The following is a 115,343-nucleotide window of genomic DNA, read 5'->3' as shown; positions in this document are numbered from 1 at the left end:
TGGTCCAAACCGTGGCATTTTGAAAAAGAATAGTTTCTTCTTTTGGCATTTCTGAAAAACCGTATGCTTTATTAGGAAAACTTACCGGCATAATTTCACGAAGCTCCTCTTCTTTAGCTTCTTCGTCGTCATTTTCTTCTACCTCTTCTGCTTCAGCGGTTTTAGTTGAAACTTCCTTAGTTGCGGTAAACCTGGTTTCAGAGCCATCACTTAGGTAAGCAGTTCCGGAAATTTCATTAGCATTTTCTCCAATTTTAGCTACCAAACGGGTAAACGCTGTTTTTGTAGTATCGGGCGAAGAAAGTAATAAATTCATCCAGTTATTGGAAAAACTAAGCTTTGCGCCCAATTTAGTGTCGTTAGACTTTACACTGGCTTTTGGCGCTTCCGGTTTGCCGGTTATGTTAAGTTTATAGTCTTTTCCTTCTAATTTAAGCTGGTAATTACCGGTAATATCGTTGGTTTTTATTTTGTTAATCACTGTTCTTTTTCCCTGGGTCCAGTTTTCGTAGATACTTGTTTCTTCATCAAAATAATCGCCCGAGGTAATGATAAAGTTTGCCCAGGCACCTTCTTTTAGAGTTCCCAAACGATTTTCTTCTCCAAGTATTTTTGCCGGGGTTGTGGTTAAAGCGGCAAGTGCATCTTCCTTATTTAAGCCATATTTAACCGCTTTTAATAAGTTGCTTCTAAAATCTTTTTCAACATTCAGGTCGTGTGTGGTTATGGTAAACGGAATGTCATTTTCGGCAAGCATTTTAAGGTTTGCCGGGGCCTGGTTCCAGGTTTTCATTTCCTCTAAGCTGAGATGTTCTGCCAGGAAAGGGTTTTCTACATCGTAGGGATTCGGGAAATTTAAGGGAACAATAAATGTGCTTCCGGTTTCTTTAATTTCCTGCATGCGCTGGTATTCTTTACCATCGCCTAAAATCACATAATTTATGTTAAATTCTTTCCCTATTTTTCCTGCTCTTAAAGCATCAAGAAGATTATTGGTGGCAAAAATTTGGGTAAGATTTTTATTTCTGTTTAAAGCTTCCAGGGCCAAATCTTTGTTCTCAGACTTTCCCTTTTCGTACCAATTGGCATCCAAATATGCCTGCCTAATTAAAGCCATTGCCCCCATAGTAGAGGTAGGATAAGATTGGTGGGACAATTTACTTTTATCGAAAGAAAGGTATTGCGCCGAACGATCTTTTAAAATTCGTTCTCCTTCGCTGCCGGCAGGGTTTAGGGCTACCAACATTCCTGTTCCCCGAATAATACCATCGGGAACGTGGGTGTTTACTACTCCAAATCCGGCTTTATGCAGGGAAGTAGCAGCTTTATCATCATAACTAAAAACTTCTACGGCCTTAGTTTCTGGTCTAATATGGTCGTTCCAATAGTAGCCTTCACGACTAGCTTGGTATTGAGGCTGGCCATTACTTCTTTGAACTGCTTTAGGCTCTTTTACGCCAAAACTGCTGTAAAGGTCAATAAAGGAAGGATATACTTCGTTTCCTTCCAGGTCTATCACAATACTGTTTGTAGGTTCTTTAACCGATTTACCGATGGCTGTGATTTTGCCATCTTTTACAACAAAACTTCCGTTTTCAATAATTTCCTGCGGACTTACGTGAATTTTTGCATTTTTAAATACGGTGTAATTGGTTTGAGGATTTTTCACCCCATCGTTTTTGGGGAAGTATTCCTGGGCTTTACTTTGCAAACTTGCCAGAAACACCAGACATAGTAAAAGTCTTAATTTCATAAATTTTAGTTGAATTAAATGTGGTTTTGCACTTAAGAGGGGGAAATTAAGAAAATTATAACTAAGCTGAAATTTGTTTTGAAAATTAGTTGAGATTTCATTGGCACCGCCAAAGGGTGTAATATCCCGAGGCTTGCCTCGAAATTAAAAATCTGTTTCCAACGAATGCCCCGTGGCCTTACCCCGAGGTAGTTTATTGATGCCTTTTTTTCTCAGTAAATCAAAATCATGAATAATTGGTCATGATAAACTTGTTTCAGCATTTAACACGAATAGTCTATGCTTTTAAGCTCACCGAATAAATTTCGGGGTTGAGGTTTAAATTTTAGAATATGACTGTTCGAGGATATTAAATTTATTTTCTCAATCCTAAATAATGAATAGGTTAAAGGCTATTTTTTTCTTCTGAAAAATAATTAACCAGCAAGGCAACTACATAACTATAGCTTTTCATCCCGTCTGCCTGATTATTTACTATTAAAAAACGATTGTAAAAAGCCTGAAACAAAGGTTCAAACGGGTTTTGATGGGCAAGCCAAAAATCTTCTACTTCCCGGTAATTTTCTAAAATCCCCACATTCATTTTTGCTTTTAAGGTTTCAAATTTATCGGGATCCCTACGGTAAAGTTCACTTAAACAGTAGCGTAAGGCAAAGGTGTAGCCCGAATACCTAAAATAAGCATCGGGGTGATTCATCGTGCTTAAACAGGCTATAAAATTGGCCTCGTTTTCTTTTGCAAAACCTAATTGATGACCAATTTCGTGACTTGCGGTGGTAGGAATTTTATAAGCTACAATTTGCGTGTTTACCTGGGCTTCCCCGGTTAATGGATTCAGGTAGCCATTAAAGCCCATATACGAAAGCGGAATACTGTATAAGGAGCGTTTTAGGGATTCTCCTTTGTAGGTGAGTTCAGGATAAGTCTTGCTAATATTAGTAAAACCTGTTATTGTTTTTGCAAAGATTTCATCTTTAGAATAGGGAATCACTACACTTACAGAATCATTATCTGCAAGTTGTTGGTGAAGTTTGTTAGATTCGGTAATTAAAATTTCAGAAAGTGAATAAAGCTCTTCGGTAGTATAGTTATTTTCAATTTTTAAAGTTTTGTGAAGGGGCAATCGGTAGTAATTAAATCCCCAAAAAATATGAAAGCAGGCATACACTAAAGATAAAACTGCCAGGGTATCTATTAACCAAAATCTGGGGTTTCTAAATTTTTGTTGAAAACGCCTAATAAGCCAGCGAATTATTAAAATTCCGAAGAAGGTATACAGAAGGTCGCCAAGCGAAAAGGGTAAAAAGCCGTGCCCATATCGCATTAATTTAGAGATTTTAGGATAAAGAAGGTTGCTGTACCAGTTTTCAACCAACTCGGGATAACCACCCAGGAAAAAGATAAAAATTACCTGTAGCGGAAGCAAAAATGCTAAAATATAAAGTCCTTTTTTCTTCACGATTTAAAAATACAATAATTACCCAGCCTGGTTTAAAAATCTTAATCAACTCAGCCTGTATTGGTTAAATTAGTTTTAAAAAGCCGGGAAATTTTCCTTCTTTGTTAATAACCAATACCTTTGTGAAAGACCAAAATATAAAACAATGAGCGAAGAAATAAGGGAATTAGAACCAAAAATATTATGGAATAAATTTGCCGATCTAAACGAAGTGCCACGACCTTCAAAGAAAGAAGAGCGGGTTATTGAGTTTATGAAAAAATTTGGGAACAATCTTAGCCTGGAGACCCTGGTAGATGAAACCGGAAATGTAGTGATTAAAAAACCGGCCACTGCAGGGATGGAAGATAGAAAACCAATTGTTTTGCAGGCGCACTTAGATATGGTGCACCAAAAAAATAACGATACCGACTTTGATTTTGAAAACAACGGTATTAATATGTATGTAGATGGCGATTGGGTGAAAGCAAAGGGCACAACCCTGGGGGCCGATAATGGCCTGGGAGTTGCCAGTATGATGGCTATTTTAGAAAGTAAGGAGATTGAACACCCGGCCATTGAAGCCTTGTTTACCATAGACGAGGAAACAGGGATGACGGGAGCTAAAGGTTTAGACCCTAATTTACTTGAAGGGGAAATCCTTTTAAACCTGGACACCGAAGAAGATGATGAAATAGGTATTGGATGTGCCGGGGGAGTAGATATTACCGCAGTTAGAGATTATGAAGAAGAGCATACCCCAGACAATTCGGTGGGGTACCTTATTAAAGTAAAAGGTTTACAAGGTGGGCACTCCGGAATGGATATTATAAAAGGCCTGGCCAATGCCAATAAAATTATGGCTCGTGTACTTTTTGATGCGAACCGCGATTTTGGTTTACGTATGGCCGGTATTAATGGCGGGGGATTAAGAAATGCTATTCCGCGTGAAAGCGAGGCGGTTGTAGTGGTAGATAAATCTAATACCGAAACTTTTCTAACAGAAATTATACAACAGGTGCGGGAGATTAAAGCTGAATTTGCTTCTCTGGAACCTAATATGGATATTGAAATTTCTGAAACTGAAGTTCCTAACAAGGTTATGAAGGTAGAAGACCAGCAAGAAGTGGTTAAGGCGATTTCAGCGGCACATAATGGTGTTTATAGAATGAGCCCCGATATTGAAGGTTTGGTAGAAGCTTCTAATAACATTGCCAGCGTTAAGGTAGAATACGGAAAGGTGAAAATTAATTGTTTAACAAGATCATCGGTAGAATCTTCTAAAAACGATTTGGCCAATAGTTTGGAAGCTACGTTCGAGTTGGCGAAGTTTAAAGTAAAACTTTCAGGAGAATATCCCGGTTGGGCACCAAACCCTAATTCTGCTATTTTAAAAGTAGTAGACGAGTTATACCAAAAACTGCATAACGAAAAAGCAGATGTGGCAGCCTGTCACGCCGGACTTGAATGCGGAATAATTGGAAACCATTACCCCGGGATGGATATGATTTCTTTTGGGCCTACCATTAGAGGAGCACATTCACCCGATGAAAGGGCAAGTATTTCTTCAGCCCAGAAATATTGGAAATTTTTACTTGAAGTGTTAAAAAATATCCCGAATAAATAATTCGGGATTATAGTAAATTACCTCCGGGGAGGTTTAAGAGATATTAAATCTCGATTACTGAGTAAATAAAAAGGCTGTTTGATTATTAATCTTTCGTCATCCTGAACTGGTTTCAAGATCTAGTTTCAATGAAACTTAGAAGCTGAAATGAATTCAGCTTGACGTTAAGAAATAATATCAAACAGCCTTTTTTATATTCAATAAGGAAATTATTCCTTAATGCTTTCCAGCTTTACCCTAAATACAAGGTTGGTATTAGGAGGAATTACTCCGCCGGCACCACGCTCACCGTAACCTAAATGGCTGGGAATGTAAAGCAAGGCCTGGTCTCCTACACTCATTTGTTGTACTCCTTCTTTAAATCCGGGGATCATAGGTGCATCGGGGCCATAAACGATAGCCATAGGGCCATAACCGCCCTGGGCCTCACGATTAGGATTGAAAAGCCCCATTTCTTTGGCCAATTCTTTTTTACTGGTGTCAAAAATATCACCGTCTTCAAAATAGCCCTCGTATGAAACCATTACCATTTGGCCGGTTTCAGGTTTTTCGCCCTCTCCTTTTTCTTCAAAATAAATTTGAAGTCCGCTGTCTAAAGCTTTAGCTTCATCTTTATGGCTTTCAAAGGTTTTGGCCATTTCTTCTTTTGCCTCCTGGCGCTTTTTAGCTTCAGCGTCTTCTTTTTCTTTTATGGCTTGCAACTCATCTTCAAAGACTTTAGGTGCTTCAAAATTTTTGGCGTCTTTACCTTTTCTAATGATATTAACCTCTTCCATAGTAACCGTTTTAATAGGTTTGTCCTGTGGGCCGGTTTCAACTTTACCAATAGAATCTACAACATCCTGGCCTTTTAAAATTTTACCAAAAACGGTATGTCTGCCATCTAAGTTTTGGGTAGGGGCAAGAGTTACAAAAAACTGACTCCCATTGGTGCCGGGGCCTGCGTTGGCCATAGAAAGTATACCTTTAGAGTCGTGGCTTAAACTGTCTACAATTTCGTCTGGAAATTTATAACCTGGGCCTCCGCTACCGGTTCCGGTTGGATCCCCACCCTGAATAACAAAGCCATCTATAATTCTGTGAAATGTAAGTCCGTTGTAATAGTTTTTTCCTTTGTAGGTACTGTCTACCATTTTGTTGGTACCCTCGGCAAGGGAAACAAAACTGGATACGGTAATAGGGGTTTCCTCGTAAAAGAGCTCGGCTACAAAGGTTCCATAATTTGTTTTAAATTCGGCATACATCCCATCTTCTAGTTCGGGATATTCGTCGTTACAGGCAAACATGGTAAATACCATGGCAAAAAGTAGTAAAAATTTACTGGTTCTCATTTAGTATAAAAATTAAAAAGGCCACCTATGGCCCTGGGTTTAACTTATCGTTGATTTTGGTTTTCTTCTTTTTCTATAATTTTATTCAAGGTTACTTTAGTTTGTAAGGGCCAATTAGTACCTATCTTGTTTTTATCTCCATAATAACCATATGCTTTATAGGAAGGAAAAAGAAACGTGATTGTTTCTCCTTCCTGCATCAGTTTAAGCCCCTGTCTTAAACCGCTAAATAGTTTTTCCTGATCTATGGCATAGGTTCTGGTAGCTTTTTCCCCTTCGGCATAAATTACCTGTCCGTCTAATGTCTTGATACTATAATCGAAGCTTACAACATCCCCAAATTCAGGTTTTAGCGTATTGGCAGTATCTTTATTTTTTTTATTGTAAGTATACCAAAAACCATCGGGCGAAGATTGGTATTCCCGGGTAGAATCGGCAGCAATTACAGCCTCAATTTGTGCTACTTCCTTTTCCAGAAGTTCCTGGTTTTTAGCGATAGATTCACTAATGTGCGAGCCAGATTTTTGTGTGACCGGATATCTTGCTTCCGGAGACTTACAGGCTGCCAGAGCTATAATAGTTATAAGAATTAAAGTTTTTTTCATCCTTGTAATTCTTTATAATCGGGCAGGATATTATTTAATTTGGCAATGGTGTCTTCCATAGAAAGTTCACTTTTACCACCTGCGGCATTGTTGTGCCCTCCGCCTTCAAAATGTGCGCGTGCAAATTCATTTACATTAAAATCGCCCTTAGACCTAAAGGAAATTTTAATGATGCCTTCTTGTTTATTTTCAATAAAAATAAGGGCAAAAATAACATCTTCTATCGCCAACCCATAATTTACAAAACCTTCTGTATCTCCCTTCTGAAAATTATGTTTGTCCAGTTCTTCCTGAGATAAAGTGATATAAGCCGTTTTATAGTTGTGCTTTACACGAAGGTTCTGTAAAGCCGTTCCCAAAAGCTGAAGCCTACTTTCATTAAAAGTATCAAAAATATTATTATGTATTTCGTGGTTAACGGCCCCTTTGTCTATAAGTTTAGCTATTACACGGTGTGTCTCCGAACTGGTGGCACTAAACCTAAACGAACCGGTATCGGTCATAATCCCTGCATAGAGACAGGTGGCAATTTCAGGGGTGATTTTTTCTACAGCGCGTAATTTATCTATAAAATGATACACCATTTCGCAGGTAGAACTCATTTCGGCATCGCTATAGGTATAGTTGGCAAAATCTGATGGTTCCCTATGATGGTCTATCATTATAAAAACCGCTTGTGAAGCAGTTAAAATATCCTGCATATCACCAGAGCGGTTTAAGTGATTAAAATCTAGCGCAAAAACAATATCTGCATCACTTATAAGCTTGTCTGCATTTTCTTTATCTTTTTCATAAATCATTACCTCTTCATTTCCCGGCAACCATTTTAAAAACTTCGGATATTCATTGGGCGCAATCACATCTACCTGGTGCCCTTTGTTTTTTAAAAAATGCATAAGCCCTAAAGATGAGCCTATGGCATCACCATCGGGGCCTTTATGGGGTACAATAACTATATTTCGCGCCTCTGAAAGTTCGGCGGTGATTTCTAAAATTGCTTGTTCTATCATAATTGTAAAATAAAATACCCTGAAACAATTCTACAAGGTATTAAGGAAAAAAAATAATCTTTCTTCAATAATGAAGGTTTAAATACTTTGTGGCTTACCAGGAAATCTAATTTTTTAGTTCCTAATACGATTGCCACGAGGTGATTTTTTGTAATAGCCAATAAATATACAATTTATTAATACCGGCTTACTAAAGCAATCTTTATTTTTGCAATTCACAAATCAACAAAAATGAAAGGAATAATCTCAATCTTAATTAGCTTTTTTCTATTGGTTTCTTGCGGAAGCAATTCCAAATCTTCCCAAAATGGAAAGGAAAGCGCCACTGAAAGCTACGATTATATAATTGCTTTTGGAAGTTGCAACCGGCAGGATAAACCACAGCCACTTTGGAACGCGATACTGCAGGAAAGTCCTGACCTGTTTCTTTGGGGCGGAGATAATATTTATGCTGATACCGAAGACATGGCCAAGATGGAAGCCGATTATGAAAAGCAGAAAAATAATGAAGGCTACCAAAGCTTAATTGAAACCACGCCGGTTTTAGGCACCTGGGACGATCACGACTATGGTAAAAACGATGGTGGCCGTGAATGGGAATATAAAAAGGAAAGTCAGCAGTTGTTTCTCGATTTCTTTGATGTATCAAAGAGTGATCCTCGTCGTGAAAGAGAAGGGGTGTATCACGCTAAAGATTTTAAGGAAGGCGGCAAAACTATAAAGGTAATTGTTTTGGATACCCGGTATTTTAGGTCGCCCTTAGAAGCTAGTGAGAAACCGGGCCAACGCTATAAAATTAACTATGAAGGAACTATTTTGGGTGAAAAGCAATGGAATTGGTTGCAACAGGAATTGAATAACAGTACTGCCAATTATAATTTAATATTAGGATCTATTCAGGTGCTTTCTGGAGAACATGGCTTTGAGACCTGGGCTAATTTCCCGGCAGAAGTAGAAAAATTGGAAAAGCTTATAGAAACTTCTAAAGCTAAAAATGTAATTCTGCTTAGTGGCGACAGGCATATTTCAGAGTTTTCAGAAAAGAAAATAAACGGATTGGATTATCCGCTGGTAGATTTTACCTCTAGCGGGTTAACGCATTCTTATACTGATTTTAGTGGAGAGCCCAACCAATACAGAGTAGGAGAGGTGGTAAGCGATTTAAGTTATGGTTTGCTGAAGTTTAATTTTGCTTCAGGTGAAGTTAAGATGGAAATGCGCGGCGTTGGAAATAAACTTCAGCAAGAATATTTAGTAAAGTATAAAGATTAACAAACAATAACTTTAATAATGCAGCTGCCTGAAAGCTAAAAGCATATAAAATAGAAAGGAACTTGTAAATGCAGCTTATTTATTTATTTTTGCCAAAATTTTAAAAACCAAACAATGGCAGGAAAAAGAACATTCACCATGATAAAGCCCGATGCAGTTGAAGCCGGGAATGTAGGTGCAATATTAGAACAAATAACCAGTTCAGGCTTTAGAATTGTAGCTTTGAAAATGACTCAAATGACTACCGCTGATGCTCAGGAGTTTTATGCAGTACATAACGAGCGTCCTTTCTTTGGGGAGTTGGTAGAGTTTATGACTCGCGGGCCAATCGTATCGGCTGTGTTAGAAAAAGAAAATGCCGTAGAAGATTTTAGAGCTTTAATAGGAGCGACAAATCCGGAAGATGCTGCTGAGGGAACTATAAGAAAAAAATACGCGAAGTCTGTTGGTGAAAACGCTGTTCACGGAAGTGATAGCGACGAAAACGCACAGATTGAAGCTGCTTTCCACTTCTCTGGTAGAGAGATGTTCTAAGCAGAACTTTTTAAGTAACATAAAAAGCCATCAGTTATTCGCTGATGGCTTTTTTGTTAAATCTAAGTGAAAAAGATTTTATTGGCATCACCAATATGGTATAATACTCCGAGGTAGTTTACCAGTAATGCATTAAGTGGTTAAAAAATTATCTCGGTTGGGCATAAATTTGGTTATCTATTACAAAATTATTGCCAGTTTCTACCTCGTCTTTAAATAGCACAATTTTATTTTTTGCTGTCAGCCAAATATGTTGCGGTTTTTTATCTTCTAAAGGAACTGTAAAGTGTTTTTTGTAAATTTGTTTTAAATCTTGTGTCTCAGAATAAGAATATTGAGGGCTGGCGTATAGCTCTACCATGTACTTATATAAGTAGGTCTCCTTTTCGTTTTCTATAAGTTTTTTATTTACAAGATCATAATAATCTATATTTTCCCAGTAGTTATTTAAAACTACAAGCGGGAGAGAATCTTCAAGTTTTTGAAAAATACCTAGAGTGTTGTTGCTTAGTAAATTAATGTAACCCGTATTTGAAACCTGAGAAAAAGAATTCCAATTTACGTTTAAAAAATCCTTCTCATTTTTAACTTCTATAGGTATTGCTTTTTCAGTTATAATGCTTCCTTGCTTGTATCCAATTAGTTTTGCATCATATTGCTTAGGTAAATAGAAGCTATGAGACCACTTATAGGAGAGGCTATTTTTTTCAAAAACTGTAAAGCTGCCAGATAATCCTTCAACTTTAAAAATTATGGAGTCATATTTTCTGGAGAAATCCAGTTTAGTAACTTCTTTGCTACTAACAGGAATTATTTCGAATGTAAATAGATCTAAAATATTACCCTTAGTCATATTGGCAGTAAACTTAAAGTCAAATTTATTATTTAAATCATCAGTCTCTTCTTCTTTGGTACACGAAATCACTAAGAGTATTAGGAGTGAAAATGTAATTCTTTTTAATATCATATAAGTTTTTATGAGGATAGACTAAAATTTTCTGTGGTTACTTACTACATTTTTTTTAGCCTATTTTATTTAAGCTATTGAAAGCTTATATTAAATATTACGGTATAAAAATAGAACATAATACTCCGGGTAACCCGAAGTATTATGTGGGGATATATAAGTTTAATTAGGAACCGGGAAACCACGATCACGCATTAATGCATCAATCTTTGCATCTCTACCTCTAAACTTTCGGTAAGCTTCAGCGGGGTCCATGGCGTTTCTTGGGGCAAAAAGATATTTCACCAATTTTTTGGCAAGGGTTGCATCATAAAATCCGCCGGGAGCTTCTGCAAAAGCTTCAGAAGCATCAGAGGTTAATACGTCTGCCCATAAATAGCCGTAATACCCGGTAGCATAACCTTCCCCTGAAAAAACGTGTCCAAAATGGGGGGAACGGTGTCTCATTACTATTTCATCTGGCATCCCCAATGCGTTAAGGGTTTCTTTTTCAAATTGTTTAGGTTCGATTTTTTCGGGATCTGTAGTATGGTATTTCATATCCATTAAAGCCGAAGCCAAAAACTCGGTGGTCGCAAAGCCCTGGTTAAAAGTGGCTGCTTTTTTAATTTTAGCTACCAGTTCGTCTGGAATTACCTCTCCGGTTTCGTGATGTTTTAAATAACGATTTATCACTTTATCTGTAGATAACCAACGTTCTAACAACTGCGATTGAAATTCGGTATAATCACGAACGCCGCTGTTTAAGGTTGGATATTTAATATCTGCTGCTAAAAAGTGCAAGGCGTGTCCAAATTCGTGGAAAAAGGTTTCGGCATCGTCCCAGGAAACCAAAACGGGTTCACCGGGAGCCGGTTTTATAAAGTTAGAATTGTTAGATGCCAATACGGGTTTTGCACCTTCTAATTCAGAATAGCTTCTATAAGTAGTTGCCCAGGCACCTGAACGTTTTCCCTGGCGGGCAAAAGGATCTAAATACCAAAGTCCAATAAGCTCCCCCGAATCTTTATCGGTCACTTCCCAAACTTTTACATCTTCGTGGAACACAGGAACACTTCCTTCTTCCACAGGTTTAAAATCAAAATTAAAAAGTTCTCCTGCGGTAAAGAATAAAGCCTGGGTAAGGTTACCTAATTCAAGGTATTGTTTTACTTCTTCACTGTCCAGGTCGTATTTCTCTTTCCTTACTTTCTCGGCATAATAGCGATAATCCCAGGGCTTAATGGTAATATTAGCGCCTTCACGATCGGCAACCGCTTGCATATCTTTTACTTCCTCTTCAACACGGGCAAGAGCGGCCGGCCAAACTGCTTCCATAAGCTCCATCGCATTTTCAGGGTTTTTTGCCATGCGGTTTTGTAAACGCCATTGGGCAAAATTATCGTAGCCTAACAACTCTACACGTTCGTCACGAAGTTTCAGGATCTTTTTTATAACTTCGTTATTATCAAATTCATCATTATTGTCTCCACGCGAATAATAATTACGCCATACTTGTTCCCTTAATTCGCGTTCATCTGAATAGGTTAAAAAAGGATCCATAGAAGAGCGCGTGTTGGTTACGGCATATTTTCCGCTTTCACCATTGGCTTCAGCCGTGCTGGCCGCAGCTTTAATATAAGATTCCGGAAGTCCGCTAAGTTGATCTTCGGTTAAATAAACAATGTAATTTTCCTCTTCGGCAAGAACATTATTAGAGAATTTGGTATAAAGTTCAGACAGCTCTTTGTTTATTTCAGCATAACGCGCTTTGTCTTCTTTATTTAAATTGGCACCTTCCATAGCAAACTCTTCGTAAATAAGGTCAATTACACGTTGCTCGGGAGCCGGTAGCGGATTTTCCTGTGAATTTTCATAAACTGTTTTAATCCTTTCAAATAGGGCGGTGTTTTGAGAAATCTTAGAACTGTATTCAGAAATTTTGGGAGAGAGTTCCCGTTGTACTTCCCTGAATTCGGGACTGGAAATATTGCTGCTAAAAATCCCATAGTAGGTGAATACCCGGCTTAAAAGATCGCCAGAATCTTCAAACGGTACAATGGTATTTGCAAAAGTTGCCGGCTCGGGATTTTGGGTAATTTTATCAATTTCGGCAAGATGTGCGTCCATGGCTTTAAGCATTGCCGGTTTTACCAGCTCTACTTTCATTTTATCGAAAGCCGGAACCCCTGCATAGGGGCCGCTCCACTCAGCAAGTAAAATATTATCCATAGTGTTTGTTGCTTGATTTTGTTCCTGAGAATTAGCCTGAAGTCCTGCAACCAAAGCAAATACTCCCAGGCTTTTTATAATTCTTTTTTTCATGGATTGTGGTTTTAATTTTAATGTATGAAGATAAGTGATTTTGATAAAATAATGACTCCTGTAATCCCGGTATTTCTTATTGATTTCATAAAAAACCTGAATGTTTATATTAGCTACTAAAATTAAATTATCTTTGAACTAGAACATAAAAACGAAATACAAATATTAAAAAATTAGGAATGAGATTTTTAAGCAAAACTGTTTTGATTTTAGGAGCCGTGGCAATGATTGCATGTGGTGATAAGAAAGAAGAAAAAGAAGATAAAATAACTATTGGAGATGGTAACAGCCCAAAAACTGAAACTACTACCAAAGAGGCTTCATCAAGCAGTGATGCTGCTGATGCAGATGTAGTAGAGGTAAGTATTGAGGGGAATGACCAAATGCGTTTTAATAAAGACGAAATTAAGGTAAAAGCCGGGCAAACCGTTAGGCTTACTTTAAAGCATGTGGGAGAGATGGAAAAAAGCGTTATGGGGCACAATTGGGTATTGTTAACTCAGGGAACGGTAATTAACGAATTTGGACAGAAAGCGGTTCAGGCCAAGGATAACGATTATATTCCTGAAGGAACAAATGCTGTTATTGCACATACCAAAATGATTGGTGGCGGGGAAGAAGTAACCATTGAGTTTGAAGCTCCCGCTGCCGGAGAATACGACTTTATTTGTAGTTTTCCTGGTCACTATTCTGTGATGAAAGGTAAATTTATTGTAGAGTAACAATACTTCTATAAAGTTCTTGAAATGCCTTTACTATGGAAGAAATTCCTGGGTAAAGGCATTTTTTTGTGCCTTAATTTTTGATTTTTCGGTTTTGTATTAAATCTTTTTGTTTTAAAAATCAATAAAACTTCAATTTTATAAGCTAAAATTCTCTGGATTTTAACAGCTTTTTATTTTATTCTGATGCATATTATGAAATATTAAAATCTATAGATCACCAGGTTTTTCCCTTCGTATTTTTCCTGAAATAAGTATAATAAGATTACTAAAAATAGTAGTTTTAGGGTTCATTTTACAGCACCTTTAATATGAGTGAAAATAAGCACTTTGTAATAGATTTTGATAGCACCTTTACCCAGGTTGAAGCCCTTGATGTTTTAGGCGAGATTTCCCTGGCAAACGATCCTGATAAAAATAAAAACCTTGCCGAGGTTGAAGCCTTAACAGATAAGGGAATGAAAGGCGAGATGTCTTTTAGAGAATCTCTTGTGGAACGCCTGCGTTTACTAAAAGCCAATAAAAGTCATTTACCAGATTTGGTAGAAAATCTAAAAGAAAGGGTATCTTCTTCTTTTGTTAGAAACCGGGAGTTTTTTAATGATTATCACGAAAACATTTATATTCTCTCAAATGGTTTTAAAGAATTTATCGTGCCTATTGTAGCACCTTACGGTGTTAAGCCCGAAAATGTATTTGCCAATACTTTTGAATATGATGAACAGGGCAATATTATAAGTTTTGATCACAATAATGTTCTATCTTCTAATAACGGGAAAGTAGAACAACTTAAAAAATTAAACCTAAAAGGTGATGTTTATGTAATTGGAGATGGTTATACCGATTACGAAATTAAAGCTGCAGGTCTTGCTAATAAGTTTTATGCTTTTACCGAAAATGTGGAAAGAGCAAATATTCTTGAAAAAGCAGACCATATCACACCAAGTTTAGACGAATTTTTATTTGTACACAATATGAACAAAGCAATCTCTTATCCTAAAAACAGAATTAATGTCTTACTTCTTGAAAACGTACATCAAGACGCGGTAGATATTATGAAAAAAGAGGGGTACAATGTAACGGTACATCCCGGTGCCATGGATGAAGATGAACTTTGTGAGAAGATAAAAGATGTTTCGATTATAGGAATAAGATCTAAAACCCATTTAACCGAAAAAGTTCTGGCCCATGCAAACCGTTTAATTGCGGTAGGAGCCTTTTGTATAGGAACTAACCAAATAGATCTTCAGGCTTGTTTAAAGAAAGGAGTCGCGGTATTTAATGCACCTTACAGTAATACAAGATCGGTTGTAGAGCTGGCCATAGGGGAGATTATTTTGCTAATGCGTAACCTTCCAGATAAGATGAGGTTAATGCATGAAGGTAAATGGGATAAATCGGCTAATAATAGTTTTGAAACCCGTGGAAAGAAACTTGGAATTATAGGTTATGGTAATATTGGGGCACAACTTTCTGTAATGGCAGAATCTGTTGGTTTCGATGTATATTACTATGATGTTGAAGAAAAGTTGCCAATGGGTAATGTTACCAAGTGCAATTCCTTAAAAGAACTTTTGGAGACGGTAGATATTGTAACACTACACGTAGATGGAAGAAAAGAAAATAAGAACTTAATTGGGGAAAAGGAATTTGGTTACATGAAGAATAATGTGATCTTCATAAACTTAAGCCGTGGGCATGTGGTAGATATTAAGGCGCTTAAAAAGAATATAGAGTCCGGTAAAATTATGGGGGCCGGTATAGATGTTTATCCGCAGGAGCCTAAAACCAATAATGAAGAATTTGTTTCAGAATTAAGGAATTTACCTAATGTAATTTTAACACCACACATTGGAGGTAGTACATTGGAAGCCCAGGAAAATATTGGAAATTTTGTTCCGGGAAAAATTATTGAATATATCAATACCGGAAGTACTACTAACTCTGTGAACTTCCCTAATTTACAGTTGCCTGTACTGCAGAATGCACATAGGCTTATACATATTCACGAAAACAGACCTGGTATTTTAGCGGAAATCAATAGAATTCTTGCCGGGCATGATATTAATATTGAAGGTCAATATTTAAAAACCAATGAGACCATTGGTTATGTAATTACAGATATTGACAAACGTTACGATAAAGCGGTTATAAAAGACTTAAAAGGTCTTAAAGGAACCATACGTTTTAGAGTTCTATATTAAAAGTCTTTTAAATAGGTTAGATCCCGTGAATTATTTCTCAAACTAAAAGAAATAACTCACGGGATTTCTTTTTGGTCTTCACTCGATGATCCAGATATAAAGTTCCCAGACCTGCCTCGAAATTAAAAATTTATTTCCAACGAATGCCTCTTAGGCTTGCCTTTAGGTAGTTTACTTTGCGCGGTACAATTGCTCTACTTTTTTAAGATTAGTATTGCTGTATATTTCATAGAAATAATCTAATTGCCATTTTTGGGTTTTTTCGGCTTGTTTACTCCTTACAAGATCCCATTTAGGGTACACTCTAAAAGCTCTCTTTCCTTCTTTTGTTTTGGTTGAGATGATACCCTTTTTTATCAAAATAGACCTAGGGAATACAAACTGTCCAAACCTTTTACCGGTTCGACTGTTCACTACAAAAAAGTCAATATTGTCATCATGGTTAAATGGCTCAATTGGTCCCTTACCAATTCTTTTCCAAAATGTCACAAATTGTCCCGCTTTTTTAGGGGTAACTTTCGCGTTTCTGCTTAGTATATGTAGATCGTTTAATTTAAATTGACAGGCATCGTATTCTTTGCTTTCTAATTCAGTTTTAAACTCAGAAATTTTAAGATTGCACCTGTCATAAATTTCTTTCTTTATTTGAGTGAGATTTTGGTCCATTTTATTTAAATAGGGGTGTTCACTGTATATTTAAAATAATCAGTTTTATAGAAGAACCAAAAGTAAGTCTATTTTGTTTTAAAAAAGAAAATATACCCTTATTAGGGTATTGTGTCCAGGCTCTTTTCTGGATAAATTTGGTATAATATTTTGTTTGGGATAAAAAGGTCGTGATCTGGTTTAGGTAGGGATAAATCAGGTTGGGGCCTTTTTTATTGGCAGCACCAAAAGTATATTACCTCGAGGTCCCCTCGAAATTAAAAATTTGTTTTTAACGAATGCTTCGTGGGCTTGTCTCGCGGTTGTTTACCCTATGGCTTCAGGTTTAAAAACATTTAATTTTTTAAAATAAATTCGGTAGCCATTTTTGCGTGAAGCCTGGTAGTGTCTAAAAGGGGAATTTCAGTATCATTTTCTTTAATAAGCATGGGGAGCTCGGTACAGCCCAATATTATTGCTTCAGCGCCTTGCTCTTTTAGTATTTGCATTTGCTCTAAATAGAAGTTTTTGGCCTTATCGGTGAATTTTCCCTGGGTAAGTTCTTCTGAAATAAACCTATGGGTTTTATCAATATAACTATCGCCAGGGATTAAAGTTTCTATTTGGTGCTCTTCTCTTAATCTGCCCGATAAAAAATTACCAAGCATTGTTGGTTTTGTGCCTAAAAGCCCTAGTTTTTTAAACCCTTTTTGTTTAGCCTCTTTGGCTATAGCATCAGCAATATGAAGTATTGGAATATTGAGTTTAGGTTGTACAAAATCAAAAACCATATGGGGTGTATTAGCACAAATAATTACAGCTTTAACCCCTGCCGTTTCAAGTTTTCTAGCAATACCTAAATAAGCGTTTTTAATTTTTTCAGCATCATTTTCACGCATTAATTGAACATTGAGACTGTATAGAAGTAAAGGCGGGTTTTGTTGTGTGCCAATCTTTACACCAACAAGTTCATTTAAAAGCCTGTAATATTCTATAGTAGAGTGCCAGGAGGTACCCCCAATCATTCCCAATAAATTCATAATGCATGGTTTTTGCTGAATTTAAGCAATTTTTAGGTCTTTGTCACATTGATCTTCATTTTCTGACTTTCGAAAAGAATTTAAAATACCTACAGCCTCCAATGCGGCAAATTCAGTTTTATAAATAAAGGAAACCCTGGCTTCTTTCTCGTTAGCCGAGATGTCGTAAATATCTTTAATTTTAGACAATCTTTGGGTAATGTATGTTATACAGTTTCTGCAATTGAGTTCTTTTAGTGAGATTGTAGCTTTCATAATAATTCATTTTTTTGCTTTTCCATACTATGGTAAACTTACTGTGTATATAGTAGGTTTTGTATGAGCAATGTCAGTTTACCACATATTTGGAGTATAAAAAGTTTTTGTTGGGTGTTTTTAAAATGCTCGTGCTAAGCTTACGGGATTTTCTTAAAAAATGAAGGTAGAAAACGGCTACAAAATCATTAATTCTCTTGTATCGAGTAAAATACTTTTAAGAAATGGTTAAAAGCAAATTGAAGTATTAAGTTGGGAGATATTTTTCTTTACTTGCAAGGCTTAAATTTTCAGGAAATTGCGAAAGAAAAAACAACCCATAAAATATACCGAAGGTAAGATTTTTAGCTCTCTGGCTAATTTGGCCTGGCCTATTATATTGGCAAATATATTACAAACCGCATACCAGTTAATAGATACATTTTGGTTGGGGAGATTAGGAGCCGATGCCGTTGCAGCGGTAAGTATAAGTTTTCCTATCCTTTTTTTAATCCTTTCGTTGGGTGCCGGTTTAACATTGGCAGGAACCGTAATTGTTTCGCAACATAAAGGAGCCGAAAACCAGGCTGAGGTAAATTACAGTTCTTCGCAAACGGTTTTTGTAATCTTTTTTATATCGGTTTTGTTGGCTATTGTGGGCTATTTTTCTTCAACACCACTAATGAAACTTATAGGTGCCGGCCCCGAAATACTTAGTGATTCGGTAAGCTACTTTCAGGTTTCTTCTTTGGGTTTCATCTTTCTGTTTATGTTTTATGTGTTCCAATCTTTAATGCGGGGAATTGGAAATGTGCTCTTACCCATGTATGTAGTTTTGGCTACGGTATTTTTAAATTTAGTATTAGATCCGCTATTTATTTTTGGATTTGGCCCTATTCCTGGGTTTGGCGTGGCCGGGGCTGCGGTAGCCAGTGTTGTAACCCAGGGTTTATCGGCACTGGCCGGTTTACTTATTCTTTTTAGGGGTAAAAGAGGGATTAAGATTAATTTTAGCGAGATGAAATTCGATTTCCCCTGGACACGAAGAATGTTCAATATAGGCATTCCTTCCAGTATGGAGATGTCTACCAGGGCAGCGGGAATGACGGTTATGGTGATGTTGGTGACCAGTTTTGGAAGTGAAGTTGTGGCAGCTTACGGTATTGGAAGTAGAATATTAAGTCTTATTGTAGTACCGGCACTTGGTTTTGCCATGGCCACTACCACCTTAGTAGGCCAAAATATAGGAGCTGGAAAAATAAAGCGTGCCGAAAGAATAGGGAACTTAAGTACTAAAATTGCTTTTTTTGGCTTAACCGCCGTTGGCTTGATTCTTTTCTTTTTAGCTGAACCTATTACCGCATTTTTTGTTCCCAACGACCCCGGTGTAATTAGAGACGGATCTTTATTTATTAAAATTATGGCACCCAGTTTTGGTGTGCTTGGCGTGCAGCAGGTGTTAAATGGGGTGTTTAATGGTGCCGGATTTACAAAAGCCTCTTTGTTAATTTCGGTTTTTGCCCTCTGGATTATTCGTTTCCCTATGGCTTTTGTTTTATCCAATAATACCAGTCTTTCTTTTGAAGGTATTTGGTGGGCTTTTCCTATCTCTAATCTTATTGCTGCTATTGTGGCTTTTTCTTATTATAAAATGGGACATTGGAAATTAATGACTATTCGTTACCGCCACAGGCAACTTTAATTTATTGTGAGCTAAAACAAGTTTTATTTCTTTTGCTGAAATATAATAAACGGCAATTTTTATATCTGAAAATTTTAAAAATGAAAGTCGAAATTCAACAACGAATTGCTTTAAGTACCTATTTTTTCTTATCTGGGTTCTGCTTTTCTACCTGGGCCTCCCGAATTCCTACTATTAAAATGGCATTCGACCTTAACGAAGCAGAATTAGGAAACTTACTAATGGTGATGCCCATTAGCTCTCTTATTGGGCTTCCGGTTTCAGGATGGCTGGTGTCGCGTTTTGAAAGTAGATATCCCTTAATGGTTTCCTATATTTTTTTGGCCATTTCGCTTGTTCTTATTGGGTTGGCCCATAAACTTGTTCTGCTTATCGCGGGGATCTTTTTCTTCGCTTTTTCAATGAGGATTTTTAATATTGCCATCAATACTCAATCTATCACCTTACAAAAAGCCTTTAAAAGAAAAATTATAGGTTCTTTTCATGGGCTTTGGAGTAGTGGCGGACTTTTAGGAGTTGCGCTTTCTACTTTACTGGTGAAATTGGAAGTTCCTATTTATAAACATTTACCTGCTGTAGCTATTTTTACGCTTCTTCTTGCTTTTGCAGCTTTCTCATTTTTACTGAAAAAAGATAGGTCTAGCCAGGGAAATAAACTCCGACTCGGAAAACCGGATAAGCCTACCATGTATCTTGGCTTTATAGTTTTTCTCGCCGCAATTACCGAAGGTGGAATGTTTGATTGGAGCGGTGTTTACTTTAAAGAAGTGGTAAAAGAAGATGTGTTTACCCTTGGTTATTTAATATTTATGGTTTTTATGGCTCTTTCCCGTTTTTTTTCTGATAGGATTGTGGAAAAAATAGGAATGAAAAAGAATTATTTAATAAGTGCCAGCCTGGTCTGCCTGGGGGTTTTGCTTATGGTAGTATTTCCTTATTTTTGGCCCGCAATAATCGGATTTTGTTTAGTTGGGATAGGAGTTGCCTCAGTAATCCCCATGACCTTTCTCCTGGCCGGCACCTCTAAAAAATATTCGCCGGGAATGGCTATTTCTATTATTAGTACGTATGCTATTGTGGGAATGCTTTTAGGCCCACCACTTGTGGGTTATTTGGCACATATTTTTAACTTAAAAATATCTTTTATCCTATTCTTTACTTCAGCATTAATGCTTATTCCTATTTCGCGGCTCTTTTTTAAATATAAAGAGGCGAATATTCAGGAATAAGTTTTTCAATAGAAATGTCTAATTTTTATCTGCCGGGGTAATCATAATATGAGCGCGGTGGGTTCCTGGGTCCATAAGCCATGGCATTCCGGGAGTGTGTGGCTTATCTGGTAGCCCTGTCTCTTCTGTGGTAGCATAAGGCATATAAATTACATAGCGTAATTTTGCATCTTTAAGTTCCCCGGTTTCGCGATTTAAATTCGCCTCCTTTCCGGTAAGTATATAAGTCATACTTGGCCCATCGGGCATTTTTAGTTTGCCGCTCTCTACTTCTTTTTGTCGTATAGCACGACGCTCCATCATATCTTTTCCTTCAGCCTTTAATTCTCTGCCGCGAGACATAAACGGCTCAAGTTTTTTATTATAACAACTTACTGAAATACCATTCATGCCAGGGTCGTCTGCAATGCAAACCAGGTTGTTGCTTCCTTCTTTTAGTAAAACTACTTTTCCTTCTTTATCATATCCGTAAACAGTAATGTTAGCCCTATCTTCTTCGGGCGCAGCCAAACCTGCCATTTTTATTTGAATTTCTTTAGAAAGATATTTTTCCTGGGCTATTCCCTGAAAACCGAAAGCCAGACCTAGTAGGGCAAAAAGTAGATTCTTCATAGTAAACAGATTTTAATTTATATTTTTTATGGTGTTATGCCGAATTTTTTTCAGCGTCTAAGGTGTAAAATATTCACTTGTAGACTATTTATAATTCCCTTCTTTATATTCCATTCAGCTAAAGATATAAATTTTACTCGATAATTTTAATGTAATGCTTCCAGGTAGCTTAGCTTACTTCTTTTCTTAAAACTTCTAAAGGTGGTTTTCTAATTACGCTCAAACTATTACTTAAACCAATAATTAATACCAATAAAACAATTCCCGGAAATAAGACTAAAAATGGAAATAACGACGGCGTAAATGCTGATTCAAAGACCAACCAGGCCAGTAGTTGACTGCCAAGTAGCGACAAGAGTACTCCGGAAAGCCCCCCAAGCAGGCCCAAATAAATATATTCTAAAGCATTAATATTCAGGATTTGTTTGCCTTTTGCACCTAGCGTACGCAACAGCACACTTTCCCGAATACGCTGATATTTACTGGTCCTTATTGCACCCAAAAGCACAATAACACCTGTGAGAATACTAAAAAATGCCATAAAATTAATGATCCATGAAATTCTGCCTAAAATATCTTCTATAACACTTAGCACCTGCCGAAGATCTATAATGGAAACATTGGGGAACTTTTTAACCAATTCCTGCTGTAATTGAGCCGATTCTTCTTCTCCGGGGACTTTGGTGGTTAGCACGTGAAATTGTGGGGCATCTTCTAATACACCATTGGGAAATACCAGGGAGAAATTTAATTGCATTCGTGACCAGTCAACTGTTCTAACGCTTCCTACAACCGTATTTAGCAAAACACCCTGCACATTAAAGACCAGCTCATCTCCAACGCCAACTTTAGCATCTTCGGCAAAATTATTACTTATGGAAATCGGCACAGGATTAATATCACCTGCTTCTGTCGTCCATTTTCCACTTTCAATACTTTCAGAAGTAATTAGAGAATCACGGTAGGTAACGCGGAATTCGTGGTTTAAAACCCATCTGTTAATTTGAGAACTAGTGTCTTTCCTTATCTCATTAACCGGTTTCCCTGCGATGTTCTGTACACGCATAGTCACAATAGGAATATTGTTTAAAACCGGTAATTCCTGAGCCTTTATTGTTTGGGCTACTGCTTCCTGCTGATCACTTTGTACATCTAAAAGAATCATATTAGGACTGTTGGCCTGAGATTCTATAGAAGCCTGGGCCAGTAAGAGATCTTTAGTAAAATATAAGGTACTTATTAAAAAAGTACCTACTCCAATGGCCAGTACGAGGGTTAGGGTTTGGTTTTGGGGTCTAAAGAGGTTTAGCAAACTTTGTCTTGCTACAAATCCCCATTTATGTGGGAAATATTTGCGTAGTGCTTGCATAAATAAGTAAGCTACCCCGGCAAGTATAGAAAAGGTGATTAAAATACCACCTACAAAACTCAGGGAATATTTCCAGTCTTCTAATAACCAAAGCGAAAACAAAAAGATGAATAAAAAGATGCCTAAAGAAACCAGGATAATTGCCCTACGCGATTTTTTGGTCTCCTCTTTTACCACACGTAATGCCTGTAAGGGCGAGATATAAAGCGTCCCGATTAAAGGGTAAAGAGCAAATAAAACCGACATAAAGACGCCAAGTAAAATCCCCATGATAATCACCGGAAAAGAAAAGTTAATCGCTACATCTATTGGAAGTAATCCTTCTAAAAGCCAGGGGAATAATTGCTGGAGTATAAGGCCTAGTATTGTTCCTAAAACCCCACCAATGAATCCTATAAAAGCTACTTGTAAAAGATAAATTAGAAAAGTTTGCTTTTTACTGGCTCCCAAACATTTTAAGACGGCTACAGCGCGTAATTTTTCTTTTATATAAATATGTATAGCGCTTGCAATTCCTACACACCCCAGTAACAATGCTATAAAAGCCACCAGGTTAAGGAATTTTCCAAAGTTTGCGTATCGTCTTCCCAGCCTGTCACTTGTTGAGGTATGTGTATCTAAATCGGCGTCCTGGGCATCGAGCATGGGGTCCAGGGTTTCATCCAATTTTTCCATATCGGTAGTGGGAGGCGCTGTAAAATAGAATTCATAATCTATGCGGCTACCGGTTTGTACCAAACCCGATGCTTCAATGAATTTATAAGGAATAAGCACCGGTGGCGCTACCGAGCTAAAAATAGCCGCACTTCCGGGTACTTTATTTAAAGCCCCGGCAATAGGTAGAGTTATTTTACCAATTTTTATACTATCGCCCGGTTTTATGCCTAATTGAAGCATTACGGTAGCATCAACCAAAGCAGCTTCTTTTTCCTGATAAGTTTTTGCGGCATCTACGGGCCGGGTTTCCAGTTCGCCATAAAAAGGAAAACCGCCTTCAATGCCTCTAACCTGCATTAATTTTGTGGCTTCGCTTTGCGGAAAAGCGGCCATAGAAGCAAATTTGATCTCACGGGCTTTGGGGCCTCCCAGAGAATCCATAATTTGTATAACTCGTTCATTGGGTAGTTTATCGCTATCTATTTTATAATCGGCACCCATTAGCGCTTTAGACTGTAGGGCGATATTGTCTTTTAAGTTTTCACCAAAAGATTGAATTGAAACTACCGCAGCGATTCCCAGCACGATAGAAGCCATAAAAAGAGATAACTTTCTGGCACTGGCTTTACCATCGCGCCAAGCCATTTTTATGAGCCAGGGAAAACCCGGTTTATAAGTTTTGTTGTTGCTCATTACACTTGTTTTTCCCGGTTTTCAATAATTCTGCCTCCTTTAAGTCTAATAATATGCTGGGTTTTCTCTGCCAGCTCAAGATCGTGGGTAACGATAATTAGCGTAGTTCCTGCTTCCTTGTTGAGGTCAAAAAGTAATTGCTCTACTTTTTCACCTGTTTCAGCATCAAGGTTTCCGGTAGGTTCATCTGCAAATAAAATAGAAGGTCGTGTAGAAAAAGCGCGTGCCAAAGCCACTCTTTGTTGTTCTCCGCCCGAGAGTTGGGAGGGATAGTGGTGTATGCGATCGCCCAGACCTACTTTTCTCAATAACTCCTTTCCTGTTTTAGAAGCATTTTTGTTGCCTTGCAGTTCTAGTGGCACGGCCACATTCTCTAATGCCGTAAGCGTAGGAAGTAATTGAAAATCCTGAAATACAAATCCAATATGTTGGTTGCGCAAAAGCGCTCTTTTATCTTCACCCAGGGTGCTAAGTTCGCTTCCGCATAAATTAATAGAACCGGCATCGGGACTGTCTAAGCCGGCACAAAGCCCAAGAAGGGTGGTTTTGCCGCTTCCAGAAGGTCCAACAATAGCAAAGGTTTTTTGTTCTTCAACTTCAAAGTTGATATCCTGTAATACTTTTAGTTTTTTAGATCCGCTGGAATAGCTTTTCTCCAGGTTGCGAACGTTTAATATCTTTGCCATCTTAGAACTTATTATTGTCTTTTTTGAATTAAGGCAAAATAAGGAAATCATTTGATTATAAAGACTGTTGCTATGAGAAAATTGGTTCGTTACTACTTGATTTTATCGGTATTTATTCTGTCTTCATGCGGAGAAAATACCGATAAGAAATCAGGTGAAAATACTGCTGAAGAAGTTCAAACTGAAACTGAAGTTCAGACAAGTGAAAAAAACGTGATTCTTTTCTTTGGAAACAGCCTAACAGCAGGAATGGGTTTAGAGCCTTCTGAGGCTTTTCCGGCCCTTATTCAAAACAGGTTGGATTCGCTGGATTATGATTTTGAGGTGATAAACGCAGGATTAAGTGGGGAAACTACTGCTAGTGGGAAAAACAGGATCAATTGGGTTTTAAATCAGGATGTAGATGTTTTTGTTTTAGAACTTGGAGCCAATGATGGTTTACGCGGAATTCCTTTAGAAGAAACCCGTAAGAATCTTCAGGATATTATAAACACCGTAAAAGAGAAAAATCCTGATACTAAAATTGTGTTGGCCGGAATGCAAATTCCTCCAAATATGGGAGAAGAGTATACTTCAGAATTTAGAAACATTTTCCCCGAACTGGCCCAAAAAAACAATGTAGCACTTATTCCGTTTCTTCTTGAAGGGGTGGCCGGAGACCCAAAGTTAAACCAGCAAGATGGGATTCACCCAACGGCTGAAGGTTATAAGGTTGTGGCTAAAAATGTGTGGAGCGTTTTGGAGAAAGTAATTAAGAAAAAACAAGTTTAGATATTAAATTTTTATTGTTGTTTTTTATTCCTGCGCCAGGGTAGCTTCTCACTTCTTGAAACCACTGCCAGGCTTAAAGAAACCAATACAGAAATAGATGCGGTAGTGCCCAATGCACCTCCATATCCTTTAAAAAACGGACTTGCATTTAAATAGATTATTGAAAAAATAAAACCAGAAAATCCTACCAATAAATAACTGGGCAGTATTTTAGAAGAAACCATTCCTATAAAAGTGGCGCCAATAAAAACAATAGGGATATTTTTAGTTAAATACGGACTGAAAATTTCAGGAAAGAAATAGAAAAATAACCCCACAAGTAGTGATAATCCTGCTGAAGCTCTTACTGCACCCTGCCTGTGTTTATTATTTACAATATATGTAAGAAGGGCAGAGATAATACCGGTGATAAAGAGAATGAGTATTTCCATCTAAAATAAGAGATATAAAATAACAGAGGTAATGGCAATACTACCAAAAGCGATGGTCCCTAATTTACCTCCCAAACCGTTAAAAATGTTTTTAGAAAGAATAAGAATACTACCCGCAATAATCCCTGCCAGTAAAATAAATTTTAGATTAGGGGCTACACTTGTAGAAGTCATTCCCACAAAAGCACCACAATAAACGGCTGCAGGAGCCTCTTTTAAGAGATTTGACTTGCGGTTTATTACTGGTATAAAAGAAGCTATGGTTCCTATAAATCCGGCGGCGATCACCGGCCCAAACTTAAGTCCGGTGTTTATAAAAAATGTACTTACAGCACCAGATACGGCAAAAATGATAAGGTAAAGGTCTTTTGTTAAATACCTTTCTTCTTCGCGTGGTGCTTTAAAATAAGCAAGACTTATTAATACCGAAATTATCCCAAGAAAAAGGAGTATCAAGGGCGCATTCATCTTATCAAAAAATATAGCAGACAAAAATGCAAACTGCATCAATATTAGAATAAAGAAAGATAATCTTCGGAATATTCTCGTCATACCTCAGACTTTAGCTTAAATTTTTAAGTTGCCAAACTTAGTAAATATGTAAGATTTAGTTTGTTAGATTTTGATAATAAAAGTGCTTTTGTTTTGATTTATTTAGAATTATAAGGGCTAAAAATTCTTTTTTAAAATTTAACGTAAGCTAGTTATTTTGAGTCTAAATATTTTATAATTTTGGAAAATATCCTATTAAAAGGAAATAATCCAAATATGAAAAATAAGTCTATTTTACATCTGGACCTTGATACATTTTTTGTTTCGGTAGAGCGTTTACAACATTCTGAACTAAAAAACAAACCTCTTATTGTTGGTGGAATGGGAGACCGTGGGGTAGTGGCCGCGTGTAGTTATGAAACCCGAAAATTTGGAGTACATTCCGGGATGGCTATGAAGGTAGCCCGACAACTTTGCCCACAGGCTACAGTAATTAAGGGGAATGCAAGTACCTATACCAAATACTCTAAAGAAGTAACGGAAATTATTAAAAGTAAAGTGCCCAGTTTTGAAAAAGCCAGCGTAGATGAATTTTATGCCGATTTAAGTGGGATGGATAAGTTTTTCGGTATTAATCAATTTGCTCACGAATTAAGACAAACTATTATAAAGGAAAGTGGACTGCCAATTTCGTTTGGGCTTTCACAAAACAAAGTGGTTTCCAAGATTGCCACGGGAGAAGCCAAACCTAATGCCGAAATTGTAATTCCGCATGGAAATGAAAAGACCTTTCTTGCACCATTAAGCGTAAATAAAATTCCCATGGTTGGTAATAAAACCTTTCAAAAACTATTGAATTTAGGGGTTAGGGAGATAAAAACCATACAGGAAATGCCGGTACAAATGCTAGAAAGTGTTCTGGGGAAAGCCGGGCGAACTATTTGGAAACGTGCTAATGGCCTTGACAATACACCTATTATTCCATATCACGAAAGAAAATCTATTTCTACCGAGCGCACTTTTGGGCGGGACACTATAGATATGGTACGCCTACATGCAACTTTGGTGGCAATGGCAGAGAGTTTGGCGTACCAATTAAGACGCGGTAATAAGCTTACCAGTTTAATAAGTGTAAAGATTAGGTATTCAGATTATCAAACACATTCCAAACAGGCAAAAATAGCTTATACCAGTGCCGACCATATTCTAATTCCTAAAGTCGAAATGCTTTTTAAACAACTCTATTCGCGTAGGTTATTGATTAGGTTAATAGGTGTAAAATTTAGCGGTCTCGCGGGTGGGAATTACCAAATTAACCTGTTTGATGATTCGGAAGAGATGCTGAATTTATATAACTCTCTAGATAAAATTAGAGAGCGCTTTGGCGAACACAGCGTGATGCGAGCAGTTACCATGGGTACAAAAACCATTGGGCGTATGGGAAATCCGTTTAACGGCGAGCCGCCAATTGTGCTGGCCCACAGAAAACAATAATGATTTATCTAAATTGCCATACCTGGTATTCGTTACGCTACGGGACTTTTTCGGTAGAAAAGCTCTGTGAGTTGGGTTGTAAATTTAAAGTTGAAGCTATAGCCCTTACCGATATCAACAATACTTCAGCCTGCCTTAATTTTATAAAAATTGCTTCAGGATATGGCATAAAGCCAATATTGGGAATAGATTTTAGAAATGCAGCCCAACAACAATATATAGGCCTTGCCAAAAACAATGAAGGTTTCAGGCAGTTAAACGAACATTTGTCGAAGCAACTTCATTCAAAAAAAGAGTTTAAACCTGAAGCCCCCGAATTGCCTGATTGTTTTATTATTTATCCTTTCGAAAAAGTAGTGGCAAACAAAAAGACAAGTTTCAGAAATAATGAGTTTATAGGTATTTCTGTAGAAAGCCTGCGGAAGCTAAAATTCTCAAAATACCTGGAATATCAAGATAAACTTGTCTTACAACAAAGTGTGAGTTTTAGAAATAAGCAAGATTATAACGCGCATAGATTGTTGCGTGCCATAGATAATAATATATTGCTTAGCCGACTTCCCAAAAGCGAACAGGGTTCTTTTTCTCACCAAATGATGCCTTCGGAAGTTATCGCTTCAGAATTTGAAGATTTTCAGCATATTTTAGAGAACACACGAGAATTGGTGAATGCCTGCCGGGTAGATTTTAAATTCGGAAAAACCCAAAATCGAAATTTACGGGTTTCAGGAGAAAGCCTTGAAGCTGATGTGGCCAGACTAAGAGAATTATGTGATAAAAATTTACCAAAACGATATCCCGCTGCCAATGAAAAGGTCTTACAACGAATAGAAAAGGAGCTGAGTGCTATTATTAAATTAGGTTTTGTTTCTTATTTCTTAATTAATTATGACATTGTAAGTTACGCCCGGTCACAGAATTTTCCATTTATAGGGCGGGGCAGTGGTGCCAATTCTATTATTGCCTACATTATTGGAATCACCAATGTAGATCCTATTGAGCTAGATCTTTATTTTGAACGCTTTATTAATGAAAACAGGAGTTCGCCGCCCGACTTTGATATAGATTTCTCCTGGAAAGACCGCAATGAAGTTACCCGGTTTATCTTTAAAAAATATGAATTCACTGCCCTTATGGGAACCTACGTGACCTTTAAACGTAAGGCCGTAGCCCGGGAACTGGGGAAGGTTTTTGGTTTGCCTAAAGAAAATATTGATAAACTTTCGGCAGGTTTTTTTAGTCCAGGTGAGTTAGATGAATTAGAGAAATTGGTACTTCGCTATAGTACTTTAATTGAGGGTTTTCCTAATTACTTAAGTGTGCATTCCGGTGGAATTTTAATCTTGAATGACAGTGTTTATAATTATGCCGCCACTTTTTTACCACCCAAAGGTTTTGAAACCATTCAGATAGATATGAATATCGCGGAAGAAGTGGGGATTCATAAATTTGATATTCTTGCCCAACGCGGTCTCTCGAAGATTACTGATGCTATTGAAATTATAAAGGAGAATCAACCAAATGCTGAAATTGAGGATATTGAGAATGTTGATGTTTTTAAAGAAGATCCTGAAATTAATAGACTATTAAAAACCGGGGATTGTATGGGGGTTTTTTATGTTGAATCCCCTGCAATGCGTGGCTTACTTACCAAACTGCAAACCGACAATTATCTGAATCTGGTGGCTGCCAGTTCTATTATCAGGCCCGGGATTTCCAGTGGTGGTATGAAAGAAGAATATATAAAACGGCATCGCGATCCTAAACGTAGAAAACAGGGACACCCCGTAATGTTGGAAATTATGGAAGATACTTATGGAATTATGGTCTACCAGGAAGATGTGATGAAAGTAGCGCATAAATTCGCCGGACTTAGTTTTGAAGATGCCGATGTTTTGCGCCGGGGAATGAGCGGGAAGAAAACTTCTAAAGGCCAGATGCAACGAATAGAAGCAAAATTTAGGGATAACTGCAAGCAAAAAGGCTATGATAAAAAAATTATTGATGAGGTTTGGGAACAAATTTCCTCTTTTGCAGGGTATGCATTTCCCAAGGGACATTCGGCTTCTTATGCGGTAGAAAGTTACCAGTGTTTATATTTAAAAAAGTATTTTCCGCTAGAATTTATGGTAGCTGCACTTAATAATGGCGGCGGATTTTATGATGTAGAAACTTATATCCAGGAAATTAGAAAATGCGGTGGGAGAGTGCACCCGCCCTGTATTAATAAGAGTGATCACCCCAACAGTATTTTTGGAAAAGATATTTATTTAGGATTAGGCTATATCAAAGAGTTGGAGACTAAAACCGTACAGCAAATCCTGGAGAATCGTCAGTTTTTTGGTGTTTTTAAATCGTTTGATGATTTTATAGACCGGGTTTCTATTTCTATAGAACAGCTTAGTATTTTGTTAAAAATAGATGCATTTAGGTTTACAAAAACAGATAAGCATCATTTACTGTGGAAAGCTCATTTTAAGTTGAATGCTTCTAAACCGGTAACTAAACAAGAAAAGTTATTTAATATTTCCCATCGGGATTTTGAGCTTCCGAAGTTTGAATATTCAACATTAATAGAAGCTTTTGACCAGATGGAATTATTGGGTTTTCCGCTTTGTTCTCATTTTAAATTGCTTAAAAACCCTATCGAGAAATCGGTAAGGGCAAAAGATTTAAAGTATTGTGTAGGTAAAGAAATATTGATTTATGGTGCGCTAATCACTGCTAAAAAAACCGGGACTTCTAACGGGAAATATATGTATTTCGGGACTTTTTTTGATATAGAGGGCAATGTTTTTGATACGGTTCAATTTCCGGCTACTGCAGAAAAATATCCATTGCGAAGCAAAGGAATTTATAAATGCTACGGCAGGGTAAATAACGACCTTGACTATATTTCTATCAGCATAAAATGGCTGCAACGACAGGACACCTTAACCGATCCCAGATTGGTGGGGTATCAGTTTTCTTAGAATCAATATTAAAAAATCTTGGCTTACTAAAATGAATCTAAATTTTTTGTTCGATGTCTAAATTTTCTGAACTCGCGGAAATAATAAGAAATGTTAGAAAAGGCGTTTCGCTCAAACAGCATAAAATTTAGACGACATCTCACTTCAAATTTCACGATTAATTTTCGGTAGGCCGGTCCCTAAAGCTATAGCTTTCTAGTTTGCTTCAGTCTATTCTATTTACATTCCGTGAAACAGCCCAAAATTATGTCGCATAATTTTTGGGCTGTTTCATATTTTAATTTTACTTATCTTTGGCGTTAGTAACGTAAATCGGAATTGCTTGTGATCAAATCATTTGCCGACAAAGAAGCCGAAAAAATTTGGATTGGAACTCAGTCAAGAAAACTGCCTGCCAATATTCAAAATGTAGCCCGAAGAAAATTAAGAATGATTAATAATGCTCAAAATATAAACGACTTAAGAATTCCGCCAGCTAACCATTTAGAAAAGTTGATGGGAAATCTAGAGGGTTTTTACAGTATTAGAATTAATAAGCAATGGAGAGTTATTTTTAAATGGAAAAATGACAATGCAATTGAAATTCAAATTGTTGATTACCATTAGGATTAAATAGAAGAAATATGAAAAAGCTAGCTAATATACATCCCGGAGAAATTTTAAAAGAAGAGTTTTTAGATCCGATGGAAATAAGTGCTTACCGACTATCTAAGGAGACATTTATTCCACAGACAAGAATTAGTGAAATTATAAAAAAGAAAAGAAGGGTGACTGCAGATACAGCTCTTCGACTTTCCAAATATTTTGGAACAACTGCTAAGTTCTGGTTAGGCTTACAGGATGATTATGATTTAGAAGGAGAAAAATCTCTCAAGGAAAAAGAATTCAATAACATTAAACCATTAATTCAGTCTAACAGCTAAAATTTTGAAAAGATTATAATTGAATTTGAGATAAGTAACGTGTTTACTCAGAATCTACATTAGAACCTGTCTCGATTTTTAATAGGTGACCAGGATGTTAGAACCTGAAATAAGTTCAGGTTGACAAATACCACCTCATGCTTTTCAGAAAGCTTTCGGGACAGGATGACTGGAATTACGTCATGCTGATTTATTTCAGCATCTAATATGAATAAAAAGTTTAAGAACTTCCTTTTAATGTAAGCCCCGAAATAAATTCGGGGTGACGTAAAAAACCAAAAACCTTTATTGGCACCGCCAAAGGGTGTAATGCCCCGAGGCTTGCCTCGAAATTAAAAATTTGTTTTCAACGAATGCCTCGTGGGCTTGCCCCGAGATAGTTTACTTCAAATACTCCAGGACATTATCTTTAATACGCGTTTCAATATTACTGATGTCGCTTTTTACAAAAGCTTCCCCGGTAATTTTTTCATAGAGCTCTATATAACGTTCAGAAACAGACTCGATATACTCATCGCTCATCTCCGGAAGAACCTGGCCTTCCTTTCCCTGGAAGTTATTTTCTATAAGCCATTGTCTCACAAATTCTTTAGATAATTGTTTTTGTGGTTCATTTTTATCCTGGCGTTCTTTATAGCCATCGGCATAAAAATAACGGGAAGAATCCGGGGTATGAATTTCATCTATTAGTACAATTTTTCCCTCAGCATTTTTTCCGAATTCATATTTGGTGTCCACCAATATCAATCCTCTTTTGGCAGCGATTTCGCTTCCACGTTTAAAAAGGTTTAAGGTGTATTCTTCTAAAATTTTATAATCTTCGGGAGAAACAATTCCCTGTTTTAAAATTTCTTCTTTCGAAATATCTTCATCGTGATCGCCCTGTTCGGCTTTGGTGGCGGGCGTAATTATTGGCTCGGGGAATTTATCGTTTTCTTTCATTCCGTTAGGCATTTCTACCCCGCAAAGCATACGTTTTCCTGCTTTATACTCTCTGGCAGCATGGCCGGCCAGGTAGCCGCGAATAACCATCTCAACTTTAAAAGGTTCACAAGCCTGCCCAATAGCCACGTTAGGGTCTGGGGTTGCTTCCAGCCAATTAGGTACAAGGTCTTGTGTTGCCTGCATCATTTTTGTGGCAATTTGGTTAAGGATTTGGCCTTTGTATGGGATGCCCTTTGGCATTACTACATCAAAAGCCGAAAGCCTATCTGTAGCTACAATTACGAGCTTGTTATCTTTTAAGCTGTAAACATCCCTTACTTTACCTTTGTAAACATCGGTTTGCCCCGGAAAATTAAAATCGGTTTTTATAATGGTGTTATTCATTAGAATTTATTCTGAATTTTTGGAATTGAATTAAATATAAATTGAAGCATTACTTTAATCGGTATGTTCAATTTCTTTGTAAGCAGAGATGATTTTTTTAACCAGTTTATGGCGAATTACATCTTTATCGTCCAGGTAGATCATTCCTACTCCTTTAACTTCTTTAAGTACAAGAAGAGCTTCTTTTAGACCTGAAATTACCCTGCGTGGCAAATCTATTTGTCCCGGGTCTCCGGTAATCATAAACTTGGCGCTTTTCCCCATACGGGTAAGGAACATTTTCATTTGCGCGTGGGTGGTATTTTGGGCTTCATCTAAAATAACAAAAGCATTATCCAGGGTGCGGCCACGCATAAAGGCGAGTGGTGCAATTTGAATGATGCCTTTTTCTATAAATGAATCCAGTTTTTCATGCGGAATCATATCCCGAAGGGCATCGTATAAGGGCTGCATATACGGATCTAATTTTTCTTTAAGATCTCCGGGAAGAAAACCCAGGTTCTCACCGGCCTCTACGGCGGGACGGGTTAGGATAATTCTTTTTACCTGTTTTTCTTTTAAAGCTTTCACGGCAAGTGCCACCCCGGTGTAGGTTTTCCCGGTACCGGCCGGGCCAATGGCAAAGACCATATCGTTTTTACGCATTAGTTCTACCAACTTTCTCTGGTTGGCAGTTTGCGCTTTTACCAATCGGCCGCCAACTCCATGAACCAAAACTTCACCACTTTCTTCTGAAGTTTGATAATCTGAACTTTTCTCACTGGTAAGCACTCTTTCAATTACATTCTCATCAAGTTTATTATACTTTGCAAAATGATCCATAAGCATCGTAATGCGTTCATCAAATTCTTCCAGCATTTCTTCGTCCCCAAAAACTTTAATTCTATTTCCCCTTGCTACAATTTTTAATTTTGGGAAATACTTTTTTAAAAGTTCTATATGCTCATTTCCCTGCCCAAAAAATTCGCGGGGGTTAATCTCTGAAAGTTCAATGACAATTTCGTTCAAAAGCTTATGGTTTTAGTTGAAAAGAGATGTTCAAAACATTTTTATTTATACTGCCTCTTTATTTGTTGCTACTAAGTTTTAATGCTAATTTTGACTGCCTAATTTTAAGTTTATTCTCATTGATTCTTTGAATGAAAATTTAATTAAAATTATCTTTGCTTACTATACAAACTTACATAAAATAAGCGCTTACAAGCTAAAAAAATATTAACAATTACCTATGGCAATTATTACTTTAACTACCGATTTTGGAGAGAAAGATTACTTTGTGGGCGCGGTTAAAGGAGCTATTTATAATGAGTTGCCCGATGTGAGGATTGTTGATATTTCACATTCGGTTTCGCCATTTCATATTAGCGAGGCTGCCTATATTATTAAAAATGCCTACAATAGTTTTCCAAAAGGTAGTATTCATATTATTGGGATAGACTCAGAATTTACTCCAGAGAATAAGCATTTGGCGGTATTGTTGGACGATCATTATTTCATTTGTGCCAATAATGGAATTTTATCTTTATTGGCATCAGAAATTAAGCCGGCAAAAATTGTTGAAATCAACATTCATGGGGCTATTCAAACAAATTTCCCGGTTTTAGATGTCTTTGTGAGAGTGGCCTGCCATTTGGCCCGTGGTGGGACGCTGGAAGTAATTGGCAAGAATATTAATGATATAAAATATTTAAAGCAGTTTGAACCCATTATAAATTCAGAAAGAAACCAAATTGTTGGTCACGTTTTATATATTGATAACTATGGAAACGTGGTAACCAATATTAATCGTAAGCTTTTTGAAAGCGTTGGAAAAGGAAGAAACTACCTAATAAGTGCAAGAATGGTTACCTTTCCAAAAATATATGAAACCTATTCAGACTGGATAAACTTTGAAGTTGAAAAGGAAAAAAGGGGAGAAGAAGATGGTAAAAAACTTGCACTCTTTAATTCGGCCGGTTATATAGAATTGGCTATTTATAAAAGTAATCCCTCTACGGTAGGTAGTGCATCTACACTTTTTGGGTTGCAACACCGGGATACGGTAACCATTAATTTTGAAGAGAAATGATACACAGAATAGTGAAGATGGAGTTCGATCCTTCAAAATTACAGGAATTTCTGACTAATTTTGAAGAGAATAAGTCTAAAATAAGAGCATTTGAAGGCTGTAAGAAATTAGAACTATTACAAGATAAACACAATACAAATATCTTTTTTACGTATAGTTATTGGGTAGATGAGCCTTCTTTAGAACATTACCGAAATTCAGAATTATTTAAAGGCGTTTGGGCAAAAACTAAAGTGCTTTTTAATGCAAAACCGGTGGCCTGGAGTACGGTGGTGATGAGTAGTGAGTAATAAGTATTTAGAAAAAAGTAAAACAAAAATCTAGCTAATGCCTTGTGAGTCTGCCCCGAGGCATTTTACTGGGACATCCAAAAAGCAAAATAACCCATAACCGACAACCGACAACCGATAACTGATAATGCTGGCCATACTACATAAGGAAATAAATTCTTTTTTTTCATCTCCCACAGGTTACCTGGTAATAGGGATCTTTTTAGTAGTATGTGGTTTGTTCTTATTTGTTTTTACGGGCGATTATAATATTCTGGATAATGGCTTTGCCGATGTAAAACCTTTTTTTGACCTTGCCCCCTGGATCTTTATTTTTCTTATCCCGGCCATAAGCATGAAAAGCTTTTCTGAAGAAAAACGCCAGGGTACTATGGAGCTGCTTCTAACCCGGCCCATTGGTTTTACGCAGCTTATATTAGGGAAATATCTTGGGGCTTTAACATTAGTTATTTTAGCAATTTTACCCAGTATTTTATATGTAATTACCATTCATCAATTAGGGAAACCAGTAGGGAATTTTGACTTTGGGGCCACGCTTGGTTCTTATCTGGGGTTAATTTTTCTTGGCGGCTGTTATACCGCCATTGGGATTTTTGCTTCTTCGCTTTCCCAAAACCAGATCATTGCATTTATTATCTCGGTTTTTTTATGCTTTCTAAGTTATTTTGCCTTTGAAGGGCTGGGTAACTTAGATCTTTTTGGTAGTACCAGCTATGGCGCAGAATATCTGGGTATAAGTTTTCACTACCAAAGTATAAGTAGGGGAGTAATAGACACCAGGGACGTGATCTATTTTTTAAGTTTTATAGTTTTCTTTTTAAAACTTACGCATTTAAGATTAATTGCAATTCAGAATAAATCTTAGGCTGTGAAAAACTATACTATTTATAAAACCTTATTTCTGTGGCTTATTGGCATTGTGGCCATAAATTTTATTGCTGCCAACTTTTTTGAACGTATAGATTTAACTCAAGACCAGCGATACACACTTTCTCCGGCAGCGATGGAAATTGTTTCAGATGCCGATTCTCCTGTTGTTATAGAAGTTTTCCTGGAAGGGAATTTCCCCTCAGAATTTAGGCGACTTCGAAATGAAACCAGGCAAATGCTGGAAGAGTTTTCGGCTTACAATTCAAATATTAAATTCACTTTTACCAATCCTTTAGAAGAAAGCAACGATGCCAAAGCTGTTGCCCAGAAATTTTACCAGCAGGGAATGGCGCCGGCAAGAGTGAGCGTTCAGGAAAATGGTAAAAGCTCTGAAGCTCTGGTTTTTCCCTGGGCGGTGGCCAGGATGGGAGATCAAAAAGTGCAAATTCCATTATTAAAAAATAAACTGGGTGCTACAGAGGAAGAGCGTGTATCCAGCTCGGTACAACAACTGGAATATGCCTTCGCTAATGCGCTTAACAAATTGGTATATCCGCGTAAAAAGAAAATAGCGGTAATGCGAGGTAATGGAGAACTGCGCGATGCACAAATTACCAGTTTTATAAAAACCTTACAGGATTATTATTTTATGGCGCCGTTTACTTTAGATTCGGTGGCGATAAACCCTCAAAAGACATTGCAACAATTAAGCGAGTTCGATTTAATTATTGAAGCAAAGCCTACCCAGGCTTTTACCGAGAAAGAAAAATATGTGTTAGATCAGTATATGATGCAGGGAGGGAAGTCCCTTTGGTTAACTGAAGCCGTTGCTATGGAAACCGATAGCTTGTTAAATCCTTCGGGTAGGGCATTTGCCTTACCGCGCGAACTTAATTTAGGCGATTTTTTCTTTTCTTACGGAATTAGGATAAACCCTGTTTTGATCAACGATATTTATTCGGCACCAATTATTTTGGCTTCGGGGCAGGGAAACAATACCCGGTTTAATCCGTACCCATGGTTTTACAGTCCGTTAACCACTTCGCCAAACAACCACCCAATTATCAATAATATTGAAGCGGTTAAATTTGAATACGCCAATCAAATTGATACGCTTCAAAATACTCTTGAAAAAACAGTTTTGCTAAGCAGTTCCCCCCAAACCAAGGTTGAAGGTACACCCCGTGAAATTAGTCTTGATATGGTGAGTAGGGAGCCTAATCTAGCTGCCTATAAAGATGGTGAGCAACCATTGGCAGTTTTGCTGGAAGGTAATTTTACTTCGGTTTATAAAAACAGGATTAAACCTTTTGAAATTGAAAATCCTTTGCAAGAAAGTAAAGACACAAAAATGCTGGTAATAGCAGACGGAGATGTAATTAAAAATCAGGTTCAACGTGGTAAACCCCTGGAACTTGGCTTTGAGCCTTATACAGGAAATACATATGGTAATAAAGAATTTTTGCTGAATGCCGTTAATTATATGCTTGATGATAATGGGCTTATAGATATACGAAGTAAAGAAATAAGTATTGCCTTTCTGGACGATCAAAAAACTTTAGCAGAACGCGAAAAATGGCAGGTAATCAATATTGTTCTTCCCTTAATTGTTTTGGGGTTATTCGCCTTTGGCTTTAATTACTTCCGAAAAAAGAAATATCTGAAATAGCATTCCTGTACTTTACATTTATAGAAATGAAATCGACATATTAACAATTTTAAACCTATTATTTGTTTTAAGTATTTGTATTCTAATGTTTTGTGGAATATTTTGTAGTTTTTGATGTTAATAAAAACTCCCCGTGGCAAGCTTAACTTTTAATCAATTAAAATATATTTGTATTGATTTCTAATTAATCACAAAGCCGATGAAATTTATTGTATCCAGCAGTTATTTGCTGAAACAGCTTCAGATATTGGGTGGGGTTATAAACAACACCAACACCCTTCCAATTTTAGACAATTTTTTATTCGATCTTAAGCAAGATGAGCTTACGGTTTCTGCTTCAGATCTTGAAACTACCATGTCTGCAAAACTTAAGGTAGAATCAGATTCCGAAGGAAAAATAGCGGTTCCGGCTAAATTGCTTTTAGACACGCTAAAAACCTTCCCGGAACAGCCATTAACCTTTGTAGCCGAAGATAATAATACCATTGAGTTAAGCTCTAACCACGGGAAATACGCACTTGCTTATGCCGATGGCGAGGAGTTTCCTAACCCTGTGGAATTGGAAGACCCAAGCAGTACTGTATTAGAAGGAGATATTTTAGCAACCGCTATTAGTAAAACTATTTTTGCTTCAGGTAACGACGATCTTCGTCCGGTAATGAGTGGGGTTTTCTTTCAGTTTACGGGAGAAGGCTTAACTTTTGTAGCTACCGATGCACATAAATTGGTGAAATATCAACGCGAAGATGTTACTGCTTCGCAGACTTCAGAATTTATAATGCCTAAAAAACCGCTAAATCTTTTAAAAGGAATTTTGGCCGGTAGTGAAAGTGAAGTTCTAATAGAATATAACGATGCCAATGCGAAATTCACTTTTGATGATACGCAACTGGTTTGCCGTTTAATAGACGGGAAATATCCAAATTACGAAGCGGTAATTCCAAAAGAAAACCCGAATAAACTAAGCATAGAGCGCAACCAGTTTTTGAGTTCGGTGAGAAGGGTTTCTATTTTCTCTAATAAAACCACACACCAGGTAAGATTAAAAATTGCCGGTGCCGAATTAAATATTTCTGCTGAAGATGTAGATTACAGCAACAAGGCAGAAGAGCGTTTAACCTGTTCTTACCAGGGAGACGATATGCAAATTGGCTTCAACTCTCGTTTCCTTACCGAAATGTTGAACAATTTAACTTCTGATGAAGTACAACTGGAAATGAGTTTGCCAAATCGCGCGGGAATTCTAACGCCTGTAGATGGTTTAGATCCGGGAGAAAAAATTACAATGCTGGTGATGCCGGTAATGCTTAATAATTAGTATTGAATATATACTATTGATTATTTATTAGAAAGCAGCCAATTGGCTGCTTTTTTATTGGTATTTTAGAAGGTAAACTGCCCCGAGGTAGTCTACCGAATAGAGCTTCTTGCGAACTTTGAAACCTGTAAGGTTTTTTACCTTAAATGTGTGCAATAAAAATATAGTAAAAAGGCAGCCAAATGGGCTGCCTTTCTGGTTTTCGAAATTATTTATGATGAAGATTTTAAATAACGAATCTTCTACTTTATTATTTGAATGCTTAAAGGATAATTGGGAGTTTCTCCATTCCCCACTTTTATGGCATTTAAAATAGGGAGGATAAGCATGATAAGGGCAATGCCAATAAGCCCAATAATGCCAAGCCCGAACAAAAAGATTAGCGGAATACATATTAGGCTGTATATAAACATACTTATTTGAAAGTTAAGAATCATTTTTCCGTGAAAATCCATTCCGGCAACTTTGTCTTTTTGTGTAAGCCATAAAATTAAGGGAACAATAAAACCACCAATTCCTGTAATAAGGTCCAGTAACTGACTTAAATGGGTAATAACAAGCATTTGGTTGTCTTCTCTCATAGCGTTCTCTCGGCTTCCCTCAATAGTGGATGAGGCTGTATTTTGATTCATAACGTATTAATTCAATAAAAATATTTTACAGTAAAGATATCCTATTTTCTTCTAACCTGGAATAGGTTTTAGATTGATTATAATGTACCTTTTATTAATAGACGAGTTCTTAAGTACTTTGTTACATTTTTAAACGATTCAATTTTCCTCCCCCTCTTTTTGAAGAATTTTGATTTTATGTTACGATTTTATTGGCACCGCCAAAGGCTGTAATACCCCGAGGTAGTTTATTTTAGACAACTGCTGACTAAAACCTGCATACTGCAAACTGATTTTTTATCTTTGCAGTATGAAATTAAACGATACCATTGTAGCCCTTGCCACACCTTCAGGTGCCGGGGCTATTGCTATTATTAGGGTTTCCGGCCCCAAAGCATTGAACATTGTTTCTCCACTTTTTAGGGCTAAGAGTAAAAAAAAGCTAAGTGATCAGGCCAGTCATACCTTACATTTGGGAAATTTGATGGATGAGGATCGTACCCTGGATGAAGTGCTGATTTCGGTATTTCGAGCCCCTAAATCTTATACAGGGGAAGAAACTGTAGAGATTTCCTGTCATGGAAGTCCTTATATTCAGCAGGAAATTATTCAGTTAATGATAAGAAAAGGATGTAGATCGGCCGAAGCCGGTGAATTTACCATGCGTGCTTTTTTAAACGGAAAAATGGATTTAAGCCAGGCTGAAGCGGTAGCCGATTTAATTTCTTCTGAAAACCAGGCTTCTCACCAAATGGCCATGCAACAAATGCGAGGCGGATTTTCGAATGAAATTCATAGGTTACGGCAGGAATTACTGGATTTTGCTTCTTTAATCGAGTTAGAATTAGACTTCTCAGAAGAAGATGTAGAGTTTGCAAATAGAGATCAGTTTAAAGAATTGGTTGCCAGAATTCAACAGGTTTTAAAACGTTTAATAGATTCTTTTGCCACCGGGAATGTACTTAAAAATGGAATTCCTGTAGCGATTGTTGGCGAACCAAATGTTGGAAAATCTACATTATTAAATTCCCTCTTAAATGAAGAACGAGCTATCGTTTCTGAAGTAGCCGGGACCACAAGAGATTCTATTGAAGACGAAATGAGTATTGGCGGTGTGGGATTTAGGTTTATTGATACTGCCGGAATACGCGAAACTGAAGATATTGTAGAGAGTATTGGTATTAAGCGAACTTTTGAAAAAATTGGGCAGGCGCAGGTAGTTATGTATTTGTTTGATACGTCCAGATTAGAAGAAATTTCTCAGGAAAAATCTTCTCAGGATAACATTAGTTTATCGAAATTAATTGTTGAAATAGAAAAAATAAAAAATCAATTTCCTCAGAAACCTTTAATCATTGTTCCTAACAAAATAGACCAGCTTTCTGAAGATGCTTTGTTCCGGTTAAAAGAAAGCCTGGGCACTATTTCCGGAACCAGTTTACAGTTATTATCGGCTAAAACCGGAGTTGGAGTAGAGGAGCTAAAGGAAAAATTACTTGAGTTTGTAAACACAGGTGCTTTGAGAAATAATAATACCATTGTAACCAATAGTCGTCATTACAATGCACTTTTAAAAGCTTTAGAAGAAATCAACAAAGTAGAAGAAGGTCTAAACACGGGACTTTCTGGCGATTTGTTAGCGATAGATATTCGCGAAGCTTTAGAATATTTTGGAGAAATCACCGGTCAGGTCACCAATGATGAATTATTGGGGAATATATTTTCCAATTTCTGTATTGGGAAATAAATTAAGTTTCCTCACGTTTACTTTGGTTTCTTTTGCTTGAAAAACAGGTTATTACATAATTTTTGTTTTTCTTTTATTTTCTTTGTTGCTACATGTGTACTGCATTATTTTAAGATGTAGTACAAACGTACTACATTATGAAGATATCACTAAAACAAAGAAAATTAAAGAGTGGTAAGATAAGTTTAATTATAGAATATTATAAAGGTTCTGAAACAACACCAGAGGGTAAACGAAGGTGTATTTCCAGGTACTCCATCTTATACAACTAAGCAAGCTTCACCAGGTATCTGGGTTACCTACAACGTAGCACCTGATAATATAGAAGAAGGGATATCACTTGATGTTGTTTTTAAATTTTATAAAGATGGTGAACTCATTGATACTAAGAACCTCTCTATAGATAATGAAAGTACCGCTACCGAAAGCTTTCAATGGGAATATTTTGCGGATGTTAGTGATGAATAATTATGTCTAAAATAATAAAATTTATAAACCGCTTTTTGGCGGTTTTTTTTGTTTTAAGAATTATGGCGTATTAAATTTAGTTTCTTTTAGATGGCATTTGTTTCACTTTTGTTTTATATTTGACATATATTGACAAGTCAAAAAAAGAAAAATGCGTTTCGGTGAGTATTTAAGAAATTTAAGGGGACAGCGTAATTGGTTGTTGCGAGAAGTTGCTGCAAAGACAAATATGGACACCGCACTATTAAGTAAAATAGAGCGTGGACACCGTAATGCTCATAAAGAACAAGTTTCCGCTTTCGCGAAAGCTTTCAATATAGACGAAAAAGAACTAACAAAACAGTGGATCGCTGATCAAATCGTTCAAATGCTATACGAACAGGAAAATCCAACCGAAATATTAAAAGTAGCAGAAGAAAAGATCATCTATTTGAAAACTAATAACAAGAATGATAACTAAGGATAATTTCAAACAAGCACTTGAAGCTTTAGGATTTAAAAAATCCAAACATATATATTCAAAAAACTTCCCAAATCTTAGCTGCTCTTTAAAAGTAGACTTCAAAAATGAAAAACTCGTTTATCCTTTAGATAAAGGGTTTACGATCGCAGGTGATTTTACAACATCTTTTACACAGAAAGAAAACTTTGTTGTTTTTGAATGTGTACATCGTCTCTTTGAACAAGGGTATAACCCAGAACATATTGAACTAGAACCTAAATGGACTGTAGGTCACGGGGCTAGTGGCGGTAGAGCAGATATTATGGTAAAAGACAACTCAGGTAAATCATTAATGATTATTGAATGTAAAACGGCTGGTACAGAGTTTAAAAAAGAATGGGATAAAACTAAAATCAACGGAGGGCAGATTCTATCCTACGCAAAACAGGCAGGTAGTACCCAGTTTGTAACATTATATGCATCTGATTTTGTAGATGATAAGGTAAAAGCAGAGTATTATTTAATAACATTAAAAGACAACGAAAAACTTCTTGAAGAACTAGCAGACCAAGAACCGCTTTCGTTTGCTTCTGCAAAATTACTAGATAAAGAAGATATTTATGAAGCCTGGACTCAAACCTACGATCAACACTATGAAACCAGAGGTGTTTTTGAGGATAACGAACCTTATTTAATTGGTAAATCTAAATATAGTTTGAGCGATCTTGATAAAATTTCAGGTAAGGATATACAAGGTAAATATCATCAGTTTGCAACCATATTAAGACAACATAATGTTTCAGGTCGCGAAAATGCATTTGATAAGTTAGTTAACCTATTCCTTTGTAAAATAGTTGATGAAACTAACAATCCTAACGAACTCAAATTCTATTGGAAAGGAATCGCTTACGATAGCTATTTTGATTTGCAAGATAGACTTCAAAAACTCTATCAAGAAGGGATGAAACGTTTTCTTGGTGAAGAAGTAACATATATAGATAATGACGCTATTGAAAATGCGTTCCGTTTTTTCAAAAACGATCCAGATGCAACTCGCGAAACCATTAAAAAATACTTTAGACAGCTAAAATTCTTTACCAATAACGATTTTGCATTTGTAGATGTACATAACGAAAAGCTGTTTTATCAAAATGCTACGGTATTACTTAAAATGGTACAAATGCTTCAAGACTTAAGACTAAAGCAAACAGAAGATAAAGATGATGAAGGCAATCAGTTTTTAGGGGATATGTTCGAAGGCTTTTTAGATCAAGGTGTTAAACAAAGCGAAGGACAGTTTTTTACACCTATGCCTATTGTAAAATTCATTCTTAAGGCGCTACCCTTAAAACAAATCGTAACCCAGAGTGAAGAAATCCCTAAAGTAATTGATTATGCCTGTGGTGCTGGTCATTTTTTAAATGAATATGCCAAACAGATAAAACCTATAGTAAAGGAAAATAAGGAAGCAGAAATAGAACAGTACTATGCGGCAATCACTGGTATAGAAAAAGAATACCGCTTATCTAAAGTGGCAAAAGTATCATCGTTTATGTATGGGCAAGATGATATCGAAATCATTTATGCAGATGCTCTTTCAGAAATCCCAAAAGTTAAAGACAAAACCTATAGTGTATTGGTAGCTAATCCACCTTATAGTGTAAAAGGCTATTTAGAAACCTTACCTGCAAAAGATAGAAAGCGTTATGAGCTTATTAATACAGTCGATGAAAAAAGCTTCCCAAACAACAATAGTATTGAAACCTTTTTTATAGAACGTGCTAAACAGGTGCTTAAACCTGGTGGTGTAGCTGCTATTATTGTGCCTTCTTCTATTTTAAGCAAAGGGAAAGTAAAAAGCACATCTACAAATAAAAATATCTATGTAGCAACTAGAGAAATCCTGCTAAAGTACTTTGATATTGTAGCCATAGCAGAGTTTGGTAGTGGTATATTTGGTAAAACAGGTACCAATACGGTAACCTTATTTATACGTCGTAAAGAAGAAGATCCTGCACCTGCTAAACACTACGAAATTAGAGTAAACGATTGGTTCAGTAACAAGCGTAAAAAAGATAAGGTATTTGAAGATGAAAAATACATCAAGCAATACTGTAGCCACCTAGAAATTGACTTTAAAGAGTATTTAACCTTATTAAAAGCAGAACCAAGTAAAAAACTGTTAGAACACGAAATATTCGTACAGTATAAAAAAGAGTTTGATAAATGGAGTACCATTAAAAACTACAAAAAAAGTCAAGCCTACAAACAATTATCAGTAGACGATAAAAAAACAGAGCTAGATAAAAGATTTACCAACTTCTTGGTGCGTAATGAAAAGGACAAACTATACTATTTTGTATTAGCAAGTCAAAACCCTCAAGAGGTACTCATTCTAAAAAGCCCATCAAAAAGTAGCGAGATGAAAGAATTTTTAGGCTACGAGTGGAGCAGCGCAAAAGGAAACGAAGGGATTAAATACTTAGGTAATGCCACAGTAGAAGACTTACCAGACGATGATGAAGATGAAGGTTTAGAAGCATTAGAAAGTGAGGATAAGCGTGTATTAACCAACTTGCTAAACTTTCAGCAAATCAATACGCCATTATACGATCCTCAAGCAGTAAATAATGAAGAAAAAATAAACTATTGGATTAGCCAAAATTTTGAAGGCAACACCATCACTATTCCTGAAAACCTACAACCGTTTTTATCTAAAGCTAAATTAGCGGATATGTTAGATTTTGATAGAACTGATTTTTCTAAAACTCTATCACTCTCACCTAAAAAAACAATTCAAATTGATACTCAATGGGATTTTCAATCAATGAATGATTACACGGATATTATTGAAAGTGGTAGTAGACCTAAAGGTGGTGTGGGTAATATTAAATCGGGAGTACTAAGTCTAGGTGGCGAACATTTACATCACACGAATGGCTCATTAAATCTTTCAGACCCTAAGTATGTTTCAAAAGAATTTTTTGAATCAGCATCCAAAGGAGTGCTGCAAAAGAATGATATATTAATATGTAAAGACGGTGCATTGACTGGGAAAGTTGCTTTGGTAAGAAATGAATTATCAAATGAACCAGCTATGATTAATGAGCATATTTTTTTATTGCGTTGTAATGAAATGGTTAAGCAGTTATACTTGTTTAATTTTCTTTTCTCTTCATTAGGTCAAGAACTACTATTAAATAATGTTACAGGGGCAGCTCAAGGAGGATTAAATTCTTCTAATTTGAAGAATATAAAAATCCCTTTACCACCTAAAGACATTCAACAGAAAATAGTAGAGGAGTGTCTAAAAATTGATAAAGAAGCGGAGAAAGCAGAAAAATCTATTGGTGAAGAATTAAAAGCAATAGAAAAATCAATTAATGATTTTACAAATAATGGATATGACACCCAAAAACTCGATGCAGTTGTTGAGGTTAACCCATCCAAGAGAGAAATAGCCGATTTAGATATTAATACAATGGTTTCATTTGTTGAAATGGCATCACTTAGTGAAGAGGGATTCATTGCAAAAAAAGAAGATAGACTACTAAAAGATGTAAAGAAAGGAAGTTATCGATACTTTGCTGAAGAAGACATTATTATAGCTAAAATAACACCTTGTATGGAGAATGGTAAGTGCGCTTTAGCAACCAATTTAACTAATTCAATTGGATTTGGAAGTTCTGAATATCACGTTTTTAGAGTAAATGAAAAAGAGTTAAATAATAAATACTTGTTTGTTTTCTTAAATAGAGAAAGCATTCGTAATGATGCAGAAAAAAATATGACTGGATCAAGTGGTCATAGAAGAGTTCCCGATTCTTATTACAAAAACTTAATGATACCAACACCTTCATTAACAATTCAAAACAAACTCGTCGCTCAAGTAGAAAAACACGAAGCTAAAATCCAAAAAGCAAAAAAAGTTTTAGAAACTATTGCGGTTCGTAAAGAAGAAGTAATTAAAACGTATTTGTAAGCAAAAGTATCTAGTGAATTTATTTCACGTTTGAAGTAAGATAAAAATTAAAAAATAGAATGAGTTATTTTCAAAGTAGAGATTTTACAACAGGTTTAGAACAGTACGCTGAAGTACTAAAGGAACTAGCAAAATCTAACAATGAAGATTATAGAGAAACCTTCTTTGAAAATATCAAAGAAAATAGGCAACTGTATAAGCATTATACACCTAATCAATTCTCTTCTTTAATTACAAATTCTGTATCTAAAACACCTATAACAATATTAGATCCTTGCTGCGGCTTAGGTAATATCTTGTATTTTCTTCATAATAAATTTGATGAAGCCAAACTTACAGGTATAGAAATTAATACTAATATTGCCAAAATAACGCAATTACTCATTCCTGATGCAGAAATTAACAGTTCAGATGCTTTAACATATACAGGTTATAGTACATACGACCTTATTGTAGCGAACATACCTTTGGGATTACGGTTAAATTATCAAGGTAAAAAAATGTCTTCGGAAGAAGCGTTTACACAAAAAACACTAGAGTTACTGAATGAAAAAGGAGAAGCCTTCCTCTTTTCTAGCAATGCATTCCTTACCACAACTTTATCGGCAAATGCTAGGGATAGTATTATGCCAAACATAAATGCCATAGTAGCCTTACCTGTTGCTAATCCTACATATTCAAGTGTCAAACGGTATGTAGTGCATCTTACAAAAAAACAAACAGAGAATATACACTTTGGGGTAATAGATAAAATGAAAGATGTCAAAAATACTATTACAGATCATTTGTCATTAACATTACCAAAAAAAGATCTTGAAAACCGCCTTAACCCTGAATATTATTTAAGCCTTAATTCAAGCAAATACGATTTTATTGATGAATTTGAAACTAAAAACTTAGAAGACCTTGCTGAAATTATAAGAGGGGCATACATAAAGCAGGATAGAAAAAAAGCTCAAGGTAATTATCTGTTAATTAGACCAATTGATGTAAAAGATAATACCGTTCTTGTGAGTGAAAAGTCAAGGTATATAAATGTGCTTGATAGTAAAGCTGAAGAAAGAGCGTTAGCACAACCAGGTGATATACTTATTTCAACTGTTTTTAACCAAGGTAAAATATATAGAGTAAAGCAAAATGATCCACCAATCGTAGTATCTAATAATATGGTCATTTTAAGAGGTATAGATAATGATTACCTCAAAGTATATTTTGATACAGAAAAAGGGAGAGAAATATTCAAAACTCAAACAGAAGATTTACAAACAGGAGCGGTAATTCCGCAAATTTCTATTTCAAGTTTAAAAAGAATTAAAATCCCAATATTTCCAATTGAGGATATTAGTAGTTGGGGTGATGATGCTATAGAACACGCAGACAAAGAAGAGCTTGAACAACTTAAAGAGCAAGTAGAGTATTATAAAGCAAAGCTAGAAGAGCATAAACGTAATGCCATTTCAATAGATGGATTCAAGCAAATACTAGAGAATAGAGACAAAAAGATTTTAGACGAATTACAAAAAATAGGTACTAAGCTCGATTCTATTTTAGAAGTACTAAATACATTACAGGATGATTTTACTAGAATCAAGTCCAACAACAGAGATGATGAAGAAAAAATTTTCTTATTGTTATCATCTTTAGATAGACGCATTAAGTCGGTTTTAGATGAAAAGCGCGAAACCATTGAAGAATATGAATTGCTTACACAACGCTGGCTTCATTTATGGGAAGAACTGCATCCATCATCAAAGAAATTCTTACCCTTAGCAGAATTTTTATATGATGAATTAGTGAATCTTAAAGAACCTGATTTTTCACCTTTTGTATTACAATATTGCCGAACACTAGAAAATGAGATATTAATAAAACTATTTCAAAAATATCATTCAGAAGGTTTAGCCAATGTAAATATTGAAGAGCTTGTAACTTATGACATAGAAAATGGTACAAAGGCAGCAAAATTTGCCTTATATGTTAAAAGAAATAATACACATTATCCTTTAGGTGATATGCATTGGATTTTAAACTTAATGAAGCCAAAAGGGAGTACCTATAAAAAAAGTTTGTTACTACAACATTTCAGAGCATTTTGCACAACCTATTTTCAAGAAGAAATTACAAGTGAAGACTTTTTAAATCAAATACAGACAATTCAAAAAGAATATAGAAATAAAGCAGCACACGTCAATACTTTAGATTTAAAATCAGCTGAAGAATGTAGAGATTTATTGAGAAAAAGCTTAAAACAATTTTTAGAAATGAAAATTTCTTAAATAACAGAATCAAGGACTAACAGGAAAACAAACAAAAGCAGGTTAATAGTTTGTAAAATAAATTGAAATAACTAATACGATGGCAGACCATTTACCACAAGAAAGCGAGTTTCTATTATACAACACCCCACAGGGCGATGTACGCTTGCAGGTTTTAGTATTAGATGAAACTGTTTGGTTAACCCAGGAAGGAATGCAGGAACTTTTTGGTAAAGCAAAATCTACTATAAGCGAACATATTTCCAATGTTTTTAAAGAGGGGGAATTAGAGCGAGAAGCAACTGTTCGGAAATTCCGAACAGTTCAAACCGAAGGCTCTAGAAACGTTGAGCGTAAAATTGACTTTTTTAACCTTGATGTGATCATTTCAGTAGGGTATAGAGTAAAATCCCCACAAGGTACGCAATTTAGAATCTGGGCTACCAAAACTTTAAAAGAATACATCATTAAAGGTTTTACCCTGGACGATGAACGTTTGAAGCAAGGAAAAACGGTTTTTGGTAAAGATTATTTTAGGGAGTTATTGGAGCGTGTACGTTCTATCCGAACCAGCGAACGCAGAATCTATCAACAAGTTACCGATATATTTGCAGAGTGCAGTATCGATTACGATCCAAGATCGCCAGTAACTAGAAATTTTTATGCCACAGTACAAAATAAATTTCATTATGCTATTACCGGTAAAACAGCTGCAGAAATTATTTACTTAAAAGCAGACAGTTCTAAACCAAAAATGGGATTGACGACCTATAAAGACGCACCAGAAGGTAGGGTATTAAAGTCTGATACGGTCATTGCAAAAAATTACTTAAAAGAAAAAGAGATCAAAAAACTTGAACGCACTGTAACAAGTTATTTTGATTACATAGAAGGTTTGATTGAACGAGAAAATACCTTCACAATGGAAGGTCTGGCGGCAAGCGTCAATAAATTCCTCGAATTTAATGAATATAAAGTCCTGGAGGGTTCGGGAAAAAGGTCTAAAAAACAAGCTGAGAATAAAGCCTTTTCAGAATACGATAAGTTTAATAAAACCCAAAAAATAGAATCTGATTTTGATAAGATGGTAAAGGGAATGCAAGACACAAAAAATATTTGATATGATACAAACAGAAAAAGAGTATAAAGCCATTCTCTATCGTATTGAAAAGCTTTTGCAAAACCCAGACAATATAGAAAACACGGATGCTCCTGACTATATTGAATTAAACTTGTTATCAGATTTAGTGGCAGATTATGAACGAGGAGAAATACCATTACTTTACTATTTTGTATCTTTGTAACAAATTAAAAGCGTGCGTAAACAAGTCAACATAGCAAAAAAGTTCCCTAAGCATTTATTTTGGGATATGGATGCGAGTAGATTATCGGTTAAAGAAGATAAGGCTATTATCATTCCCAGGGCTTTATTTGCCACAACGCAAGCTACCTTCGAGAATGATATTGAACGATTAGAAGAAATCTATTCAAAAAAAGAAATTATTAGTATTCTTAGAAATACTAAAGAGCGTATTAGTAATGAGATATGCGTATTGGTAACTAAACGTTACAACGCAAAACCTTTTCTACGTTACTCGCTATGAAAGCCGTAAGTCCGGTACTTTATCAAACCATAAAAGAATTACAAAGCTTAAAAAGTTTACAGTCCTTTGCCTTGGCAGGAGGAACAAACCTAGCTTTTCGTTACAATCATCGAGAATCAATAGACATTGATTTATTTTGTACAGAGATTATTGGATTTGAAGGTTTTCAAGAAATTCAACAAGAAGTAGAAAACCATTTTGGGAATAAGGCTATTAACTTTATGGATCCAATGAAGTTAAGTGATCAGTTTACTTTTTTACGTTTTTTTATTCAGAAAGGTGAAGTGACCATTAAGGTAGATCTTATTCAAAATATGAAAGCTGTAGATCCTGTAGAAACAATAGAAGGTTTACGTTTGTTTTCTGTAAGGGATATTGGTTTATTTAAATTAATGAGTGCTTCCAGTCGCCCGGCCAAAAAAGATATTTACGATTTATATTATATTACGGAAGAAATATCACTTATCAAGCTGTATGAGGATTTACAGGAGAAATACAAGCAATTCAATAATAAAGAAGATCAAAACATCTTCGATATCGATACTGAAGAATCGGTAATTGATAATCCCTTGTTATTATTATTGTTTGATAGCAGTTACAAGGTAAGTAAAGACAAGATGATGCATTCGCACGATAATATTTTAAAAATGGATAATGCGGTTACTTGGCAAATAGCAAAACTCCAATTTAGAATGCGCTTAAGAGAATTATGTAGATTTTTAAATATTGAATTCCCAAAATCTAGAATACGATAGAGAGGGAAACTATTCTTTCTTTTTCAAGACTTTGATTTCCTTTAATTCTTTAAATTTGTACTACACTCGTACCGCATATACTTCATAATCCCTTGTAAATAGGTGTATACAACATACTGTATTGGGAAGTAAATAAGCGATTGTTTTATCTGGTATTTCAAATGTTATTAAAGATTAGTTTACAATACTGAGAAAATGTGTCCAACATCAAATGATTTAATGAGTTTGCACTAATATTTGGTTTTGAAACTGCAAAATAAACTAAAGCGAATAAAAGCTTTTATTTCCCCAAAAAAATCCTTTACATTTGAAAACGTAAACTTTAGGGGTGCTAATTGTTAGCAATTGGCTGAGATAAAACCCTTTGAACCTGATCCGGTTAATACCCGCGAAGGGAAAAGTGTTATCTACATATTTTCTATCATGATTCCATTCTGGAGGAATCGTGGTTTGTATTTACTTTTTCTTTGGGGAACCTCCCTACAGTTTACAGCTATAAAATATTAAACAAATGATAACTGTAAACGTAAACAACACCGCCCACACCTTTAAATCACCATACAGCCTTCAGGACCTCCTGATAAAGCTTGCTATTTCTGAAAAAGGGATTGCTGTAGCCGTTAATAACCAGATTATTTCTAAGAGCAATTGGAAGCAGCACCAATTAGCCGAAGGTGAAAACATACTTATTATTAGGGCCACTCAGGGAGGATAAATATACTTCGGAAGAGTTTTCCGAAAGTTAAAATATATAACCACTAAACAGAAGTAATTATGAAAAAGGAGCAAACTCCAAAGCAGCAAACCATTAGCCGGGAACCTTTTCCCAATTCCGAAAAGATTTATGTAAACGGAAAAATTCACTCTGATGTTAAAGTTCCAATGCGAAAGATCTCCCTTAGTGATACCGTAGATAAATTTAATGGAACAGTAGAAAAAAACGATCCTGTTTTAATCTATGACACCAGTGGTCCATACACCGATCCCTCTATAGAGATAGATGTACGAAAAGGACTGCGGCCTATTCGCAACAGTTGGATTGCCGGCCGGGAAGATGTAGAGCAACTCCAGGGACCTTCTTCGGCCTATGGGCGAGAAAGAGGGAATAATGAAAAGTTGGAGGAATTTCGTTTTAAAAGGAATCGAAAGCCGCTTAAAGCAAAACCTGGACAAAATGTAACCCAGATGCACTATGCCAGGAAAGGCATTATCACTCCAGAAATGGAATTTATAGCCATTCGTGAAAACCAAAAGATGGAGGAGATAAATCATATTTCAAAACAACATCCGGGTAATAGTTTTGGTGCCAGTATCCCTAAAGTAATTACTCCTGAATTTGTACGAGATGAGGTTGCCCGCGGAAGAGCAATTATTCCTTCCAATATTAATCATCCAGAAAATGAACCTATGATCATTGGCAGAAACTTTCTGGTAAAAATCAATGCCAACATTGGAAATTCAGCAGTGTCTTCTTCCATTGAAGAAGAAGTTGAAAAAGCGGTTTGGGCCTGCCGTTGGGGAGCAGACACTATTATGGATCTTTCCACCGGAAAAAATATTCATGAAACCCGGGAGTGGATACTTAGGAATTCTCCGGTGCCCATAGGAACAGTACCAATTTACCAGGCCCTGGAAAAAGTAAACGGCAAAGCCGAAGATCTTACCTGGGAAATCTTCAGGGATACACTTATCGAGCAGGCTGAGCAGGGAGTGGATTATTTTACTATTCATGCCGGAGTGCGGTTAGCTTACATCCCACATACTGCTAAAAGAGTAACAGGTCTTGTTTCTCGTGGAGGATCTATTATGGCAAAATGGTGCTTGGCACATCATAAAGAGAGCTTCCTGTACACCCATTTTGAGGATATCTGTGAGATTATGAAAGCTTACGATGTTTCTTTCTCTCTTGGAGATGGCCTACGCCCTGGAAGTATTGCTGATGCTAACGATTATGCACAATTCGCCGAACTTGAAACTTTGGGTGAACTTACAAAAATTGCCTGGAAGCATGATGTGCAATGCATTATTGAGGGACCCGGACATATACCCATGCACATGATAAAGGAGAATATGGATAAACAATTGGAAGTTTGTGGGGAAGCACCTTTTTATACTTTAGGACCATTAACCACAGATATTGCTCCCGGTTACGACCACATTACCAGTGGAATTGGTGCCGCAATGATCGGTTGGTTCGGCTGTGCCATGCTCTGTTACGTGACTCCAAAAGAACATCTGGGATTGCCCAACAGGGATGATGTAAAGGAAGGAGTAATAACCTACAAAATAGCAGCCCATGCTGCCGATCTGGCAAAAGGACATCCCGGAGCACAGCACAGGGATGATGCTTTGAGTAAAGCACGATTCGAGTTCCGTTGGGAAGATCAGTTTAACCTTGCTCTTGATCCGGATACCGCAAGGTCTTATCATGATGAGACCCTACCTTCTGAAAATGCCAAAGTAGCTCACTTCTGTTCTATGTGTGGCCCGAATTTCTGTTCAATGAAAATAACTCAGGACGTTCGAAAATTCGCTAATGAAAACGGAATGGATACGGAAGAAGCGATCGAGGAAGGGATGAAGAAAAAATCGGAAGAGTTTAAAGCTAAAGGAAGTCAGGTTTATCTCTAAAAGCGATTCTAATGCTAATTCTTTTTACGCCGGAAGAAAACAAAAGTACAGAAAAGGAGCAGCTCATTTATTTTTTGGAGAATGAGCTGTCAGTTTTGCACGTTCGCAAACCTAGAATAACAGAATTAGAATTGAGATCCTGGTTATCTCAATTTGAAGAAAAATATCTTCGGAAAATGGTACTCCATCAGCATCACGGTTTAGCTGAAGCTTTCCCTGTGAAGGGGATTCATTTAAAAGAAAATATTAGGAGAAAACAAGAGAACCTGCAGCTATATATAGAGCATTACAAATTAAATGGCTTTACTATTAGTTCCTCATTTCACGATTTTGAAAATATGAAAACCGAAGCTCTGTTATTTGACTACGTTTTTCTGAGTCCTGTTTTTACTTCTGTTTCAAAAGAAGGATATCAAGGAAAAGAATTTAATGTAGAAAAATTTCCTCACAAAGTGGTCGCGTTAGGGGGAATTGAAGCCGATAAAATACCTAGAGTAAAGTATCTCGGATACGAGGGAGTAGCAGTAATGGGGGCCATATGGCTGGCTGAAAACAAGCAACAGGCTTTTAATGAAATCTATAATAAATACAGAAATGTTTATAAATAGCAAGCCCTTTGTATTGAGTATAGCCGGATTCGACCCCTCAGGGGGAGCCGGATTACTGGCAGATGTCAAGACTTTTGAAAGTCTGGGGTGTTATGGACTTGGGGTAAACACAGCAAATACTATCCAGAATGATGTCAAATTTGAAGCCTGTTACTGGACTTCTGAAGCTATTATTCTTCAGCAACTCGAACTCTTATTGGAAAGATTCCCGGTGGAAGTTGTAAAGATAGGAATCATTCAAAACCTTCAGACCCTAGACCTGGTCATCAATAAATTACTGTTAAAAAATAAAGACATTAAGATTATTTGGGATCCGGTTTTAAAATCCAGTAGCGGATTTTCTTTTCAAAATTCACGAGAATTCCAGGAAGATATTGACTCAATTCTGGAGAAAATATTTGTTGTTACTCCCAATTTCTATGAATTAAAAATGTTCTACCCTGAATTAGATATAGAAGAAACTATCGGGAGAATAACTGGCAAAAGCAATTTATATCTTAAAGGGGGGCACAGAATTGCAAATACCGGGCGCGACGAACTATTTACCACAAAAGGTGGGTATCTTGGTTTAGAACCCCTTAGAACAGATTGTTCAGAAAAACACGGTAGCGGATGTGTTTTTGCATCAGCATTGGCAGCGCATTTAGTTTTGGGTGAATCTCTTCCGGGAGCTGCCCGAAAAGCAAAAATATATATTGAAAAAATATTAGCATCAAATAACACATTACTAGCATACCATAACCTATGATTTCGAACTTACATTATATATCGCAGGGAAAAACTCCTGAAGAACATTTGAAAAATATACATAAGATGTGTGTGGCTGGAGCCAACTGGGTTCAATTACGGCTTAAAGATGAAACTTTTGAAACAGTTTTGAAAACAGCAAAAGCAGGAAAGGACATTTGTGATGAATTCCAGGTGAAATTAATAATTAATGATTTTCCGGAAATAGCACACAAAGTTGATGCCCATGGTGTTCATTTGGGAAAAGAAGATGAGTGTACTTTGGAAGCCAGAAAATTACTGGGGCCAGATAAAATTATTGGAGGAACCGCTAATACATTGAAGGATTGTGAAGGCTTGTGTGAAAAGCAGATAGATTATATTGGCCTTGGTCCATTTCGTTTTACAACTACCAAAAAGAAGCTCAGCCCTATATTGGGGGCGGAAGGATACCAAAAACTGTTGAGTAAGCTTCGTGCCGGCGGAAAATTCATTCCAGTGATTGCTATTGGAGGGATAACTCTGGAAGATATTCCGATTTTAGCAAAAAGTGGAGTACAGGGAGTAGCTATTTCGGGCCACCTAAATGCACAGGCAGAACCTGAAAAAATACTTCAGAAAATCAAACAACAATTTTCAGAAAAACATTTATGAGTAAAATAGATCAATTAAACATTGCAGATAGAACCTTTTCTTCCCGGTTATTCACGGGGACAGGAAAATTTAGCTCTTCCCAGGTGATGCAGCAAGCAATATTAGCTTCAGAAAGTGAACTGGTCACGGTGGCTTTGAAACGAGTAGAGCCTGGGAATGATGACGATGAAATGATCTCATCTTTGAAAAATCCTGGCATCAGTCTACTTCCAAACACATCAGGAGTGCGCAATGCAAAGGAAGCGGTATTTGCCGCGCAAATGGCCAGAGAAGCACTTGAAACGAATTGGGTGAAAGTAGAGATCCATCCCGACCCTAAATATTTACTGCCCGACCCCGTAGAAACTTTAAAAGCTTGTGAGGAGCTTGTAAAATTGGGGTTTGTAGTGATGCCATACATTCATGCAGATCCTGTTTTGTGCAAACGGTTGGAAGAAGTTGGGGTACAATGTGTAATGCCTCTGGGCGCGCCCATTGGTAGCAATAAAGGACTCAAAACGCTTGACTTTCTGGAAATTATAATCGACCAAAGCAATGTGCCGGTAATTATAGACGCGGGAATTGGAAGCCCATCTCACGCTGCGCACGCGATGGAAATTGGAGCCGATGCTGTTTTGGTGAATACTGCCATTGCGGTTTCGCAAAATCCGGTAGCTATAGCAAAAGCATTTAAAATGGCCGTAGAAGCCGGTAGGATAGCTTATACCTCAAAACTAGCTCCACAAAGATCACAAGCCCAGGCAAGCAGCCCATTAACACAATTTCTATATGAGTAGTTTTAAACATACTTTGAATAAGTATTCCTGGGATGATGTGCAGCAAAGTATTTCTGCCAAAACAGAAGCAGATGTGCATACTGCACTGCAGAATGGGAAAAGGGGCCTTGAGGATTTTAAAGCCCTTATTTCTCCTGCCGCAAAGCCTTTTCTCGAACAAATGGCTCAACAAAGCAGAATTATTACCAAAAAGCGCTTTGGGAATATCATGCAAATGTACGCCCCTATGTATTTAAGCAATGAATGCCAAAATATTTGTACCTATTGTGGGTTTAGCATGACGAACAAAATCCCCAGAAAGACCTTAAGCGATTCAGAGATAATTAAAGAAGCCGAATTTTTAAAATCTAAAGGTTATGATCATATTTTACTGGTAACGGGAGAAGCGAACAAAACTGTGGGAGTTGATTATATGTGCAATGCTGTAAAGGTGTTAAGACCATATTTCTCCAATATTTCGATTGAAATTCAGCCTTTAGATCAGGATGAATATGAAACCTTGATTGAAAACGGACTTTATGCAACATTGGTTTACCAGGAGACTTACCATCGGGAGACTTATAAGATTCATCACCCAAAAGGAAAAAAATCAAATTTTGATTATCGCCTGGAAACTGCAGACAGGTTGGGAAAAGCAGGTATCCATAAGATAGGTATAGGGGCTTTACTGGGGCTGGAAGACTGGAGAGTAGACAGTTTTTTTACCGCTTTACACCTTAAATATTTACAAAAAACCTACTGGAAAACGAGATATTCTATTTCCTTTCCGCGATTGCGTCCCTTCAGCGGTGGGCTGGAACCTAAAGTGGAAATGACAGACTCTGATCTACTTCAGGTAATTTGCGCATATAGGCTACTGGATGAAGAGGTAGAATTATCTATTTCTACTCGGGAAAATGAAGTTTTCAGGAATAATATAGTCCACCTTGGCATTACTTCAATGAGTGCTGAATCTAAAACGAATCCAGGTGGTTATGTGGTAGAATCACAGTCTTTGGAGCAATTCGAAATTTCTGATGAAAGAAGTACAGAGGTTATTGCACAAATGCTTTCCGGATCGGGTATAGAGCCTGTCTGGAAAGATTGGGAGAAAAGCTGGTAAATTATGTTGACAAGAAAAGAAAAACAGCGGTACAATCGGCATACCTTGTTGGATGAAATAGGAGAAGCTGGGCAGTCAAAATTAAAAGATGCTAAAGTACTGGTAATTGGAGCAGGTGGTTTGGGTTGCCCTGTTTTACAGTATTTAGCTGCTGCCGGAGTTGGGAAAATAGGGATCATAGATGATGACGTGGTAGATATTTCTAATTTACAGAGGCAGATTCTTTATGTTGAAAAAAATGTAGGTGAACCAAAAGTGATTGCTGCCAAAAATAGGCTTCAGAAGATGAATTCTGCTATAGATATCGTGGTTTATAATGAGAGGCTAACGGCAAATAATGCACAGGAGCTTTTCTTAATGTATGATATCGTCGTGGAAGGAAGTGATAATTTCACCACTAAATATCTGGCAAATGATGCTGCAGTTTTAACAAATAAACCATTGGTGTTCGGTTCTATTTATAAATTTGATGGGCAGGTTTCGGTATTTAATTATAAAAATGGACCTACTTACCGTTGCCTGTTTCCAGCAGTAGGTTCTGCAGAAGAAATGCCTTCCTGCAGCCAAGTTGGCGTTTTAGGAATACTTCCGGGAATTATCGGAAACCTGCAGGCGAACGAAGTGTTAAAAATAATTTTAGGGATAGGCGAGGTTTTATCAGGAAAACTTCTGCTTTTTGATGCCCTTCAAATGCAAACCCAATTAATACCTTTCTCCAGAGATCCCGAAGCGAAAATAACGGAATTGAAAGAAGTTAATTCTTTATGTGCAGCTGCTATTTCAGACTCAGTCACCTACGATGAGTACCTTAAGTCTCCCGAATGTTTCAATTTGCTGGATGTAAGGAATGCTGAAGAGCGAATAGCATTTAGCATCGGAGGACTACACATTCCACTTTCACAGTTAGAAAGCAGGTATAGCGAATTAACTTCCAAAGATAATCTGCTGGTTTATTGTGCCTCTGGTATAAGAAGTTTGAAAGCAATTACTGTACTTAAAAAGATATTTAATAGGAAGAAGATATTTAACCTTGCAGGTGGGATACAAAAGTTAAAATTTGATTCTGAAAGATAAAGTTTAAAGGAATAGGACAAAAAACTGTATAATGAAATTGTATGAAAGGCACTTTTATTGAATTGCTTATCTTTCATTTGTAAAGGTACTATAATATTGAAATTACGTTCTTTAAATTGTCTCTGGCTTGTTAAATAAAGCTAACGGGCTTGTAACAAAAAAATTAAACTTTAAGCTGAATAACTAAACGTAAAAGTATTTATTGTGATGGTGGAGCTGAGCTAATTAACGAACTAACTAAAAATGATTTCATAAATGAACCTGACATTTCGGTTATACCATTTTTGCTGAAAATGATACAAGGTTATGACTTTCATCTACATTTTCACCTCTTCTCAAAAACTAATCATGAATAATTTTCTTATTTTTAAACAAACTCTAAAATAATGGAAGACTCCTTTTTTAAAAAAATATACAACCATACCAATATTAAAAAGGACGACTACAATACCATTATTAATGCCCATACCAAAGTTGATTTTTCAAAAAATGATATTGTACTAAATGAAAACCAAATCAATAATGCTTACTATTTAGTAAAAAGCGGATTGTTCCGATCGTATGTTGTTGATTATAAAGGCAACGAAATTACAACCGGATTTTTTGGCCCTTATGATATTTTAATTGAAGTCGCTTCATTGTTTCTCCGCATTCCTTCAAAAGAAACTATCCAGGCGCTAACAGACTGTGAAGTTTATAAAATTAAGTTTAACGATTTCCAGAATCTTTACAGCAACATAGAAGGTTTCACAGAATGGGGCCGTAATTGGATGTCTCACCAACTTTTTATGGCAAAAAAAAGAGCGGTTACTATGCATACGCAAAGTGCTTCCCAAAGGTATTTAAGTTTAGTTAAGGAAAAACCGCAAATCATTAAAGAAGTGCCGTTAAAATATATTGCTACTTATTTAGGGGTTACCGATACTTCTTTGAGTAGGATTAGAAAAGAAGTGCTTTCTCAAACAGAGAAGTTGCCATAGGACAAGATCTTATTGAGTTCTTTTTTTGAAGTTTGTAAGTATCTTATTTAGAAATAGAAATGACAGGGATAGAAGAAAATACATTCAATGAATTTCATAAAATAACGTTGAGATTATTGAAAATTCTTGCTGCTTTATCTGAGGAGCAAATAAATTCTTCTCCCAATAAAGGCTGGTCTCCAGGGCAATTAGGAGAACATCTATTAAAATCTTATGCATCTGTTGATACATTGAACGGCAAAACGAAAAGAACAAATCGGCCTATGGGCCAAAAATTGGGGCCAGTCAAAACCTTATTTTTGGATATTTCAATTAAAATGGATTCTCCGGAGGCTATTCTCCCAACCCAGGAAAGAATAATCAAAAAAGATTTAATAGAGGCCTTAAAAGATAGGGTTGAGCAAATAAAAGAAGTGATAAAAAACAAAGATTTGTCTTTAACCTGTACGGATTTTTCAATTCCCGAGTATGGCGAATTCACAAGGTATGAATGGATATGGTTCAATATTTATCATACCCACAGGCATATTCTTCAACTGGAAAATATGAGGGTATTGGGTAGTAATAAAGATGTTGAATCAAAATGAAAATTTTAAAGGTAATTCAGGCTTATTTTCTTGGTTTTAAATAAGTGGTAATGCAATTTTTGGATATCTTCTCGATGATAGGTTTAAATTCAGTCGTCCCCAAATCTTCAGCACAAAAAATAGAAGGGATATCCTATTTCAAAAAGGTATTAGTAGAAGAGTGTAAGAGTATCAAATTCTATAAGTTCATCGAGTATAAAACTGTTTTTTAAAATTATAAAGCAATAATATGTTGTCCTAGAATAGAGAACTTGCCATATGGAAAGTTCTTTTTTGTTTTCTTTTTTAACTTTTGTAATAATAACTGTTTAAAATATTCAAAATATGAAAAGAATTAATCCCGTGGTATGGTTCGAAATTTATGTAAGTGATATAAGTAGGGCTACAAAATTTTACGAAAAAGTACTTCAAGTAGTTATGGAAGATATGAGCGACCCAACAAATCCATCCATCCAAATGAAATGTTTTCCCAGTGATATGGAAATTTATGGGGCTGCTGGCGCTTTGGTGAAAATGGAATCAGTAAAGCCCTCCACCAATGGAAGCCTTGTTTATTTTGGTTGTGAGGATTGTAAAATTTTAGAAAATCGGGCGGCAGAAAATGGAGCTGAAATTATTCAACCCAAAATGGCTATTGGTGAGCATGGTTTTATTTCTATAATTAAAGATACTGAAGGTAACTCTATTGGATTCCATTCTATAAATTAAGTGTGTGTTATGGAAAGCATTGAACATGTTAATTATATAAAAGCACCAATCGCAAAGGTCTATAAAACACTAACCACTAAAGAAGGTTTAGGGAACGTTTGGACGAAGAAACTCAAAGTGAAACCTGAAATTGGCTTTGTCAATGAGTTTGATTTTGATGAAGGTTACATCACGAAGTTTAAGGTTATTGAACTTATAGAGAACAATAAAATCGTTTGGGAATGTATCGCTTCTGATGAAGAGTGGATAGGCACGAAAGTTTCTTTTGGACTATCGGAAAAAGATAATGTCACAACCGTAACCCTTATACATTACTATTGGAGGGAGCGCACAGACTTTTATCGTTGGTGCAATTACAATTGGGCTATGTTTCTCTATCGATTGAAGACTTATATTGAAAACTAAAACTGCTTATGATAGAAGGTATAAAGTGTGATTTAATAAATACAACACTGGTTTATTTAAAAGATTAATAGATGAAACAACAGATAACATCCTTTTTGACATTCCAAAAAAGCAATGCAGAACAGGCTATGAACTTTTACGTGGATATATTCAATAATTCGAAAGTGATTGAGGTACAACGTTACGGAAATGATGGGGCAGGTAAAGAGGGAACGCTTATGAGAGGTGTTTTTGAGTTAAACGGTAAACAGTTTATATGTAGCGACAGTTTTATTCAACATAAATGGGACTTTACACCTGCAGTATCTAATTGGGTAGAATGCGAAACGAAAGAAGAGCTTAATCGACTCTATAAAACCCTCTCGGAGAGCGGTGATGTTAAGATGCCCTTAGATAATTACGGTTTTAGTAAGCTATTTGCTTTTGTAGAAGATAAATTTGGGCTTTCGTGGCAATTAAATTTGGAATAAGTATCATTCGGTTGGGAATAAATTAAAGTTTAATAAAAATGAAAGTAAATCAAATTTGGGCAAATCTTGGCGTAGAAAATATTGAGCGAACTAAATCTTTTTATAAGTCGTTGGGGTTTCAGTTAAATGGAGAGCCTTCAGAAGACTTGGTCAGTTTCTTTTTTGGTCCTGAAGATTTTGTGATTCATTTCTTCAAAAAAGAAAAGTTGGAAGCAAGTTTAGAAGGAAGTTGTACCGATTTAAGTAGTGGTAACGAAGTACTGTTTTCTTTAGCTGTTGAAACCAAGGGAGAATATGACCAATTCGTAACAGACATAAAGAATGCAGGAGGCAGAATTTTATTCGACTCAAACAAGAATAAAAAAGAATTATATGATAAAAATGGATTTATCGTCTGTGTCTTTTCAGATCTTGATGGTCATAAATTTAACTTGCTCTACACTGCAAATATGTAAACTTAAAAGCTTTAAATAATGACCAAAATGATATCCAGGACAGATTGCGGCAACTCCCCTAAAATGGAGTTTTTAAAACAATTTAATATTGCCTTTGCCGAAGGGAACGTCATATTCTTAAAAGAGGGTGTTACAGATGATATTATATGGAACATAATTGGGGATAGGAAAATTGAGGGCAGAGCAAATTTTGTGAAAGCATTAGAAGAACTACAATCCTTGAAAGCATCGGAATTGATGATAGACCAAATCCTGTCCCATGGAAAAGAAGGGGCAGTTAATGGATGGATGATAATGGAAAACGGAAAAAAATATGCCTTTTCAGATTTTTATTTCTTTCAAGATGCCAAAGGTGAAAAAATTAAAGCTATAACATCTTACTGTATAGAAGTATAAATCCTTCACATAATTATTTGAAAAAGTGTGATTTTAAAACAATGCTATTATGAAATATTGTAGGTTTTTATTGATTTATGCCATAGTAACAATATCATTTCAAACTTCATATTCCCAAACGAACAATAAATCAGTTTTTGTGCTTGTTCATGGAACTTGGGGTGGTGGATGGGCTTTTAAGCAAGTGGACTCATTACTTACTGAAAATGGTAACGTAGTTTATAGGCCAACACTTACCGGGCAAGGTGAGAGAGTTCATTTATCTTCACCTGAAATTGGATTAAAAATACATATTACAGATATTGTAAATACAATTCTTTATGAAGACCTTCATGATGTTATTTTGGTTGGTCATAGCTATGGCGGAATGATTATTACCGGAGTAGCTGATACTATTCCAGAGAGAATAAAGAAACTTATATATGTTGATGCAGTAGTTCCTGAGAATGGCGAGAATATGCTATCCATTTTAAAAATAAACAATGAAGTTCTTTTTAGAAATGTAAATGGATACCTAATTCCATCTTGGGTTCAAGACAGACAAAAACCACCAAAAGATGTACCCCATCCGTATAAAACTTATACAGATACTATCTTTCTAAAAAATCCCTTGAGGATAAAACTTCCAACAACCTATATTCTTACGGTAGACAAAGGGAAAGAACCTAAAAATGATGATTTTGTCTTTCATGCTGAACGTGCTAAAGAAAAGGGATGGAATATTTTACGTTTAGAAGCAGACCACAACCCTCAATGGTCTTCTCCAGAGCAATTCGTTAAATTACTTCAGGAAGACATCAAAAACTAATAAGACGCACCCACAGCACTGTGTGTTTAATGCGCTGGCTTTTATGTTTTATTATAATCCTGTTGGATTATTTGTTTGGTTTTTATTTGCTGAATAAAGAATATTAATCATTCAACCTGGTATCCAGTTTAGTTTAGTAATTCCACCAGTTTTTTTAATTTACTTATAACAATTTGTTGTTATCTTTAAGTTTCTGTATCATTCATAGTATTTTTAATGACAATTACCGGTTCTAGTTTATCTTTTCATATTAACAGTAAGAATAAAAAGGATGAAAATAAATTAAGAAGTAGATTCCATAACATTCAAAGCCTTTTTAAAAAGAAGCTTATTTTATATTGTGTATTAATGGTATCGGGTATTATCTCTGGCCAGGATACCATAAACAATATTCAGCTTGAAAAAAAATTACAGCTTGTTGAGGGTAATTCTAAAAAATTACAGGTATTAGATAAAATATTAAAGAATAATACTGTAATTAAAGATAGTCTATCGGCGAATCTCGTAGCACATTATAGGGAGATAGCTATCCGGGAACAAAATTGGGACAGTGCTTTATTATATACCAATAAACTTGCCGATTATTTTATTCTAACTCAGTTGAAGTCTAAAAAAGCATTTTCAGTATGTAAGACTTTTATGCCATATATAAGTGAATGTAAGAGCACAAAAGATATAGGGGAATATTATATTTTGTATGCACAAGCGGCTACTTTCTTACAAGAATTTGATGAATCGCTAAAGATAATTGATGAGGGGATTGCCTATTTAGAAAAGCATAATGAGATGGATAGCCCTGTTTATGCAAGAATACATCTTATTGCAGGAGAAAATAGCTCTAAAACAAACAACCTTATTAAAAGTGTGACTTATTTTGAAAAAGCTTCGGCACTTTTTTTACAGCAACAAGATACGGTATCTTTTTTATGGTCTCAGAATGGATTAAGTCGTTTGTTAGGAAATAATGGCTTGTACGAAGAAGCTGAGGAAGCTCGAGAATCTATTTTTTTATGGCAAGACAAAATAGAGACAAAAGATGTTGTTGTTATGGCACACGTTACCGCTTCTATTGAAGGAGCAATGCAAGGCAATCGTGTAAAAGAATTGTATCATGCAAAACAGGCACTTTTGCTAAAAGACGAAATGTCTTCAAATATTAAACATGTTATAGAGATACTCACGAGGGCTTGTGCTACCTATGTCTTTGCTCGGTACGATTACTTAGAAGAGTCTGATGAAAATTTAAATTATTTAAAAGCCTTAATGCAAGACCTAAAAGGCAATGCGTTTTTGAATACTTATTACACTCTGGCGGTCGGTCAAAACGCCTATGCGCATGGGCATTATAATACAGCTAAAAATATACTATTAAAAGGCCTCGAGGCTGTTAAGGATTCTGAAGAGCCTGAAAATATTTTAGATTATGAGCGTTTGTTAGCGCAGACTTATCATAAAATGGGTGATGCAGAACAATCGCTCGGGCATTATATAAATTATTCTGACCTAAAAGATTCTATTCAAAGAAGTACGGCCAGAAAACGATTTGCCTATGTTCAAAACCAGTTTGAAGTTGAAAAGAAAGACTTACAAATTTCTAAACAGAAAAATGACATTGAATTATTAGCAGCTCAAAATAGGGTAAAAAAGCAGGGGCTGATTTTTGGAGGCATAGGTTTGGTAAGCTTGTTTGTGCTTCTTTATCTATATCGCTCAAGGGAATTCGTAAAGCGAAAACAGAAATTACAAAAAGTCTTTTCTCAAAAGTTATTGTTGAAACAGGAAGATGAACGTACCAGGCTGGCACGTGAGCTCCACGACGGCGTAGGGCAACAACTTACCCTTATTAAAAAGAAAACCCAACAGAATAAACAAGCACAGCTTACCGAACTAACCCATCAGGTATTGGAAGAAGTAAGGGCTATCTCGCGAGGGCTTTACCCACCAATGCTGGATAAGTTAGGGCTTACATCGGCGATTAATCAATTAATATATGACCTTGATAGCGATACAAATCTTTTTGTAACACAAGAAATAGCGAATATAGATGAATGCCTTCAAAGAGAGCAAAACGTAAATTTATATAGGTTTGTTCAGGAGTCATTAACCAATATCATAAAACATTCTGAAGCTACTTCGGTATTTATTACTGTAAAATTAAAAGAAAGCACTATTTTTATCATCATAGAAGATAATGGGAAAGGATTTAATTCTGCCAATTTAAAAACATCAAAAAGCTTAGGATTAAAAACATTGAGGGAAAGAGTTAAAATTCTAAGAGGAAACATTCAGATAGAAAGTAAAGAAAATAAAGGAACGCTTATAAAAGCCATTATACCGTGTGCCCAGTAAAAAAAAGTCCTACTATTCTTGTTGCAGATGATCATCCATTACTTTTAAAAGGGCTTGTAGAAGAGTTGGAAACCAAAGCCTATCAAGTAATTGGTCAGGCCAAAAATGGTTCCAATGCGCTTAGTATGATTATTGAAAATGAGCCCGATATTGCTATTCTAGATGTAGAAATGCCTTTGTTGTCAGGAATAGAAGTGATTCAAAAGGTCAAAGAAAATCAAGAAGTAACAAAGTTTATTATTTTAACATCTCACAAAGAGAACAGTATTATTATACAGGCCAAAAATCTTCATATTAGCGGATATTTACTAAAAGATGAGCCTTTTGAAGAACTTGAAAATTGTATACAGGCCGTGATTAGAGGAGAAATGTATTTTAGCAAGACTTTTTCTGAAGTTTTGGAAGAGAAGGTTAATCCACAATTAAAAAAGATAAAATACCTAACACCTTCAGAACGCACCATTCTACGAATGATAGCACAAGATAATTCATCAAAGAAAATTGCCCTAAAACTTAGTATCTCAATAAGAACGGTAGAAAAACACCGCAGTAATATTATAAATAAATTAGACCTTTCTTTCTCTGAAGCTTCCCTCTCTTCATGGGTAAGAGATAATAAAGAGCTTATTTTAAGTTTGTGAAACAGGAAGCCTTTAAGTTGCCTGGAATAAGGATTTGAGTTATAGAATTAAAATATGGTAGCCCTTTATCGAATAATCAAGATTTGAATATTCCGAGGTATGCTTCAAATTGTGAATTATTTCAAATCGGATATCTAGTGTGTATCGAGGGTTATTTACTGGTAATTCTTGTTTTTTAGAATTAATCGAAAGTTTCCATTTCTGGGACGAAATTAAAAATATCTTCGTTTAAAGCACCTGGTATTCTTTCTCCAGGATATTTTGCGAGATATATAGTAAGTTAAACTTGCACAGGCTCTCGCGATTTTTTTCGAAATTCCCGCGGTATGTAGGTTTGTAAGCCTATTGCTAATTAATTCTTAGGGAATGTTGCAAGCATCCATTATATATAAAAAGCAATAAATAACAGGAGATTTTCACACTAGCCTTCTGTTTTTGCTAAATGCTAACAAAACTCTTCTACGTACCCCTACGTAAAATATGTAGACAGGTACGTATTTTATTTAGGCATATGCCTATTTAATTTGCACTTCCTAAATGCCACCTGAATATTTATCAAATACATATACCATGTTTAACCTAAAAATTGTGAATAAATTCCGGTATTCCGGAACTCTACGGAAAACCGACGAAAGCGGAGAGTGGGTTATAAACCATAACCATACCGCTGAAGTAAAAGATTTAAAATCTGCTTTGCTTCAAATTTATACAATCGGCGATGTTGCCTTTCTCGATCTGGGAGAAAAGAAAATAGAAGGCTTTCCTTACCCGACAGAAAAATACGGAGTTCTGGTTCGTTGTCATAGCACAGAAGTATACTATCGCTACCAGGAAAAAGGAGATATTATTCTTACCATAGATGAATTGGGCTATTATAGTCTGGAAGTCAATAATGGTGCTGTAATTCAAATTAAATTACCCGAATTATCAATTAAAAACTAAAATTATGGATGCTTATATAGGAGAAATCAGGTTTTTTGGCGGCAATTTCGCCCCAAGAGGATGGGCTTTTTGTCATGGACAAGAGATATCAATATCACAATGTCAGTCCTTATACTCTTTGTTAGGGACTATGTATGGAGGCGATGGCCGTTCCTTCTTTAAATTACCCGATCTAAGAGGCAGAATGCCGATTGGAGCAGGAACCGGTTCAGGACTGTCTGCTTATAGGGAAGGGGAACAGGGGGGGATAGAAACAGTTCCATTAACAGTCAACCAAATGCCTAAGCACTCTCATACTACTATTATCAACGCATCGGACGCTGATGGTATTGGCGGGACTACCCAGGAGGTGACAAAAAACTACTGGGCCAAAGGAGGTACGTATGCTGCCTCAAAAAGTACCACTATGGCAGAAGATGCTGTTGTTATTGAAAACGCCGGAGAAGGACAGCCCCATGAAAATAGGCCCCCTTATACAGCCTTGAATTTTATAATATGTATGCAGGGAATTTATCCTCAAAGGAATTAATAAGAATAATATAAAATGCAGCATCCTGAGAGCTAAGTCAATTATGGGTTTCAGGTTGCTTTGTTAATAGAGCATAATCAATCTAAAAACGGTAGCCAGAATGGAATGTGATACGACTTTAAGGAATAAAAGACCATGGTTCTTTTTTTTAAGTATAATTCTTACAGGTGGTATATATGGTCAAACCCTTAATTTTGATATGGACGATGCTATCTTATATGATAGTAACGATGCTATTATCTCGGGTGAAAATGACCCTGGAGAATACATCTATCAATCAGTAACTTCCGGGGCCGACACTTATACCGTTCAGGTACGGCATGCCAACTATACAGACAGAACCCTCTTAACCGATTTAGGAGGGGGGAACGAGGTTTTCTATTTCCAGGCTGGAGGCGACACTAACCCATGGGTTATTAGTTTTACCAAAAATGGGAACCCTACCGACTTTACGTTAAACAGCATACGTTATTATGCTTATAACAACGATAAAATAAGCCTGGTAAACCAGGATAACAATATTATTTCAGCTGCTAATGCCTATGGGGCAGGAGCTAATGGCACTGTGAATATTACCAATACCGCTAATGCAACCGATATTAGCAGTTTTAAAATTCTTCCTGAAACTAGTATTACGCTCAATAATTATGGTTTCGACAATATTAACGTTAGCTTTCCGTCTACGGGTTTAACACCCTATACACCAGATGTCAACAACATTCTTTATGTAGATAAAAACGTAAGCGGTGGGAATGGTAACGGCTCAAACTGGACCAATGCAGTACCCGAGTTAGCCGATGCTCTGTTGTGGGCCGCCAACGATTGGGACGGTTCCGGTGCACCCCTGCAAATTTGGGTGGCTGAAGGGGTCTATTACCCTGATGAAGGAGATAGACAGACCAATAACGATCGTAACGCCACGTTTCAGCTTATAACCGGCGTAGAAATTTATGGCGGATTTGAAGGAAACGAGAGCAATTCTAACGATCGAAACCTGGAAGAAAATATCACCATACTTAGTGGTGATATTGATGGGAATGATACTACTAATAGTAGTGGGATAGTGACAGATCCATCTAATATTTCAGGAGCTAATAGTTATTCAGTGGTTACTGGTTCGGGTACTAATAACACCGCTAGATTAGATGGCTTTATAATTACAGCTGGTAGTGCCGACGTTGATGGAGGTGGTGCTCATAGGGACAAGGGAGGAGGAATGTATAACTTGAATGGTGATCCCACATTAACAAATATTACTTTTTCTGGTAACAGTGCTTTAAACACAGGTGGAGGCATGTACAACTATGATAGCTTTCCCGTACTGTTAAACGTAAGCTTCTCCCATAATAACGCCGGTGATGGCGGTGGTGGTGGAATGTTCAACCGATATAGTTCTCCTACACTAACTGATGTCATCTTTAGAGGAAACAGCACAAGTTTTCCCGGCGGTGGTGGCGGGATGCACAATTCTTATGAAAGCTCTCCTGTTCTTACAAATACAACCTTTAGCGGTAACACTGCTACAAGTGGCGGAGGTATGTACAACTTCGTCGATAGTTCCCCTGTTCTTACAAATGCTATCTTCACAGACAACAATGCAAGCAATTATGGCGGTGGGATGATGAATGATAATGAAAGCGATCCCATGCTAACAGGTGTAACTTTTACCGGAAATAACGCTACCCACGACGGCGGTGCAATATACAGTAGTAGCCAAAGCAATCTCACATTAACAAACGTGATAATTTGGCAAAACCAAGCAGATGGGAATAGTTCAACGACATCCGCCTCTATCTACAATACCAATTTGGCGAGCGCGAATATTTCCTTCAGCCTAATTGCCAACTCTGGGGGTAGTGGGTTAGACTGGGATAATGCTATCGGTACAGATAACAATAATAATATTGATGCCGATCCACAGTTTGTAAATCGATCAGACCCTAACGGCTTGGATAATATTTTTGGCACGAACGATGACGGGCTCACTTTAGAAGCCACCAGCCCGGCAATTAATGCAGGGGATAACAGTGCTATTCCATCTGGTTTAACCACCGATTTGGCCGGTAATAACCGAATATTTAATCTTGATGTTGTGGACATGGGCGCTTACGAATACCAGGGAGAAAAAGAAGAACCAATCTCTCCAGATGAAAATAAAATTCTCTATGTAAAAAAAGGTGGAGCAGGTAATCAAAGTGGAGACTCCTGGAGCAACGCCATTCCCGAGTTACGGGAAGCATTAAATTGGGCAGTGGGAAATTGGAGTACTGAAGATGGTAATCTTCAGGTTTGGGTGGCTGAAGGGACTTACCTTCCCACTTCTGAAACGACGCCCTTTCGCCTGATAGAAAACCTGAGCCTCATTGGTGGGTTTGAAGGTACTGAAGAGGATCCTTCCGAGCGGGACATATCCGGTCATCCAAGCATTTTGAGCGGTGACGTGAATGAGTCAGGAACAGCCGATGCAGGAGATGCCCACATTATCGTTTTAATTCCCGGAATAACGAATGGTGTTACCATCGACGGGTTTATTTTTGAGTCCGGTTATGCAGATGGTGGAAGTACTGGTGATCGAACGGGTGCTGCAATAGACAATAATGGAAGCAACACTATCTTAAATAGCATCTTCAGGGATAATCACGCAGTGGGAAATGCTTCCAATGGAATAGGTGGGGCAGTTATAAGTTTTGGGGGCGAGTTAAGCTTTATTAATACACTTTTTTATAACAATACTTCTACTAGTGGTGGCGGAGCTATTTCTGCTGAGAATGGAACTGTGCGATTTATAAATTCTACTTTAGCTAATAATGAAAGCCCTAAAGGAGGAGCTATTAATATTTGGGCAGGAAATGTAATAGCCATCAACTCCATTTTTTATAATAACTCCGGAACAAACGGAAATATGAATGATGACGGTGGTTCTGGAATGGGAAGTGCTGAACACAGCCTGTTTTTTAATGAAACAGCCGGTAATACCGGAGATATCCCTGACGGAATTACAGACGGCGGCAACAACCTGTTTAACACTAATCCGGTGTTTACAAACGAAGAAAATGGAAATTACTCCTTGTTGAATACAAGTTCGGCTATCAATGCAGGCTCTAATAGCTATTTTGGGATGGGAGAACCTGCTGAAGGTATTATTATAGATTTGGCCGGCAACGATCGGATCTACAACTCCGGCACAGTGGATATGGGCGTCTATGAATTCCAAGGAGAACCTATAATAGTTCCCACACCGGATGAGGACAATATCCTTTATGTAAATAAAAACGTAAGTAGTGGGAATGGCTCTGGAGATTCCTGGGAGAATGCTATTCCACAACTGGAAGATGCCCTATTTTGGTCAAGTCAAACCAATGATCCTGCCTGGGCAACAACTCCTTTACAAATTTGGGTGGCCGAAGGCATCTATTATCCAGACGAAGGAAGAAATTCGATGGATAATGACCGAAATACAACCTTCCAGCTGATTACAGGTGTACAAATTTATGGCGGATTTCAAGGAAACGAAGATAAGCTTTCCGATCGTGACTGGCAGGGCAATGAAACCATATTAAGCGGTAATATTGATGGTGACAATACCATTACAGGTAACAGCTATCATGTTGTGAATGGTACCGGTGCCGATAATACTGCCATACTCGACGGGTTTACGATAACCGGTGGAAATGCTGATAGCTCTTATCCAGACAATGGAGGAGGTGGGGTTTTTATTAATAACAGTTCTCAAAGCAGTTCGCCAAGATTATCTCATCTACAAATTGTTAAAAATGAAGCAGATAATATTGGTGGCGGAATCTACAGTTATAATTCATCCTTCACTTTGTTCAATGTAGAAGTTAGCGAAAATAAGGCTTCTTATGGCGGTGGAATTTATCTAACGGTTGGTCACCCGAAATTACTGAATGTTGGTATCTATGGTAATTCAGCCCGGAGAGATGGGGGCGGAATCAATAATACCGATGAAATAACACTTACCAATGTAAGTATCTATAGCAATTCATCTGGTGGTGATGGGGGCGGGCTCTATAACACCGGAGATACAAACATCCAAAATTCCATACTTTGGGGCAACACTGCTGGAGGAACTGGAAATCAAATTCATACCGATGCTTTTTATGGAAGTGTACCAATTTATACTAACAGTTTAGTTCAGGACAACGACCTTACAGGCACGGGTATTGGCAACTTAGATGGTTCGGCTTATACAAGCGAAATGATTTTTGCTAATTTTTCAAGTGGTGATTACACCCTGGCTGCAGGAAGCTCTGCCATTAATGCGGGCGGTAACCAGGTCTACACAGATGCCGGAGGTGACCTTCAAAACGATAAGGATCTGGCGGGAAGTTCACGCCTGGATGCCGTTATTATTGATTTAGGAGCCTATGAATTACAGGGTGCCAGCATACCTCCTACACCTAACGGAGGTACTCTCTACGTAAATAAAAATGTAAGCGGTGGCAACGGAAGTGGTGACAGCTGGGTCAATGCCATTCCGGAGTTGGCTGATGCGCTTAAATGGGCGCACCAGGAACACCAGATAGGCACTCCCTGGAGTGAGTCCAACCCGCTTGAAATTTGGGTGGCAAAGGGTACCTATCACCCAGATGCTGGAGACCGTGCAACTAATAATGACAGGAACGAAACTTTTCAGCTAATTAGCGGTGTGAGGGTTTACGGTGGATTTGAAGGAGTTGAAGATAACCTCACCGATCGTGACTGGCAAGAACATATTACTGTATTAAGCGGTGATATTGAAGGGAATGATGCTTCAGATAGTAATGAAATAGTAGTAGATCCCGTTAATATTTCAGGAGCTAATAGCTATACAGTGGTGACCGGTTCAGATGCTGATGACACCGCCATTTTGGATGGCTTTACAATTACCGCCGGTAGCGCAGATGATGAAAGTGTAGACACTGATGCTCCCGAGAGAAATGGAGGTGGGATTTACAATTATGAAGGCTCACCTACACTAACCAATCTTATTATTACCGGAAATATAACGGAATATAGGGGAGGGGGGGTCTTTAATTTTAATAGCTCACCGGTGCTCACGAATGTTAATATAGAGGGAAATCGTACAATAGTAGGAAGTAGCTCAGGCCATTATGGTGGAGGAATTGCCAATATATCAGGAAGTTTTGCAGTACTAATAAATTCAAAAATTGTTGGGAACAGCGCGCAAGCAGGAGGAGGAGTTTATAATGAAGGAAGTCCAACTACAATCATTAATACTCTTATCGTTCAAAATACAGCTATAAGCAGTAACGGTGGAGGAATATTTAACTTTTTAAGCACTCCAACCGAACTAATAAATGTTACTATTAGTGGCAATGATGCAGGTAACCTGGGGGGAGGAGTATTTAATGCTTTTGCCTCTCTGAATTTAAAGAATACAATAGTTTGGGGCAATACTGCTGATAGCGGAAATGAAATTGCTACCCAAACTGTTCCTGTAATCCTTCAAAATAGTCTATATGGCAACAATACCGGAGATATCGTTGGAAATTTAAGTGCTACGCTAACATTAAATGATGAGCCTCAATTTAAATCTGTAGATCAACAAGATTATAGCTTAAAAGCTAACAGTCCTGCCATAAACAAGGGAGATAATAACTTATACCCTGGCGATTTAAATATCGATCTGGATTTAGCCGGTAACCCCCGCTTATTTAATAGCACCATAGATATAGGAGCGTTTGAAAGTCAAAATGCCCCTCCAACTGCTATTTGCCAGGATATTACGGTTAACTTAAATGCAAATGGAGAGGTAAACATCACCGCAGCTGATATTGATAAAGGTTCTTCAGACATTGAAGGAGATGTTACACTCAGTATAGATATAACCAGTTTTGATTGTGATGATATAGGCAAAAATACTGTTATACTATCTGTAGAAGATGAAGATGGAAGCACCGCTACCTGCGAGGCCATCGTAACTATAAAAGATAATCTTGCTCCTGTGCCAGGCACCCCAACATTAGACGATTTTACCGCTGAATGTGAGGTGCTGGAAAGCGATATCGCTACACCCCTAGTTACTGATAATTGCAGCGGAACAGTAACGATAACGAACGATGTCACTTTCCCAATCACTTCACCAGGGACAACAGTAATTACCTGGACTTATGAGGACGAAAATGAAAACATTTCAACGCAAACACAAAATGTAATTATTGAAGATGTAATCGCCCCGGTAGCCGATCAAACGATTTTAGCGGATATCACAACAGAATGTGAAGTTCTGGCCGGTGATGTGCCTACACCAGGCGCTACCGACAATTGTGGAAAAGTGGTTAAGGTCACCAACGATGCAACCTTCCCAATCACCAGACAGGGAACAACGGTGATTACCTGGACCTATGAAGATGAAAACGGCAATACTTCAACCCAGACGCAAAATGTGATCATTGAGGATGTCACCGCCCCGGTAGCCGATCAAACGATTTTAGCAGATATCACTGCTGAATGTGAAGTATTAGCGAGTGATGTGCCTACACCAGGCGCCACCGATAATTGTGGAGGTACGGTAATGGTAACCCATGATGCGACCTTCCCAATCACCAGACAGGGAACAACAGTAATTACCTGGACCTATGAAGATGAAAACGGGAATACTTCAACCCAGACGCAAAATGTGATTATTGAAGATGTAACCGCCCCGGTAGCCGATCAAACGATTTTAGCAGATATCACAGCAGAATGTGAAGTTCTGGCCGGTGATGTGCCTACACCAGGCGCTACCGACAATTGTGGAGAAGTGGTTAAGGTCACCAACGATGCAACCTTCCCAATCACCACGCAAGGAACTACAGTAATCACGTGGACTTACGAAGATGAAAACGGCAATACTTCAACGCAGACACAAAATGTGATTATTAAAGATGTAACCGCCCCGATAGTCGATGAGACAATTTTGGCAGATATCACTGCAGAATGTGAAGTTCTGGCCGGTGATGTGCCTACACCAGGCGCTACCGACAATTGTGGAGAAGTGGTTAAGGTCACCAACGATGCAACCTTCCCAATCAGCACGCAAGGAACTACAGTAATCACGTGGACCTACGAAGATGAAAATGGAAACATTTCCATGCAAACACAAAATCTAATTATTGAAGATATAACCGCGCCGGTAGCCGATCAGACAACTTTGGTAGATATCACTTCGGAATGTGAAGTATTAGCAAGTGATGTGCCTACACCAGACGCGACTGATAATTGTGGAGGCACGGTAATGGTAACCCATGATGCCACTTTCCCAATCACTTCACCAGGAACAACAGTGATTACCTGGACCTATGAAGATGAAAACGGAAACATTTCAACGCAAACACAAAATGTAATTATTAAAGATGTAACCGCCCCGGTAGCCGATCAAACGATTTTAGCTGATATCACTTCGGAATGTGAAGTATTAGCAAGTGATGTGCCTACACCAGACGCGACCGATAATTGTGGAGGCACGGTAATGGTAACCCATGATGCCACTTTCCCGATCACTTCACCAGGAACAACAGTGATTACCTGGACCTATGAAGATGAAAATGGGAATACTTCAACCCAGACGCAAAATGTGATTATTAATGACTCCCCTTTAACACAGGTTATTTTTGAAGATCAAACTTTTGTTTATGATGGTGCTGTAAAAGGATTAGAAGTGGTTAATCTGCCCGAGGGTACTACAGTGTCTTATACGAATAACGAGCAGTTAGATGCTGGAGTCTATGAGGTTACAGCTTTTATAACTTCTGCCAATACCAGTTGTCAAGATCAAACCTTGACAGCTAAGCTTACAATAGAAAAGGCGCCTCAGGAAATTAATTTTGATGAAATTTCCGATAGAAATCAATATACCGACGATAATTTCCAGTTGGAGGCCACTTCAAGTTCGGGGTTACCTATAATTTACTCCTATACTTATAATACCGAAAATCCACCTGCCACCGTAGGCCCCCGGGGCTTTGTACAAATATTAAACAGGGGAGAAATAACTATCACTGCCAGGCAGGAAGGAAATGAAAACTATAAACCAGCAACCCCAATAGTAAGAGTACTTAGGATAATTGGTGGTGAAGCCCGTTTGAATAATGTGGCTATCAACAATATCATGTACCCTAATCCCGATGCAGAGGTTTATCATCTTATGGTTTGTGGAAATGATAAGAATGAAGTGCATATTGAACTGGAACCTAGCCTTGGTGCCTTTACTGATAAGGGAAATGAATTTATAATGGCAACTCCAATTCCTGGTATTTACAGGGAGACGGTAAGAGTTACTTCTGAAGATGGGAATATTACAAAAACCTATACTATAATTATTGAAAAGAGGTTCAGTTTTGATGATATTATTGTTCAAAAATTCAATAATGTCTTGCTTGTGAATAATAATCCGGAAACTAATGGAGGTTATAAGTTTGTTAAATACAGGTGGTATAAAAACGGTTCGGTAATTGGCCACAATCAGTATTATTCTGCAGGAAATGACCTGGTAGACCAATTAGATCCTGATAGCGATTACTATGTGGAGATGGAAACCGAAGACGGAGAAATTCTAAAGACCTGTATTGCAAAGGTTCAGTTAAGGAGTTCCTACAATATAACCTTAACACCTAATCCGGTAAGATCGGGGGGGGCTATGGAGCTGTTCGTAGATTTCCCCAAAGAGGAACTAAAAACAATGGAACTTTCTATACACAATCTTAACGGTGTGTTCTTGAAAAACCTGAAAGCCAATAGTAAGACTACTCGCATATCTATACCGTATAACCTTCAAATAGGTGTGTATTTACTCCGTATAAAAACCCGGAATATCAATAAAACCTTAAAGTTTATTGTGAAATAAGAAAGATTCACATATTAAAAAACTCACTAAAGTTTAATATATCGATGAATAATAAAGATATAATAGTTTATAAAGAAAGATTTTTATTGAAACTCATGATACTGGTTGTTTTGATAAGTGTAACCGGTAGTGTGCTAGGACAAACGAACAATGAAGTCTCATTCATTTTGCAGGGCTCATTTTCGAAACTGGATTATAAAGTCTTGAATCAGAAAAGTGAAATGAAAAACGGCTTTGGTTTTGGAGCTGGGTATGCCTTTTATTTATCTGAAAACTGGAGTATTGGTACCGGTACAGAGCTACAATATATAGAAGGATCTGTTTACCTGCCTATTATTGAAGGTGCCTATCGAACCCGGGATCAGGAAGGGGAGAATTTTGAATTTAGATATCAGGCTAAAGACTTTTATGAGAATCAATACGCTTACTTTTTAAATATACCGCTAAAAATTCAATATGAAACAAAAGGGATAACTCGCTTTTATGCCGGTGCTGGTATTAAAGCCGGACTAAGTTTAAAGTCTGAATACAAATCAAGACTGTCCTCTTTGGTCACCAGTGGTTATTATCCGCAATATGATGTGGAACTTAAAGGCCCGGGATTTGTGGGATTCGGGAAGTTTGATGAAATAGACGATTCCCGATCTGAATTCGATATAAATACCAGTTTTATATTGAACCTGGAGAGCGGTGTAAAACTTATACTTGAAAATAAAAAATCTTTATACGTAGGTGGCTTTCTGGATTATGGGCTTAACAACATCCGGTCTGGTGCGTCTTCTGAAGAGAAACTTATAAGATATAATAGCCATGATCCAATAGCTTTTTCTGCCAGTAGTTTATTGAATTCACGAGAGAATAGTAACTCGGGGTCTTTTATAGATGAAATAAGAACTTTTGTTTTTGGTTTAAAACTTCGGTATGCCTTTAAACTATAATTACGGTAGATTTATTGGCGCTGCCAAGGGGCATAATAGCCTGAGTAAAAATTGTTTCTAACGAATGCCTCGTGGGCGCGTCATGAGATAATTAAACTCGCAAAAACCAATATTACAAACTAATGCACCCACGTCCTTACTCATAAGGCCTGCCTACAACTTACAAAAAGTCACACCTGATTTCAAGAATGAAACGACCCGAAATAAAAAATTAAGTAGAAATTGCTAGATTAATTACCAGCCTAATTTTATTCTTTTTAAGTCGATACAAGGATTCTTTAAATATTTTACTCATTGTATAGAGGGATGTTTTAATTATTTTAAATTTATATAAAATTATTGTAAAACAATATTTTTATATAAATTTGCAGAAATAAATTAAATTTTATGATATGCAGAAAACGATGATTATCTCCAAAATCTTATATTTCATTACAAGCATTTTGGCAGGCTTGTATATAGTTACTGGGATATACGGAGCATTAAGTTGGTTAACGAACACCCATTTACAAATCAAAAATACCCAAACAATTATAACCTATCCTTTTACAGAAAAGGCGTTCTTAATCTTAGATAGCAGTAACACATATTTGGTTTTTTGTTTTTTGATTCCAATTTTTGCGTATGGTTTGTTTTTTTGGTTGTTGTGCAATGTTTTTAAAGTATTCTACCAAGACAAGTTATTTACAACAGAAAATATTGTGCATCTAAGGCGGTTTTATCTTGTCAATATCTTTCTGCCTACTGTGCTCACCATATTCACATCGTTTTTTATGCCCATTGATAGTGAACTGTTCTTAATAGTTATTCTTCATCTTCTTCTTGGGGTTTTTATTTTTTTTATGTCAGAAATATTTTGCCAAGGATTGACCCTACAAAACGAACAAGATTTATTTATCTAAGCTATGCCTATTATTATAAATATAGACGTTATGCTCGCCAAACGTAAAATGAAGAGCAAAGAGTTGGTAAAAGAAATTGGTATTACCCCAGCAAATTTATCAATACTTAAAAATGGAAAGGCCAAAGGTGTTCGCTTTGAAACTTTAGAGAAAATATGCAAAGCCCTGGATTGTAAACCGGGAGACATCATAGACTATGTAGACTAACGCTTCCTTAAATATTATCTTATGAATACATTGAAAGCCAACAATGTATCCCTTGTGTACAACAATGGATACCAGGCGCTTCATGCCATAAATTTAAACATAACAAACGGTGTTTTTGGATTACTAGGGCCTAACGGAGCAGGGAAATCTTCGCTTATGAAAACCATTGTAGGCTTACAAAAACCATCGGAAGGAGAACTGTTTTTCAACGGCACAGACATTGTAAAAACCCCATTGGAAATACAAAAACAGCTGGGGTTTTTGCCCCAATATTTTGGTGTTTACCCTAAAGTTTCGGCTTACGATTTGTTGGAACATTTAGCCAGGTTAAAGGGCATTCACGGTAAGAAAGGGCGTCATAACCAAATTATGACTCTTCTGGATAAAGTGAATTTAACAGATGCCAAAAATAAAGAGGTACATACGTTTTCAGGTGGAATGAAACAACGTTTTGGTGTGGCCCAAGCTTTATTGGGAGACCCGAAAATTGTTATTGTAGACGAACCAACAGCAGGTTTAGATCCGGAAGAGCGTAATAGGTTCAATGCTTTGTTGAGCGAAATCGGTGAGGATATCATCATTTTATTATCCACCCATTTGGTGGAAGATGTACGCAATCTTTGTTCGCAAATGGCCATCATAAAACAAGGAAACATTGTGGCCGAAGGAAATCCAAATCAATTTATTAATGCGTTGCACGGAAAACTATGGCAAAAAGCCATAAACAAAGAAGAGCTCCCCAAACTGGAACCGAACTTTAAAGTCATCAGCAAACAATTTATTGAAAAGGTGATGCACGTAACCGTTTATGCAGAAGCCTGTCCAACCGGATTTCAAGCGGTAGAGCCAAATTTAGAGCACGCTTACTTCACTCATTTAAATAGTGCAAAATGAAAACGGTTTTAAGTAATGATATACGCGCCTCGTTAAAACAGACAGCCACTCGTTTTGCTTTCCTGGCTTATTTGGTTTTAGGCTTTTTTGCAGGTTATAAGTTCAATATTAATGTTGGCGATGGAATTGCTGCCAATGCGCCCTATTCGGTTGGGTTTATGACAGGTTTGTTAAGTCTGATTATTATTTTAATGGCAACACTGTTGGCTTTTTCAGGGTTATTTAAGGAAAGTGATACTAATTTTGGTTTGATAATTTTTACAACGCCCATAAAGAAGCGTGACTTTGCTTTAGCCCGATTTTTATCCTTCTTTTTACTTACTGTATTCAGCTTTTTTACTTTAATGCTTGGTTATGTTATCGGTTTGCATGTGCAAACAGATGCCGAAATGCTCGCAGGGTTTCAGCTGTGGTATTATGTGTATCCTTTTTTGATTTTTGGGGTAGTAAATAGCTTGTTGGTATGCAGCATCCTGTTTTTTTGTGCTAAAAAATTTCAGAATAAATTATTGGTGGCTATTGCAGGTTTAATGCTTTATATAACCTATATGATTGTGTTGATGTTTTCAAACGCGCCGTTTATGGCACAATCGTTACCGCAATCGCTGTTTGCTCAAAAAGTGTCTGCCTTAACAGACATATTTGGGCTGTCGGCTTACTTTTATGAAGCCAAAGATTTCGATGTTTTTCAAAGAAACCATAGTACCGTTTCGTTTACCAATGTGCTATTGCTCAATCGCCTGTTTGTTATTTTTCTCTCATTAATCATGGTAAAGCTGGGCATTCGTGCATTCTCGTTTTTACCGGTTTTTAAGCAAAAGTCAAAAAAGAAAAACACGGCATTAACATCTAAAAAGACCAAACGTTTAGACGCTTCATTTGCCAAAGTAAGCACTTTATTCAGCCCAAAAACAAGACAGAAAGCACTGTTTTCCTTTGTGAAAATCGATCTTATTTATTTGTTTAAAAGCATCCCGCTTATTTCGGCTTCTGTATTGCTCTTATTTTACGTAGGTGTAGAAATGTATGGCGATATTGATATGGGGATTAGACTGCCACAACAATACGCCAGTTCAGGACTGTTGGCTCAGACTATTAATGAAACATTTTATTTTATTGGAGCATTGGTGGTGGTTTACTTTACAAATGATGTGTTTTGGCGCGCAAACGCCAGTGGGTTTTCTATTATTCAAAACACCACCTATTATGCAAGGGAACGATTACTTGCACACAGCATAAGCATGGTGTTATTGATTGTCTTTCTTACGGGTTTAATGCTGTTGGAAGCGATTATTTTTCAGCTTATTTTTCAATATGCCTACATTGATTGGCAAGCGTATTTTGGTGTTTTTGTTTTTAATACGTTGCCACTTATACTTCTTTCCTTAATACTGCTTTTTTTGAATAGTAAGAGCAAAAACAAGTCGATTGCTTTAGGGGTTTCCATCTTGTTTTTCTTATTGTTTGTTACACCTATTTCAAAAAATATCATTTCCAATCCGTTGTTTAGAATATTATCTGGGTACAAAGGTGCTTATAGCGATTTTATAGCTTACGGACCTTACTTAAAAATCTTTTTGTGGCGATTAATTTTTGGATTTTCTCTGGTTGGGCTGCTGTTTTTCGTTTCTCATTTAATCAAAACAACAGCTAAAAGAAAAAACAAATTGGTAGCCCTTATTGTTTGTGGATTCATGGCACTTTTTAGTGGATTTAATTTCTTAAAAGGCTATGAGCCTAAAGATAAGGAGGCTGCTATTTTGGAAAAAGTCACTTATGAAAAAAACTACCGAAAATACCAAAACCTTCCACAACCCACAATTAAAAAGGTAAGCACTGAAATAGACTTGTTTCCTAAAGAAAAGGCTTACCGAATAAAAGGCAATTATTGGTTGGTAAACCCACACAACCAAGTTATAGATTCTATGCTTGTAAGTGTTCCTAAAGACTTTGAGATAAAATCGCTTTTATTTAGCTATAAAAATGACACGATAATGTTAGATGGTTCCATTTCAGAATTGAAATTAAAACACGCTTTACAAGCACGGGATTCGGCAAAGCTGGAATTCGAGTTGGCTTATAAATGGCAGGCTGTTAATGGCCATAATCCCTTTAATGCGATTGTAGAGAATGGGTCATTTATGCGAATTAGTCGGTATTTTCCACAATTTGGTTACGATGCCGACAATGAAATTTCAGATAAAAACATTCGAAAACAACATGCATTGGGGGAAGAGACTCAAATGAAGCCATTGGACGCTCCAAAAACCGATGTAGATGATTTTATTCGTTTGGACATGCAAATCTCTACCGATAGGAATCAAATTGCCGTTGGTACGGGTGCATTAAAGAAGCAATGGCAAGACGCCAATAGGAATTATTACCAGTACCGGGCAGATGCCGTTCCGTTTCGTTTTGCGGTTTCTTCTGCCAGCTATAACGTTAAAAAAGTGCAACACAAAGGCATTTCTATTGAGGTTTTATACCATCCTTTGCACGAAAACAATGTGAACCATCTTATAGAAAACACAAAACTTTCATTGGACTATTGTACCAAATACTTTGGGCCTTATCCTTTTTCCTCTGTACGATTTGCTGAAGTTTCCTCGTTTACACAAGGCTTTGCGGGAACGGCTTATCCCGGCGTGATTTTTATGACAGAACACATGATCTTTCATGCCAATATAGAAGGTAGTCACAATCAGGATGTTATCAATGAATTGGCAGGACATGAAGTGGCTCATTTTTGGTGGGGCACAAACCAAATTGATCCTGATTTTAGAGAGGGTTATGCGATGTTGACTGAAAGTTTGACAATGTATACCGAAATGATGATTTACAAAAAAATGCACGGCAAAGACAACATGTTGGAGCGTGTTGCCATACACCAACAAATCTATGAAGCTGAAAAGGGTTTTAACGAAGACCTTTCTTTGTTGAAAGCCACTAAAGACAATGCTTTTGTTGCCTATTCCAAGGGTGCCATAGTTTTTGTAGAATTAAGTGAATTGATTGGGGAAGAGCAGTTAAATTTAGCATTGCGATCTTTTCTAAACAAACATAAATACCCAAATGCAAAACCCACGTCAACCGATTTGCTGGAAGAGGTTCTTAGGCTGACTGATGAAAAATTTGAGCAAAAAATTAGAGAGATGTTTAAGTAAATTATCCCGAGCAAATTAACAAGGCATTAAATCTCGATTCTTGAGTAAATACCGTTTATAATTAATTGTTGCTGAATTCCTAAATCAGAATTCACCGTTTTTGGTATATTGGTTATTAAGCATAAAAATAGCTGAAAGATTTTATCGCAATGGAATTGAAACTTTAATCACGTAGGTCACAAGGCCAAAGTCTTTGTATTTACTTTGAACAAGATATGAAAATAGAAGAAGAAAAATTAAATAACCCTGTTTGGTATTCTTTAAGCGAAGAACATTATAAGCTTTCATTAGAATATCATGGGATAAAATTTTATCAATCAGAATATTGTCCTTTTGGTGGATTTATAGACCACAAAACACCTAAAGAGGGAATTAATAAATACTCTTTATTGACGGATAATTTTTATGTAGTTGGAGATAAGCCTATTTTAACAGACAAAGTACAACTCAAAAAAGAATTGGTTTGTAACCAAATGTTGCTCAACCAAGAAATTGACTTTGGAATCTCTGAACTCATAATAGAACTTAAAACGACCAAGCAAAAAAATGATTTGTTCTGTCTTGTAAACTTAGTTCAGCCCGGATACTTTAAAAGTAAGACCTCAAATTTAGGGAACTACTATGGCATATATAAAAACGATAAGCTGGTAGCTGTAACGGGAGAGCGAATGAAAATGGACAAATATACTGAGATAAGCGCTGTGGTAACGCATCCCGAGCATACAGGAAATGCTTATGCTAAACAATTAATAAAACACACTGCCAATAAAATATTTAAAGAAAACAAAATACCGTATTTACACGTTGCAGAATCAAATACTGGAGCAATTAAACTTTATGAAAAGTTAGGGTTCTTAACCAGGAGGAAAATTAATTTTTGGAATTTAATAAAAAAATAAAAACGAAATCTTATCGTGGCTTAACTGTATTGTATTTAATTTTCACTTTTAAAATATTTCTGTAAGGAGAATTACACTATCATCTTTTAGTTTAAGCCTTAGAGCCCGTAATGCTTCATTTGGAAAATAAAAATTGGGTTTATACAATATTTTGAATTACAGGCAGGTTACTTTTATTACCAAGCTGAAAACCTAAATTCAGATAATTTAATAAATATGAATATTGAAATAGTAAAAATGACTCAGTATGATTTTCCCGGGTATTTTAAGATGGTAAATGATGATAAAGTAATGAGATGATTACCGGAAAATCTATCGAATTAGAAAAAGCTAAAACCGATTTTGAAAAATTGATTAAAGAGAATAGCTTGAACAAAAACTTTGGGAAATTTAAAGAAGTGAATAATGAGACGAATGATTTTTTAGGAATAGCTAAGCTGGAAGCCTATGAGTGAAATAGTCAGGGAGTGGAGATTGGATATATGCTTTCGCCTCAGTATTAGGGAAAAGGAATTGCAGATTTTGTTGCAAAAACATTAATTAACACTGCGAGGAGACAAAAATCAATAAAGCAAATATTCGCTATTATTGATCCTAAAAATATAGCTTCAAGAAAAATTCTAACAAACAACGGTTTCACTTCAAATGAACTTAAATGCATTGAAGGCCTACAAAGAGAAATCCTTGAGCTAAAACTTAAAAAGGAAGGTTATAGCTAGAAAGAAGAATATAAAAGATCAGTTATTTAACGATTTTCTTTAAGCTTAAAAATTTTACATCAAAAATAGGATAAGATTAATTGTGAACACCGTATTCTGGTAATAGCCATAATCCTGTATTTCTAAAATTGCATTTTAGGTTCTATTATACCCTGGTTATCTAATTTTGATTTAGGGTTGCCTCAGTAAAAACTGAACCTAAAATAAACTGCTCAGGTTCCTATTTATGGTCAATTCTATTAAACCACAGCGGTTTCCTTATTTTTGGTTACACTAAGCCTGTGCAATTATTAAGTTTTATCTAATAAACTATATAGTGGCAGCATGAACTATCAAAGATACAATCACATAATGATTTAAGTTTACTCGTTAGTTGTTTTTGGACCCTGTAGGTGTCTTTGAAAATAGAACCTCAAAAATAATGAATTGTCCTGCACGCTTGTGTTGAAATGGCGTTTATTTCTGGCAACGGCATAAGGCGGTACACTTGCGAAAATGATTTTCTACATTAACTTCTTACCATGGTGCTCGAACGAACAGTTCACCCCTTTTATATTTAGCGAACCGGAGTAGTGAAAGTTTTTGCTGGGCGATTTTATCCGTATGGGTTTACTAATTTTGTTTCTGAGCCAATTAGTAATTTAGTAAGGAAACACCTATATTCCAGATTTTTAGAACAGAAAAGAGAAATGATTCAGAGCAAAAAATAAATGAGGCTTATTTTTGAATTAAAAGGTTTTACCTTTTAATAAAATTTAAATATGAACTTAAAAGATTTAAGCAAAATAACTTCATCAATGAGTAACACAGGCAAAATGCCTGTACTTTTCTTAGGTCATGGCAGCCCTATGAATGCCATTGAAGAAAACGAATTTGTTTCAGCATTTAAGAAATTGGGAAAAGAATTGGTACGACCAAATGCTATTCTTGGTATTTCGGCACATTGGGAAACTAAAGGCACCTTTGTGACTGCGATGGAAAATCCGCCGACAATTCACGATTTTGGTGGTTTTCCTCAAGCATTGTTTGACGTTCAATATCCAGCAAAAGGAAGCCCAGAACTTGCACAAGAAACCAAAAGTATTATTACTAAAACAGAAGTTGGATTAGATGATAAATGGGGACTTGACCACGGTGCTTGGAGCGTAATCAAACATTTATATCCAAATGCCGATATTCCAGTAATACAAATGAGCATTGATTATTCGAAACCGGCAAAGTATCATTACGAATTGGCTCAAGAGCTAAATAGCCTTCGCCATAAAGGCGTTTTAATTATTGGAAGCGGTAATATGGTGCACAACTTGCGTAGGGTGGCCTGGAACAAGCTAAACGAAGAATTTGCTTTTGATTGGGCTACCGAAGCCAACGAAAAAATGAAAAGCCATATTTTAAGTGGGGATTTTCAACCTTTAATCGATTTTAAATCGCAAGGAAAAGCCTTTGATTTGGCCATTCCGACTCCTGAACATTATCTGCCTTTACTTTATACATTAGCATTGAAAGAAGAAAGTGAAAAAGTAAGCTTATTCAACGACAAGCCTGTTGGGGGTTCTTTATCTATGACTTCCTTGAAAATTGAATCTGAATAGAGCTGAAAAAAGCAAACTTAGAAGGAATAAAATTAACTATCAAAGATCCGATCTTATAATGACTTAAGTTTACTCGTTAGTTGTTTTTGGACCCTGTAGGTGTCTTTGAAAATAGAACCTCAAAAACAACGAATTGTCCTGAGTTGATATTTTGCTATTTTTCACGAATCAGAGGGAAACAAAATCAGATTTTCATTCGCCAAACTAAAAGAGCAACTCCAAAATAGTATACTAAAAAAATAGCTTGGGTTTGGTTTGGATTCTATACTTTAGAAGCCTAAAAGAAAGACGGGTGTAGCAATAGGTTAGTTTTTCCTTCGCTATAATCCTTTGGAAGTAATAAAAAATGAGGAATTATTTAGAAGAATTTGGTGTGCTAACCAAAGATGAAATAGATGTATTTGAAAATAAACTAGTCTATAAAAAGTTTAAAAAAGGAGATTTTTTTATCCGGGAAGGGCAAACTTGCAAAGAAGTAGCCTTTGTAGCATCAGGACTATTTAGATCTTTTTACTATTCATCTTTAGAAGAAGAAGTAACCTATTGTTTTACATTTTCCAATTCGTTTGTAACTGCTTATTCTTCTTTTTTATCTCAAAATAAAACTGTTGAAAATATTCAGGCTTTAACCGATGTTGAAATATTAACAATATCTCGAAATGAGATTTTAAAACTAGAGCAATCAAGCACCAATTGGTTGCGGTTTTTTAAACTTATTGCAGAACAGGAATATATAAAAATGGAAAAAAGAATTTTCCTGTTACAAAAGGAAACGGCCGAAAAGCGTTATAGCGACTTACTTAAAAACCAACCGGAATATTTACAGTTTATTCCCCTTAACTTTCTTGCATCTTATTTGGGCATTACCCAAAGACATCTAAGCAGAATAAGAAAGTCAATTTCAAATTAGACAAATGTCCTTTTAAAGGAGCTTAGTTGTGTGGTTCTTTGTAAAAAACATAGAACATAGATGAAACAAATACTTATAATTAATGGACATCCCGATAAAGAGAGTTTTAATTACGCATTATCAAAGGCTTATGCAAAAGGTGTAGGTAACACAGATGCAGTCTTGAGCCAAATTAATATTTCTGAATTAGACTTTGAACCTAATTTAAAATTTGGTTACCGCAAGAGAATGGACCTGGAACCCGATTTGCTTAAGGCAATTGACAAGATAAAAAAAGCTGACCATATTGTATGGATATTTCCAATGTGGTGGTATGGGTATCCGGCTATAATGAAAGGCTTTATTGATAGAACATTTCTTCCGGGAATCACTTATCAACCGGTTAAGGGTAAAGCTTTTCCCGAAAAGCTCTTAAAAGGAAAATCGGCACGTTTAATTATTACTGCCGATACGCCAAAATGGTATGATTCTCTATTTATGAAAAGCCCGGCCATAAATCAGTTTAAAAAGGGTACTTTGCAGTTTTGCGGAATTACTCCTGTAAAAGTAACTTACATCTCCCCGGTTAAAAATTCCAGTCCCGATTTTCGGAAGAAATACTTAGAAAAAATATCTTTATTGGGGGCAGGTTTAAAATAATTACTGAATTCAAGACTATATGGGAATTTACGCCTCTTAGTAACTTTAGTTTTTAGTAAGCCACAAGCTGAATAATCAAAAGGCAGTTTATAAAGTGAATAAAATATTGAAAATTATTCAGAATAAACTCAAGAACAGGGCTAGAGAAACATTGGGGTACAATACACCGCAAGAAATGATGTGTCTTGAAGGAAAAAATTATATTTGACCACGCAACTTTTAATAAGACTTTGTTGCGTTAGAACATTTAATCCAGCAATGCGAAAGACTTAATGAGCAAGAAAAATAGCATATTTATCGCAACAAGTTTAGACGGTTATATAGCTGATAAAAATGGAGGAATTGATTGGTTGCATTCCGTTCCAAATCCCAACAATGACGATATGGGATATTTGCAATTTACGAACGGGATTGACGCACTTATTATGAGGCGAAATACATTCGAAACTGTAATTGGATTTAATGTTCCATGGCCATATAACAAACCTGTTTTTGTGTTAAGTAACAAATTGAAAGAAATATCTGAATCTCATAAGGACAAGGCTTTTTTAGTCCATGGAACTTTAACCGAAATTTTAGCGCAAATTCATAAAAAAGGATATGAAAGATTATATATTGATGGAGGAAAAACAATCAGAAATTTTTTAAAAGCAGATTTAATTGATGAAATGTTATTAACAACTATTCCAATTTTACTAGGTGGCGGTTCTTCACTTTTTGGAGAATTACCTAACGAATTGAAATTTGAGTTAATTGAAACAAAAACATTTCTAAATCAAATATCGCAGAGACATTATAAACGAAAAAAATAAAATTCGAAATATCAACAAGCTCTATAGCTAATAGCAAATCAGATAGATTACAAAAGTTCTGCTCTTTGAGCAGGCAAAGCCAAAACAAAGTTTTGATGTTTAACCAATAAGTAAATTAAAAGTGAAAACGTTTGTTAAAGCTTAGAGATAAAGGAAGAATGAAGTGCTTCGAATCTACTATGCTTTTCATAAATAGACCGTTTCAGAACTCTGGCAGCAAATAAACCAAAGTGTATCTAATGAACAAAAAAATAGGAATTTTAAGAGGAATAAATGTAGGAGGAAAACGAAAAATCCTGATGGCCGATTTAAAGTTACTTTGTGAAAAATTGGGCCTGGAAAACGTAAAAACCTATATTCAAAGCGGGAACCTTATTTTTAATTCAGATAAACAAGGTTTTGAATTAGAAAACGCACTGGAGAAAGGTATTGCCCAGGAGTTCGGGTTTGATGTACCTGTAATAGTTAGAACAGAAAAAGAGCTTGAAACTTCAATATATAACAATTCTTTTTATGATAAAGATGTTGATATTAGTCAGTTGTATTTAACATTTTTAAAAGAAAAACCTGCTAAGCAACATATAGACAAAGTATCAAGCCTTGACCACGAGCCTGATAAATTCAAAATAAAAGATAAAGATGTATTTATATTATGTGAGGGTAAGTATCACAAATCAAAATTATCAAACAGTTTTTTCGAAAAGCAATTGAGGGTAGGGGCCACAACCAGAAATTGGAAAACGGTATTAAAGCTTTTGGAATTAGCGAAAAATTAATTGAATGTTACGGGCTAGTCATTTCAAATAGTATTTAAATACAATTAATACCTGAAAAAAACACCGGAGATCTAACAGGTTTCTTAATTTAAAATAAATTACCCGGTTGCAAACAAATGCGATAATAAATGGAAAGATGTTTCTGGTTTGCAGCAAGTTTCGGAATTTCGATAACTATGGGGATAAATCTCGATTATCGAGTAAAACGAGCATGCTAAATAGCCCATTTTAAAATTAGTAGGTGAAACCAGGTAACATCGGAAAAAAGTACTACATTTAGCTATACATTAGCAGATTTTGTTGCGGAATGTAACATTCCTTCAAATATAAAATATGAAAAACTGGAGTTTTAAAGTAAAGTGTAAGCCTAGCGAAATAAGTAAGAATTTGGAAGCTTCTCTCGGTGCTGCCAATGGGTTTGTGTTTACTATTAAAAACAACCAAAATGACTTAATATCTTTTAAAATTCGTAAACGGCTTCTTTATGCCTGGTATATTCTTTATCATAATAACGTGGTCGTAAAAGGAAGCTTATCTAATGCAGAAGGAAAAGGGGAAACCAATGTAAATATCTCTTTTAGCCAGCACTTATTGTGGAAGTTTGTAATATTTGTACACCTGCTTTTAGCTTTAAGTTTTGTAATAGCTATTTTTTTAGGGAGTAATGATATTGCTATGTACGTATTGGCAATTATTACTTTAGCAATTGGCGTATTCTTATGGCTTAGATTGCAGAAAAAATACGAAAGAAATATACAGGAGTATAAAGATTTGATATGTAATTTGTTATAGTTTTAAGTTGGTTGGTTTGGAGTGGAAATGAAGTGATTTTAAAAGTAAGCTGTAAATATGTCCAATCTTAGAAACGAATCAGGTTTGACTATAATGATTTCTCAGAAAATGGTACTCACCTTTTATACTTAGAAAAATTTATTTACTTCTAAAAGATCATGAAAGTATTTTTTCCAGTACATCTCCAACATAATATGCAATAAATGCCGCAATTCCTCCAAGTAAAAGGGTTTCCAGAATACCAACAATCATATTCTTTTCAGTCACCAAACTCTTAAGGGCACCTACAATAGAAAGTGCAATAGCCGTAAGAATGCAGGAGTATAAGAAAAGTTGAGAGTCCAGGCTTGAAGAGTTAGTGTTCATGAATAGATATGAAAGTAGGGGAACCGATCCTACTGCTAGAAAACTTGCAAAAGTTACTCCTGCTGTTTTATAAGGTGTTTTTTCGCCTCGAACCATTTCAAGTTCTTCTTTCATCATAGTATCTACCCATATATCTTTATTAGAGGTAATTACTTCTACCACTTGTTCTAATAGCTCTCCTTTAAAGCCCTTTTCTTTATAGATATCCCTAATTTCCTGTACTTCTTTTTCCCTAAGATTTTCAATCTCCCAGTATTCTACCTGCCGGTGTTTATCGAAGTTGTCTTTTTCTGCTTTTGTAGAGAAAAAATTACCTACAGACATGGAGAAGCCATCGGCAATTAAATTGGCTAATCCCAGTATTACTACTACTGAAATTCCCAGGCTGGCACCTTCGGCCCCGGCTACTACCGCAAATGTTGTAATGGCACCATCAATTCCACCGTACACAAATTCACCAATATATTCTTTATTGATAAATAATGCTTTTCCCCGCGAATGAAGCAGGCTTTCATCTTTCTTAGGTAGTTCTTTTGATGGCATACTGGATGTTACAAACTTTTGTTTAAGCTAAAGTTAATAGAAAATAGCGAAAATAAGGTTCCTAATTTATCATTTAAAGTTTTTATAGCGAGTTGTTTACCAATAAAAATGTCTGCGATACTATATATTATATAAAACTTTACGGACTTACGTATTTTCGAGTAAAACCAATTAAGAGCTATTGTAAGATTTTAAATAGATAGTAATTAGTAGCCTAAAGAAACTTACCAAGTAAATTAAGCCAAATATTCTTATTAAGAATTAGGAGTGATCAATGCAATCTTAGGCTGGGCGGGAGTAAGCAGATGATAAAAAAGAATAATTATTTTTTTTCAGTTTTGAGAGTCCAATGAAAATATCGTATTTTGCTTTTATTAATCCTGCTATATAATAAAACTTCATGGGAACATTAGAAAGACATCAAATAATAATAGAAAAAATTACTAAAGACGGGCAAGTCAAGGTTCAGGATTTATGTGATGAATTTGATGTTTCTTCGGTAACGGTTCGAAAAGATCTTAAGTTTTTGGAAGAGAAGGGTTTGTTGTATAGAATGCATGGTGGTGCGACCCATACCAATCCATATACAACCGATAGGCATGTGAATGAAAAGGAGAAAATTCATCTTTCGGAAAAAATGGGCATTGGTGAAGTTGCTGCAAAAATGGTTACTGCCAACGACTCTATATTAATTGCTTCAGGTACTACCGTATTATCCTTAGCCAAGAATATAAAGCCCCTGGAAAACCTTACCGTTATTACTTCAGCTTTAAATGTAGCTCTTGAATTAAATCAGCATATCGAAATAGAGGTTATTCAATTAGGGGGAATTCTTCGTAAACGTTCTTCTTCTGTAACCGGTTTATATGCAGAAAATAACCTTTCAGATTTTTCTTGCTCTAAATTGTTTTTGGGGGTAGATGGTATTGATCTTGAATTTGGTCTTACCACGGCCAATATGATGGAAGCCAGGCTTAATAGGGAAATGATTAAAGTGTCTCAAAAGACTATTGTACTGGCTGATTCCACTAAATTCGGTAAACGTGGTTTTGGTAGAATTTGCGGTTTTGATAGTATAGATGAAATTATAACAGATTCAGGAATTTCAAAATTTACCAGGGAAGCACTGGAGGAACATGGAATAAAAATTACCATCGTATAATTATTACTACTGCACGGCATTATCGAGCTAATATGGTTCGGTTTTTTCTTGAGATTTAAACAAAAGCTCTAATAAATAACTAAAGCACTTGCTTTAAGCTAATTTGGTTTACACAAAATTTTATCTTTCTCAATAAAACAATTTCTTCGGGATAGGTATGAGCGATACGGTTACTACTATACCTGTTTTTTACCCCTACTATACATAAAGGTTAGCTTTAAGTTGTTGGAAAATATCTTTTTGTGTTTTCTGTTGATTTAGTTTAATGAACTTTATAATGATTTAAAAGCTTTCCATTTTTAAAAAGCTTTCTCATATGATTCTAAAAGCATCTTTACAGATAAAGGTTATAACACTATTTGAGTTTTTAAAACAAAAGCTAATATAACCTATTAGAACAGTCAGCTTTAAAATATACCTCCTCTTTAAGGTCCCTACTATAAGGAGTTAGTTTCGTTTTGTATTTAATAATCTGTACTACAGAAGTACCATCTCTAAGGGATTTCAGGATTTTTCTTGCTATTTTTTTAATAACTTTTATACGAAAACACTATTAAAAATAACAAATAAAAATAAATGAAATATTTTTTTAGGTTTTAAATTGTTGTTTTTTGTTTTTATTTTTTACATTTGATTTTGTTAATCTAATGTGAATAAATGATTTGTTTGTAAATATTTTTTAGTCGCTATATCGATTTCGCGCTTTATTCGAGGGGTTACACAAGAATTAGTTAACCTAAAGTTAATAGAAAGACAATTTTAAGGTGCAGAAGAATTGAAAACTAAATAAAATATTTGCAAACCTAATTATGAAATTTAATTTAAAAAATTATGAAACAAATTTTACAAGGGTTTATGTTATTAACCTTAGTTCTGGGGTCTGGGTTAATACAAGCTCAGGAAAGACCAATTTCAGGTCTGGTATCTGACGAAACAGGGATACCAATACCTGGGGTTACTGTTCAGGAAAAGGGAACCTCTAAAGGAGCGGTTACCGATTTTGATGGGGAATTTTCCCTTTCAGTTTCAGACAACAATAATACTGTTTTGGTTTTTTCCTTTTTAGGTTATAAATCTAAAGAAGTAAGCATTGGGGCTAAAACCAATTTTAATATTACTCTGGAAGAGGATTCAGAAAGCTTAGATGAGGTGGTAGTTGTAGGTTATGGTACGCAAAAGGAAGAAAACCTGGTTGGTTCGGTAAGTACCGCAAACCTGGGGAATATAGAAACACGACCTTCTGCCGATATAGCCAGTTCTTTACAGGGAGCAGTTCCGGGATTAAATGTTCGCTCGGGTGCAGGTGGTGATCCTTCATCAACACCCAGTATCAATATTCGTGGTTTTAATTCTATTAATGGAGGATCTCCGCTTGTTATAATTGACGGTATAGAAGGAGACCTTGCAAACATAAATCCAAATGATATTGCAAGCGTTACGGTATTAAAAGATGCCGGTGCAGCCGCCATATATGGGGCTAGGGGTTCTTTTGGGGTTGTTTTAATAACCACTAAATCAGGAAAAGAAGGGGAGTTTAATGTAGAGTATTCCAATAACTTCGGATTTACTACAAATACCAGTAGAACAGATTTTGTTACCAATCCATATACTTATGCAAAATGGGCAGATGAAGCTATAGGGTCTTATCATAGTGGATGTTACGTTTGTTATGAAGATGAAGATTGGGAGATTGCACAACAGGTAGGGAATGGGGAGCGAGAACCCTTCTATGAGCAACAGCCTGACGGTACATATAAATTCTTCGGAAATACCGATTTCTATGATATTCTATTTAAAGACCGAAGAGCGCACCAGATAAATAATATTTCGGTTTCCGGTGGGTCTAAAAAGCTAAGAGGAGTGATTTCGGGTAGAACTTATGAGAGGGAAAAAATTCAAAATATTCAGGATGCCGAAATGAAACGATATAACCTGCAGCTTAAATTAAGTGCGAATCCTTATGAGTGGTTGGAGTTAACGGCATTGAGTAGATTTAGTAGTAGGTATGACGAGCAATATGCAGGAACAAAAAATGGTTGGGGAGATGAATTTGGAGTTAGTAAATGGCGTGACCTTTTTCCTAATCACCCGGCATTTGTAGATGGTTATGGTGTTAGTGTTGGACGTACCGGAAATGGTTATGTAGGCCGTTTAGGAGCCTTAAAGGAAGGTGCAGCGCATCGACAATGGACGTATGAAAATCAAACAAATACCCTGGGTGCTGAAATTAAACCTCTTGAAGGTTTGGTGCTTAATATGAATTATAACTATAGTATTGACAGAACAGACAGGACGTTTTCTTATAAACCATTTAGTTACCTGTCTGGAGATAAACTTGAGTTGTTAGAGGATGAAGGCTTAAACCGTCTAAATGAATATCGATGGAAAGACTATTACACTGCGATAAATATTTATGGTACTTATACCAAAAGAGTTGCAGATAAGCACAACTTTAAAGTAATGCTTGGTTTTAATCAGGAAGAGTTTGATAGGGATAGAGTAGGGATGAGAATTGAGGATTTACTTACCAGAGATAAAGCTAATATTACTTTTGGTACTGAAATGTTAGATATGGAAGGCTCTACATTAGAATGGGCCGTTCAGGGATATTTTGGACGATTTAATTATGATTACGATGGTAAATACCTTTTGGAGCTTAACGCCCGTTATGATGGATCTTCACGTTTTCCTGAGGAAAACAGGTGGGGACTATTTCCATCTATTGCCGGAGGTTGGATAATTGACAAGGAAGACTTCTGGACACCTTCAATAGAAAGTGTAATTTCTTCTTTAAAATTAAAGGCCTCTTATGGTAAGCTTGGAAACCAGAGTGTTGGTGTGAATACCTTTAGACAACTCATAGGAATGGGTAGAACTTCCTGGTTATTTAATGGTGAACAAAACAACTATGCAAGGGTGCCATCACCACTGCCGGCCAATATTGGATGGGAGAAGATAACTTCAACAAATGTTGGTCTTAATATGGGCTTTTTAAGGGATAAATTAACAACCTCTCTTGAAGTGTACGAGCGTAATACAGAAGATATGTACTTGCCCGGTCAACCCTTGCCTGCGGTATTTGGTGCATCAGAACCAAGAAGGAATTATGCAGCAATGCGAAACAGAGGTTTTGAGGTAACTGTAGGGTATAATGATGAATTTACTGTTTTAGGTTCAGAGTTATCCCTTAGTGCGAGTGCGAATGTATCAAATAACCGGGCAGAAATAACAAAATTTGATAATCCAAACGGCTTGCTGAGTACTTTTTATGAAGGTCAGGAAGTGGGTGAAATATGGGGGTATCGCATAGACGGTCAATTCCAATCAGATGAGGAAGCTGCAGCTTTTCAAAGTGAATATGGAAGAGACAACCTTTTTAGGGTGTATAGGGGAATACTTGATTATGGCTCAAATAGTGACTGGAACCTGTTAAGGGGAGGAGATCTTAAATATGTAGATGTTGATGGAGATGGTAGTATAGATAACGGTAATAATACGCTTGAAGATCACGGAGACTTAGTGCCAATTGGAAATTCTATGCCACAATTTCCTTTTGGGTTTAATATAAATGCTTCCTGGAAAAATTTTGATCTTACTGTTATTGGGCAGGGGGTTGCAAAACAAGATTGGTACCCCAACGGCCCATTGTATTGGGCAACTTTCCACAGGCCATATACATCATTTATTAGAAAAGATCTTTTAAATAAAGTTTGGGATCCGGCGCACCCTAACGATCCTAATAGAATATTTCCTCAGAGACAAAGAGCCTATAGTGCTTTAAGTTCTGGACGTATGTCGTATAATTATAATGATCACTTTTTAACCAATATTGGGTACTTAAGAATTAAAAACCTTACCCTTGGGTATACTATTCCTCCTACTTTAACCAAAAAGGTGAATATAAAAAGGTTAAGAGTTTTTCTTAGTGGAGAGAATATCTTTACCTGGAGTTTTGGAGGTTTAACAAAATATCTTGATCCTGAAGAGGTAGGAAGCCATGTAAGTTATTCAAACCCAAATAGTGTTAGCGGAAGATCGGCAACGAACACGCAATTGTACCCTATGGGCAAAACATTTTCGGCGGGCTTGCAAGTAAACCTATAAGCTTCTTTAATAATAAAAGGTTATCAAAATATATAAATCAACAATATTCAAAATGAAAACAAAAGATATACAGAAAAAAATGATTCGTGTATCGTCATTATTGGCTTTTTCTCTTCTATTGATAAGCTGTGATGCTGATATATTGGACCAGCCACCTGGGGATGCCATAACTTCGGATGAGTTTTTTAATACAGGTGCTGATCTTGAAGCTTACACCAATGATTTATATGGTGTTTTGCCAACAAAATCGGTGTATATGGACGATTCAGATTCCGATAATATTTTAGGTGTAAGTGCCGGGGATAGGTTAAGAGGAACACGAAGGGTGCCAACCGATAGGGGGAGCGGAGGCTGGTCCTGGGGGCACCTAAGAAGAATTAATTATTTCCTGGAGAATTATAATAGGGTAGATGATGCACAGGCTACGGCAAAATATTCGGGAATAGCAAAGTTTTTTAGAGCTTACTTTTACTTCGAAAAAGTACAACGATTTGGAGCAGTGCCATGGTACGGTGAAGTTATAAATCAGGACGACGAAGAGCTATTGACCAAAGGTAGGGATTCACGACAGTTGGTAATGGATTCTATTATAGCTGATATTGATTATGCTATTGAAAATATTCCGGCAGAAAAGGAATTAAATCGTATAACTAAATATACTGCACTTATTTTAAAGGCCAGGATTGGACTTTATGAAGGTACATTTAGAAAGTATCATGGGATAGACGACTATGAAAGATTCCTGGAAGGTGCAGCTTCAGCAGCTAAAGAGCTAATGGATTCAGGAGCCTATGAGCTTTATACCAGCGGTGGTACAGATAGGGCATATTTAGATCTTTTCGCTATGGAAGATCAGAATACGACTGAAACCATTTTGGCAGTAGATTATGAGTTTGGATTAAGAACTCATGACCTGGCTTATAGAATGACGGCACCAACCCAGGGAAGATGGGGCTTAGCAAAAGATTTAGTGAATAGTTATTTGATGACCGATGGTTCTTCATTTACAGATCAACCAGGTTATGAAACAATGGAGTTTTATGAAGAAATGCAGAATCGTGACCCCAGATTGACACAAACCACTGCAGGTCCTAACTTTGCTACCTATGGTTCTGAAGAACGTGAGCCTGTAAATTTAGATATTACCAGAACGGGTTATCGTATAATAAAAGCATTACCACCAAAAGGACCGCAATGGGGATCTGGCGGATCATTTAACGACGTGATACTATTTCGTTACGCCGAAGCTTTGCTAATCTATGCTGAAGCTAGAGCAGAACTGGGAACATTGACACAGGGAGATTTAGATATTTCCATAAACAAGTTAAGGGATCGCGTAGGTTTACCTCATTTGAATATGGCTGAAGCCAATGCAAATCCAGATTCATACCAGGAAAGCCTTTATGAAAATATTGAAGGACCTAATAAAGGAGTAATCCTGGAAATACGTCGCGAACGAAGAGTGGAAATGGTAAATGAAGGACTTCGTTGGGACGACCTTATGAGGTGGAAAGAAGGCCAAAAAATTGAAGCTCCAATAGAAGGGATTTACTTCGCAGAATTAGGTGCCCATGATTTTAATAATGATGGTAAGTTTGATGTATATGTACACGATGGGGACACTTCTGGTGCACCAGATGAAGTGAGCACTATGGTGAATATCAATGAAAGGCCCTTAACCGAAGGTGACTACGGGAACATGCTTTTATTTGAAGGTGGTAATTTTGACGAAAATAGGGATTATTTCTACCCGCTGCCACTTGAAGATTTGGAGCTTAATGATAATTTAGAGCAAAATCCCGGCTGGTAATTGAGAAAGGTTAAAAAAGAGTAAACTGAGGCAAGCTCACGAAGCCTTGGTTGGAAACAAATTTTTAATTTAGTGGCAAGCTTAGGGATATTATACCCTTTGGCGGTACCAATAAAATATTTGAATAGGTGATTGGTCTAAGGATTGATTAGCAAAACCTGCCGTAATTACTACGGCAGGTTTAATTTGTTAGGTCTTAACAGATGTTTTTTATTTCTAGGCTAAAGTGGCAATAGCTCCAGAAATCACCAATTATTATAATTAAAAAGATTGCTTTTAAACTTCTCTTAATGTGGCCATATTAATGTATTAATCTTATTAACCGGCTAATTGATCTAGCTGATGAATATTAATCAAAATTTCAATAAAAAATGAAAATTACTAAATTACTGTTATGCTTATTTCTTATATCTTCCTTGAGTTGTAAGAACAAAAATGAAACTAATAAAAATGAGCATTCTAAAGATGAAATTTCCCAATTAGATGTAGAAGTTCAAGGACATAGGGGAGACCGAGGAAATTTCCCTGAAAATTCTATTCCCGCTTTTCTAAGTGCGGTGAAAAAGGGTGCTGATGTTCTGGAATTGGATGTTGTGGTTTCTAAGGATAAGAAGATTGTTGTTTCTCACGAACCTATTATGTTAGCTTTATATATGTTGACTCCAGAAGGAGATAGTATAGCTAAAGAAGATGAGAAGGATTATAATCTTTATAAAATGGATTATGATAGTATTAAAGAGTTTGATAGCGGCTCCAGAAAAAACCGCTTATTTCCAGATCAAAAGCTTCAAAAGAGTTATAAACCTTTATTAAGTGAGGTAATAGATACAGTAGAAAATTATATTAAATCTAATAATCTTGATGAGGTTAAATATAATATTGAAATTAAATCTTCTAAAAAGAATTACGGGATTTATCAGCCTAATCCAAATGAATTTGTAGACCTGGTAATGAATTTACTGGAAGAAAAAAATATAAAGAATAAGGTTAATCTACAATCGTTTGATGTAAATGTTCTAAAAATTTTAAATGAGAAGTATCCAGATGTTGAACTTGCTTATTTAGTGTCTAAAGAAGGGGTAGATAAGAATTTAAAGAAACTGGGTTTTACTCCAGATATCTACAGTCCTAGCCATAAGCTGCTTAAAAGTAATTTGGTGGTAGATTCTATTAAAGAGCAAAATATGGAATTGATTCCCTGGACCGTAAATGAAGAAAAAGATATAAAAAGAATGTTGGAATTAGAGGTTGATGGTATTATTACAGATTACCCTGAAAGGGTATTGAATAAAATATAGTTTTAGCCAAATTACCCGGTGAGATTAAAAAAGAGAGGATATAGTCCTCTCTTTTTTAATTTGAAATACCGTTGGATTATATTCTTAATTCAAGTAGTCTTGAAGAATTTGTGCCCAGGTTTTATAAGCGGTGGCGTTTAAGTGTAAACCTTCTTCAGTAAATTTTTTGCTTAAGCGGTCTTCTTCATCCAGAAAGTGAGGATGAAGATCAATAAAGTTAACATTATAAGTTTGCGCTAATTTTTCTAACTCCTTGTTAATAGCCAGTATATGTTCATCTTTGTTGTAATGGTTCTTATATCGTGTAAATGTATTATTTACAGGTAAAATACTTTGAATAAATACCTCTGTTTCGGGGCTTCCATTTTTTATTCTATCTATTATTTTTTCATAGTTGGAAACAATTATCTCATCTGGATAATTTCTTGCAATATCATTTATGCCAATAAGGATAAAAACCTTTGCAGGTTCTCCTTCTATAACTTCATCCAATCTCTCCAAAATACCAAAGGTAGTATCACCCGAGATGCCACGATTTTTCGCATTGGGTAGTCCTAACAGTTCACTCCAACTGGTTCCGGCAGTAATGCTGTTGCCTAAAAATATTATATCTTCTTTAGAATTTGGGTAGCTTTCAAATTGATTTACCTGAATATGATAATTTCTGGGTCTGTGTAAACTATCAATACTAATATTTTGGGAAACCATTGCCGTGGTTGTAAGTAGAAGGATTGCAAATGAAAAATTTCTAAATTTCATTTTCTATATTTTAAAATTTACATATTTATTTTAGTCTTTAACCTATGCCTGGGACTTTGCTAAATCTAATATTTTTTAAAGATGCCAGTTAGTGTGTATTTATTGATCTAGCATTTTGTGCAAAGGTCTACCGCTAGTTCCGTTGGGAAAGGCAATACCTAAAATACTAGCTACCGTTGGTGCAATGTCTGGGATTTCAGAACGTTCTGTGGTACTTCCTTGTTTTACACCTGCACCAAAAAAGATAAGAGGGGCGTGGGTGTCGTAAGTAAGACCACTACCATGAGTAGAACCGGTTTTGGGGTATACAATAGTCGCAGGATTCAAAACAAAAACCACATCCCCGCTGCGTTTCTGATTAAAACCATTTTGAATTAACTCCCTAATACCACTGCTAAAGTTTGCACCTAAAAGCTGTTTGCGTGTTATAACTTTATCAATTTGCTCTTGCTGAATACAAAACAAGGCTACAGAATTTTGTAATTCTTCACTGCTAATATTGGCTTCTTTAAGTTTTTTATAATTAAAAAATACCTGTCCATTAGAGACATCCTGAATTAAATTGTCTTTGCCAAATTCACTAAAAACATGTTTTTTTAGAGCTTGTGTAAATTTTAAATCATTAAAATATCCCCCGGGAATTTTAACCGATTGTAAATAGGAAGGTACATTCACCGCGCCGTGGTCGGCAGTAAGGAATATAGTGTATGCTCCTTTGCCTATATTCTTGTCCAGAAAATTCAATATCTCTGCTATGTTTTTATCCAGGCGTAGATAAGTGTCTTCAATTTCTTTAGAGTTTACCCCAAAATTATGGCCAACATAGTCTGTACTGGAAAAGCTTAAGGTTAAAAAATCAGTAATTTCGTCTTCGCCAAGTTTTTCTCCTTTTATTGCAGCCAGTGCAAAATCGGTGGTTAGATCGTTACCAAAAGGAGTAGCGCTTATGATACCAAAGTTTCCATTCTTGCTACTTAAGGCTTTTAAATTATATGGAAAGGTCGCTTTTTCTTTGCCTTTAAACCCGGCTTCAAAATTGTTTTCGTCTATTCCACTTTCAGTATAAGTTTCTATATCATAAAGTGTATTCCATTCTTTTAGGTAAGATTTAACTTTCCCTGAATCATTGAAATCACGAACCCATTTTGGCAAATCATCTCTATAGAAAGAACTTGTAATGAAACGCCCTTCCTTTCCTCCAGAAAACCAATAAGCAGCATTTGCAGTGTGGCCGGCGGGCAAAATAGAGCCACGATCTTTTAAGGCCACCCCAATTGTTTTTCCCTTCATTTGGGTATGCAGCCTGTTTTGATCGGCTATTGTGGTAGTTTTAAGTAAGACCGGAGACATTTTTCCTGCATCAGAATTAGTTCCAATAGGAGTAACCGAGGCATCATCGGTACAGTATACAGATTCACCTTTTACTTTGTCGAACCAATTATTACCAATAATACCATGGTTCATTGGGGTAGTTCCGGTCCACACAGAAGCATGCCCCGGTCCTGTATAGGTGGGAACGTAATTAAAATGGTGATTTTTAAAATTATAGCCTTCGCTAACTAGTCGCTTAAAGCCGTTTTCTTCAAATCGTTCCCAAAACCTCGTAAGGTAATCGTATCGCATTTGGTCTACTACGATTCCTACTACCAGTTTAGGTTTTTGGATGTTATTTTGTTGTTGGGCATAATTTTTTGTTATAAATAGGAGGCAAAAAATTAAAAGATACTTAGCTTTCATCTAGAGCGGTTTTATTTAATTATTTAAGAAAAGGTATGCTATTGCTGCTATGGAGGCACCAATTACAGGCCCAATAATGGGAATCCAGGAGTAGTTCCAGTCACTTTTGCATTTATTTTTTATAGGTACCAGAGAATGAACTATTCTCGGTCCTAAATCTCTTGCTGGATTAATAGCATAGCCCGTGGTGCCGCCTAAAGAAAGGCCAATAGCCCACACCAAAAAGGCTACCGGGATTGCTCCCAGTGACCCCATACCTATTGGGGTCTCACTTTCATTTCCCATTACAGGATTTGTGACATAGAATATTACAAATATTAGAGTGAAAGTTCCAATGATTTCACTCAATAGATTTGAAAACTTATTCCGTATTGCCGGGGCTGTACTAAATGCTGCCAGGTGAAGGTTGGAATTGGTGGTACAATTAAAGTGTTGCCTATAAATAGCCCACACCAAAAAGCTCCCGGCCATTGCTCCCAGCATTTGGGCTCCAATAAATATTGGGACTTTCTCCCAGGGAAACTCGCCGGCTATAGCTAAGCCTAGTGTAACTGCCGGATTAATATGCGCCCCACTATAGGGCGCAGCAATTACAACGCCCGTAAAGACGGCCAGTGCCCAACCGGTAGTAATAACTATCCAGCCGCTATCATTTCCTTTGGTTCCTTTTAAAACCACGTTGGCTACCACGCCATTTCCCATTAATATTAAGAACATGGTGCCAATAAATTCAGCCGTAAATTCATTCATAATACTTTAATTTTTAGACCAACAATTAGTAGTTTTTACAGCTCGTTGCCAACCATTAAGCATTTCCTGAACAGGAATTTTATCATTCGGATTAAAACTCTCCATAACTTTCCACTTAGATTTAATCTCTTCAATATCCTTCCATATTCCAGCTCCTAAACCTGCTAAATACGCAGCACCCAATGCAGTAGTTTCTGTAGTTTCAGGTCGTAAAATGCGAGTACTCAAAATATCAGCTTGAATTTGCATTAAAAGTGAATTTACAGTGGCTCCTCCATCTACTCTTAATTCTTTAATTTTAATTTCGCTATCGGCTTCCATAGCTTTTACAACATCATAAGTTTGATAAGCTATGCTTTCTAATGAGGCTCTTGCAATATGGCTTTGGTTGCTTCCTCTGGTAATTCCTACAATAGTGCCACGTGCGTGTTGATTCCAGTGTGGTGCACCCAAACCTGCAAAAGCAGGTACAAGATAAAGCCCGTCTGTAGTTTCTACCTGTTCAGCCAATGCTTCAATATCTGCAGCCGAAGAAATCAATCCCATGCCATCACGTAACCATTGTACAACCGCTCCCGCAATAAAAATACTTCCCTCAAAAGCATAATTTACTTTATCACCTATTTTCCAGGCGATGGTAGTTATTAATTTATTTTTTGAAATTATGGGCTGGTCACCAATATTCATTAATAAAAAACATCCGGTACCATACGTATTTTTTGCCATTCCTTTTTCGGTACACATTTGGCCAAATAGGGCGGCGTGTTGATCTCCGGCAATACCGGTGATAGGAATTTTTTTTGAAAAAATTTCTCCGGAGGTCTCAGAAAGTTTACCACTGGAATCACAAACTTTGGGAAGCATGCTTTTTGGGATTTCAAATAACTCCAATAACTCTTCATCCCAGTCTAAGGTGTGAATATTAAAAAGTAAGGTTCTTGATGCATTGGTTACATCGGTTAGGTGATCTTTACCATTGGTTAAATTCCAAACAAGCCACGAATCAACAGTACCCAATGCCAATTTGCCGGCTTTTGCTTTTTCTTTCGCGCCTACAACGTTTTCGAGTATCCACCTAACTTTGGTTGCCAGGAAGTAAGCATCTAATACCAAGCCTGTTTTTTGTTGTACCATGGCTTCGTGACCTTCAATTTTTAAAGCATCGCAGTAATCTGAAGTTCTTCTATCTTGCCATACAATAGCATTATATATGGGGGCTCCGGTTTCACGATCCCAAACTACGGTGGTTTCCCTTTGGTTGGTTATCCCTATTGCATGAATATCATCTGATTTTAATTTAGCCTTAGAAACAACTTCGGCTGCAACGCTAATTTGTGATGACCAAATCTCATCGGGATCATGTTCTACCCAGCCTGGTTTGGGAAAGATTTGTTTAAACTCTTTTTGCGCAACGGAAATTGGATCCCCATGCTCGTTAAATACTATTGCCCTGGAGCTTGTGGTACCCTGGTCAAATGATAATATATGTTTTTTCATATTTACTTGGTTTCTATTTCTTTAGATTTTGGTTTTACTGGATTATAGGGTTCGGGCAGGTATTTTTGTGCCATTTTAATGAAGTTTTTTGTTTGATGATCTATCCAGGATGTATCTCTCCCTAAAACATCAGCCATGATTTTAGCTGTTTCTTCTGCAGCATCAATAGCCGCCCTGGCATTCAAAAATAATAATCGAGTTCTTCTGGCTAAAAAATCTTCGATAGTCCTTGCCATTTCTTTTCTGGCAGCCCAAACTACCTCTGCTTTTATAACTGGAAATTCCGGGTGAAGTCGTTCTTGTAATTTTGGTTCATCTTTGGCTAATTTCATTATTAATTCTGCATCACTTCCGTAAATATCTAAATAATTTCCAGTTACCTTCCGGGTAGCACCATGTATTTTTAAATGATCTGTTTTGCTGGGTGTGTTTTTTAAATTTCCAGTTTCAATGGCTAAATCTACGGTATCTTCAGCCATTTTACGATAAGTAGTCCATTTGCCACCTGTAATGGTAACAAGCTTAGATCTGGAAACGGTTAATTTATGATCTCGGGAGATTTCTTTTGTGCCTTTGTCTTTACTGGGCTGTACCAATGGTCTAAGACCTGCAAATACACTTAAAATATCTTTCTTTGATGGCTTTTTTGCAAGATATTCTTCAAGGTTGTTTAGAATAAAATCTATTTCACTATCAAGAGCACTAGGCTCAAGAAGATGGTGCTCTACCGGGGTATCAGTAGTTCCTACAAGAAGATGTTCATGCCAGGGAAGAGCAAATAATACCCTGCCATCTGAAGTGGAGGGGATCATAAGGGCGTGATCACTCTTCATAAAAGATTTATCAAGAACAAGGTGAATTCCCTGGCTTGCTTTAACTAATGGGGTTTTTGAAGAATCGTTCATTTTAAGAATATTATCCACAAAAACCCCCGTTGCATTGATAACGACTTTCGATTTGAGATTATATGAATTACCGGTTTCGATATCTTTTGCTTTTACACCGGTAATTTTTTTATCTTCATCCTTAGATAGTGCGGTTACTTCAAAATAATTCAGAAGGTCTGCTCCCTGCTCTGCGGCGCTTTGCGCTAAATTTATAGCTAGACGTGTGTCATCAAACTGGCCGTCGAAATAAAGTACCCCTCCATTAAGGCTTTCTGTATTTAAATTTGGTAAATGAAGTAAAGTTTCCTCTCTACTTAGGAACTTGGTTTTCTGAAACCTTAGGCTTTTTGCCATCCAATCATAAATTTTTAGTCCAATTCCATAGTAATATTTATCCCAGGCTTTATAGCTTGGAATTATAAATGGAAGCATTTTTACTAGATGAGGAGCATTTTTAATCATAAGGCCCCTTTCTTTTAATGCGTCCATAACCAAACCCAAATTTCCTTGTGCAAGATATCTTACACCGCCATGTACCAGTTTGGTGCTTCTGCTGGAAGTTCCGTTTGCAAAGTCTGCTTGCTCTAAAAGTAATGTTTTTAAACCTCTGGAACTTGCGTCGAGAGCAGTGCCAAGACCTGTAGCCCCGCCACCAATAATTATAACATCCCAGGTTGTAGAAGGGCTTAGTTTAGAAAGTATGTGGTCTCTTTTAAAAGAATTATTCTCTGAATTCTCACAGGTATTTGTCTTTTTCATTCTTTGTTTGACTAAAATTCTGTTTCAAATATATTATCAAAAAGAAACTAAAACAAACAAAAAGTAATTTTTTATACTTATTTTTGATTTTAAATTATTTTGTTTGTTTATTTGATGAAAGTTAAGGTTGATAATAGATATTAATCTGAAAAGATATTCTACGGAAGCTTTAAGGTTATTTTTTTCATTTGTTTTAGCGTTAAAGTAAAAGTGGTTGAAAAAAGAATGGCTGAAAAGGCTTTTTGAAATCGTTTCAGGGATGCCGAAAGTTACCTTTTCTATTGAGTGATCGGAAGTGGCTTTTAAAGATATAACCTTTTAATCACGTTCTATAAACAATAGGAATAAGTTTAAAACTGAAATTTACACCTCCAAAATATTTTAATATGAAAAAAATAAAACTTATTACTTGTTTACTATTAACCATTCCGGGATTTCTGGCTGCTCAAAATGCTACCGGAAAGATCTTTGAGGATAAAAACCGGAATGGAAAGTTAGATTCAAATGAATCAGGAATTCCAAATGTGTCTGTAACCAATGGGGAGGATGTGGTGCTAACCAACGAAAAAGGTGAATATAAGTTACCGGCATCTAACGATTTTATTATCTCTGTGATAAAACCTTCTGGATATAATTATCCGGTAGATGAAAATAACTTACCACTATTTTACTACAACCATAAACCTAAAGGCTCGCCTAATTTGCGATATGCCGGAGTGGAAGTTACAGGTGATTTGCCACAAGAGTTGAATTTCCCTTTGATTAAGAATGAAAAAGAAAAGGAAAATTTTTCGGCATTGATATTTGGTGATCCGCAAATGTACAATGAAGCTCAGGTGGCTTATTTTGAAAAGGGATTAATCTCGGAGGTGAAGAGAAATAAAAATATAGTATTTGGTATTTCATTGGGTGACCTTGTAGGAGATGATTTAGATTTATTTGATCCTTACATCAATGCTGTAAGTAAGCTGGATTTGCCCTGGTATAATGTTATAGGTAATCATGACCTAAACTTTGATGTAGACAGGGATGAGGATAGTGATGAAACCTTTGAAAAGTATTTTGGACCTCCTAATTATGCTTTTAATTATGGAAAGGTTCATTTTATTGTATTAGACGATATACTGTATCCAGATCCACGAGATAATAAAGGATATTGGGGTGGCTTTAGGGAAGATCAGCTTAATTTTATTGAAAATGATTTAAAACACGTTCCTAAAGATCATTTAATTGTTATTTCGGTACACATACCTTTTAGTGAGCCCAAAGGCGATGTTTTTAGAGATGAAGATAGGCAGCGGCTTTTTGAAATACTTAAAGATTTTCCAAATACCCTTTCTCTCTCGGCCCACACCCACATTCAAAGACAGGATTATTTTAAAAAAGAAGATGGTTGGTTAGGAGAAAAGCCTCACCATCATTTTAATGTAGGAACAACCAGTGGAGACTGGTATTCTGGAAAATTAAACGATAAAGGTGTTCCAATTTCAACTATGCGTGATGGTACACCCAAAGGTTATGCGATTATAAATTTTGAGGAGAATAAATATACTATAGATTATCAGGTGGCAGGAGAGTCGGAAGATTATAGAATGCAAATATTTTCTCCCAAAGTGGTGGCCAAAGATAAAAATACCAAAGCGGGGATTTTTGTTAATTATTTTATGGGAAGCGAAAATGATAAAGTAGAATACCGGGTTGATGATGGAAAATGGTCTAGGATGAAGTATGTGGAAGAATATGATCCCACGTATGTAGCTATGGTTTACGAATGGGATTTAACCGAAGAGCTTTTTTCAGGTAGGCGTCCTTCAAATCCTGTAAAGAGCAAACATCTTTGGCGTGGTAAGATACCAACAAAATTGGCCGAGGGAGTACATACCATAGAAGTAAGAGTTGAAGATATGTTTGGGAGAATATTTACTGAGACCCACGAATATAAAGTTGTTTCTGATAAAAAATAATAAATATTAAAAATTTTTTTTGAGTAAACTTAATAATTTCAGATCATAAGATTCTGAAATTATTAAGTTTTTTATTTTTAGAATCTATCATTTTTTCTTTAAGAACACTGTATCCTTAATAGCTATTTCTAAATATATTTACGTTAGCTTATTTCTTGTGGTTTCGGGGCTATTGTTGTGAAAAAATGTTAATTTATCTTGAAAATAATTTACATTATATAAAAATATGGTTACGATTGATAATTTGGTAATATAGAAATAATTGTTAATTTCGGTCGGTTCAATTTTTTGTTTTCTGTAATTAATTTTATTGTTTTTTTTAAAGTCGAGACCAGAATTAGTTACTACTTGAAATCATTAAATATTCTTTGTTGGACAGATTATACTATTCTTAAGATTTTTAATAATTAAAGGATTAAATTAAAAATGGAATACATTGAAGGAAAGAGGATATTTAAGGATGAAGTTGATGAGCATTTCAGTGTGTATTTAAATGATTTTAATAGTAGAGAGACGAAAAAATCTCGCCGTGTTATAGACTGTAAACACTCTTCAGGGGTAAGCTCGAGCGTTAACCCAGAAAAGGTAGAAGACTTAGCTTTTTTATTCTGGGAAAAGATCAAGAGAGGAGATATGGACGCTTTAGGGCAGTTGTACGACCTTTATGTAGATGAGTTATTTCTATATGGAATGGAAAAGGTTCAAGACAAAATTCGCGTTATGGACGCTATTCATGATCTTTTTGTCGATTTATATAAATATCGTAACAGTATAGCCTCTCCTTCTAATGTTAAGTATTATTTGTTGAGATCGCTGAAGCGAAAAGTATATAGAAAACAGTCTTCCAAAAAGTGTATAAATTTACAAGACTCCTTTTTTGAGAAAAAAACAGTGGCAACTGAATTATCTTATGAAGAGAAAATCATTGAAGGGGAGTATTCAAAAGAAAAAAAAGATAAATTAAAATTGGCCTTAACATTTCTTACAAAGAGGCAACAAAAAGCATTACATTTAAGATTTACTGAAAACAAGCCGTATAATGAAATTGCCAATACTATGAATATTAGTATTGCAACCTCCAGAACATTGGTCTACCGTGCAATATTAGTACTTAAAAAGCATTGCCTTTCACTTTTTTTAACTGTCTCAGGTATATTTATTTAAAAAAAATTTAAAAATTTTGTCTATATATTATAAGTATGATGCTTATGTATATATAGGCCTCTATTTACTTTTCTTATAGGAAAGAATACTGTCTAATATTCTGGCTAAAACCTTATTAATTGAAAGTCAGATTAATTTCATTTTAATGAACGAGAAAGAAAAAAAAGAATTAAGAGCCAGAATTATTACATCTGCTTATGCCTATAAAACAAGAAGGAAAAGATTGTTTTATAGCATATCAATAGCAGCGTCTATATTGCTAATAGTTAATTTAGGCTTTTATAAATACAATCTCTCAGAATCCTCTATTGCAAAATTTGCGGAATCTTCAGGAGACATAAGTATAGAAAGTGAAAGCAAACAAGATGTACAGTTATTTTTAAGTGGAAATAAAAAGGTGGTAATACAAAGTAATAATTCAAGTATTGCTTATCAAACTGGAGGACGGGAAATAAATATAGCTGACTCTTTGGGGAAAAAACAGGAAGTTGCTTTAGATAATTCCAATGAGTTTAATACCCTAATAGTTCCCTATGGTAAACGATCTAAAATAAAATTATCAGATGGAACAATGGTTTGGTTAAATTCTGGCTCGAAACTGATTTACCCCGCTACTTTTAAAGCTAAGAACAGAGAGGTGTTTTTAATAGGAGAAGCAATTTTTGATGTTGCACATAATGCAAAACATCCTTTTAAAGTACTATCTAAAGGGCATACCATTGAAGTGCTAGGTACCGTCTTTAATGTTAGTAATTATCCTGAGGATAAAGATATTAAAACGGTGCTTAAAAGTGGAAGTGTAGAAATTAGCTATAAATCAGATTCTTTTTTTAAATCAGAGGAAAAAACAAAAATTACACCGGGTACCATGGCTGTGTATAATAAGGCCAGCCCAAAGGTGAATACCAAAAATGTAGAGGTAGAAAATTATTTTTCCTGGAGAGAAGGTGTTTTAATATTTAAGAATAATAGCCTGAAACATATCATGGGAAAATTAGGAAGGTACTATAATGTGGATATTGAGTTTCAGGAGCAGTATATGGAAAGCGAAACTTTCTCGGGCTACTTAGATTTAAAAGATTCGGTAGAAGGAGTATTAAAAACCTTGCAGAATGCAACCAACTTTAATTATAAGATTAAAGAAAACGGATTAATAACAATTAATAAACTGGAAAATATGGAATGAAAATAACAAAGAAAGCCATAAGATGCGCCAACATCTTATGGCCAGGTCAGTTAACTTACTTATGTAGAATAAAATAAACTAACGAAAAACAAAATTATGAATAAAAATGAAAGATTTAGGTCATGTTTTGATTTAAATAACTTTACACGAAACTTAGTAAAAATTATGCGTGTACTATTAATCCTAATAGGATTGGGGCTTGGTTCCTCTTATGCTAATTCTTCCTACAGCCAGACTAAAATAGATATTGCCCTTAAGGATGCAAACCTAATTGAATTTTTTGAAGAAATTCAGGCTAACACCGAATTTGTGTTTTTTTACAAAGATGATATCTTACAAGAGAATTTACGGATTTCTGTGAGCTTAAAAAAGGCTTCCCTGGAAAACATTTTAAAAAGTGCTTTTAGCAATACCAGTCTTGATTATAAAATCTCAGATAAACAAGTGGTTGTAAAAAAACTAGCACAAAAATCTAATAGGTTACCCAATATAAATAGCGAAAATCAACAAGAAACCCTTACAGTTACCGGTACTGTTACGGAGGCTAAAACCGGAATGCCTGTTCCGGCTGCGAATATTTTGGAAATAGGAACTTCTAATGGCGTAATGACAGATTTTGACGGGAATTATTCTATAGATGTACCTAAAGATGCTGTTTTAAAAGTTAGCTATATAGGTTATGCCGCAAAGGAAATTCAGGTAAACAACCGTAGCGAAATCGATATCGTGTTAGAAGAGGACGCTGCGGCATTAGATGAAGTGGTAGTAGTTGGGTATGGAACTCAGAAGAGAGAAAATCTTACTGGGGCACTATCTTCAATGGATTTTGACGAAACCATTGAGAACCGGCCAGTAACAGATGCATCTCAAGCCCTTTCGGGGAAAATGTCAGGTGTATGGGTGAGTCAAAATTCGGGATTACCCGGGGAAGATGCTTCAACTATAAGAATTAGGGGGATAGGTACTTTAAATAATTCCAGTCCTCTAGTGCTTATTAATGGGGTAGAAGGAAAACTCTCTGAAATTAATCCAAATGATATTGAATCAATAACAGTATTAAAAGATGCAGCCTCTGCTGCAATTTATGGAAGTAGAGCTGCTAATGGAGTTGTTTTGGTTAAAACAAAGCAAGGCACTGGGGGAGAGGCTCAAATTAGTTATAACGGATATTTCGGTTTACAGCAGATAGGAAGAAAATATGATTTAATTACTAACAGTGCTGAATATATGGACATATGGAATATTGCTGTCACCAATTCTGGAGGAGATCCCTTATTTCCACAAGATGTTATCGAGGGGTTTCGTACCGGTGATGATCAATATAGATACCCAAATACAAATTATCTGGAAGAGATTTTTAGAACATCACCTATCACAGAGCATAATGTATCAATTCGTGGAGGCTCTGAAAAAAGTAATTACTATTTATCCTTTAATTTTAGAGACCAGGAAGGTATAGTTAGAAATACGAATTCAGAAAAATACGGCATAAACCTGTCACTTTCCAATCAAGTTAAGGATTGGTTAAAAGTAGAGGGTAATGTTCAGGCAAGTAGAAAAAAGTACGAAAGTCCTTATGATGAAATTTCACGTGCGTTATATTTAACGATGAATGGTCATCCTTTTAGTTCACCGTATAACAGTAATGGTGAATTTGGAGCTACTCAAGCTATTTATGAGCAAGGTGAGAATGCTGGAAAACCAATAGTCGATACTCGAAACCCATTTCCAGACTTATTTAATGGTAAAACCTTGAATGTTGTTAACTATCTGAACGTTAGTGGTAAAGTGGAGGTGAGCTTGTCTCCATATTTAAAATTTAACTCTACGATTAATGGTCAAGTCACAAATGGGATAACTGACAGATATAATGAGTTGAACTATGCCTATACTGAAGATGGATTTAGAACTTTACCTCTGGATTACGAACAAACTATTACAAATCAAAGAAATAATAGTAATGAGTTCTATTGGGTGAATTTTAATACAATTAATTTTGACAAGACATATAATGAGGTTCATAATTTTTCGTCCATTTTGGGAATGCAAGTAGAATCAAATGAGATTAAAACTACAGGTGCGCAAAAATCTGACCCTCCTAAAGAAGGAATACATCAAGTTGATGCCGCTACTTCAAATGCGATCGCCAATGGTAACCGAACAGAATGGAAAATGCTTTCTTACTTTGGTAGAATTAATTATAATTTTGATCAGAAATATTTGTTTGAGGCCAATTTAAGGGCCGATGCTTCTTCACGATTTAGAAAAGGAAATAAATGGGGCGTGTTCCCTTCGTTCTCAGCGGGATGGAATATCAGTAAGGAGGACTTTTTTAATATTACTAGTATTGATAGGTTGAAGCTTAGAGCATCCTGGGGAGAGCTGGGGAATCAAAATATTAACTTAATTGCTGGTAATTACCCTTATTTGACTACAGTTACACAGAGTAATGGAACCAGTTATAATTTTCAAAATCAATTTGTACCAGGTACCGCTATTACTGAATTAGTGGATAGGGATATTTCATGGGAAACTACTAAATCAATAGACATTGGTTTAGAAGCGACCTTCCTTGACAATAGAATTAGCTTTGAAGCCGATTACTTTAACAAATTGACAGAAGATATTTTAGTGCGCCTTCCTGTTCCATTAATTCTTGGTGGTGTTTCTTCTCCCATCCAAAATATTGGGGAAATGAGAAATGAAGGAGTAGAGCTCCTGGTGAACTATCAGTCTCATACCTATGAGAAAGATTGGACTTATAATATTGGTGGTAATGTTTCATTTATAGAGAATAAGGTAGAAAGATTCTTAGATGATTCTCCTGATCAATTATACCTAATTAGAGAAGGTTTTTCCTATAACACTTTATATGGCTTAAATGCAATAGGGGTTTATCAATCTGAACAGGAAATTGCCGAACATATCCCTCAAAACAGTTATCAACCTAAACCGGGAGATTTGAAATATGATGATTTAAATGGAGATCAAAAGATAGATTATCGTGATAAGAAAGTAATGGGAAATACGGTCCCTAAGATTACTTATGGTTTAAGTTTAGGAACTTCCTACAAAAACTGGAGTATTAATATGGTAGCGCAAGGTATCGCTGATGTTTCGTCTTATACTCAAAATGCCTGGACGGAACCACTTGGAATCTCAGGTGGTTCAATTACTAAAAGATGGAGAAATGCGTGGACTGAAGATAGTCCCAGTTCTTCGCTGCCTAGTATTAAAGTAAATGATACCTGGAATAGAAGACAGTCATCTTTTTGGGTGAGTGATCTTTCTTATTTAAAGATTAAGAATATACAACTTAGTTATGATGTATCTAAATCTATTATGGATGATTTAGGCTTGAAATCGGCCACGGCATATATGAATATGTCTAACGTATATACTTTTGTTAATAATGATTATGAAGGTTTTGATCCGGAAAGGAGCACCTTTGACTCTGGAGGCTATGTTTATCCAGCCCCCCGAATTATGACAATTGGACTAAATATTAACTTTTAAAATATTACAGATGAAAATCTTGAAGTTTAAATATATTCAAATTTTACTATTCTTGAGTGTAATGAGTTCTTGTACAGATGATTTTGTTAGTGTACTGCCAGATGATAGAATAGTACAGGAAAATTTTTGGCAAAATGAAGATGATGCGGTGATGGCTCTATATGGTATTTATAATGTATTACAGGATAGGTATATTTATGGATATGGAGGAGGAGAAGATGCCATGAGTCCCAATGCATTCCAATGGGCTCATTGGGAAGGTAAGCATATGCAGGTTGGAAACGGTACTATACAGCCAAGTGATGGAGGCATAGTTGCTGGAAGATGGACTGATGCATATAGGGGGATTAACCGTGTAAATTCATTTCTAGCCAATATAGATAGGGTAGATATGGATGTAAAGGATAAGGAAACCATGAAAGGTGAAGCATACTTTCTTAGAGGTGTTTTTTATTCATTATTGGTAAATACTTATGGAGGTGTGCCGTTAATTTTAGAGCCAATATCGGTTGAGGAAGCAAGGACACTTAGTAGATCAACTAAAGAAGAAAGTTGGAATCAGGTTCATTCAGACTATGATATGGCAATATCCTTACTTCCAACTAATGCAGAAGTTAAAGGCAGGGCCACTTTAGGAGCAGCTTTAGGTATGAAAATGCGTGCTTTTTTATATCAGAGTGAATGGGAGCAGGTTATTGAATATGCCGATAAAGTAATTGCCTTAGGAGAATATGATTTATTTCCAAGTTATGAGGGGTTATTTCATCTGGATAATGAAAATAACGAAGAAGTTATTTTTGATGTACAGTTTATGGATGGCCCATTTTCCCAGGGCAGTATTTTTGATAGATACTGGCAACCTCAGAATTTAGAAAACGGTGTTTCCGGTTCTAATTCTGTAGCACCCATTCAGGATTTAGTTGATGCGTATGAGACGATTGATGGTACAAATATAAATCCAGATAAACCATTTGAAAACCGAGATCCACGACTTGACTTTACAATTTTAAGACCAGGAGCATATTTTCAGGATCAACTATATCCAGATGAAATTCAGAATCATACAGGGCAAAAGGTAGGTTATGGTATTAGAAAGTATACCATTGAGGATAAACAAATAGTACCTACCCAATCTCCACTGAATTTTATAGTCTTACGGTATGCTGATATACTACTTTCAAAAGCCGAAGCATTGATTGAAGGCGAAGAAAAAAATATCCCTAAGGCTATAGAATTGATCAATAGAATAAGAACTGAAAGAAATGATGTCAATATGTATTCGCTTAATGCGAATTTAGATTTTACGGAAGCTAGAGAATTGTTAAGACACGAAAGAAGGATTGAATTTGCATTGGAAGGATTGTATTGGTCTGACATAAAGAGGTGGGAAATTGGAAATAAAATTTATCCTTTAGAAGTAAGGGGAGGTTCTAATGAACTAATTGAAGTTAAATTTGAAGATGGTTATAATCTAGAAGAAGATCAATATCTTCCTCTTCCTGATAGTGAACTTTCTTTAAACCCGAATCTTGAACAGAACCCAGGTTACTAAACTTGAAGTAATCACTAAAAGAGTTTATATGACTTAAAATAGGCCGTTATATATTCTATACGTATAACGGTCTACTTTTTTAAGTGTTTTATAGTTTTAAAATTTATATAGTATGAAAAATAACAGACGTTCCTTTATTAAGAATTTAGGAATAGTGGGCGCAACTGCGGCCGTAATCCCGTCCAGTTTTGCTGCAGAAGCGAAAGAAGTAAATTTATTGAATAGAGCTGC

94 protein-coding genes and 1 riboswitch (1 of these 95 running past the window's edge) are annotated in these 115,343 nt (G+C 36.2%); of the genes, 70 read left to right on the top strand and 24 right to left on the bottom strand.

What is annotated here, in order from left to right; translation table 11 throughout:
* Both GUB10_RS12535 and GUB10_RS12530 read right to left on the bottom strand, forming a co-directional pair.
* On the bottom strand, window positions 1–1,753 hold the 5' portion of the coding sequence (locus GUB10_RS12535) for an amidohydrolase family protein (protein WP_193711798.1). Its footprint begins 1,244 nt before the window's first position; 1,753 of the gene's 2,997 nt are visible here — the first part of the coding sequence; the start codon lies at window positions 1,751–1,753; the stop codon falls past the left edge of the window.
* A gap of 385 nt (window positions 1,754–2,138) precedes the next feature.
* Window positions 2,139–3,212, bottom strand: coding sequence for a DUF3810 domain-containing protein (locus GUB10_RS12530; RefSeq protein ID WP_193711797.1), 1,074 nt, complete (start codon window positions 3,210–3,212; stop codon window positions 2,139–2,141).
* A gap of 145 nt (window positions 3,213–3,357) precedes the next feature.
* Here GUB10_RS12530 and GUB10_RS12525 point away from each other — a divergent pair, with 145 nt between their 5' ends.
* A complete protein-coding gene (locus tag GUB10_RS12525; RefSeq protein WP_193711796.1) occupies window positions 3,358–4,818 on the top strand; it encodes an aminoacyl-histidine dipeptidase in 1,461 nt (486 codons plus the stop codon).
* 209 nt (window positions 4,819–5,027) lie between these two features.
* Here the strand turns inward: GUB10_RS12525 and GUB10_RS12520 are convergent, their stop codons facing one another.
* From GUB10_RS12520 to GUB10_RS12510, 3 genes are read right to left on the bottom strand one after another with little or no spacing between them, the layout of a single operon-like run.
* Entirely contained in the window at window positions 5,028–6,149 is a 1,122-nt protein-coding gene (locus GUB10_RS12520; RefSeq protein ID WP_193711795.1) for a peptidylprolyl isomerase, read from the bottom strand.
* A gap of 44 nt (window positions 6,150–6,193) precedes the next feature.
* Complete coding sequence (gene gldI / locus GUB10_RS12515; RefSeq protein ID WP_193711794.1) at window positions 6,194–6,754, bottom strand: gliding motility-associated peptidyl-prolyl isomerase GldI; 561 nt, start codon at window positions 6,752–6,754, stop codon at window positions 6,194–6,196.
* Window positions 6,751–7,764: a bifunctional oligoribonuclease/PAP phosphatase NrnA gene (locus tag GUB10_RS12510; RefSeq protein ID WP_193711793.1), complete on the bottom strand. Its 1,014-nt coding sequence runs from the start codon at window positions 7,762–7,764 to the stop codon at window positions 6,751–6,753. The genes gldI and GUB10_RS12510 overlap by 4 nt, the downstream gene beginning before the upstream one ends.
* 231 nt (window positions 7,765–7,995) lie before the next feature.
* Between GUB10_RS12510 and GUB10_RS12505 the strand changes: the two genes are divergently transcribed.
* Together GUB10_RS12505 and GUB10_RS12500 are read left to right on the top strand one after the other, a co-directional pair.
* Window positions 7,996–9,036, top strand: coding sequence for an alkaline phosphatase D family protein (locus GUB10_RS12505; protein WP_193711792.1), 1,041 nt, complete (start codon window positions 7,996–7,998; stop codon window positions 9,034–9,036).
* Between the two features lie 114 nt (window positions 9,037–9,150).
* Entirely contained in the window at window positions 9,151–9,570 is a 420-nt protein-coding gene (locus GUB10_RS12500) for a nucleoside-diphosphate kinase (protein ID WP_193711791.1), read from the top strand.
* A 148-nt stretch (window positions 9,571–9,718) separates the two neighbouring features.
* Here the strand turns inward: GUB10_RS12500 and GUB10_RS12495 are convergent, their stop codons facing one another.
* Entirely contained in the window at window positions 9,719–10,537 is an 819-nt protein-coding gene (locus tag GUB10_RS12495) for a hypothetical protein (RefSeq protein WP_193711790.1), read from the bottom strand.
* A 162-nt stretch (window positions 10,538–10,699) separates the two neighbouring features.
* The gene (locus tag GUB10_RS12490) at window positions 10,700–12,841 is read right to left on the bottom strand and encodes a M3 family metallopeptidase (RefSeq protein ID WP_193711789.1); all 2,142 of its coding nucleotides are present in this window, start codon (window positions 12,839–12,841) and stop codon (window positions 10,700–10,702) included.
* Between the two features lie 179 nt (window positions 12,842–13,020).
* Here GUB10_RS12490 and azu point away from each other — a divergent pair, with 179 nt between their 5' ends.
* Window positions 13,021–13,563, top strand: a complete 543-nt coding sequence (gene azu / locus GUB10_RS12485) for an azurin (RefSeq protein ID WP_193711788.1) — start codon at window positions 13,021–13,023, stop codon at window positions 13,561–13,563.
* 311 nt (window positions 13,564–13,874) lie between these two features.
* Window positions 13,875–15,767: a phosphoglycerate dehydrogenase gene (serA, locus tag GUB10_RS12480; RefSeq protein WP_193711787.1), complete on the top strand. Its 1,893-nt coding sequence runs from the start codon at window positions 13,875–13,877 to the stop codon at window positions 15,765–15,767.
* Window positions 15,768–15,938: 171 nt separating this feature from the next.
* Here the strand turns inward: serA and GUB10_RS12475 are convergent, their stop codons facing one another.
* The 3 genes from GUB10_RS12475 to GUB10_RS12465 form a co-directional block, all read right to left on the bottom strand.
* Window positions 15,939–16,433, bottom strand: coding sequence for a MepB family protein (locus GUB10_RS12475; RefSeq protein WP_193711786.1), 495 nt, complete (start codon window positions 16,431–16,433; stop codon window positions 15,939–15,941).
* A 335-nt stretch (window positions 16,434–16,768) separates the two neighbouring features.
* Window positions 16,769–17,452: an aspartate/glutamate racemase family protein gene (locus GUB10_RS12470; RefSeq protein ID WP_193711785.1), complete on the bottom strand. Its 684-nt coding sequence runs from the start codon at window positions 17,450–17,452 to the stop codon at window positions 16,769–16,771.
* Window positions 17,453–17,473: 21 nt separating this feature from the next.
* A complete protein-coding gene (locus GUB10_RS12465; protein ID WP_193711784.1) occupies window positions 17,474–17,707 on the bottom strand; it encodes a cation transporter in 234 nt (77 codons plus the stop codon).
* A 298-nt stretch (window positions 17,708–18,005) separates the two neighbouring features.
* On the opposite strand from GUB10_RS12465, the gene GUB10_RS12460 reads away from it, so the two are divergent.
* Both GUB10_RS12460 and GUB10_RS12455 read left to right on the top strand, forming a co-directional pair.
* Window positions 18,006–19,388, top strand: a complete 1,383-nt coding sequence (locus tag GUB10_RS12460) for an MATE family efflux transporter (protein WP_193711783.1) — start codon at window positions 18,006–18,008, stop codon at window positions 19,386–19,388.
* Between the two features lie 80 nt (window positions 19,389–19,468).
* Window positions 19,469–20,617 carry an MFS transporter gene (locus tag GUB10_RS12455; RefSeq protein ID WP_193711782.1) on the top strand — a complete coding sequence of 383 codons (1,149 nt, stop codon included), beginning with the start codon at window positions 19,469–19,471 and terminating at the stop codon, window positions 20,615–20,617.
* Between the two features lie 18 nt (window positions 20,618–20,635).
* Here GUB10_RS12455 and GUB10_RS12450 read toward each other — a convergent pair whose 3' ends face one another.
* From GUB10_RS12450 to GUB10_RS12440, 3 genes are all read right to left on the bottom strand, one after another.
* The gene (locus tag GUB10_RS12450) at window positions 20,636–21,229 is read right to left on the bottom strand and encodes a hypothetical protein (protein WP_193711781.1); all 594 of its coding nucleotides are present in this window, start codon (window positions 21,227–21,229) and stop codon (window positions 20,636–20,638) included.
* Between the two features lie 169 nt (window positions 21,230–21,398).
* On the bottom strand, window positions 21,399–23,948 hold the full coding sequence (locus tag GUB10_RS12445) for an ABC transporter permease (RefSeq protein WP_227740392.1): 2,550 nt from the start codon (window positions 23,946–23,948) through the stop codon (window positions 21,399–21,401).
* A complete protein-coding gene (locus tag GUB10_RS12440; protein ID WP_193711780.1) occupies window positions 23,948–24,634 on the bottom strand; it encodes an ABC transporter ATP-binding protein in 687 nt (228 codons plus the stop codon). Before GUB10_RS12440 ends, GUB10_RS12445 begins: the two co-directional genes overlap by 1 nt.
* A gap of 72 nt (window positions 24,635–24,706) precedes the next feature.
* On the opposite strand from GUB10_RS12440, the gene GUB10_RS12435 reads away from it, so the two are divergent.
* A complete protein-coding gene (locus GUB10_RS12435) occupies window positions 24,707–25,405 on the top strand; it encodes an arylesterase (RefSeq protein ID WP_193711779.1) in 699 nt (232 codons plus the stop codon).
* Window positions 25,406–25,416: 11 nt separating this feature from the next.
* Here the strand turns inward: GUB10_RS12435 and GUB10_RS12430 are convergent, their stop codons facing one another.
* Window positions 25,417–25,836 (bottom strand): hypothetical protein, encoded by a 420-nt coding sequence (locus tag GUB10_RS12430; protein ID WP_193711778.1) that lies wholly within the window; start codon window positions 25,834–25,836, stop codon window positions 25,417–25,419.
* Window positions 25,837–26,388, bottom strand: a complete 552-nt coding sequence (locus GUB10_RS12425) for a hypothetical protein (RefSeq protein ID WP_193711777.1) — start codon at window positions 26,386–26,388, stop codon at window positions 25,837–25,839.
* A gap of 216 nt (window positions 26,389–26,604) precedes the next feature.
* On the opposite strand from GUB10_RS12425, the gene dinB reads away from it, so the two are divergent.
* From dinB to GUB10_RS12405, 4 genes are all read left to right on the top strand, one after another.
* Window positions 26,605–27,822 (top strand): DNA polymerase IV, encoded by a 1,218-nt coding sequence (gene dinB / locus GUB10_RS12420; RefSeq protein WP_193711881.1) that lies wholly within the window; start codon window positions 26,605–26,607, stop codon window positions 27,820–27,822.
* Window positions 27,822–30,794, top strand: a complete 2,973-nt coding sequence (locus tag GUB10_RS12415; protein ID WP_227740390.1) for a DNA polymerase III subunit alpha — start codon at window positions 27,822–27,824, stop codon at window positions 30,792–30,794. Before dinB ends, GUB10_RS12415 begins: the two co-directional genes overlap by 1 nt.
* Window positions 30,795–31,118: 324 nt before the next feature.
* Entirely contained in the window at window positions 31,119–31,400 is a 282-nt protein-coding gene (locus GUB10_RS12410) for a type II toxin-antitoxin system RelE/ParE family toxin (RefSeq protein ID WP_193711776.1), read from the top strand.
* Between the two features lie 17 nt (window positions 31,401–31,417).
* Window positions 31,418–31,717: a HigA family addiction module antitoxin gene (locus tag GUB10_RS12405; protein ID WP_193711775.1), complete on the top strand. Its 300-nt coding sequence runs from the start codon at window positions 31,418–31,420 to the stop codon at window positions 31,715–31,717.
* A 381-nt stretch (window positions 31,718–32,098) separates the two neighbouring features.
* Here the strand turns inward: GUB10_RS12405 and GUB10_RS12400 are convergent, their stop codons facing one another.
* Together GUB10_RS12400 and GUB10_RS12395 are read right to left on the bottom strand one after the other, a co-directional pair.
* Window positions 32,099–33,046, bottom strand: a complete 948-nt coding sequence (locus GUB10_RS12400; protein WP_193711774.1) for a phosphoribosylaminoimidazolesuccinocarboxamide synthase — start codon at window positions 33,044–33,046, stop codon at window positions 32,099–32,101.
* A gap of 54 nt (window positions 33,047–33,100) precedes the next feature.
* Window positions 33,101–34,054, bottom strand: a complete 954-nt coding sequence (locus tag GUB10_RS12395) for a PhoH family protein (RefSeq protein WP_193711773.1) — start codon at window positions 34,052–34,054, stop codon at window positions 33,101–33,103.
* 220 nt (window positions 34,055–34,274) lie between these two features.
* On the opposite strand from GUB10_RS12395, the gene GUB10_RS12390 reads away from it, so the two are divergent.
* The 5 genes from GUB10_RS12390 (at window position 34,275) to dnaN (ending at window position 39,261) form a co-directional block, all read left to right on the top strand.
* Entirely contained in the window at window positions 34,275–35,114 is an 840-nt protein-coding gene (locus GUB10_RS12390; protein ID WP_193711772.1) for an S-adenosyl-l-methionine hydroxide adenosyltransferase family protein, read from the top strand.
* On the top strand, window positions 35,111–35,404 hold the full coding sequence (locus GUB10_RS12385) for a putative quinol monooxygenase (RefSeq protein ID WP_193711771.1): 294 nt from the start codon (window positions 35,111–35,113) through the stop codon (window positions 35,402–35,404). The genes GUB10_RS12390 and GUB10_RS12385 overlap by 4 nt, the downstream gene beginning before the upstream one ends.
* A gap of 127 nt (window positions 35,405–35,531) precedes the next feature.
* Window positions 35,532–36,269 (top strand): gliding motility-associated ABC transporter permease subunit GldF, encoded by a 738-nt coding sequence (gene gldF, locus GUB10_RS15985; protein WP_227740389.1) that lies wholly within the window; start codon window positions 35,532–35,534, stop codon window positions 36,267–36,269.
* Between the two features lie 3 nt (window positions 36,270–36,272).
* Complete coding sequence (gene gldG / locus GUB10_RS12380) at window positions 36,273–37,943, top strand: gliding motility-associated ABC transporter substrate-binding protein GldG (protein ID WP_370591099.1); 1,671 nt, start codon at window positions 36,273–36,275, stop codon at window positions 37,941–37,943.
* A 199-nt stretch (window positions 37,944–38,142) separates the two neighbouring features.
* Window positions 38,143–39,261 carry a DNA polymerase III subunit beta gene (dnaN, locus tag GUB10_RS12375; protein WP_193711770.1) on the top strand — a complete coding sequence of 373 codons (1,119 nt, stop codon included), beginning with the start codon at window positions 38,143–38,145 and terminating at the stop codon, window positions 39,259–39,261.
* Window positions 39,262–39,503: 242 nt separating this feature from the next.
* Here the strand turns inward: dnaN and GUB10_RS12370 are convergent, their stop codons facing one another.
* Window positions 39,504–39,842 (bottom strand): DUF4870 domain-containing protein, encoded by a 339-nt coding sequence (locus tag GUB10_RS12370; RefSeq protein ID WP_193711879.1) that lies wholly within the window; start codon window positions 39,840–39,842, stop codon window positions 39,504–39,506.
* A 340-nt stretch (window positions 39,843–40,182) separates the two neighbouring features.
* Between GUB10_RS12370 and mnmE the strand changes: the two genes are divergently transcribed.
* From mnmE to GUB10_RS12160, 43 genes are all read left to right on the top strand, one after another.
* A complete protein-coding gene (gene mnmE, locus GUB10_RS12365) occupies window positions 40,183–41,619 on the top strand; it encodes a tRNA uridine-5-carboxymethylaminomethyl(34) synthesis GTPase MnmE (protein WP_193711769.1) in 1,437 nt (478 codons plus the stop codon).
* 619 nt (window positions 41,620–42,238) lie between these two features.
* Window positions 42,239–42,547, top strand: a complete 309-nt coding sequence (locus GUB10_RS12360) for a helix-turn-helix domain-containing protein (protein ID WP_193711768.1) — start codon at window positions 42,239–42,241, stop codon at window positions 42,545–42,547.
* Window positions 42,537–46,511: an N-6 DNA methylase gene (locus GUB10_RS12355; RefSeq protein ID WP_193711767.1), complete on the top strand. Its 3,975-nt coding sequence runs from the start codon at window positions 42,537–42,539 to the stop codon at window positions 46,509–46,511. The genes GUB10_RS12360 and GUB10_RS12355 overlap by 11 nt, the downstream gene beginning before the upstream one ends.
* Before the next feature lie 59 nt (window positions 46,512–46,570).
* Entirely contained in the window at window positions 46,571–48,787 is a 2,217-nt protein-coding gene (locus GUB10_RS12350; RefSeq protein WP_193711766.1) for a restriction endonuclease subunit S, read from the top strand.
* Window positions 48,788–48,866: 79 nt separating this feature from the next.
* Window positions 48,867–49,886: a virulence RhuM family protein gene (locus GUB10_RS12345; RefSeq protein WP_193711765.1), complete on the top strand. Its 1,020-nt coding sequence runs from the start codon at window positions 48,867–48,869 to the stop codon at window positions 49,884–49,886.
* Window position 49,887: 1 nt separating this feature from the next.
* Window positions 49,888–50,070 (top strand): XRE family transcriptional regulator, encoded by a 183-nt coding sequence (locus GUB10_RS12340; protein WP_193711764.1) that lies wholly within the window; start codon window positions 49,888–49,890, stop codon window positions 50,068–50,070.
* 12 nt (window positions 50,071–50,082) lie between these two features.
* Window positions 50,083–50,370 carry a hypothetical protein gene (locus GUB10_RS12335; protein WP_227740388.1) on the top strand — a complete coding sequence of 96 codons (288 nt, stop codon included), beginning with the start codon at window positions 50,083–50,085 and terminating at the stop codon, window positions 50,368–50,370.
* Window positions 50,367–51,125 (top strand): nucleotidyl transferase AbiEii/AbiGii toxin family protein, encoded by a 759-nt coding sequence (locus tag GUB10_RS12330; protein ID WP_193711763.1) that lies wholly within the window; start codon window positions 50,367–50,369, stop codon window positions 51,123–51,125. The genes GUB10_RS12335 and GUB10_RS12330 overlap by 4 nt, the downstream gene beginning before the upstream one ends.
* 314 nt (window positions 51,126–51,439) lie before the next feature.
* Window positions 51,440–51,539: riboswitch (TPP riboswitch) on the top strand.
* Between the two features lie 97 nt (window positions 51,540–51,636).
* A complete protein-coding gene (gene thiS / locus GUB10_RS12325) occupies window positions 51,637–51,840 on the top strand; it encodes a sulfur carrier protein ThiS (protein ID WP_193711762.1) in 204 nt (67 codons plus the stop codon).
* 59 nt (window positions 51,841–51,899) lie between these two features.
* Window positions 51,900–53,756 carry a phosphomethylpyrimidine synthase ThiC gene (gene thiC / locus GUB10_RS12320; RefSeq protein WP_193711761.1) on the top strand — a complete coding sequence of 619 codons (1,857 nt, stop codon included), beginning with the start codon at window positions 51,900–51,902 and terminating at the stop codon, window positions 53,754–53,756.
* 11 nt (window positions 53,757–53,767) lie between these two features.
* Entirely contained in the window at window positions 53,768–54,364 is a 597-nt protein-coding gene (locus GUB10_RS12315; RefSeq protein WP_193711760.1) for a thiamine phosphate synthase, read from the top strand.
* Complete coding sequence (locus GUB10_RS12310) at window positions 54,327–55,112, top strand: hydroxymethylpyrimidine/phosphomethylpyrimidine kinase (protein WP_227740387.1); 786 nt, start codon at window positions 54,327–54,329, stop codon at window positions 55,110–55,112. The genes GUB10_RS12315 and GUB10_RS12310 overlap by 38 nt, the downstream gene beginning before the upstream one ends.
* Window positions 55,109–55,744: a thiamine phosphate synthase gene (gene thiE, locus GUB10_RS12305; RefSeq protein WP_193711759.1), complete on the top strand. Its 636-nt coding sequence runs from the start codon at window positions 55,109–55,111 to the stop codon at window positions 55,742–55,744. Before GUB10_RS12310 ends, thiE begins: the two co-directional genes overlap by 4 nt.
* A complete protein-coding gene (locus tag GUB10_RS12300) occupies window positions 55,741–56,520 on the top strand; it encodes a thiazole synthase (protein ID WP_193711758.1) in 780 nt (259 codons plus the stop codon). Before thiE ends, GUB10_RS12300 begins: the two co-directional genes overlap by 4 nt.
* Window positions 56,513–57,622, top strand: a complete 1,110-nt coding sequence (thiH, locus tag GUB10_RS12295; RefSeq protein WP_193711757.1) for a 2-iminoacetate synthase ThiH — start codon at window positions 56,513–56,515, stop codon at window positions 57,620–57,622. Before GUB10_RS12300 ends, thiH begins: the two co-directional genes overlap by 8 nt.
* A gap of 3 nt (window positions 57,623–57,625) precedes the next feature.
* On the top strand, window positions 57,626–58,696 hold the full coding sequence (gene moeB / locus GUB10_RS12290) for a HesA/MoeB/ThiF family protein (protein WP_193711756.1): 1,071 nt from the start codon (window positions 57,626–57,628) through the stop codon (window positions 58,694–58,696).
* Window positions 58,697–59,082: 386 nt separating this feature from the next.
* Window positions 59,083–59,676, top strand: coding sequence for a Crp/Fnr family transcriptional regulator (locus GUB10_RS12285; RefSeq protein ID WP_193711755.1), 594 nt, complete (start codon window positions 59,083–59,085; stop codon window positions 59,674–59,676).
* A gap of 59 nt (window positions 59,677–59,735) precedes the next feature.
* On the top strand, window positions 59,736–60,263 hold the full coding sequence (locus tag GUB10_RS12280) for a DinB family protein (protein WP_193711754.1): 528 nt from the start codon (window positions 59,736–59,738) through the stop codon (window positions 60,261–60,263).
* A gap of 324 nt (window positions 60,264–60,587) precedes the next feature.
* Entirely contained in the window at window positions 60,588–60,971 is a 384-nt protein-coding gene (locus tag GUB10_RS12275) for a VOC family protein (RefSeq protein ID WP_193711753.1), read from the top strand.
* Window positions 60,972–60,980: 9 nt separating this feature from the next.
* A complete protein-coding gene (locus GUB10_RS12270; RefSeq protein ID WP_193711752.1) occupies window positions 60,981–61,376 on the top strand; it encodes an SRPBCC domain-containing protein in 396 nt (131 codons plus the stop codon).
* 71 nt (window positions 61,377–61,447) lie between these two features.
* Entirely contained in the window at window positions 61,448–61,846 is a 399-nt protein-coding gene (locus GUB10_RS12265; protein WP_193711751.1) for a VOC family protein, read from the top strand.
* 38 nt (window positions 61,847–61,884) lie between these two features.
* The gene (locus GUB10_RS12260; protein ID WP_193711750.1) at window positions 61,885–62,301 is read left to right on the top strand and encodes a VOC family protein; all 417 of its coding nucleotides are present in this window, start codon (window positions 61,885–61,887) and stop codon (window positions 62,299–62,301) included.
* Window positions 62,302–62,319: 18 nt separating this feature from the next.
* Window positions 62,320–62,697: a nuclear transport factor 2 family protein gene (locus GUB10_RS12255; RefSeq protein WP_193711749.1), complete on the top strand. Its 378-nt coding sequence runs from the start codon at window positions 62,320–62,322 to the stop codon at window positions 62,695–62,697.
* Between the two features lie 49 nt (window positions 62,698–62,746).
* Window positions 62,747–63,505: an alpha/beta fold hydrolase gene (locus GUB10_RS12250; protein WP_193711748.1), complete on the top strand. Its 759-nt coding sequence runs from the start codon at window positions 62,747–62,749 to the stop codon at window positions 63,503–63,505.
* Window positions 63,506–63,721: 216 nt separating this feature from the next.
* Window positions 63,722–65,854 (top strand): sensor histidine kinase, encoded by a 2,133-nt coding sequence (locus GUB10_RS12245; protein ID WP_193711747.1) that lies wholly within the window; start codon window positions 63,722–63,724, stop codon window positions 65,852–65,854.
* Window positions 65,842–66,495 carry a response regulator gene (locus tag GUB10_RS16175; RefSeq protein WP_193711746.1) on the top strand — a complete coding sequence of 218 codons (654 nt, stop codon included), beginning with the start codon at window positions 65,842–65,844 and terminating at the stop codon, window positions 66,493–66,495. Before GUB10_RS12245 ends, GUB10_RS16175 begins: the two co-directional genes overlap by 13 nt.
* Window positions 66,496–67,065: 570 nt before the next feature.
* Complete coding sequence (locus GUB10_RS12235) at window positions 67,066–67,437, top strand: hypothetical protein (protein WP_193711745.1); 372 nt, start codon at window positions 67,066–67,068, stop codon at window positions 67,435–67,437.
* A 4-nt stretch (window positions 67,438–67,441) separates the two neighbouring features.
* Complete coding sequence (locus GUB10_RS12230) at window positions 67,442–67,966, top strand: phage tail protein (RefSeq protein ID WP_193711744.1); 525 nt, start codon at window positions 67,442–67,444, stop codon at window positions 67,964–67,966.
* 100 nt (window positions 67,967–68,066) lie between these two features.
* Window positions 68,067–76,814 (top strand): choice-of-anchor Q domain-containing protein, encoded by an 8,748-nt coding sequence (locus GUB10_RS12225; RefSeq protein ID WP_193711743.1) that lies wholly within the window; start codon window positions 68,067–68,069, stop codon window positions 76,812–76,814.
* Window positions 76,815–76,858: 44 nt separating this feature from the next.
* On the top strand, window positions 76,859–77,752 hold the full coding sequence (locus tag GUB10_RS12220) for an outer membrane beta-barrel protein (RefSeq protein ID WP_193711742.1): 894 nt from the start codon (window positions 76,859–76,861) through the stop codon (window positions 77,750–77,752).
* Window positions 77,753–78,144: 392 nt separating this feature from the next.
* Window positions 78,145–78,654: a DUF2975 domain-containing protein gene (locus GUB10_RS16170; protein ID WP_193711741.1), complete on the top strand. Its 510-nt coding sequence runs from the start codon at window positions 78,145–78,147 to the stop codon at window positions 78,652–78,654.
* Window positions 78,655–78,657: 3 nt separating this feature from the next.
* Entirely contained in the window at window positions 78,658–78,861 is a 204-nt protein-coding gene (locus GUB10_RS12210) for a helix-turn-helix transcriptional regulator (protein WP_193711740.1), read from the top strand.
* A 21-nt stretch (window positions 78,862–78,882) separates the two neighbouring features.
* Window positions 78,883–79,755, top strand: coding sequence for an ABC transporter ATP-binding protein (locus GUB10_RS12205; protein WP_193711739.1), 873 nt, complete (start codon window positions 78,883–78,885; stop codon window positions 79,753–79,755).
* Window positions 79,752–82,919, top strand: coding sequence for a M1 family aminopeptidase (locus GUB10_RS12200; protein ID WP_193711738.1), 3,168 nt, complete (start codon window positions 79,752–79,754; stop codon window positions 82,917–82,919). Before GUB10_RS12205 ends, GUB10_RS12200 begins: the two co-directional genes overlap by 4 nt.
* A 215-nt stretch (window positions 82,920–83,134) precedes the next feature.
* Window positions 83,135–83,818, top strand: a complete 684-nt coding sequence (locus GUB10_RS12195) for a GNAT family N-acetyltransferase (protein ID WP_193711737.1) — start codon at window positions 83,135–83,137, stop codon at window positions 83,816–83,818.
* Between the two features lie 296 nt (window positions 83,819–84,114).
* Entirely contained in the window at window positions 84,115–84,273 is a 159-nt protein-coding gene (locus GUB10_RS15980) for a hypothetical protein (protein WP_227740386.1), read from the top strand.
* A gap of 57 nt (window positions 84,274–84,330) precedes the next feature.
* Window positions 84,331–84,537 (top strand): hypothetical protein, encoded by a 207-nt coding sequence (locus tag GUB10_RS16085; RefSeq protein ID WP_370591100.1) that lies wholly within the window; start codon window positions 84,331–84,333, stop codon window positions 84,535–84,537.
* A gap of 761 nt (window positions 84,538–85,298) precedes the next feature.
* Window positions 85,299–86,129: a 4,5-DOPA dioxygenase extradiol gene (gene ygiD, locus GUB10_RS12185; RefSeq protein WP_193711736.1), complete on the top strand. Its 831-nt coding sequence runs from the start codon at window positions 85,299–85,301 to the stop codon at window positions 86,127–86,129.
* Window positions 86,130–86,475: 346 nt separating this feature from the next.
* Window positions 86,476–87,039, top strand: coding sequence for a Crp/Fnr family transcriptional regulator (locus GUB10_RS12180; protein ID WP_193711735.1), 564 nt, complete (start codon window positions 86,476–86,478; stop codon window positions 87,037–87,039).
* A gap of 60 nt (window positions 87,040–87,099) precedes the next feature.
* On the top strand, window positions 87,100–87,678 hold the full coding sequence (locus GUB10_RS12175) for an NAD(P)H-dependent oxidoreductase (protein ID WP_193711734.1): 579 nt from the start codon (window positions 87,100–87,102) through the stop codon (window positions 87,676–87,678).
* Between the two features lie 272 nt (window positions 87,679–87,950).
* The gene (locus GUB10_RS12170; protein WP_193711733.1) at window positions 87,951–88,490 is read left to right on the top strand and encodes a dihydrofolate reductase family protein; all 540 of its coding nucleotides are present in this window, start codon (window positions 87,951–87,953) and stop codon (window positions 88,488–88,490) included.
* Between the two features lie 239 nt (window positions 88,491–88,729).
* Window positions 88,730–89,266, top strand: a complete 537-nt coding sequence (locus tag GUB10_RS12165) for a DUF1697 domain-containing protein (protein WP_193711732.1) — start codon at window positions 88,730–88,732, stop codon at window positions 89,264–89,266.
* Between the two features lie 333 nt (window positions 89,267–89,599).
* Window positions 89,600–90,058: a DUF423 domain-containing protein gene (locus tag GUB10_RS12160; RefSeq protein ID WP_193711731.1), complete on the top strand. Its 459-nt coding sequence runs from the start codon at window positions 89,600–89,602 to the stop codon at window positions 90,056–90,058.
* Between the two features lie 156 nt (window positions 90,059–90,214).
* Here the strand turns inward: GUB10_RS12160 and GUB10_RS12155 are convergent, their stop codons facing one another.
* Window positions 90,215–90,967 (bottom strand): VIT1/CCC1 transporter family protein, encoded by a 753-nt coding sequence (locus GUB10_RS12155; RefSeq protein WP_193711730.1) that lies wholly within the window; start codon window positions 90,965–90,967, stop codon window positions 90,215–90,217.
* Between the two features lie 400 nt (window positions 90,968–91,367).
* Here GUB10_RS12155 and GUB10_RS12150 point away from each other — a divergent pair, with 400 nt between their 5' ends.
* The 4 genes from GUB10_RS12150 (at window position 91,368) to GUB10_RS12135 (ending at window position 99,341) form a co-directional block, all read left to right on the top strand.
* Window positions 91,368–92,129: a DeoR/GlpR family DNA-binding transcription regulator gene (locus GUB10_RS12150; protein WP_193711729.1), complete on the top strand. Its 762-nt coding sequence runs from the start codon at window positions 91,368–91,370 to the stop codon at window positions 92,127–92,129.
* A gap of 831 nt (window positions 92,130–92,960) precedes the next feature.
* Entirely contained in the window at window positions 92,961–96,233 is a 3,273-nt protein-coding gene (locus tag GUB10_RS12145) for a TonB-dependent receptor (RefSeq protein ID WP_193711728.1), read from the top strand.
* A gap of 52 nt (window positions 96,234–96,285) precedes the next feature.
* Window positions 96,286–98,043, top strand: coding sequence for a RagB/SusD family nutrient uptake outer membrane protein (locus tag GUB10_RS12140; protein WP_227740384.1), 1,758 nt, complete (start codon window positions 96,286–96,288; stop codon window positions 98,041–98,043).
* 371 nt (window positions 98,044–98,414) lie between these two features.
* Window positions 98,415–99,341, top strand: a complete 927-nt coding sequence (locus tag GUB10_RS12135) for a glycerophosphodiester phosphodiesterase family protein (protein ID WP_193711727.1) — start codon at window positions 98,415–98,417, stop codon at window positions 99,339–99,341.
* Between the two features lie 84 nt (window positions 99,342–99,425).
* Here GUB10_RS12135 and GUB10_RS12130 read toward each other — a convergent pair whose 3' ends face one another.
* The 5 genes from GUB10_RS12130 to GUB10_RS12110 form a co-directional block, all read right to left on the bottom strand.
* Window positions 99,426–100,100: a GDSL-type esterase/lipase family protein gene (locus GUB10_RS12130; protein ID WP_193711726.1), complete on the bottom strand. Its 675-nt coding sequence runs from the start codon at window positions 100,098–100,100 to the stop codon at window positions 99,426–99,428.
* A 99-nt stretch (window positions 100,101–100,199) separates the two neighbouring features.
* Window positions 100,200–101,837, bottom strand: coding sequence for an alkaline phosphatase PafA (pafA, locus tag GUB10_RS12125; protein WP_193711725.1), 1,638 nt, complete (start codon window positions 101,835–101,837; stop codon window positions 100,200–100,202).
* Between the two features lie 15 nt (window positions 101,838–101,852).
* Window positions 101,853–102,587 (bottom strand): MIP/aquaporin family protein, encoded by a 735-nt coding sequence (locus GUB10_RS12120; RefSeq protein WP_193711724.1) that lies wholly within the window; start codon window positions 102,585–102,587, stop codon window positions 101,853–101,855.
* 6 nt (window positions 102,588–102,593) lie between these two features.
* On the bottom strand, window positions 102,594–104,084 hold the full coding sequence (glpK, locus tag GUB10_RS12115; RefSeq protein WP_193711723.1) for a glycerol kinase GlpK: 1,491 nt from the start codon (window positions 104,082–104,084) through the stop codon (window positions 102,594–102,596).
* A gap of 2 nt (window positions 104,085–104,086) precedes the next feature.
* Window positions 104,087–105,730, bottom strand: a complete 1,644-nt coding sequence (locus GUB10_RS12110) for a glycerol-3-phosphate dehydrogenase/oxidase (RefSeq protein WP_193711722.1) — start codon at window positions 105,728–105,730, stop codon at window positions 104,087–104,089.
* Window positions 105,731–106,116: 386 nt separating this feature from the next.
* Here GUB10_RS12110 and GUB10_RS12105 point away from each other — a divergent pair, with 386 nt between their 5' ends.
* The 6 genes from GUB10_RS12105 to GUB10_RS16165 form a co-directional block, all read left to right on the top strand.
* Window positions 106,117–107,694, top strand: coding sequence for a calcineurin-like phosphoesterase family protein (locus GUB10_RS12105; protein WP_193711721.1), 1,578 nt, complete (start codon window positions 106,117–106,119; stop codon window positions 107,692–107,694).
* A gap of 426 nt (window positions 107,695–108,120) precedes the next feature.
* A complete protein-coding gene (locus GUB10_RS12100; RefSeq protein WP_193711720.1) occupies window positions 108,121–108,858 on the top strand; it encodes an RNA polymerase sigma factor in 738 nt (245 codons plus the stop codon).
* A gap of 145 nt (window positions 108,859–109,003) precedes the next feature.
* Entirely contained in the window at window positions 109,004–110,044 is a 1,041-nt protein-coding gene (locus GUB10_RS12095; RefSeq protein ID WP_193711719.1) for a FecR family protein, read from the top strand.
* Between the two features lie 165 nt (window positions 110,045–110,209).
* The gene (locus GUB10_RS12090; protein ID WP_193711718.1) at window positions 110,210–113,560 is read left to right on the top strand and encodes a TonB-dependent receptor; all 3,351 of its coding nucleotides are present in this window, start codon (window positions 110,210–110,212) and stop codon (window positions 113,558–113,560) included.
* Between the two features lie 10 nt (window positions 113,561–113,570).
* Complete coding sequence (locus tag GUB10_RS12085) at window positions 113,571–115,112, top strand: RagB/SusD family nutrient uptake outer membrane protein (RefSeq protein ID WP_193711717.1); 1,542 nt, start codon at window positions 113,571–113,573, stop codon at window positions 115,110–115,112.
* Window positions 115,113–115,224: 112 nt separating this feature from the next.
* Window positions 115,225–115,343: twin-arginine translocation signal domain-containing protein (locus tag GUB10_RS16165; RefSeq protein WP_193711716.1), on the top strand; the 119-nt coding region annotated here is incomplete at its 3' end.

The sequence above is a fragment of the Salegentibacter sp. BLCTC genome (assembly GCF_015143665.1).
Classification (GTDB): Bacteria; Bacteroidota; Bacteroidia; order Flavobacteriales; family Flavobacteriaceae; genus Salegentibacter; species Salegentibacter maritimus.
This window is presented reverse-complemented; position numbering and strand designations above follow the sequence as displayed.

Coding starts and splice junctions, on each gene's coding strand:
- GUB10_RS12525 (WP_193711796.1), top strand. CDS start 3,358: ATGAGCGAAGAAATAAGGGAATTAGAACCAAAAATATTATGGAATAAA.
- GUB10_RS12520 (WP_193711795.1), bottom strand. CDS start 6,149: ATGAGAACCAGTAAATTTTTACTACTTTTTGCCATGGTATTTACCATG.
- gldI (WP_193711794.1), bottom strand. CDS start 6,754: ATGAAAAAAACTTTAATTCTTATAACTATTATAGCTCTGGCAGCCTGT.
- GUB10_RS12510 (WP_193711793.1), bottom strand. CDS start 7,764: ATGATAGAACAAGCAATTTTAGAAATCACCGCCGAACTTTCAGAGGCG.
- GUB10_RS12505 (WP_193711792.1), top strand. CDS start 7,996: ATGAAAGGAATAATCTCAATCTTAATTAGCTTTTTTCTATTGGTTTCT.
- GUB10_RS12500 (WP_193711791.1), top strand. CDS start 9,151: ATGGCAGGAAAAAGAACATTCACCATGATAAAGCCCGATGCAGTTGAA.
- GUB10_RS12495 (WP_193711790.1), bottom strand. CDS start 10,537: ATGATATTAAAAAGAATTACATTTTCACTCCTAATACTCTTAGTGATT.
- GUB10_RS12490 (WP_193711789.1), bottom strand. CDS start 12,841: ATGAAAAAAAGAATTATAAAAAGCCTGGGAGTATTTGCTTTGGTTGCA.
- azu (WP_193711788.1), top strand. CDS start 13,021: ATGAGATTTTTAAGCAAAACTGTTTTGATTTTAGGAGCCGTGGCAATG.
- serA (WP_193711787.1), top strand. CDS start 13,875: ATGAGTGAAAATAAGCACTTTGTAATAGATTTTGATAGCACCTTTACC.
- GUB10_RS12475 (WP_193711786.1), bottom strand. CDS start 16,433: ATGGACCAAAATCTCACTCAAATAAAGAAAGAAATTTATGACAGGTGC.
- GUB10_RS12470 (WP_193711785.1), bottom strand. CDS start 17,452: ATGAATTTATTGGGAATGATTGGGGGTACCTCCTGGCACTCTACTATA.
- GUB10_RS12465 (WP_193711784.1), bottom strand. CDS start 17,707: ATGAAAGCTACAATCTCACTAAAAGAACTCAATTGCAGAAACTGTATA.
- GUB10_RS12455 (WP_193711782.1), top strand. CDS start 19,469: ATGAAAGTCGAAATTCAACAACGAATTGCTTTAAGTACCTATTTTTTC.
- GUB10_RS12450 (WP_193711781.1), bottom strand. CDS start 21,229: ATGAAGAATCTACTTTTTGCCCTACTAGGTCTGGCTTTCGGTTTTCAG.
- GUB10_RS12445 (WP_227740392.1), bottom strand. CDS start 23,948: ATGAGCAACAACAAAACTTATAAACCGGGTTTTCCCTGGCTCATAAAA.
- GUB10_RS12440 (WP_193711780.1), bottom strand. CDS start 24,634: ATGGCAAAGATATTAAACGTTCGCAACCTGGAGAAAAGCTATTCCAGC.
- GUB10_RS12435 (WP_193711779.1), top strand. CDS start 24,707: ATGAGAAAATTGGTTCGTTACTACTTGATTTTATCGGTATTTATTCTG.
- GUB10_RS12430 (WP_193711778.1), bottom strand. CDS start 25,836: ATGGAAATACTCATTCTCTTTATCACCGGTATTATCTCTGCCCTTCTT.
- GUB10_RS12425 (WP_193711777.1), bottom strand. CDS start 26,388: ATGACGAGAATATTCCGAAGATTATCTTTCTTTATTCTAATATTGATG.
- dinB (WP_193711881.1), top strand. CDS start 26,605: ATGAAAAATAAGTCTATTTTACATCTGGACCTTGATACATTTTTTGTT.
- GUB10_RS12415 (WP_227740390.1), top strand. CDS start 27,822: ATGATTTATCTAAATTGCCATACCTGGTATTCGTTACGCTACGGGACT.
- GUB10_RS12405 (WP_193711775.1), top strand. CDS start 31,418: ATGAAAAAGCTAGCTAATATACATCCCGGAGAAATTTTAAAAGAAGAG.
- GUB10_RS12400 (WP_193711774.1), bottom strand. CDS start 33,046: ATGAATAACACCATTATAAAAACCGATTTTAATTTTCCGGGGCAAACC.
- GUB10_RS12390 (WP_193711772.1), top strand. CDS start 34,275: ATGGCAATTATTACTTTAACTACCGATTTTGGAGAGAAAGATTACTTT.
- GUB10_RS12385 (WP_193711771.1), top strand. CDS start 35,111: ATGATACACAGAATAGTGAAGATGGAGTTCGATCCTTCAAAATTACAG.
- gldF (WP_227740389.1), top strand. CDS start 35,532: ATGCTGGCCATACTACATAAGGAAATAAATTCTTTTTTTTCATCTCCC.
- dnaN (WP_193711770.1), top strand. CDS start 38,143: ATGAAATTTATTGTATCCAGCAGTTATTTGCTGAAACAGCTTCAGATA.
- GUB10_RS12370 (WP_193711879.1), bottom strand. CDS start 39,842: ATGAGAGAAGACAACCAAATGCTTGTTATTACCCATTTAAGTCAGTTA.
- mnmE (WP_193711769.1), top strand. CDS start 40,183: ATGAAATTAAACGATACCATTGTAGCCCTTGCCACACCTTCAGGTGCC.
- GUB10_RS12360 (WP_193711768.1), top strand. CDS start 42,239: ATGCGTTTCGGTGAGTATTTAAGAAATTTAAGGGGACAGCGTAATTGG.
- GUB10_RS12355 (WP_193711767.1), top strand. CDS start 42,537: ATGATAACTAAGGATAATTTCAAACAAGCACTTGAAGCTTTAGGATTT.
- GUB10_RS12350 (WP_193711766.1), top strand. CDS start 46,571: ATGAGTTATTTTCAAAGTAGAGATTTTACAACAGGTTTAGAACAGTAC.
- GUB10_RS12345 (WP_193711765.1), top strand. CDS start 48,867: ATGGCAGACCATTTACCACAAGAAAGCGAGTTTCTATTATACAACACC.
- GUB10_RS12340 (WP_193711764.1), top strand. CDS start 49,888: ATGATACAAACAGAAAAAGAGTATAAAGCCATTCTCTATCGTATTGAA.
- GUB10_RS12330 (WP_193711763.1), top strand. CDS start 50,367: ATGAAAGCCGTAAGTCCGGTACTTTATCAAACCATAAAAGAATTACAA.
- thiS (WP_193711762.1), top strand. CDS start 51,637: ATGATAACTGTAAACGTAAACAACACCGCCCACACCTTTAAATCACCA.
- thiC (WP_193711761.1), top strand. CDS start 51,900: ATGAAAAAGGAGCAAACTCCAAAGCAGCAAACCATTAGCCGGGAACCT.
- GUB10_RS12315 (WP_193711760.1), top strand. CDS start 53,768: ATGCTAATTCTTTTTACGCCGGAAGAAAACAAAAGTACAGAAAAGGAG.
- GUB10_RS12310 (WP_227740387.1), top strand. CDS start 54,327: ATGAAATCTATAATAAATACAGAAATGTTTATAAATAGCAAGCCCTTT.
- thiE (WP_193711759.1), top strand. CDS start 55,109: ATGATTTCGAACTTACATTATATATCGCAGGGAAAAACTCCTGAAGAA.
- GUB10_RS12300 (WP_193711758.1), top strand. CDS start 55,741: ATGAGTAAAATAGATCAATTAAACATTGCAGATAGAACCTTTTCTTCC.
- thiH (WP_193711757.1), top strand. CDS start 56,513: ATGAGTAGTTTTAAACATACTTTGAATAAGTATTCCTGGGATGATGTG.
- moeB (WP_193711756.1), top strand. CDS start 57,626: ATGTTGACAAGAAAAGAAAAACAGCGGTACAATCGGCATACCTTGTTG.
- GUB10_RS12285 (WP_193711755.1), top strand. CDS start 59,083: ATGGAAGACTCCTTTTTTAAAAAAATATACAACCATACCAATATTAAA.
- GUB10_RS12280 (WP_193711754.1), top strand. CDS start 59,736: ATGACAGGGATAGAAGAAAATACATTCAATGAATTTCATAAAATAACG.
- GUB10_RS12275 (WP_193711753.1), top strand. CDS start 60,588: ATGAAAAGAATTAATCCCGTGGTATGGTTCGAAATTTATGTAAGTGAT.
- GUB10_RS12270 (WP_193711752.1), top strand. CDS start 60,981: ATGGAAAGCATTGAACATGTTAATTATATAAAAGCACCAATCGCAAAG.
- GUB10_RS12265 (WP_193711751.1), top strand. CDS start 61,448: ATGAAACAACAGATAACATCCTTTTTGACATTCCAAAAAAGCAATGCA.
- GUB10_RS12260 (WP_193711750.1), top strand. CDS start 61,885: ATGAAAGTAAATCAAATTTGGGCAAATCTTGGCGTAGAAAATATTGAG.
- GUB10_RS12255 (WP_193711749.1), top strand. CDS start 62,320: ATGACCAAAATGATATCCAGGACAGATTGCGGCAACTCCCCTAAAATG.
- GUB10_RS12250 (WP_193711748.1), top strand. CDS start 62,747: ATGAAATATTGTAGGTTTTTATTGATTTATGCCATAGTAACAATATCA.
- GUB10_RS12245 (WP_193711747.1), top strand. CDS start 63,722: ATGACAATTACCGGTTCTAGTTTATCTTTTCATATTAACAGTAAGAAT.
- GUB10_RS12235 (WP_193711745.1), top strand. CDS start 67,066: ATGTTTAACCTAAAAATTGTGAATAAATTCCGGTATTCCGGAACTCTA.
- GUB10_RS12230 (WP_193711744.1), top strand. CDS start 67,442: ATGGATGCTTATATAGGAGAAATCAGGTTTTTTGGCGGCAATTTCGCC.
- GUB10_RS12225 (WP_193711743.1), top strand. CDS start 68,067: ATGGAATGTGATACGACTTTAAGGAATAAAAGACCATGGTTCTTTTTT.
- GUB10_RS12220 (WP_193711742.1), top strand. CDS start 76,859: ATGAATAATAAAGATATAATAGTTTATAAAGAAAGATTTTTATTGAAA.
- GUB10_RS16170 (WP_193711741.1), top strand. CDS start 78,145: ATGCAGAAAACGATGATTATCTCCAAAATCTTATATTTCATTACAAGC.
- GUB10_RS12210 (WP_193711740.1), top strand. CDS start 78,658: ATGCCTATTATTATAAATATAGACGTTATGCTCGCCAAACGTAAAATG.
- GUB10_RS12205 (WP_193711739.1), top strand. CDS start 78,883: ATGAATACATTGAAAGCCAACAATGTATCCCTTGTGTACAACAATGGA.
- GUB10_RS12200 (WP_193711738.1), top strand. CDS start 79,752: ATGAAAACGGTTTTAAGTAATGATATACGCGCCTCGTTAAAACAGACA.
- GUB10_RS12195 (WP_193711737.1), top strand. CDS start 83,135: ATGAAAATAGAAGAAGAAAAATTAAATAACCCTGTTTGGTATTCTTTA.
- GUB10_RS15980 (WP_227740386.1), top strand. CDS start 84,115: ATGATTACCGGAAAATCTATCGAATTAGAAAAAGCTAAAACCGATTTT.
- ygiD (WP_193711736.1), top strand. CDS start 85,299: ATGAACTTAAAAGATTTAAGCAAAATAACTTCATCAATGAGTAACACA.
- GUB10_RS12180 (WP_193711735.1), top strand. CDS start 86,476: ATGAGGAATTATTTAGAAGAATTTGGTGTGCTAACCAAAGATGAAATA.
- GUB10_RS12175 (WP_193711734.1), top strand. CDS start 87,100: ATGAAACAAATACTTATAATTAATGGACATCCCGATAAAGAGAGTTTT.
- GUB10_RS12170 (WP_193711733.1), top strand. CDS start 87,951: ATGAGCAAGAAAAATAGCATATTTATCGCAACAAGTTTAGACGGTTAT.
- GUB10_RS12165 (WP_193711732.1), top strand. CDS start 88,730: ATGAACAAAAAAATAGGAATTTTAAGAGGAATAAATGTAGGAGGAAAA.
- GUB10_RS12160 (WP_193711731.1), top strand. CDS start 89,600: ATGAAAAACTGGAGTTTTAAAGTAAAGTGTAAGCCTAGCGAAATAAGT.
- GUB10_RS12155 (WP_193711730.1), bottom strand. CDS start 90,967: ATGCCATCAAAAGAACTACCTAAGAAAGATGAAAGCCTGCTTCATTCG.
- GUB10_RS12150 (WP_193711729.1), top strand. CDS start 91,368: ATGGGAACATTAGAAAGACATCAAATAATAATAGAAAAAATTACTAAA.
- GUB10_RS12145 (WP_193711728.1), top strand. CDS start 92,961: ATGAAACAAATTTTACAAGGGTTTATGTTATTAACCTTAGTTCTGGGG.
- GUB10_RS12140 (WP_227740384.1), top strand. CDS start 96,286: ATGAAAACAAAAGATATACAGAAAAAAATGATTCGTGTATCGTCATTA.
- GUB10_RS12135 (WP_193711727.1), top strand. CDS start 98,415: ATGAAAATTACTAAATTACTGTTATGCTTATTTCTTATATCTTCCTTG.
- GUB10_RS12130 (WP_193711726.1), bottom strand. CDS start 100,100: ATGAAATTTAGAAATTTTTCATTTGCAATCCTTCTACTTACAACCACG.
- pafA (WP_193711725.1), bottom strand. CDS start 101,837: ATGAAAGCTAAGTATCTTTTAATTTTTTGCCTCCTATTTATAACAAAA.
- GUB10_RS12120 (WP_193711724.1), bottom strand. CDS start 102,587: ATGAATGAATTTACGGCTGAATTTATTGGCACCATGTTCTTAATATTA.
- glpK (WP_193711723.1), bottom strand. CDS start 104,084: ATGAAAAAACATATATTATCATTTGACCAGGGTACCACAAGCTCCAGG.
- GUB10_RS12110 (WP_193711722.1), bottom strand. CDS start 105,730: ATGAAAAAGACAAATACCTGTGAGAATTCAGAGAATAATTCTTTTAAA.
- GUB10_RS12105 (WP_193711721.1), top strand. CDS start 106,117: ATGAAAAAAATAAAACTTATTACTTGTTTACTATTAACCATTCCGGGA.
- GUB10_RS12100 (WP_193711720.1), top strand. CDS start 108,121: ATGGAATACATTGAAGGAAAGAGGATATTTAAGGATGAAGTTGATGAG.
- GUB10_RS12095 (WP_193711719.1), top strand. CDS start 109,004: ATGAACGAGAAAGAAAAAAAAGAATTAAGAGCCAGAATTATTACATCT.
- GUB10_RS12090 (WP_193711718.1), top strand. CDS start 110,210: ATGCGTGTACTATTAATCCTAATAGGATTGGGGCTTGGTTCCTCTTAT.
- GUB10_RS12085 (WP_193711717.1), top strand. CDS start 113,571: ATGAAAATCTTGAAGTTTAAATATATTCAAATTTTACTATTCTTGAGT.